Raw genomic sequence first — 113290 nt, forward strand, 5'->3', positions numbered from 1 at the left:
AGTGTTGCGCATCTAATTGACCAATGCACAGCTTTTAAAACGGATGATTTTCCAGAGCCATTTCCGCCCACCATCAATGTGACAGGGCCAAGTGGAATGGTGAGCGGGCTATCAATCCGCATAAAGTTTTCAATTGTTATAGCGTTGATCATCTCGTTCCTTAAGGTTAGGTAGCATCAATTCAATTTTTTCGCTAAGTCTTCGGCGCGTGGGTGGTAGTAGCGCATGAGCATCCGAGTAGCTTGGTGGCCGGTGATTTTGGTCAGCTCATGCAGTGGGAAAATCTCGGCCAGGCGTGATGTGGCCTCATGGCGTAGGTCGTGGAACCTCAGGTCGACTAGGAAGGGATCCTTGGCAATCTGCTCCGCGGCCTTTTCTGGCTCGAATCCTTCGTATTCTAGGTGCAGCTCAAGCCCTGCCGCATAAGCTTTGCGAGCATCACTCATGGCGTCCAGAAAAGCCTTTGTGATGGTGTCAGGCTGGCTCCTGAAAACCCGACCATCATCTAGCTTTGGCTGGCTCTCAACGATGCCGGCGGCCCGGGTGGAAAGGGGGACGCCACGTGATGATCCATTCTTCGTCATCGGGAGGAGGGCGGTCCGCTTTGTCAAATCGACATTGGCGCGAAGCAGGCCAGAGATCTCGCTGCGGCGCATGCCTGTCTCAACGGCGAATCGAACGATCTGAGGAAGCTCTGCCGAGCGTGAGTGCCGGCAGATCATTTCCAGCTCGTCTAGGTGCTCGCAAAACAGTTCATCGTTCTGAAGTGTCCATACATCTGCGCTCAGGATTCGCCTGTCTCGGGCGTCATCAACGCTTGGTTGACGGATCAGTTCGACGGGGTTGCTCAGCGACTCCATGCGCCACTCTTTTCGGGCGATAGTGAAGACGTGGGAGATAAGTGCTAGCTCACGGCGAACCGTAGCTGGAGCGAGACCTTCGGCTAGCCGTTCATCGCGGTACTTAGCCAAATCGGCACCACGAATGCTTGCGAGCGATCGAAGCGCGAGAGGGTGGCGCTGCATGGCTTGGATGCGCGATAGCTCGGAAGCACTGCTTCGTTTTTTGCTAGTCACCTCTCTGGCATATGTTTCTAAGGCCTTTGAGAATGACGTGGACTCAGCCTCATTTCGGCTGACGAAGACGCCTGCATCCATCTCGCGCTCGATCATCGTTGCCCAGGTCTTGGCTTCTGCCTGGGTGTTGAATGTCCGTGCCTGAGGAGGCCATCCTTTGCGTCGAACCTGGACCTGCCACTGTGATGGGCCGCGCTTCCGAATCGTCGCCATTTGAATTCTCAGTGTGACAAAATTGTGCCAAATATCATAAAGGAATACCTATGGAAGCCGCAAAGAACGCGATAATACGCGAAACATTCCCTGTTGGGCCTTTGCAGTGCAACTGCACCATCATCGGCGACCCGATCACCAAGAAAGCCATAGTCGTAGACCCGGGCGGCAACCCCGACCTGATCATGCAGAAGCTTGATGCCCATGGCTTGAAGGTGGTCAGCATCATCCATACCCATGCCCACCTCGATCATTTCCTGGCCTCCGGCCAGTTGAAGGAAAAGACCGGCGCCACCCTGCACCTGCATAAGGACGACCAGTTCCTCTGGGACAACCTGGAAATGCAGTGCCGCATGTTCGGCGTGCCATACGTGCCGGTGCCGTCGCCGGACCGCTGGCTGGAGGATGACGAGGAGCTGGCCTGTGGTTGCGGCGTGGCCTTGCATACGCCAGGTCACACCCCGGGTTCGATGAGCTTCTGGTTCGCCGACGCCAAGCTGCTGATCGCCGGCGATACCCTGTTCCGCCGTGGTGTGGGCCGCACCGATTTGTGGGGTGGCGATCAGGCAACTATCGTTCGTTCTATCAAACAGCGGCTGTATCGTCTCGACGAAGAGGCGACGGTGGTGGCCGGGCATGGTCCCGACACCCGTCTGGGTGAGGAAATGCGTGAAAATCCGTTTGTTCGGGCATGAGCGCAGGGAATTTTTCTTCGCCGCCGCACTCCAAGGCTGGTGGCGAACTCACGTCAGTTGGCCATCTATACGAATTGTTCGCAGGAGCTTGTCCATGTTCACCATGCGCCGTTTGATTATCGTCGCTACCGCCGCTGCCCTGATGACTGGCTGTGCCAGCCAGAACCCCTATGACAACCAGGGTGGCCAGGCGCAGGGCTCCTCAGGGATGAGCAAGACTGCCAAGTATGGCGGCCTGGGTGCGCTGGCCGGTGCCATCGCCGGTGCCGCCATCGATCACAACAACCGTGGCAAGGGCGCGCTGATCGGCGCGGCGGCAGTGGGTGCCGCAGCTGCGGGCTACGGCTACTACGCCGACAAGCAGGAAGCCGAGCTGCGCGCGAGCATGGCCAACACCGGTGTGGAAGTGCAGCGTGAAGGCGACCAGATCAAACTGATCATGCCGGGCAACATCACCTTCGCCACCGACTCGGCGAACATCGCGCCAAGCTTCTATTCGCCGCTGAACAACCTGGCGAACTCGTTCAAGCAGTTCAACCAGAACACCATCGAGGTGGTGGGCTTCACCGACAGCACCGGTAGCCGCCAGCACAACATGGACCTGTCGCAGCGTCGTGCGCAGGCCGTCAGTACCTACCTGACTTCCCAGGGCGTCGATCCGTCGCGGGTGAGCGTGCGTGGCATGGGCCCCGACCAGCCGATCGCGAGCAATGCCGATGCCAACGGTCGGGCGCAGAACCGCCGGGTAGAGGTGAACCTGAAGCCGATTCCAGGGCAGAACTATCAGCAGTAATCTTTGACGTTCCCATCGCTGGCAAGCCAGCTCCCACAGGGTCTGAGGTGATCAGCAAATCCTTGGCTGGCTCTGACTCCCACAGGGTTACCGGTGCACGCGGTCCTGTGGGAGCTGGCTTGCCAGCGATGGTGCCTTCAAGATCTCAACGATTCATCTGCTCCAACCGCTGATCTTTCTTCTCCCACAACCGGTTTATCCACTGCTGAAACGCCGCCCGGTAGTCCTCGTCCTGGTCATAGCTCTTGCCAAGAAACTCCCCTGGAATCGCCAGTTCCTCGAACTGCACGACGATCCGCCGCACCCGTCCGCACAGCAAGTCCCAGAAGCCAGGCGCGCCGTCGGGGTAGTGGATGGTGACATCGATGATCGACTCCAACTGCTCGCCCATCGCATCCAGCACGAAGGCAATGCCTCCGGCCTTGGGCTTGAGTAGATGGCGGAAGGGTGAATGCTGCTGGTCATGCTTGGCCTGGGTGAAGCGCGTACCCTCGGCGAAGTTGAAGATCGCAGTCGGCTTGCCGCAGAATCTGGCGCAGGTCTTGCGCGTGGTTTCCAGGTCCTTGCCGCGCTTTTCCGGATGCTTGTCCAGGTACGCCTTGCTGTAGCGCTTCATGAACGGGAAGCCCAGTGCCCACCAGGCCAGGCCGATCACCGGCACCCAGATCAATGCCTGCTTGAGGAAGAACTTCAGCGGGCGAATGCGCCGGTTCAGCACGTATTGCAGCACCAGGATATCGACCCAGCTCTGGTGGTTGCTGGTCACCAGGTAGCTGTGCTGGTAGTCGAGCCCGTCCAGCCCTTGCACCTGCCAGCGGGTGCGCCCGAGCAGCTTCATCCAGCCCTTGTTGTTGCTGATCCAGGCTTCGTGGATATGCCGCATCAGCTCGTCCGTAACCCGCTGCGCCGCCGCGAACGGCAGGCACAGCTTGACCAGGCTGACGATGAACAGCGGTGTGCAGCAGGCCAGGGTGTTGAGCCCCAGCAGCAAGGCGGCCAGCGTGCCGCGCAGGATGTCGGGCATGATCAGAATTCCGCCGCGCGGCTGGCCTGGATCGCGGTCAGGGCGATGGTGTAGACGATGTCGTCCACCTGGGCCCCGCGCGGCAGGTCGTTCACCGGTTTGCGCAAGCCTTGCAGCATCGGCCCGAGGCTGACGCAATCGGCGCTGCGCTGTACCGCCTTGTGCGTGGTGTTGCCGGTGTTCAGGTCAGGGAACACGAACACCGTGGCGCGCCCGGCTACCGGGCTGTTGGGGGCCAGTTGCCGGGCGATTTCCAGGTTGGCGGCGGTGTCGTACTGCAGCGGGCCGTCGATCTGCAGGGCGCGCTGGGTTTCCTGGGCGAGCAGGGTGGCTTCGCGGACCTTCTCCACTTCTTCGCCGCTGGCAGACTCGCCGCTGGAGTAGCTGATCATCGCGACCCGTGGGTTGATCCCGAAGGCTTGCGCGGAGTCGGCGCTTTGCAGGGCGATTTCCGCCAGCTCGGCGGCACTCGGGTGCGGGTTCATCACGCAGTCGCCGTATACCAGCACCTGCTCGGGAAAGAGCATGAAGAACACCGAGGACACCAGGCTGCAACCCGGTGCGGTCTTGATCAATTGCAGGGCCGGGCGGATGGTGTTGGCGGTGGAGTGCACCAGGCCGGATACCAGGCCATCGACCTCGTCCAGGGCCAGCATCATGGTGCCGATCACCACCGGGTCTTCCAGTTGCTGCTCGGCCATCGGGGCGTTCAGGCTCTTGCTCTTGCGCAGGCTGACCATGGGTTCGACATAGCGCTCGCGGATCAGGTCCGGGTCGATGATCTCCAGGCCTTCCGGCAGGCTGATGCCCTGGGCCCGGGCGACGGCCTGGACGTCGTCCGGCCTGGCCAGCAGCACGCAGCGGGCGATGCCCCTGGCCTGGCAGATGGCGGCGGCCTGCACGGTCATGGGTTCGGCGCCCTCGGGCAGGACGATGCGCTTGTTCGCCGCCTGGGCCTGCTGGATCAGGCGATAGCGGAACACCGCCGGCGACAGGCGCATTTCCCGCGGGGTGCCGCAGCGCTGGTTGAGCCAGTCGGCATCGAGGTGGCTGGCGACGAAGTCGGTGATGATCTCCGCGCGCTCGCGGTCATCCACCGGGATTTCCTTGTTCAGCTGGTTGAGCTGGTTGGCGGTGTCGTAGGACCCGGTGCTCACCGAGAGGATCGGCAGGCCGGCGAGCAGGGCGCCCTGGCACAGTTCGAGGATACGTGGATCGGGCTTGCTGTCGCTGGTCAGCAGCAGGCCGGCCAGGGGCACGCCGTTGATCGCGGCGAGGCTGACGGCAAGGATGATGTCGTCGCGATCGCCCGGGGTCACCACCAGCGTGCCCGGCTTGAGCAGCGGCACGGTGTTGGCCACGGTGCGGGCGCACAGGATGATCTTGTTCATGCGCCGGGTTTCGTAATCACCGGCATTGAGCACCTGGGCACCGAGCAGGTCGGCGACATCCCGCGTGCGCGGGTCGTTGAGCCCGGCCTGGAACGGGATGCAGCCGAGCAGGCGGAATTCGCCGCTGCGCAGCAAGGGCGAATGTTCGCGCAGGCGGCTGGCGAACCCGACCATGTCCTCGTCGCTGCGCACCTTGTTAAGAATCACCCCGAGCACTTTCGGGTCGCGCGGGCCGCCGAACAGCTGGGCCTGCAATTCGACGCGACCGGAGAGTTCGGCAAGCACGTCGTTTTCCGGCGCGGAAACCAGGATCACCTCGGCATCGAGGCTCTTGGCCAGGTGCTGGTTGACCCGCGCGGCATAGCTGGCGTGACGGGTCGGGACCATGCCCTCGACCACCAGCACGTCCTTGTCGACGCAGGCCTGCTGGTACAGGGTGATGATTTCTTCCAGCAGTTCATCCAGCAGGCCTTCGCCGAGCATGCGCTCGACATGGGCCAGGCTCAGGGGCTTGGGCGGTTTCAGGCCGTGGGTCCGCGAAACCAGTTCGGTGGAGCGTTCCGGCCCGGTGTCGCCCGGGTGCGGCTGGGCGATCGGCTTGAAGAAGCCGACCTTCAGGCCGGCCCGCTCCAGGGTGCGGACCAGGCCCAGGCTGATGGAGGTCAGGCCAACGCCGAAGTCGGTCGGCGCGATGAAAAAGGTTTGCATGCGAACTTCTCGAATGAGCCAGTGCAAAAAACGTCAATTGCCAAGGGTATCGCTAACCCGCCCTGCCGTGCATCCGCCAGTGGCAAAAGCCCCGGGATGGCGGTCCCGTCTGTCCGGGTTGCGTTCGCTTTCGGACGATGCGTTGGTTACACTTGCTCGCTCACACTTCTTATGCAAAAGGTCTCGCCCCATGCTGATCGCCGCCAACAAGGCTGTCTCCATCGACTATACCCTGACCAACGACGCCGGTGAGGTCATCGACAGCTCCGCTGGCGGCGCGCCGCTGGTATACCTGCACGGCGCCGCCAATATTATCCCGGGCCTGGAAAAGGCCCTGGAAGGCAAGGGCGCCGGCGAAGAGCTGAACGTCACCATCGAGCCGGAAGACGCCTACGGCGAATACCTGGCCGAGCTGGTCAGCACCCTGAACCGCAGCATGTTCGAAGGCGTCGACCAACTGGAAGTCGGCATGCAGTTCCACGCCTCGGCGCCGGACGGCCAGATGCAGATCGTCACCATCCGCGACCTGGACGGCGACGACGTCACCGTCGACGGCAACCACCCGCTGGCCGGCCAGCGCCTGAACTTCAAGGTCAAGGTGGTCAACGTGCGTGACGCCAGCGAAGAAGAAATCGCCCATGGCCACGTCCATGGCGAAGGTGGCCATCACCACTGATTTTCTGCGCTAAGCTCAGAGAGTCGCGAAGGCGCCTTGTCCTTCCGTCGTGCAGTCCGCAAGGGCGCATGCGGCAGGCCAGGCGCCTTTTTAGTGGCCCGCGATCGTGGCCGACCGCCGGGATGACCGGGATCCGTCGTAGAAGGGGAGTACGTCATGAGTGCATTTCACGACCTGAAACTGCAAGCGCTGAACGGCCAGGACCTGTCGCTGGCACCGTTCAAGGGCCAGGTAGTGCTGGTGGTCAATGTCGCCTCCAAATGTGGCCTGACGCCGCAGTATGCGGCGCTGGAAAATCTCTATCAGCAGTACAAGGGCAAGGGCTTCAGCGTACTGGGCCTGCCGTGCAACCAGTTCGCCGGCCAGGAACCGGGCAGCGAGGAAGAGATCGCCAGCTTCTGCAGCCTCAACTATGGGGTGACTTTCCCGCTCGGGGGCAAGCTTGAGGTCAACGGGGCGCACCGGCATCCGCTGTATCGCCTGCTGGCGGGCGAGGGCGCGGAGTTTCCGGGCGACATCACCTGGAATTTCGAGAAATTCCTGGTAGGCAAGGACGGGCGGGTGCTGGCCCGGTTTTCGCCGCGGACCGCGCCGGATGATCCGGCAGTGGTGCAGGCGATCGAGAAGGCGTTGGCGTAATTTCTCTGGTGTTCTCAAGGGCCTTATCGCTGGCAAGCCAGCTCCCACAGGTGCGGTGCATGCAGTCCCTGTGGGAGCTGGCTTGCCAGCGATGAGGAAACCACAAAATCTTTGCTCTCAAATCACCCAGATCAATAGTACTCGTTCCCCCATCCTGCCCATCCTATGCTCAGGCGCCTTTCATCCCGAGGAGCGCCACATGTCCGCCAATGCACTGTTCACGCCTTTCCAACTGGGCGCCCTGGAGCTGCCGACCCGTGTAGTCATGGCGCCGATGACCCGCACCTTCTGCCCCGGCGGCGTGCCCCACGCCAAGGTGGTCGACTACTACCGCCGTCGTGCTGCCGCCGGTGTCGGCCTGATCATCACCGAGGGCACCACCGTAGGCCACAAGGCCGCCAACGGTTACCCGAACGTACCGCGCTTCTACGGTGAGGATGCCCTGGCCGGCTGGAAGAAGGTGGTCGAGGCCGTCCATGCCGAGGGTGGCCGCATCGTGCCGCAACTGTGGCATGTGGGCATGGTCCGCCGCCTCGGTACCGAGCCGGACGCCAGCGTGCCGGGCTACGGCCCGAGCGAGAAGCTCAAGGATGGACAGGAGGTTGTCCACGGCATGACCCGCGAGGATATCCGGGGGGTTATCGCCGCCTTCGCCCAGGCCGCCAGGGATGCTCGATCCATCGGCATGGACGGCGTGGAGATCCATGGTGCCCACGGTTATCTGATCGACCAGTTCTTCTGGGACGCCAGCAACCGTCGCGACGATGAGTACGGCGGCGATCTCGCGGGGCGTTCGCGGTTCGCCATCGAATTGATCCAGGCGGTGCGTGCTGCGGTAGGTCCGGATTTCCCGATCATCTTCCGCTTCTCCCAATGGAAGCAGCAGGACTACAACGCACGCCTGGTTACCACGCCCGAAGCCCTGGGCGAATTCCTCAAGCCTTTGTCCGAGGCCGGCGTGGATATCTTCCACTGCTCTACCCGTCGCTTCTGGGAGCCGGAGTTCGAAGGTTCGCCGCTCAACCTGGCGGGCTGGACGCGCCAGCTCACCGGCAAGCCGACCATCACCGTCGGTAGCGTAGGCCTGGATGGCGAGTTCCTGCAGTTCATGGTCGATACCGACAAGGTGGCGCAACCGGCCAGCCTGGAAAACCTGTTGCAACGGCTCGACGCCGAAGAGTTCGACCTGGTCGCGGTGGGGCGCGCGCTGCTGGTCGATCCGCAATGGGCGGCCAAGGTGCGGGACGGCCGCGAAGGCGAGATCCTGCCGTTCAGCCGCGAGGCGCTGACGAGCCTGGTTTGACCAGCAGGTCGGGCCCGTTCATTGCGACGGGCCTGCCTCGTACCGGCTCGCAGGCATTGCGCAGGAGTGCCTCGAACTGCTCGACAATCGCCGGCCAGCCTTGGCGGCTGGCGTGCTGGCGGGCATTCAGGCGAACCCGGCGCAGGGTCTCGTCATCTTCCAGAAGCCAGCAGGCGGCATCGATAAAGGCGGCGGCATTGCCTGGCATCGCCAGTGCGCCATTGTGCCCGTGGCGGATATGCTGGGCTGCTGCGGCTTCATCATAGGCAACCACGCCCAGCCCCGAGGCGAGGGCTTCCAGTACCACATTGCCGAAGGTCTCGGTCAGGCTCGGGAACAGGAAGATATCGCCGCAGGCATAGTGTTCGGCCAAGGGTTCGCCGCGCTGCGGGCCGCAGAAAATGGCGTCGGGCAGTAGTGCCTGCAGGGCGGCCCGTTGCGGGCCGTCGCCGACGATCACCAGGCGGATGCGGCGTTTCGGGTACCTGCGTTGCAACTCCTGAAGGGTACGCCCCAGCATCCCCAGGTTCTTTTCCGCCGCCAGCCTGCCGACATGCAGCAGGGCGATATCGTCGTGGCCCAGCCCCCATCGCTCACGTAGCGCCGCATTGCGTCGCGACGGGTTGAACAGGCAACTGTCGACTCCGCGGGACAACAGGGCCAGGCGCTCGAAGCCACGTCTTTCCAGGGCCAGGCGCTGGCTCGGGCTGGGCACCAGGGTGCTGTGGGTGCGCTGATGAAACCAGCGCAGGTAGTGGGTCAGCATCCGTGCCAGCAGGCCCAGGCCGTACTGGCTGGAATACTGCTGGAAGTTCGTATGGAAGCCACTGACCACGGTTATCCCCAGGCGCCGCGCGGCGCGCAGCGCACTCAGGCCCAGCGGGCCTTCGGTGGCGATGTAGAGCACGTCGGGGCGGTCCCTGCGCCAGCGCCGCAGTAGCTTGTGCATCGACACCTGGCCCCACTGCAATCCCGGGTACCCCGGCAGCGGCCAGCCGCGGCAAAGCAGTTGGTCGGCGTTGGCCTGCCCGGGCGGGTCGTCGCTTTGCCGCGGCCGCACCAGTTCCACCCGGTGGCCGCGCTGGCGCAGGCCTTCGCTAAGGCGGCCGAGGGTGTTGGCCACGCCGTTTATTTCCGGCGGGAAGGTTTCGCTGATAAGGGTGATGTGCAGCGCGAGCGTCGTCATGCTGTCCAGTCTCCAGCGCTGAAATGGCTTGCGGGTGACGTTCGCATGACAACTTCATGACGCCCGATCCTTGGCGCTCCGGGCAAAGAAATATTCCCGTTTTGTTGCTCAAGAATGACGTCCCGCCAGCCGATGCAGTACGCATTCCCCCGATGACGATAGCGCTCCAGGAGAGCGGTGATGTTCAACAGCAAACTGAAGAAAGAAAACCAGGAACTGCGCGAAAGACTGCTGAGCCTGGAGCAGGTCAAGGACAGTCTGGACAGCGAAATGCTGGTGCTGCAGCTGGACCCGAGCGGGCGCATCGAGTCGGTGAACATCAACTTCGAAAAGGAAATGGGCTGGAGCAGTTCGCAACTGGTCGGCCGGCCTATCGAGGATATCGTTCCGGCGCACGTCAAGCCGCTGGATTTCTACCAGCGCATGAAGCAGGCCATCACCCGCGGCGAGCATCTCAACGGTGCATTTCGCCTGCTTCGTGGCAACGGCGAGGAGGCCTGGCTGCGCTCGATCCTGCAACCGGTGAAGGACGGCAGCGGCCGTATCCAGTACTTCACCATGCACTCCAGCGACCTGACCCGGACCATCGAGACCTCGCGAGAGCACGAAAGCCTGATCAAGGCGCTGATGCGTTCCACCGCGGTGATCGAGTTCAACCTCGACGGTGAAGTGCTGACGGCCAACGACCGCTTCCTGCGCACCATGGGCTACAGCCTGGAGCAGGTGCGCGGCAAGCATCACCGGATGTTCTGCGAGCCGGAGGAGTACAACTCCGCCGAGTACCAGGCGTTCTGGGGCAAGCTGCGCCGTGGCGAATTCGTCGCCGAGCGCTTCAAGCGCATCGACGCCCACGGCCGGATCGTGTGGCTGGAAGCCTCGTACAACCCGATCATCGATGCCCATGACGTGCTGTACAAAATCGTCAAGTTCGCCACCGTGATCACCGACCAGGTGAATCAGGAAAACGCCGTCGCCCAGGCGGCCGATATCGCCTACACCAATTCCCTGGCCACTGACACCAGTGCGCGCCGGGCCACCGAGGTGGTGACCCAGACGGTGGATGTCATGCGTGGCCTGGAAACCTGCATGCAGGATGCCGCCAACGGCATCCAGGCACTGGACAAGCAGTCCCAGGTGATCGGCTCGATCATCAAGACCATCAGCGACATCGCCGGGCAGACCAACCTGCTGGCGCTCAACGCTGCCATCGAAGCGGCCCGTGCCGGCGAACAGGGCCGGGGCTTCGCCGTGGTCGCCGACGAAGTCCGCCAACTGGCCTCGCGCACCAGCACCGCCACCGAGGAAATCGCTCGCGTGGTGCAGCAGAACGAGGAACTGGCCAAGGCCGCGGTGGACATCATCGACAGCAGCAAACGCCAGGCCGAGCAAGGCCTTGAACTGGCGGGGCAGACGGGGGCGGTGATCACCGAGATCCAGGACGGTGCGCGGAAGGTGGTGAACGCGGTGGGGCAGTTCTCCAATCAGCTGAAGTAACCGCCTAAAGAGAAAGGCCGGCGCGTGATGCGCCGGCTTTGTTCGGTTCAACTTCACAATAAGATTTTGCGCGAGTTGCATGCGATGGTATTGACCAGAACGAGTCAGCCTTCGTTGAAACACATTAAAATTCGTTGTGCTCGTTCCGGACCTGATGGATAGAAAGGAGGCATTGGCGGGTTGTTCTGAAAGAACGAAGCGACCAGTTGAGTGGTATTCGCGTCCAGTAGCCCTTGGCTTTTCAGTAATTGCACCGCTGTACAATCTGCATCGACTTCCATGCTCAGGTTTATATTACCCAAGGTGTGACCCAATCGGTGGTGCATGCATTCGTGGCCATAAATGAACAATTGAACAGGTGGCGGTAACAGCGGCATCGCTTGAGGGTTCAAATAAATCATGGGGATGAATCCTGGTGGCATCGGATACGGCTGGGTTCCTGCTCTTGCCACATCATTCATAACGGCTAGATCCGTATAGACGGTCATGCCATTTGGAAGTTGGCAGTAAACGTTGATTCCGCCGATCATGGGACTTGCTTGTGGTACTGCGATGGCTGTGGATGTAGTGATGGTCGTTACCAAGGCAAGTATCGCGAGCTTGATCATCGTACTGTTCTCTAGGGAGCACACATTAAAGGGGGGCAGGGAACTATGTTGTGATAGAGAACTTTCCATTGATCATGCTCTGCCGTTGTGGTTACGAACTCTAAAAAATCAAGGTTATTCTCGAACCTTGTTTTGTAGGTGACAGTCGTGAAGGCGCCTTTTAAGTTGTTTGGCAATTGGCGTGTTGGCGCAACGGCCGATGGTCGCCTCGTGAGTACCTGGCCTAACGGTCTCCTTTCTGCCTCATAAGTGCTCTCAAACATGGGAAACCGGAGTTGTTTTTTGGCCTCTTCCGAAAGACTGTCCCAAGCTGCCTGGTATCGACCGCTGTCTATAAATCCAAGGTAGCTGCTTATGGCTACTTGCGGGTTTTCGGTTGGAAATGGAACGAGAGGGTCATCCGTGGGGGATTTGGTATATACCCAGGCACCGATTCCCGAAACTGATGTCAAGAATGTTAGGCAAATAATCAAACGAATGATTTTGTAAGCCTGAACTCTGTTGAGCCCTGGAAAAATCTTCTTTCTGATCACTTCTCGAAAAATTATTACGAGCGCGCCAATGGCCAGGCCGGCAACCCCTGCAATTCCGCCCGCCACGGATAATATGGATGAGTCCATTCCAGCCTCCACGCATCCTGTCAAAGAATTGCGAGCTTCGAAGATTTCATCCGTGACCGGCCGGATTCGCCGACGGATATCTGAAGATTAGCGTTAATTTTTCAGGTGGCTAGCATTTGGCCAGCTTTGTTTGCTGGCTTGCCAGCGGGCGCGAGCCAGTTCACTAAAGGGGGGGAAATGGGATAGGTGCTTCGGCTGCTGAAGGAGGTGGCAGACAAAGCACCTGAGTGTGGTTAGCTGTGGATTGATGTACCTCGGTCGCTGGCAGCATTCTGGTCGCGCTCGCGTACCCAGAACAGCGTCGCACCGGCCACCGCCGCCGGCATCATCAGGATATTCACGAACGGCACCAGCAGCGCCAGGTAGGTGATCCCGCCAAAGCTCAGGCTTTGCCAGCGCTTGACGCGCAACCAGGCGAGCATGTCCTGCCAGCTCATCTTGTTGTTGTCCGCCGGGTAGTCGATGTATTGGATCGCCATCATCCAGATGCCGAACAGCAGCCACAGCGGCGCGGCGATGATGTTCACCACCGGGATGAACGACAGGATGAACAGGCCCAGGGCCCGCGGCACGAAGTAGCCGAGCTTGCGCATCTCGCGGCCGAAGGTGCGTGGCACCATGGCCACCAGCTCGCCCCAGCTGAAGGGCGGGAAGTCATCCTTGCCGCGTACCACTACCTCGACCTTTTCCGCGAGGAAGCCGTTGAACGGTGCGGCGATGATGTTCGCCAGCAGGGTGAAGGTGAAGAACACCATCAGCACCACCAGTATCACGAACAGTGGCCAGAGGATGTAGGTGAGGAAACCCAGCCAGTCGGGCAGGGTAGGCATCAGCGCATCGACCCATAGGGCGAACTGATGCCCGGCCAGGTAGACAAGGCCAGTGAAGAGCAGCAGGTTGATTGCCAGCGGCAGCAGCACGAACAGACGCAGGCCGGGACTCAGGACCAGTTTCAGGCCCTCGCGCAGGTATTGCGGGCCGGACAGAACGGGGGCTTGCATAAAGGGCTCCGGGGAAGGAAAACGCGCCGACCTTACCGAGTTTGGCCACCTGACGAAAGCTGACCGATGGCCAGGAAACCGGGTGTAACAATTCCTCGGAAGGATAGGTCATAGCTAAAGAGACACACTCCGAGGGCCTGTATAGAGCAAGTCTATAAGGTGGATTGTTTAAGGATATTTCCTTAATCTCTGGGCCCTCGCTACAGTGCGCACATTCTTTTTCAACGCCTTCGAATCCACGGTTCTCAAGGAGTTCCCATGAGCATTCTGGTCAACAAGCAAGCCCCTGATTTCGACGCCGCAGCGGTGCTGGGCGACGGTTCTATCGTCGATAGCTTCAAGCTCTCGTCCCTGCGCGGCAAATACGTCGTGCTGTTCTTCTGGCCGCTGGACTTCACCTTCGTCTGCCCTTCGGAAATCATCGCCCACAACAACCGCATGGCGCGTTTCCGCGAGCTGGGCGTTGAAGTGGTCGGCGTGTCCATCGACTCGCAGTTCACCCACCATGCCTGGCGCAGCACGCCGGTAGAGAAGGGTGGCATCGGTGCGGTCGAGTTCACCATGGTCGCCGACGTCAAGCACGAGATCACCCGCGCCTACGGCGTCGAGCACGATGATGGCGTGGCCCTGCGTGCATCGTTCCTGATCGACCAGCAAGGCGTGGTGCAGCACCAGGTGGTGAACAACCTGCCACTGGGTCGCGAAGTGGACGAAATGATCCGTCTGGTCGAAGCCTTGCAATTTACCGAGCAACATGGCGAAGTCTGCCCCGCCGGCTGGCGTCCTGGCCAGAAAGGCATGAAGGCTGACGCCCAGGGTGTCGCCGATTACCTGGCGGAAAACGCCAAGAGCCTGTAAGGCCTTCGCCGCAACGGTTTTCAGAACCTGTCGCGATAGGTCTTCAAGGCTCGGCAGGTTCTTTTTTATTCTTCGGGGTTGGCAGTCATTCAGCGCCGGCCCGACAGGAGCGTGTCATGTCCGAAGTACGTCATTCCCGCGTCATCATCCTGGGCTCCGGCCCTGCCGGCTACAGTGCTGCGGTCTACGCGGCGCGGGCCAACCTCAAGCCGCTGCTGATCACCGGCATGCAGGCTGGCGGCCAGCTGACCACCACCACCGAGGTCGACAACTGGCCGGGCGACCCCCACGGCCTGACCGGCCCGGCCCTGATGCAGCGCATGCAGGAACACGCCGAGCGGTTCGAGACCGAAATCGTCTTCGACCACATCAACGAAGTAGCCCTGCAGCAAAAACCGTTCACCCTCAAGGGCGACAGCGGTACCTACACCTGTGACGCGCTGATCATCGCCACCGGCGCCAGCGCCCGCTACCTGGGCCTGCCATCGGAAGAGGCGTTCATGGGCAAGGGCGTTTCCGCCTGCGCAACCTGCGACGGTTTCTTCTATCGCAACAAGCCGGTAGCCGTGGTCGGTGGCGGCAACACTGCCGTGGAAGAAGCGCTGTACCTGGCCAACATCGCCAGCAAGGTGACCCTGATCCACCGTCGCGAAACCTTCCGCGCCGAGAAGATCCTGATCGACAAGCTGCATGCCCGGGTTGCCGAAGGCAAGATCGAACTCAAGCTCAATGCCACCCTGGACGAAGTCCTGGGCGACAACATGGGCGTCACCGGTGCGCGCCTGAAGAATAACGACGGCAGCTTCGACGAGATCAAGGTGGACGGTGTGTTCATCGCCATCGGCCATACCCCGAACACCTCGCTGTTCGAAGGCCAGCTCGAACTGAAGGACGGCTACATGGTGGTTGCCGGCGGCCGTGAAGGCAACGCCACCGCGACCAACATCGAAGGCGTGTTCGCAGCAGGCGACGTGGCCGACCACGTGTACCGCCAGGCGATCACCTCGGCCGGTGCCGGTTGCATGGCCGCGCTGGATGTCGAGCGCTACCTGGACGGTCTGCAGAACGCTTCGTTCTGATCGACGCAAAAAAGCCGCGAAGGGCCTGAGGGTCCTTCGCGGCTTTTTCATGTCCGGGTGCCGTCAATACACCCGCTCCAGTCCCGCCTCCGTTTCCTTGCCACGCTTGCGGCAGACGATGATCCCCACCAGCGACACACCCATCGCCAGCATCAGGGTACTGGTCGCTTCGGCACGATGTTCAGGCGTCACCACCAGTACGGCCAGCGCTGCCGAAATGAACAGGATCACGCCGTAGGTCAGCCAGGGGAACAGCCACATCTTCAGGACCAGCGCATCGCCGTGCAGGCGGCGCATGCGCAACTGTGAAATGGCGATTGCCAGGTACACCAGCAGGGCGATCGCCCCCGAACTGGAGAGCAGGAAGTCGAACAGGCTGGCCGGGGCGAAGTGGTTGAGGGCGGCAATGAAGGCACCCACCGCCGCGGTCACCAGTACCGCCGTGCGTGGCACGCCATTGCGCGAGGTGCGCGCCGCCGCAGCCGGCGCGTCCTTGCGGCGGGCCAGGGAGTAGAGCATGCGCGAGGCGATGTAGATCGACGAGTTCATGCAGCTGGTCACCGCCACCAGCACTACCAGGTCGACGATCAGCTTGGCATAGGGCACGTCCAGCAGTTCCAGGGCGCGCTGGTACGAGCCGACTGTCGCCAGTTGCGGATCGCTCCACGGCACCACGGAAATCACCACCATGATCGACAGCAGGTAGAACACGCCGATGCGCCAGATCACCGAGCGCGTGGCCTTGGCGATGTTGCGCGACGGTTCGCCGGATTCGGCGGCTGCGATGGTCACCGACTCGGTGCCGATGAAGCTGAACATGATGGTAATGAAGGCGCCGACCACGGCGGTCATGCCGTTGGGGGCGAAACCGCCGTGCTCCTTCATCACGTTGAACAGCCCGGCGCCTTCATGGTTGGGCACCCAGCCGGTCAGCGCGGCAGCACCGAAGCCGATGAACAGGATGATCGCGGTGACCTTGAGCAGGGCGAACCAGAACTCGAACTCGCCGTACTTGGCCACGCCGAACAGGTTGGTGATGCTCAACAGCAGCACCGAGGCCAGGGCGTAGATCCAGCTATCGATACCGGGAAACCACTGGTTGAGGATGTAACCGGCGGCAAGCGCCTCGATGGGCACCACCAGCACCCAGAACCACCAGTACAGCCAGCCGATGGTGAAACCGGCCCAGCCACCGATGGCCTTCTCGGCATAGGTGGAAAACGAGCCGGTGTCCGGGTTGGCCACGGCCATTTCGCCGAGCATGCGCATGACCAGCACCACCAGGGTGCCGGCGGCCAGGTAAGCGAGGATGACTGCAGGTCCGGCTGCGGCGATGGCATGGCCGGAGCCGACGAACAATCCGGCGCCGATGATCCCGGCGATGGACAGCATGGTGACGTGGCGGGGCTTGAAGCCGGCGGACAGTTGTCCACCGTGGGAGTCGTTCGGGCTCGACATACTCTGCTCTTGTTGGATGAGGATTATCGGGGCAGAGACAAGGCAGCGACGCTCAAGGGCGTGCCTCTACGCGTATTGTTATGAGCCGGTAGCGGTCCGGCGCAGCTACCTTACCGCGAGGCAAGGCGGGCAAATTGACCCGGTTGCGGCTTGGGGCTTTCCGATTGCGACATGGAACGGACGTACGGAAAACCCTGTGGGAGCTGGCTTGCCAGCGATTAGGGCCCGACCTGACAACACCATTTCCCGGGCCGGCCTCATCGCTGGCAAGCCAGCTCCCACAGGGATCGCGCCCGCCGCTGAAGCTGTGGGAGGACCGGCGCCTGGTGTACCAGGGCGGGGTTCGAGGCGTTGAGTCGTTGATCCAAAGAACACCGCAGCTCCCACAGGGGGTGCGTGGCGGTCTGGAGTGTGTCAGAGGCTCAGGCGCATCGACAGGTCCACCGCCTTTACATCCTTGGTCATCGCGCCGATCGAGATGTAGTCCACCCCGGTCTCGGCAATCACCCGCAGGGTGCTGTCGTTGATCCCGCCGCTGGCCTCCAGCCTCGCGCGACCGGCGGTGATGCGTACCGCTTCGCGCATTTCATCCAGGCTCAGTTCGTCGAGCATGATGATGTCGGCGCCGCCGTTCAGGGCCTGTTGCAGCTCGTCCAGGCTTTCCACCTCGACTTCCACTGGCTTGCCCGGGGCGATGCGCCGCGCGGCACCGATGGCTTCGGCGATGCCGCCACAGGCGGCGATGTGGTTTTCCTTGATCAGGAAGGCATCGAACAGGCCGATGCGGTGGTTATGGCAACCACCGCAGGTGACCGCGTACTTCTGCGCCAGGCGCAGGCCGGGGAGGGTCTTGCGTGTATCGAGCAGTTGTACCCGGGTATCGGCGACCTTGTCGGCCAGGGCCCGGGCATGGGTGGCCACACCCGACAGCATCTGCAGGAAATTCAGCGCGCTGCGTTCGCCGGTCAGCAGCGAGCGGGCCGGACCTTCCAGGTGGAACAGCGCCTGGTTGGCCACCGCGCGCTGACCGTCCTGCACCTGCCAATGCACTGCCACCCGCGGATCGAGCTGGCGGAACACCGCATCGACCCAGGCCGTACCGGCGATCACGCAGTCCTCGCGGGTAATGATGGTGGCCTTGGCCAGGCGTTCGGCAGGGATCAGTTGCGCGGTGATATCGCCGCTGCCGACATCTTCGAGCAACGCACGGCGCACGTTGGCTTCGATTTCGGCGGTCAGATCGGCGAGGCGTAGGTTCGGCATGACGAGCTCCACAAGCAAAGTGGCCGGAATTATAGGGCAGGCCGGGGCGTGCGCGCAGCAGCCGGTGGGCATTGCGTCCGGCAGTTGCCTTTGGTCGGGAAAGTTGAGCGTTTTTCCTGCCACGACGGTCTACCCGGGGCTGGAGTTCCGCGCGTTGTCCCTCTGGCAAACGGAAATTAATTTCAAGATAATGCGCGACCTATATTTGACGTCATGCTTTTGACGATCGCGAAACAGCCCCCAACAAGGAGACCGGGATGCACAAAGACGGGAAGGTTGTGCCCTTTCGCAGCCTCGCCAGCCAGGCAGTGCCCGCGCCTGTCGCCCGTCTGCCGGTCGCCCTGCTGCATGTTCGCGACCGGGCGGCATTGCAGTTGCGCCAGTCCCTTCAAGTGCTGTTCGACAATGCCGACGACACGCTCTTCGAAATGGCCGACAAGGCCACCGCAAGCAAGGAGCGCAACCTGCTGTTCGAGGCCATGCGCGACCTGCGGCACAAGCGCAAGAGCATCGAGCGCGGTTTTCTCGACAGCTTCTATGCCGCGTTCATGGAAGCCGGCCATGGTGACCCGTTGGCCGCCCTGTCGGCGCGAGCGGCGCTGCCTGGTACGCTCGGCCTGATTGTCGGCGATGAACTGGAACGCGCCGTGGCGGTGGATGGCATGGTCGCACGGGTGATGAATCGCGATGGTCTTGCCCTCGGGCAACTGACCCGACGTCTCAACAGCCTGCTGCAGCAACCCCTCGACGATCGCAGTAATCCGTTGGGCCCGACCCTGCTCTGCGAGTATTTCCTGCATGCCGGGCGCAGCCTTGGCGTGGGCATCAAGGTCAAGCTGGTCCTGCTCAAGCTGTTCGAGCGCTATGTGCTGCGCGAAGCCGACCAGCTCTATGACGAGGCCAACCAGTCGCTGGCCGACAGCGGCGTTCTCCCCGAGCTGCAGGCGCCGCCACGCCGCCGCGCCCAGGACCGTACCCGTGTGGAAACCCTGGCGCCGGCCAATGAAGTGGCGGACAGCCCGGACGCTGAGCAAACCGATGCCGCGACCCAGGCGCTGTTCTCCTCGCTGCAGCCACTGTTGCGTCCGGTGCGCGGACGTCTGGCCCCGCGCCTGGGAGGCGGTCCGGTGCGCCCGATCAGCAGCCGCGACCTGCTGCGGCTGCTGACCCACCTGCAACGCTACGTGCCGGCGGAACTGGAGCATGAGGACTTCGACCTGCGCCATCACCTGGAGCAACTCTTGACCCGGCTCAGCGTGCAGAGCGGCCAAGGGCGCCGTCTCGACGCCGGCGACGAGGACGTGATCAACCTGATCGCCATGCTCTTCGACTTCATTCTTCGCGACCGCAACCTGCCGCACTCCTTGCGGATCCTGATCGGCCGCCTGCAGATCCCCATGCTCAAGGCGGCCTTGCTCGACAAGCGCCTGTTCAGCCGCGCCACCCACCCGGCGCGGCGCTTGCTCAATGAAGTGGCCGCCGCCGCCATGGGTTGGGACAAGCGTGGCGACCCTCAGCGCGACAGTCTTTACCAGCACGTGGAGCGGATGGTGCAGCGGCTGCTCGACGACTTCGATGACGACCCGGCGATTTTCGCCGAGCTCCTCGAGGATTTCCTCGCCTTCATCAACGACGAGCGGCGCCGTACCGAACTGCTGGAGCAACGTACCCGCGATGCCGAAGAGGGGCGCGCCCGCACCGAGCAAGGTCGAGGGCGGGTCCAGCACGAGCTCAACCGGCGGCTGCAGGGCAGGAACCTGCCGCGCATCGTGATAAGGATGCTGGAGGAAGCCTGGAGCCAGGTGTTGCTGCTGGCCTGGCTCAAGCATGGCGAAGACTCGTCGCCATGGCGCGAGGCGCTGCAGACCATGGACGAGTTGCTATGGAGCGTCGGGCCGCTGGAACTGCCGGAAGATCGCCAACAGTTGCTGGTGCGTGTACCAGGCCTGCTCAAGGCGCTGCGCGATGGCCTGGGCGGTGTGGTGTTCGATCCGTTTGCCACCAGCGAATTCTTCGCTGCCCTGGAGTTGCTGCATATCGGCGCGTTCGATCCCTCGGGCCGCCAGGGCGAGGCGCAGGCGGGAACCGAGCGGGTACTGGTGCGCGACGAAATCATCCTCCAGGACCAGGAACATGTGGCGCCTTGCGATAGCCAGGCGCTGCTGGCTGCGGACGATCCGCAGCTGTTGCGGGTTCGTGCCTTGCAACCCGGAGCCTGGATCGAGCTGCAGGAGGATGGGCAAACCCTGCGCTGCAAGTTGATCGGCCTGTTCGATGACAGCGACCGCTATGTGTTCGTCAATCGCAGCGGCATGAAGGTTCGCGAATGGACCGGGATGGGCCTGGCGGCGGCGTTGCAGCGAGGTGATGCAAGGCTGCTCGACGCCAGCCTGCTGTTCGACCGTGCCCTGGAGTCGGTGGTCGGCCAACTGCGGCGCGAGCGCCAGTGAAGCCTCACACTTTTTAACGATACAGGGCGGCTCGGCTCGGGGCATACTGCGCGGGTGCCCTCGTGTTTACGGACTTTCTATGCAGCTGGATCGCACTACAGGCTGGTTCGCTGGCGTTACCCATTGCCCTTCCCCCAACTTCAATGCCCGCCCCGATGGCGAGGCCATCGCCCTGCTGGTGATCCACAACATCAGCCTGCCACCCGGGCAATTCTCTACCGGCAAGGTCCAGGCCTTCTTCCAGAACCGCCTCGACCCCGCCGAACATCCCTTTTTCGAGACCATCAAGGACCTGCGCGTGTCGGCTCACTTCCTGATCGAGCGCGACGGCGGGGTCACCCAGTTCGTTTCCTGTCTCGACCGTGCCTGGCATGCCGGGGTCTCGCGCTTTGGCGAACGTGAGGGTTGCAACGATTTTTCCATCGGCATCGAGCTGGAGGGCACCGACGATCTGCCCTACAGCGATGCCCAATATGTGGCGCTGGAGTGCCTGGCCCGGCAACTGCGCGCGGCCTGGCCGGCGCTCGATGGCGAACGGATCTGCGGCCATAGCGATATCGCCCCGGGGCGCAAGACCGACCCGGGCCCGGCCTTCGACTGGGAGCGCTTGCGTGCCAGCCTGCGAGCCCCGCTATATGGCAAGGAGAACTGATCGATGACGTTCCTGGTTTTGCTGCTGATGCTGTGGGTCGAGAAATTCTCGGGCCTGCGCGCCCGCCTGCAGCGTGACGGTTTCTTCCTGGCCGAACTGGCGCGCCTGGAGCGTACCGGCAAGGTCCGGCCCTGGTGGGTACTGGCGCTCCTGGTGCTGTGCCCGGTGCTGCTGGTGGCCTTGCTCCTGCATGTGCTGGACCCGGTAGCCTATGGCTTGCTGGCCTTGCCGGTGCATCTGTTGGTGCTTGTCTACAGCCTGGGACGCGGCGATGTGAAAGCGGCGCTCGGGCCGTTCCGCGATGCCTGGCGGCGCGGCGACGAGCAGGCGGCGGTGCATGTGGCCGAACGCGACCTGAAGGTGATTGCCGATGACGAGCAGAGCTTGTTGCACAAGGTCCAGGGCCACTTGCTATGGGACGCCTGCCAGAGCTTCTTCGTGGTGATCTTCTGGTATGTCCTGCTGGGCCCGGCGGCGGCCCTGGCCTATCGCCTGCTGGCGCTGGCTGCCGAGCATGCCGCCAGCCCGGCGGTGCAGGAGCGCGCCCGGCAACTGCGTCATGCCTTCGACTGGGCGCCGGTACGGGTACTGGCGGCGAGCTTCGCCCTGGTCGGCAACTTCGTTGCGGTGAGCCGGGTGATGCTGCATGAGCTGCTCAACTGGCATGTCGCGGCGCCGCGGTTGATCAGCATCGCCGGGCATGCGGCGGCAGAATTGCCGGCCACGGCGCCTGCGGGCGAGGCAGGGCTGGCGGGGCTGGACAAGATCTGGGAGCTGCTGCTGAGGTCGGCGGTGCTTTGGTATGCGTTCTTTGCCCTATGGACGGTGTTGGGGTGAGAGTGTCGGGACCGCGAAGCGGTCCCCAAAACTGACTACCTGGTCATTTACCTTAAGTTACAAAGCCTTTCTTCGATATGCGCTATACAGGATGCAGGAATGCCGTCGCTGGCTAACTGCCATCGCGCCAAGAACAATAAGAAATCGAAGGAGACGACCAGTGAAGAGCCTGTTGCGTCCGGCCATTGCACTGATGAACCGCCTGAGCTTCGGCATGAAGTTCAGCCTGATCAGCGTGCTGTTCTTCCTGCCCATGCTGGTGACCAACTTCTATCTGGTCCGCGATTCCTACGCCAAATTCAATGCCACCCGCGACGAATTGCAGAGCCTCGACCTGCTGCGTGGCACCCTGGGTGTGCGCGGTGACCTGGAGACGCTTGGCAATCTGGTGCAGATCAATGCCGTGGTCGGCCAGTCGGGCAAGGCCGAGGATATCGAGGCGCGGATCGCCAGCCTCGGCCAGCAGGTGCAGGCCAGGCTTACTGCCCTGCAACCGGTGCACAGCGACGAAGCGCTGGTCAAGGCCTTCGCCGACAAGCGTAATGAACTGCTCGACGCCCTGCGTACCGCCCTGAACGAGTCCTCGCTGCCGGCCCAGGTCGCGCTGTTCGACAAGTTGCAGACCCCGGCACAAAACCTGCCTCGCCTGGTCGCCAGCCAGTCCGGGCTTGGCCAGGACATCGATGGTGCGGTGCGCCAGTTGACCGGATTGTTGATCACGGTAACGCCGCAGGTGACCCGCACCCTCGGCGAAGGCCGCGCCATGGGCTCCTATTCCCTGGCCCAGGGCTTTATCAACTCCACCGCCAGCACCCGCTTCGAAGACCTGCTGCTGCAACTGGAAAAACTCTCCGCCGACTACGCCATGAAAGTCGGCGAGGCGCTCGCCGCAGACCGCCAGGCCGAAGCCCGTCTTGGCGCCCAGGCTGCTGCCAGCCAGGCGTCGCTGAAACAGGCCTCGGAGTTGTTCGAAAGCCAGGTGGTGGTGGCGGAAACCCTGGATGCGCCCTGGACTGACTTCTACCAGCGCACCACCGACCTGATGGCCCGTACCTACGAGCTGAACGAGGCCACGGTCGGCTTCCTCGACCAGCAGTTGCAAAGCCGCCTGGGCGACTATCGCAGCCATATGATCCTGCTGGTGGTGGCGCTGGCCACGGTGTTCCTGCTGGTGGTCTATCTCTACAGCGGCTTCTACGCCTCCACCCGCAACACCCTCGACAGCCTCGGCGCGGTGATGGACAAGGTGGCGGCAGGGGACATGACCGTCAGCTACGCCGTGCAGAGCCGTGATGAGCTGGGCGAACTGGGGCAGATGTTCAACGGCACGGTCAAGCGCATCCACGACCTGATCGAAAAGGTCGGCCACACCGTTGGCGAAGTCGAGCGCCAGGCCGAGCAGGTCCATGAGGTGTCGTCACGCAGCAACCAGGCGGTCAGCGGCCAGCGCGGGCAGATCGAACAGGTCGCGACCGCCATGAACCAGATGTCGGCGACCGCCCAGGAAGTGGCGCGCAGCGCGGCGGCGGCGGTGAGCAGCGCCCATAGCGTCAACCAGGAAACCGTGACCGGTCGCAGCCTGGTGGAATCGCAGCAGGGCAGCATTGCCGGGCTGGCCCGGGAGATCGACCAGTCGGTAGCGGTGATCAACCAATTGGTCAGTGACAGCCAGGCCATCAGCCGGGTGCTGGAGGTGATCAAGAGCATTGCCGAGCAGACCAACCTGCTGGCCCTCAACGCCGCCATCGAAGCGGCGCGGGCGGGCGAGCAGGGGCGTGGCTTCGCCGTGGTGGCGGATGAAGTGCGGACCCTGGCCAAGCGCACCCAGCAATCCACCGGCGAGATCGACGAAATGATCTCGCGCCTGCAGAACGGTGTCGGAGCGGCGGTGCGGGCGATGGACAGCAGTCACCAGATGGCTTCGGGTACGGTGAGCCAGTCGCAGCAGGTGCAGCAGGCGCTGGAGAATATCCTTGGCGCGATTGGCAGCATCGTCGACCAGAACCAGCAGATCGCCGCAGCGGTGGAGCAGCAGACGGCGGTGGCCCATGACATCGACCAGAACATCGTGCAGATCAACCGTGCCGCCGAGCACACCACCCAGGGCGCCCACCAGACCGAGGATGCCAGCCGCCAGTTGAGCAGCCAGGTGATGGAGTTGAAGCAGTTGATCGGGGCGTTCAGGGTCTAAACCGTGAGGACCTCATCGCTGGCAAGCCAGCTCCCACAGGGACCGCGTGCACCGCAATACCTGTGGGAGCTGGCTTGCCAGCGATGAGGCCATCAATGCCAACCAAAGATCCCGCAGGCATTGCGGCTACTGGCCTGCGCCAACACCCCAACCTCGACCCCCATGATCCCGGCCAGCGCCCCGGCAATCTCCGGCAGATGCAGCGGGCTGTTCCTCACACCCGGATACATCGCCGGCGCCATGTCCGGGGCATCGGTCTCCAGTACCACCGCGTCCAGCGGCAAGCGCGGTAGCACCTTGTGCAGCCGCAGCGCCTGGGGCCAGGTCGCGGCGCCGCCCAGGCCAAGACAGAAGCCCAGCTTGATGTACTCCCGCGCTTCTTCATAGCTCCCGGCAAAGGCATGGATGATTCCGCCGCGCTTGAGCTTGAAGCGCTTGAGCGTGGCAATCACCGCCGCATGGCTGCGCCGTACATGCAGCAGCGCCGGTAGATCGAAATCCACCGCCAGTTGCAATTGCGCCTCGAACAGCGCCTGCTGCCGCTCACGGTCCAGTTCCTCAAGGTAATAATCCAGGCCGAACTCACCCACGGCGCATAGCTGCGGATCACCGCGTAACCGGGTAAGCCAGTCACCCAGCGCGAGCAGATGCTCCGGCCGATGATCGTCGAGATACACCGGATGCAAGCCGAACGCTGCATACAGCGAGGGCTCGGCCTTGACCAGGTCCCACAGCCGTTGCCAGTTGCCCTCGTACACCCCCAGCACCACCATCTTCTCGACCCCGCTAGCCCGCGCCGCCGCCAGCAGTTCGCGGCGGTCGGCGTCGAAGTCGGGGAAGTCGAGGTGGGTGTGGGTGTCGATCAGGCGCATGTCAGCCCTTGAAGATCCGCTGCTTGAAAGTTCGCGCCACGGCGTGGATACCGGGCTGGTAGTGCTTTTGTTCCACGGCGGCGAGGGCAAGTTCCAATGCGGTCTGGGCGATCAGGCCGTGCTGCTGCGCCATGGCGTTGACCGGCAAGGGCAGGAAATCGAGCAACTGGGTGTCGCCGAACGTGCCCAGGTGCAGGGCGCGGGAATCCGCCGGGCGGGTCGAGAGCACGTCGAACACGCCTTGCAGCAGCACATAGGAGGTGGTCACCAGGGCATCCGGCAAGCGGCCCTGCTCGGCCAGCAACTGGCTCATCAACTGGCGGCCGCATTCGCGGCTAAAGGCATCGCCCTGGTACTGGCTGACCTTGCCGTCGAACGCATGCAGCGCCTGGTCGAAACCGCTGGCGCGGGCCTGGCTCACGCTCAGTTCGGCACGGGCGCCGATCAGGGCGATATTGGCCGGCTGCAGGTCCAGCAGGCTGCGGGTCAACTCCAGGCTGGCCGGCTGGTCGTCGCTGACCACCGAGCAGAACACCCGCGGATCCATGCTACGGTCCAGAGCGATGATCGGCAGGCCCTTGGCTTGCAGTTCGCGATAGCTGTCATCGCTCGGCGGCAGGCAACTGGCAACGAACAGCGCATCGCAGCGGCGGGCGCGGAACAGTTGCTGCAACTGGCGCTCGCTGTCCGGCTGGTCATCGCTGCTGGCGATCAGCAACTGGTAGCCGCGCGCCCGTGCGCCCTGCTCGAGACGCTTGGCGATGCAGGCGTAGCTGGGGTTTTCCAGGTCGGGAAGAATGAAACCGAGGGTTTTCGTGTGCCGGCTGCGCAGGCCGGCAGCCTGCGGATTGGGGGTAAAGCCGTGGGCTTCGACTACCGCGCGGACACGCTCGACGGTCGCATTGCTGATGCGTTGCTGCTCGGCCTTGCCGTTGATGACGTAGCTGGCGGTGGTCACGGAGACACCGGCCAGACGGGCTATATCGCTGAGTTTCACCAGATTTTCCTTGTTATATGCCGGGGCGGGCTGCGAAGCCTGACCGGTCATTGTCGCCGATCCTGTGCTGCCGGCGCAGACGACCATTGTCGCAATTGTCGGACAGCAAGGGGCTTCTTTGTTCGCAGGTTATCGAGTAACGTGCTCGTCATTTCAAGATTAATCGTTTCAGCAAGCGATTTCGCTGCCGCACCTGACGCTTGCCGATGGGTCTGAACAGTACTGGCCCTATGATTGTGTACCCACAACAATACCTCGGCGCCGCCCCGGCGTTGCAAAAGGAGAGGACGATGCTGCAATTCACCACGGCGCAGATTGCCATGGGTCAAGAGGCGGTGGACAAGTCCGCCGCGCTGGACCTGCTGGCCGCCCGGCTGGTTGAGGACGGCCTGGTGGCCGAAGGCTACTTGGCGGGCTTGCAGGCCCGCGAGCAGCAGGGCTCGACCTATCTCGGCCAAGGTATCGCCATCCCCCACGGCACGCCCCAGACCCGCGACCAGGTGTTCGCCACCGGCGTATGCCTGATGCAGTTTCCCGCCGGGGTCGATTGGGGCGACGGACAGATCGTCCACCTGGCGATCGCCATCGCCGCCCGCTCCGACGAGCACCTGCGCCTGCTCCAGCAACTGACCCGCGCGCTCGGCGAAGGCGATCTGTCCATCGCCCTGAGCCAGGCCGACAGTGCCGAGGCCGTGCTGCAACTGCTGCAAGGCGCCCCGCGCGAGCTATTGCTGGACGAGCGCAGCATTGGCCTGGGTGTGGCCGCCGACGACTTCGATGACCTGCTCTGGCAGGGCGCGCGCCTGCTGCGCCGGGCCGATTGCGTGGAGAGCGGTTTCGTTACCCATCTGCATCGGGCCGAGCCGCTGCCGCTGGGCCATGGCCTGTGGCTGGTCGCCAGTGACCAGGCGGTGCGCCAGCCCGCCCTGGCGTTCGTTACGCCACAGCAACCGCTGCGCCACCTCGATCGACCGCTCGCCGGCCTGTTCTGCCTCGCCGCGCATGGCGAGGCGCAGGCGCCCCTGCTGGATCGCCTGTGCTCGCTGTTGATCGAAGGTCGCGCCCAGGACCTGCTGCGCGCCAGCGATGTTCGCGCGGTGCTGGCTCTGCTTGGCGGGGAAGTTCCGGGCGACTGGCCCAGTGCGCGGATCACCCTGGCCAACCCCCATGGCCTGCATGCACGCCCGGCGAAAGTGCTGGCGCAACTGGCGAAGGAATTTCCCGGCGAAGTGCGGGTGTGCCTGGTCGACGGCGTCGGTTCGCCGGTTTCCGCCAAGAGTCTGAGCAAACTGCTGGGCCTCGGCGCCCGGCGCGGGCAAGTGCTGGAGTTCAGTGTCGAGCCGGCCATTGCCGATGCCTTGCCGGCGCTGCTGGCGGCGGTGGAGGGCGGGCTGGGCGAGGAGGTCGAGCCGCTGGCAGCACTGGCGCCCTTGCCATCGGAGCCGGTGGCAACGACCCTGGCCGCGCCCGCTGCCGGATCGACCATACAGGGCGTCGCTGCTGCTCCCGGTATCGCCGCCGGGCCCGCCCATGTGCAATTGCAGCAGCACTTCGACTATCCCTTGCGCGGCGAATCGCCAGGCCACGAACTGCAGCGCCTGGAAGCCGCGCTGCTGCAGGTGCGCAACGATATCGAAGCGCTGATCCGGCGCAGCGAGGTCAGCGCTATCCGCGAGATCTTCGTCACCCACCAGGAAATGCTTGCCGACCCCGGCCTGGCCGAGGAGGTCGGGTTGCGCCTGCGCCAGGGTGAAAGCGCGCCGGCGGCGTGGCTGGCGGTGATCGATACGGCGGCGCGCCAGCAGGAGTCGCTGCAGGACGCCTTGCTCGCCGAGCGCGCGGCAGACCTGCGCGATGTCGGGCGGCGGGTGCTGATGCAACTGTGTGGCATCAGCGAAACCCCTGAACCGAAACAGCCTTACGTGCTGGTGATGGCCGAGGTCGGGCCGTCGGATGTGGCCCGTCTCGATCCGTCGCGGGTCGCCGGGATCCTCACTGCCCGTGGTGGCGCCACCGCCCATAGCGCGATCGTTGCCCGGGCCTTGGGCATCCCGGCGGTGGTTGGCGCTGGCGACGCGGTGTTGCTGATCGCGCCCGGTACCGCTTTGTTGCTCGACGGCCAGCGCGGTCGTGCCACCGTCGATCCGGCCACCGAACAACTGGAAAAGGCCCTGGCCGAACGCGACCGGCGCGAAAAGGCCCTGCGTGCGGCTCATGCGCGCCGCTTCGAGCCGGCAGTCACCCAGGATGGCCATGCCGTCGAGGTCTTCGCCAACATCGGTGAAAGCGCCGGTATCGACGCGGTGGTCGAGCAGGGCGCCGAGGGCGTCGGCCTGCTGCGTACCGAACTGATCTTCATGGCCCATCCGCAACTGCCCGACGAGGCCGCCCAGGAGGCCGAGTACCGCCGCGTCCTCGATGGCCTGGCCGGGCGCCCGCTGGTGGTCCGCACCCTCGATGTCGGCGGTGACAAACCCTTGCCTTATTGGCCGATCGCCAAGGAAGAAAACCCGTTCCTCGGCGTGCGCGGCATCCGTCTTACCCTGCAGCGCCCGCAGGTCATGGAAAGCCAGTTGCGGGCCTTGCTTCGTGCTGCCGGTGATCGCCCGTTGCGGATCATGTTCCCGATGGTCGGCCAGCTGGAGGAATGGCGTGAGGCCCGGCGTATGGTCGATCGGCTGCTGGCGCAGATTCCGGTCAGCGATCTGCAGGTCGGCATCATGATCGAGGTGCCCTCGGCGGCCCTGCTGGCCCCGGTGCTGGCGGCAGAAGTGGATTTCTTCAGCATCGGCACCAACGACCTGACCCAATACACCCTGGCGATCGACCGCGGGCACCCGAGCCTCTCGGCCCAGGCCGACGGCCTGCACCCGGCGGTGCTGAACCTGATCGACATGACGGTGCGCGCCGCCCATGCCCATGGCAAGTGGGTCGGCGTTTGTGGCGAGCTGGCGGCCGACCCCCAGGCGGTGCCGCTGTTGCTGGGGCTGGACGTGGACGAATTGAGCGTGGCGGCGCGCAGCATTGCCGAAGTCAAGGCGCAGGTGCGTGCGCTGGGTATTGAACAGGCCCGCGGGCTGGCGCGACAGGCGCTGGCCCTGGGCAGTGCCGCCGACGTGCGGGCACTGGTGGAGAAGTAACGATGGCCAGGATTCTCGCTTTGACCCTTAATCCGGCGCTGGACGTGACCGTCAGCCTGGATGCCCTGCGTACCGGCGCGGTCAACCGCGCATCGACGCAGCACAGCCATGCCGCCGGCAAGGGCCTGAACGTGGCCCAGGTCCTCGCCGATCTGGGCCATCAGTTGAGCGTCAGCGGTTTTCTCGGGAGGGATAACCTCGGCCCGTTCGAGGCGCTGATACGCCAGCGCGGCTTCGTCGATGGCTTCATCCGTGTGCCCGGCGAGACCCGCAGCAATATCAAGCTGGTCGAGGCGGGCGGGCAGGTCACCGATATCAACGGCCCGGGTCCCGAGGTGGACGAGGCGGCGCAACAGGCGCTGTTGCAGCGTCTCGACCAGTTGGCCCCCGGACATGACGCGGTGGTGGTGGCCGGCAGCTTGCCGCGGGGCATCAGCCCCGAATGGCTGGAGCAGCTGTTGCTGCGCCTCAAGGGCATGGGCCTGAGGGTCGCCTTCGACAGCAGCGGCGCCGCCCTCGACGCCGGATTGCGCGCCACGCCCTGGTTGATCAAGCCGAACACCGAGGAGCTGGGCGAGGCGGTCGGCCAGGCGTTGGTGGATTTCCCCCGCCAGCGTGATGCCGCCCAACGCCTGCTCGATCAGGGTATCGAGCATGTGGTGGTGTCGCAGGGCGAGCAGGGGGTCAACTGGTTCAGTGCTGGCGGCGTACTGCAAGGCGTGCCACCGGAAGTGGTGGTCGCCAGTACCGTCGGTGCCGGTGATTCGCTGCTGGCCGGCATGCTTCACGGCCTGTTGGCCAGCGAAGCGCCGCAGCAGACCCTGCGTCGCGCCACCGCCATCGCCGCCCAGGCGGTCAGCCAGATCGGTTTCGGCATCAACGATCGTGCGCAACTGGCGCGTTTCGAAGCGCAGGTTCGCATCCAGACCCCCGGCACAGAACAAGAGGGTGACCAATGAAACTCGCGATCATCACCGCCTGCCCCAATGGCCAGGTGTCCAGCGTGGTCAGCGCCCGCTTGCTGGACGCCGCCGCCCAACGCCTGGGCTGGAGCACCTGCGTGGAAATCCACGACCCGGCCCGCCCGGAGCGACAGCTGTCGCCGGCGGCCATCGCCGATGCCGACTGGGTGCTGGTGGTTTCCAGTGCCGCGCTGGACTTGCAGCGCTTCGCCGGCAAGCGCCTGTTCCAGAGCACTCCGGCCCAGGCGCTGGAGGATGTGGATAACTTTCTGAGGGCGGCGGCGTCGCAGGCGATCGTTCATCAGCCAGGTGAAAGCGGCGCGGCGCCTTCGGCAAGCCGTATCGTTGCCGTGACCGCCTGCCCGACCGGCGTCGCCCACACCTTCATGGCCGCCGAAGCGCTGCAACAGGCGGCGCAGCAGATGGGCCTGCAACTGAGCGTGGAAACCCAGGGCTCGGTGGGCGCGCGCAACCCCTTGAGCGCGGCGGCCATCGCCGAAGCCGATGTGGTGCTGCTGGCGGCGGATATCGAGGTACCGACCGAGCGTTTCGCCGGCAAGCGCATCTACCGCTGCGGTACCGGCGTGGCGCTGAAGCAGGCGAAAGCGACCCTGACCAGGGCGCTGGCCGAAGCCCGCGAAGAAAGCCCGGGCGCGGCGCAGAAAACCGAGGCGCGCAGCGAGAAGGCAGGCGTCTACAAACACCTGCTGACCGGTGTGTCCTTCATGCTGCCGATGGTGGTGGCGGGCGGCCTGCTGATCGCCCTGTCGTTCGTTTTCGGCATCGAGGCCTTCAAGGAGCCGGGCACCTTGCCCGCGGCGCTGATGCAGATCGGCGGCGAGGCGGCATTCAAGCTGATGGTGCCGTTGCTGGCGGGCTATATCGCCTGGTCCATCGCCGACCGTCCGGGGCTGGCCCCGGGCATGATCGGCGGATTGCTCGCCAGCTCCCTGGGCGCAGGGTTCATCGGTGGCATCATCGCCGGCTTCCTGGCCGGCTACAGCGCCCGAGCCATCAGCCGCTGGCTTAGGCTGCCGAGCAGTCTGGAAGCCTTGAAGCCGATCCTGCTGATCCCGTTGTTCGCCAGCCTGTTCACCGGGCTGGTGATGATCTACGTGGTGGGCAAGCCGGTGGCCGGGCTGCTGGCCGGGCTGACCGGATTCCTCGACAGCATGGGTACCACCAATGCCATTCTGCTGGGCATCGTCCTTGGCGCGATGATGTGCGTCGACCTCGGCGGGCCGGTGAACAAGGCGGCCTACGCCTTCTCGGTAGGGCTGCTGGCTTCACAGAGCTATGCGCCGATGGCGGCGACCATGGCGGCGGGCATGGTGCCGCCGATCGGCCTGGGGATCGCCAGCCTCCTGGCCCGGCGCAAGTTCGCCCAGAGCGAACGGGAGGCCGGCAAGGCGGCGCTGGTGCTGGGGATGTGCTTTATCTCCGAAGGCGCGATTCCCTTTGCCGCCAAGGACCCGCTGCGGGTGATTCCCGCCAGCATTGCCGGCGGCGCGCTGACCGGGGCGCTGTCGATGTACTTCGGCTGCAAGCTGATGGCGCCGCATGGCGGGCTGTTCGTCATGCTGATTCCCAACGCGATCAACCACGCCGTGCTGTATCTGCTGGCGATCCTGGCGGGCAGCCTGGTGACCGGCGTGGTGTATGCGCTGATCAAGAAGAACGAGGTGGTGGAGCTGGCGGTGCAGCCGGTGAAGGGGTAACGCTTGCGGGCCTCATCGCCGGCAACGCCGGCTCCCACAGGGTACTGAGCCAGTCACAAAATCTGTGTCCAACGCGAACCCTGTGGGAGCTGGCTTGCCAGCGATGGGGCCGGCACTGACGAAGAGGTTGCCCGGCCTGACGCCATCGCCGGCAAGACCGGCTCCCACAGGTCCTGAATCAGTCACAAAATCTGTGTCCGACGCGAACGCTTTGGGAGCTGGCTTGCCAGCGATGGGGTCGGCGCAGGCGAAGAGGTTGCCCGGCCTGACGCCATCGCCGGCAAGACCGGCTCCCACAGGTCCTGAATCAGTCACAAAATCTGTGTCCGACGCGAACCCTGTGGGAGCTGGCTTGCCAGCGATGGGGCCGGCATTGACGAAGAGGTTGCCGGCCTGACGCCATCGCCGGCAAGACCGCTCCCACAGGGTACTGAGCCAGTCACAAAATCTGTGTCCGACGCGAACCTGTGGGAGCCGGCGTTGCCGGCGATGAGGCCCTGCAAGGCCATACAATCAGGCCAGTTTCTCCAAAGCCCTCACCAACGACCCAACCTCTTCCGGTGTCGTCACGAACCCCGGTGTAATCCGGATGCAGGGCCCGCACGCCGAGCCCTCCCGCGCCACGGTGAACAGGTTGAACTCCCGCAGCAGCCGCTGCGCCATTGCTACCTGGTCGTGATGCCGGGTAAAGCGCAACGAGGTGATCCCGCAATACAACCGCGGATCATCCGGCGTCAGCACCTCGATCCCGTCGATCTCCCGCGCCGGCTTCACCCAGAGGTCGCGCAGGTAGTTCAGCCGGGCGCCCTTCACCAGCGACCCGCCCATGGCCTCGTGCTCGGCGATCACCGTCGGCAAGGTCAGCCAGGCCGGTACGTTCGGCGTGCCGTAGGGCACCCGGGAACGGATGTCGTCCTGTGGATAACGCAGCTCGCCCATGTCCGCATCCACTGCGTCGATCCGGTCCGGGGCGATATAGAGCACGCCCAGGCTCAGCGGTGCGCCGATCCATTTCTGCAGGTTGAATCCGGCCAGGCCGATGCCCAGTCGTTCCAGGTCGAATTCCATCTGGCCGAGGGCGTGGGCGCCGTCGAGGATGATCTCCACGTCATGTTCGCGCGCCAGCCGGGCGATGGCTTCGAGCGGCATCACCAGCCCGGTGCGGTGGCTGACGTGGGTCAGGGCCATCAGGCGAATGCGCGGGTTGCGCACGAAGGCGTCGCGGTAGCTTTCAAGGATGTTGTCGAAGGTGGCCGGATGCGGCAGTGCCAGGGTGATCAGCTTCAATCCGCGCTGGCGGGCCAGCCAGCCCATGGCGTTTTGCACGCTGTCGTAATCCAGGTCGGTGACCAGCAGTTCATCACCCGGCTGCAGGCGGTTGTAGTTGCGAATGATCGCCTGCACCGAAGCCGACGCGCTCGGGGTGATGGCAACGCTGCGCGGCGCAACCCCAAGCAGCCCTGCCACCGCATCGCGGCTATGCAGGCTGCCGATCTGCTCGAAATGCTGGCGCACCGGCACCGAGTTGCAGCGGTTGATGGTTTCGATATGGCCCTGGTACGCCTGGCTGACGGTGCGGGTCATGCGCCCGAAATAGCCGTATTCCAGGTTGATCGGGCCGGGTTCGACGTCGTACCTGGCGGCGATATCGCGCCAGTAGCCCTCATCGCGGGCCAGCAGGGAGGACTCGGATGACGGCAGTTCTGACATGGATGTTCTCGCTTGATCAGGGACGTGGGTATTGCTTGCGCAGGGGTTCGAGCAGGTCGGACAGGCCGTTATGGTCAACCTCGTGCATCAGCGCCAGCAGGCTGCCCAGCTCGCCCTTGGGAAAGCCCTGGCGAGCGAACCAGTTGAGGTAATGGCCGGGCAGGTCGGCGATCAATCGGCCCTGGTATTTGCCGTAGGGCATTTCACGGGTGACCAGCAGGACGAGGGCTTCGGGATTCATAGGAAAGACATGCAGGAAAGGCTGACGACTGGCGGGACGATACAGGCAATCTGCACGAAGGCCAAAGGACAGTTCATGCAGAAAGCGAGCATACAGATTTGGGCTGTTTTTCTAACTGATTGAAATTATTGGGTTTTATGAAATAGGCGAAGCTGGCACGAAGCCTGCGATATCCCTTGCATCTTTCCTCATGCAAAAGGAGCTGTGTCATGACCGATACCAACAAAGAAGTCATTTCTGTCCTGAACGACCTGATCGAATTCAGCAAGGACGGCGAGAAGGGCTTCGCCACCTGCGCCGAGGACATCAAGCGCGCTGACCTGAAAGGTTACTTCCAGCAGCGTTCACGCGACTGCGCAACTGCGGCCAGCGAGCTGCAGCAAGAGGTGCGTAGCCTGGGGGGGGACCCGGAAACTTCCACCAGCCTGACCGGTGACCTGCACCGTCGCTGGGTCGACCTGAAGGCCATGGTGACTGGCAAGGACGACGAAGCGGTACTGAACGAGGCCGAGCGCGGTGAAGACCACGCGCTGAAGGCTTACAAGGAAGCGTTGGAAAAGTTGAGCAGGATCGCCCCGCAATCGAACGCCTACAGTCTTGTAGAGCGTCAGTACCACGGTGTGCAGCGCAACCACGACCAGGTCAAGGTGCTGCGCAACAGCGCTCGCGCCCAGTCCTGATCCTGGTCTTTAAAAAAGCCCCGCTTCGGCGGGGCTTTTTTCTGCATGAAGCTGGCCTATGCGCAGGCCACCTTCATGCGGGGGCTTCCACACGGTCGCGGCCATTGCTCTTGGCCCGGTACAGCGCCTCGTCCGCCTTGGCCATCAGTTCCGCCAGGCCCATCGCACATCCCGGCTCGTATACCCCGATTCCGATACTCACGGTTACCGAACGTTCATCCGCGCCGTAGGGCGGCAGTGCCCGCACGTTCAGGCGGATCCGTTCGGCCAGGATCAGTGCGCCTACCAGAACGGTGTCCGGCAGCACGGCCACGAATTCCTCGCCGCCATAGCGCGCCGCCAGATCGGTCGGGCGCAGCAGGCTGGCAGCGATGGCCCCGGCTACCCGCCGCAACGCCTCGTCGCCCCCGTGATGTCCATGCCGTTGGTTGAAGCCGCGGAAGTGATCCACATCGATCATCAGCACCGCGACAGGGCGCTGGGTCCGCTGTGCCCTGGCCCATTCCCGGCGCAGTGTCTGGTCCAGCTGGCGGCGGTTGGCCAGGCCGGTGAGGCTGTCGGTGGCCGCCAGTTCCTCCAGGCTGCGCTCGGCGCTGCGGCGGCGTTTCAGCTCGCGACCGAGCATCTGGCTCAGCCACAGGATGCCGATGCACAACACCGCCGTCGCTGTACTGACCAGGATCGCGGTGCGTTTCCACGCGCCATAGACCTCGCTTACCGACTGGGTCACCACCAGCACCAGCGGCAGCCCCTGGACGCGGGCGAAGGTATACAGGCGCAACTGGCCGTCATCTGCCGAGGACGCGGTGAAACTGCCGTTGCCCTCGGCCAGCAGGCGGCGGAAATTGGGCCGGCTGGCGAAGCTGTCACCGATCTGCTCGTTGCGCTGCACGCTTGGCTCCGTGGCGTTACGAGCCAGCAACCGGCCCTCGACGTTCATCAGGTTGATGGAGCTGTCGTGACCGACATCGAGCCGCTTGAACATGTCATTGAAGTGCGAGAGCCGCATCGCACCGATGGCCACGCCGGCAAATTTGCCATCGGCGCCGTCGATGCGCCGGCTGAAGCTGACGAGCCAGTGCGGATCGCCGTATCGCGCCTTGAAGGGCGGGCTGATGACCAGGCCAGTATCGGGATTGCGCCGGTGTTCCTGGAAGATCGGGTTTTCGGCGAAGCTGGCGGTGCGCGGGGTGGTGCTGGCCGAATCGGCGACCACCTTGCCGTCCTGGTCCAGCCAGAGGATATCGCCGCGTACCGTGCTGCCGAAGGCCTGGTTGAACAGCACCTGCTGGCGCATGGGCGCCGGGATGCCCAGCAGCTCTGGATGCTGCACTGCCCAGATCAGGCTTTGCAGCGACAGGTCGTACAGCTCGACATTGCGGACGATGTCGGTCTCGATCAGCTTGACGATATTGCCGGCCGAGCGGATGGCGCCCTGTTCCACGCTGGCCCGCTCGCGCATCAACAGGAAGGTGACGATGGCAATGATCGCTCCCACGGCAAGGCAACTGCCCAGGTTCAGGAGCAGCTCCGGGTGCTTCCGGTACAGGCCGGAGCGCGGGGGCGGGATGTGCGCGTTCATGGTCGCGAGGTTGCCTGGGCGTCGATGGCGCCGGAAACGGATAACGCCGTGCGCCGGCGACAGGCTGGACTGTTCCGGGGGACGGTTCGGGTAAAGGAATTCCATGGTTTACCGCACGAAGGGCCTGTGCGGCGGCGGGTATTCTAGGTGGGGCGGGGATTGTAGGACAAGAATTTAGTGGTGGGGGCTGATGTATGGCTGTTGGTCATGTGTCGGGGCTGATGGCCTCATCGCTGCGGTTCGGCGGTCCGACAAGCCAGCTCCCACACGGACCCTGTGGGAGCTGGCTTGCCAGCGATGAGGCCATGAATCAGAAGATGTTCACCGGATACTCGACGATCACCCGGTATTCATCGACATCGTTATCCACTGCCGAATACCCCTGGCTGCCCCGGTGCGCGGCCCAGCGCAGGCGCAGGGTCAGGTCCTTGAGCGTGCTTTCCTGGACGGTGTAGGCCAGGTCCAGGTCGCGTTCCCAATGCCGGGCATTCTTGCCGTCTTCACTGTACCAATGGCCATACCCGGTACCCGCCGGGTCGACCTTGGTCAGGTCCAGCTCACCCTTCGAATACGAGACCGATGTGGTCAGCCCCGGCACGCCCACCCCGGCGAAGTCGTAGTCGTACTTCAATTTCCAGGAGCGCTCGTTGGGCCCGTTGAAGTCCGAGTAGATCTGCGAGTTGTCGAGGAACACGCTGTCGCCCTGGTTGATGTAGTCGAACGGCGTGTTGCCATTGACCCGCTGGTACACCGCAGTGATCGCGTGGTAGCCGACAGTCACCGTGAAGTGCAGGCTGTAGGTGTTGTTGTCGATATGGCCGAGCAGGGCGTCGCCGGTGTCCTGGGTGTGGTAGTAGTGCAGGCCCGGGTTGAGGCTGACCAGGTCGTCGAGCTGCCAGGTGTAGTCGAGGTCGAAGTAGTACTGGTTCCAGATGTCCTTCAGCTCGGAGGCGTACAGGTTGCTGCTCAAGCCTTCGAGCGGCGTCCAGGCGGCGCCGGCCCAGTTCAGGTGACGGCTGTCGCGGTCGTCGGCGAGGCTGCCGTAGAAGGTATCGATGCGGCGGTGGCCACTCTGGTTGTACGGCTTGGTGAAGCTGGCCTGGCCGGCTTCGAGCATCAGGTTATCGATGCTGTTGTTGGTCAGGCTGAATCCGCGGAAAGTCTGCGGCAGCATGCGGCTTTCGCCGCCGGCGATCACCGGGTTGCTCAGGAACAGGTCACCGGCGCGCAGCACGGTGTCGAAGGCGCGCACCTTGATCGAGGCGCCGGCGCTGGAGAAGTCGTCCGGGGCCTTGCCGTAGTCATACCCTTCCTTGCCCGGGCTGTTGATCGGCAGGATGCTGGAGCCGGCGGTGCCGCCACCGCCATCCAGTTTCAGGCCGAGCATGGCATAGGCGTCGAGGCCGAAGCCGACACTGCCCTGGGTGAAGCCGGATTCGAACCTGCCGATGAAGCCCTGGCCCCATTCACGGTTATCGCGCACGCCGGGCAGCAACTGGTTGCGGTTTACATAGAAGTTGCGTGCCAGCACATCGAGGCTGGCGCCTTCGACGAAGCCTTCGGGCTTTTCTTCCTCGGCCTGGGCCTGCAGCGGCATAGTTGCAGCCAGTGCAAGAAAAAATGGGGTCAAACCTGGGGTCTTGATCACCTTGATGAACTCCTTGAGGTGGTTTTGCGGCAGTTTTTATTCTGGAGAGGGTGTTGTTCTTGTGCGGGGGCGTGCTGTGTTCCGGTACTTTTCACCAGGCAAAAAAAAGCCGCTGACGGGCAGCGGCTTTCAAAGACAGACGCAGCAGGACAAAAGTCACCCGCGCGAACGTCGAGGGAAAAACGAGAGGGCGTTGCTGGCGATCAGCTGTCGCTGGCGTCATTCAGGCTGGCCTTGGAAACGGTCTGTTCCGAATCTTTCGGAGCGTCCTGGCGTTGCTTGGCGAAGGCCTCGCGAGACTGCTCCATGGCCGCTTGATGGCGCGCAGTCTGGGCCGCGAACGCCTGGGATTCTTCAGCCATCGCCAGCGGCGAAAGCAGGACCGAGGACAGGACAAAAACGCTGGCAATACCCATGCTGTTGGACATTTGAACAACCTTCTTGCAGAGCAAGTATCTGTTTGGTGTGCTCAAAATAATCGTTAGCAAACGAACGAAAAAGACGGGTTTTGGAGATGGACTGTTGCTGTTTAAGTAATAGTCAGTCGAGAGGGGCGGATTAGAGGGCTTTGGTGTCAGTGAGGGCCTCATCGCTGGCAAGCCAGCTCCCACAGGTCCAGCGGTGCACACGATACCTGTGGGAGCTGGCTTGCCAGCGATAGGGCCCTCAAGCGGGCAGGAGAATGCCGAAGGTGTTGGCGCCATCCTGGCTGCGCACGAACACGCTGCCGCCATGCATCACCGCGATCGCCTTGACGATCGCCAGCCCCAGCCCGTGGTTGCCGCCGCCGATGTTGCTGCGCGCCGCATCCACCCGGTAGAAGCGCTCGAACAGGCGCGCCAGGTGCTCGTCGCCGATCGCCGGCCCCGGATTGCTCACGGCAATGCACACCTGCCCCTCGCTGCTGTCGATGCTCACGTGGATCACCTGCTGCGCCCCGGTGTGCTGCACCGCGTTGTTGATCAGGTTGATCAGCGCCCGGCGCAGATGGGCCTTTTCGATCCGCACCTGGGCGTCCCCGGTCACTTCGACGCGCACCTGGGCGTCTTCGAGGATGAAGTCCAGGTAGTCGAGGGTGGTCGCCACTTCCTCGGCCAGCGAGGTGCTGATCAGCGCCGTGGCCTTGCTGCCCTGGTCGGCGCTGGCGAGGAAGAGCATGTCGTTGATGATGCTGCGTAGCCGCTCCAGCTCCTCGAGGTTCGATTGCAGCACTTCGAAGTAATGTTCGGCGCTGCGCCCGCGGGTGAGGGCGACCTGGGTCTGGCCGATCAGGTTGGTCAGCGGTGAACGCAGTTCATGGGCGACATCGGCGTTGAAGGCCTCCAGCCGCGAGTAGGCCTGGTCGACCCGCTCCAGCGCGGCGTTGAAGGCCTGGGCGAATTGCTCCAGCTCAGGCGGCAGCGCCGAGACCCGCAACCTCCCGCTAAGCCGCGGCGGTGCCAGTTGCTGGGCTTCGTCGGAAAGCTGGCGCAGTGGCCGCAAGCCTATTCGCGCTACCCAGTAGCCCAGCGCCGAGGCCAGCAGCACACCGACCACGGCCAGGCTGACCAGGGCGATCAGCAGGGTGCGCTGGGTATTCCAGAAGGTGTCGGTGTCGATACCGATGAGGAAGCGCAGCGGCGGGCGCTGCTCCAGTGCCGGCAGTTCGCTGAGCATGATCTTGAACGGGTACGGACTGTCGGCCAGGTAGACGTCGCGCATCCCCGGTCGGCCCTCGGCGATATGCCGGATCACCGCGTCCGGCTGGCCATATTCGTAGCGGCTGTCGCTGCTCACCACCCAGAAGCGGATGCGCCGGTCTTCCTCGCTTAGCAGGTCGAGCTTGCGGGTGACCTTGCCCCAGTGTTCCTGGTTGCCGAAGCGCATCAGCGAGGATTCCAGCACGCTGTAGCGCGCCTCCAGCTCGGCCGAGGGCAGCAGGTCGAGGCTGCGGTCCACCTGCTTGTACAACGCCCAGCCGATCAGCACGAACACCAGCGCCGCAACCCCGGTGAACAGGGCGCTGAGGCGCAGCGCCAGGGAGTTAGCCCGCACGGTTTTCCAGGACATAGCCCATTCCCCGGATGGTGTGCAGCAATTTGCTTTCGAAGGGCCCGTCGAGCTTGGCCCGCAGGCGCTTGATCGCCACTTCGACGACATTGGCGTCGCTGTCGAAATTGATGTCCCAGACCAGCTCGGCGATCGCCGTTTTCGACAGGATCTCGCCTTGGCGCCGGGCCAGGACACTGAGCAGGGAGAATTCCTTGGCGGTCAGGTCCAGGCGTTGCCCGGCGCGGCTGGCCTTGCGGCTGATCAGGTCGACCCAGAGGTCGGCGACCTGGATCTGCACCGGTTCATGGCCGCCACTGCGTCGGGTCAGGGCCTGCAGGCGGGCGACCAGTTCGAGGAAGGAAAACGGCTTGCCCAGGTAATCATCGGCGCCTTCGCGCAGACCATGGATACGGTCTTCGACCCGCTCGCGGGCGGTGAGCATGATCACCGGGGTCTGCTTGCGCGCGCGCAGGGCACGGAGCACGCCGTAGCCGTCCAGGCCCGGGAGCATCACGTCGAGGACGATCACCGAGTAATCGCCCTCCAGCGCCAGGTGCAGGCCCTCGATGCCGTCCCGCGCCAGGTCCACGGTAAAGCCCTGCTCGGTGAGACCGCGGTGCAGGTAGTCGGCGGTTTTTTCTTCGTCTTCGATAATCAGCACGCGCATGGTCGGCTCTCAATGGGCAATCGGCCGGGGCGCCGGTGCAGGGCGCTGGCGGCGGTGGAACAGGCGCTCGAGGGCCAAGTATATGACCGGCGTGGTGAACAGCGTCAGGGCCTGGCTGACCAGCAGCCCGCCGACCACGGCGATCCCCAGCGGCTGGCGCAGTTCGGCGCCGGCCCCGGCACCGAGCATCAGCGGCACGGCACCGAGCAGGGCGGCGAGGGTGGTCATGATGATCGGCCGGAAGCGCGTCAGGCAGGCCTTGTGAATGGCTTCCTCGGCGCTCATGCCCTGGTTGCGCTGGGCGTCCAGGGCGAAGTCGATCAGCAGGATGCCGTTCTTCTTGACGATGCCGATCAACAGCACCACGCCGATCAGGCCCATGATGGTGAAGTCCTGCCCCCACAGCCAGAGCAGGGCCAGGGCGCCGAGGCCGGCCGGGGGCAGGGTGGAGATGATGGTCAGCGGGTGGACGAAGCTCTCGTAGAGCACGCCGAGGATGATGTACACCGCCACCAGCGCGGCGAGGATCAGCCATGGCTGGCTCGACAGCGAACTCTGGAAGGCCTGGGCCGCGCCCTGGAAGGTGCCGCTGATCGAGGCCGGCATGCCCAGTTCGCGCTGGGTCCGTTCGAGGATGCTCACGGCATCGCCAAGCGCGACGCCGGGCGCCAGGTTAAACGACAGGTTGGCCGCCGGGAACAGGCCGTCGTGGGCGATCGATAGCGGGCCGGTGCTCGGCGCCTGGACGTTCGCCAGCGCCGCCAGCGGGACCATTTCACCGCTCAGCGGCGATCGCAGGTAGAAGTAATTCAGGCTTTCCGCGCGGCCGCGCTGGCGGGCATCCAGTTCGAGGATGACCTTGTACTGGTTGGTCTCGGTCTGGAATTCGCTGATCTGCCGCTGGCCGAAGGCGTCGTAGAGGGCCTGGTCGACATCCGCGGTGGTCAGGCCGAAGCGCGCGGCGGCCTTGCGGTCGATCTCGATGCGGGTGACGCTGGCGCCCAGTTGCAGGTCGTTGGACAGGTCGCGGAACGCCGGGTTGGCCTTCAGCCGTTCGGTCAGGCGTTCGGTCCACAGGTTAAGGGCCGGGCCGTCGTTGCTCTTGAGCACGTACTGGTACTGGCTGCGGCTGGGGCCGGAACTCAGGTTGATGTCCTGGCCGGCGCGCAGGTAGAGGACCACGCCGGGGACCTTCGCCAGCTTCGGCCGCAGGCGGTCGATGAACTCGCTGGCGGACACGTCGCGCTCGCCGCGGTCCTTGAGGGAAATCCAGAAACGTCCGTTGGCGATGGTCTGGTTGCTGCCGGTGACGCCCACCGAGTGGGAGAAGGCGCGTACCGCCGGGTCGGCGCCAATGATCTCGGCCAGGGCCTGGTGCTTGGCGATCATGTCCGGGTAGGAAACGTCCGCTGCCGCCTCGCTGGTGCCGAGCACGAAACCGGTGTCCTGCACCGGGAAGAAACCCTTGGGAATCAGCACATAGCCCACCACCGCCAGCGCGGTGCTGAGGAAGAACACACCGAGCATCAGGCGTTGATGGGCCAGGGCCTTGTCCAGCAGGCGTTCATAGGCGGCGACCAGACGCTCGCCGAAGCCTGGCTTCTTCTCCTTGTCGTGGCCCGGGGCATTCATGAACAGGGCACACAGGGTCGGCGCCAGGGTCAGGGACACCAGCACCGAGATCAGGATGGTCGAGGTGGCGGTCAGGGCGAATTCCTTGAACAGCCGGCCGACCACCCCGCCCATGAACAGCAGGGGAATGAAGGCCGCCACCAGGGAAAAACTGATCGACACCACGGTGAAACCGATCTCCCGCGCGCCCTTCATCGCCGCCTCGCGACGGCTGTCACCCGCTTCCAGATGGCGGTGGATGTTCTCCACCACGACGATCGCGTCGTCCACCACGAAGCCCACGGCGATGACGATCGCCACCAGGGTCAGGTTGTTCAGGCTGAAGCCCATCACGTACATGAAGGCAAAGCTGGCGACCAGCGAGACCCCGAGCACCGCCGAGACGATCAGGGTCGCCGACCACTGCCGCAGGAACAGCGCCATCACCGCGATCACCAGCAGCACGGCGATGGCCAGGGTCAGTTCCACCTCGTGCAGCGAGGCGCGGATGGTCTGGGTGCGGTCCTGCAGCACCGAGACGTTGACCGTGGCCGGGAGCATCTCTTCCAGGCGCGGCAGCGCGTCGTTGACCCGGTCCACGGTATCGACAATGTTCGCCCCGGGCTGGCGGAAGATCACCAGGTTCAGGCCCTGCTGAGCGCCGGACCAGGCCTTGACGTAGGCGTTCTCCGCACCGCTGATGACCTTGGCCACATCCTTGAGCTGGACCGGCGCGCCGTTGCGGTAGGAGACGATCAGTTGCGCGTATTGCTCGGGGTGGAACAGCTGGTCGTTGGTCGCCAGGGTGGACACGCTGCTTTCGCCATAGAGTGCGCCCTTGGCCAGGTTGAGGCTGGTCTGCTGGATGGCCAGGCGCAGGTCGGCCAGGGTCAGGCCGAGGGCGGCGAGCCTGTCCGGCTGGGCCTGGACGCGGATCGCCGGGCGTTGCTGGCCGGTGATGTTGACCAGGCCGACCCCGTCGATCTGGCTCAATTGCCGGGCCAGGAGGGTTTCGGCGTAATCGCTGAGTTCGTTGGCCGGCATGTGCTCGGAACTGACCGTGAGGATCAGCACCGGGCTGTCGGCCGGGTTGACCTTGCGCCACGTCGGCGGGCTCGGCATGTCCTGGGGCAGGCGCGCGGTGGCGGTGTTGATCGCCGCCTGGACTTCCTGGGCGGCGGTGTCGATGTTCTTGTCGAGGGTGAATTGCAGGATCAGGCTGGTGGAGCCCAGGGCGCTGCTGGAGGTCATCTGGGTCATGCCGGGGATGGCGCTGAACTGCACCTCCAGCGGCGTGGCGACCGACGAGGCCATGGTTTCCGGGCTGGCCCCGGGCAGGTTGGCGGTGACCTGGATGGTCGGAAAGTCGGCCTCCGGCAGTGGCGCCACCGGCAGGCGCGGAAAGGCGATGGCCCCGAGCAGGACCAGGGCGAAGGTCAGCAGCAGGGTGGCGACCGGACGCTCGATGCACCAGGCGAAGATACCGCCGCGACCGCCGGGCAGGGCCGCGTTCATGGTTGTACGCTCGCTTCGCTACGGGCGACATCCTCGCTGGCCGGCCTGGCCTCGAGGATTTCCACGGTGGCGCCGGGCTTGAGCCGCGACTGGCCGTCGGCGACCAGGCGGTCGTTGGCCTCGACGCCGGTGATGACGCTGAGCTTGCTGTCCTGGTAGGTCACCTTGACCGGTACCGCCTCGGCCTTGTCCCCGGCGATGCGGTAGACGAAATGCTTGTCCACGCCCTGGCGCACCACACCCGGCGGGACCACCAGGGCATCGCGCTCGATGCCGGTCTGCACCCGCAGGGTCACCAGTTGGCCGGGCCACAGGCGTGCATCGGGGTTAGCGAAGGTGGCCTTGGCGCGCAAGGTGCCGGTGCCGGCGGCGATCTGGTTGTCGATCAGGCTCAGGCGGCCTTCGCCGAGCAGTTGCCCGCCGGTGTCGCCGTCGCCTTCCAGATAGGCCTTGATCGGTGCGGCCTCGCGGCTGGCGGTGAGCTGTTGCAGGGTCGGCAGCCAGCTCTGCGGGACGGAGAACTCCACGTTGATCGGGTCGAGGCGGGTCACGCTGAACAGGCCCTGGGTGTCGGTGCTGCGCACCAGGTTGCCTTCATCGACGTTGCGGATGCCGACCCGGCCGCTGACCGGCGACAGGATCCGGGTATAGGACAGTTGTACCTCGGCCGCGGCGATATTCGCCTGGTTGCCGAGCAGCGTGGCCTGGAGCTGGTTGACCAGCGCTTGCTGCTGGTCGAGGGTCTGGCGCGAGATACCGTTGTCTTCGCTGAGCAGGCGATAACGCTTCAGGTCGGTCTGCGCCACCTGCAACTGGGCCTGGCTCTGGCCAAGCTGGGCGCGGGCCTGGTCGAGGCTGGCGCGGATGGCGCGGTCATCGAGGGTCGCCAGCAGGTCGCCCTTGTGTACCTCCTGGCCTTCCTGCACCGCGATCCGCGTCAGCACGCCCTCCACCTGGGGGCGGATCACCACGCTGTGCAGCGACTGCACGGTGCCGATGGCGCTGAGCAAATGCGGGACATCCTCGCGCTGCACGGCGATCACGCTGACCGGGATGGCGCTGGAGGCCGTGGGGCGTGCGGCCTGCGGGCGCTTGTTGACGAACCATGCGGCGCCGGCCAGAAGGACGATGGCCAGGAGGACAAGCAGCGTTCGAGGGCTGGAGATTCGCATGCGTCAAAGGCGCCGACAGGAGTGAAGAGTAAGGGCTGCATACCCTTATATAGGACAGAACGGGTCGCCACCGTGACGGCTGGCTGTCACGAATGTCAGCTACGGATCGTTACGGATGGACGGTGATGGCGATAGGCCTTAATGCTGCTCTGGGTCAAGTTTCCGTCAAGGGGCCAAACGTAGTATCTGCGCCCTGCTTTCATACCCCCATCCGAACGACGAGCGCCTCTCGATGAAGAGCAATCTGCCTGTGACCGGTCGAAATGTGGATTACCCCGTGGATGCGAACATCCTGTCCACCACGGATCTGACGAGTGCTATCACCTACGCCAATGACGAGTTCATCCGCATCAGCGGGTTTTCCCGCGAGGAGCTGATCGGCAGCGCGCACCATATCGTGCGCCATCCGGACATGCCACCGGCGGCCTTCGAACATATGTGGCAGACCCTGAAGAAGGGACGCTCGTGGATGGGGTTGGTCAAGAACCGCTGCAAGAACGGCGATCACTATTGGGTCAGCGCCTTCGTTTCGCCGATCACCAGCCATGGCCAGACCGTCGAGTACCAGTCGGTGCGGACCAAGCCGAGCGCGGCGCAGATCGACGCGGCCGAGCGGTATTACGCGCGCTTGCGCAGTGGCCAGCGCAGCCTGGCGGAGCGCCTGCCGGCATTGGGCATGGGCACGCGCCTGTCCCTGGGCCTGGGCGCATTGCTGGCCGTGGTGATGGGCGGCAGCGAGCTTCTGCTGCCGGAGTTTCCCGGGCGGGCCGTAGCGCAGTGGGGAGTGTTCGCCGGACTTGCCGCGCTGATGATCAAACGGACCCTGAGCCCGCTGGAGCGCCTTGGCGCACGCGCCCGTGACATCGCCGACAACCCGCTGAGCCAGCGCCTGTACACCGGCCGTCGCGATACCGTGGGGCAGGTCGAGTTCGCCCTGCAGATGCTCGAAGCGCAGATAGGCGCGGTGGTCGGGCGCATCGGCGACACCTCCAGGCGCCTGGCCGGGCATACCGCCGAGCTGGCCAGCCATCTGCAACACAGCCATACCACCACCCTCGGCCAGCAGGGCGATGCCGACCAGGTCGCCGAAGCGATCAACCGCATGGCGGCGCGGGTCGCCGAGGTCGCCAACAGTGCGCAACAGGCTTCGAAGGCGGCGGACCAGGCCGAAGGCGAGACCCAGGTCGGGCATCAACTGGTAGACCAGAGCCGTAGCACCATCCTGCAACTGGCGGGTGTCCTGGCCGAGGCGACCGACGTTGTCCACACCCTGGAAAACCACAGCGAAGAGATTTCCGGCGTGCTGGAGGTTATCCACAGCATTGCCGAGCAAACCAACCTGCTGGCCCTGAACGCAGCGATAGAGGCGGCGCGGGCCGGGGATCACGGGCGTGGCTTCGCAGTGGTGGCCGATGAGGTCCGCGGCCTGGCCCAGCGCACCGCGCAATCGACCGGTGAGATCCAGCGCATGATCACCATGCTGCAGAACGGCGCCCGGGATGCAGTGCAGGCGATGCAGCAGAGCAGCGACCATGCCGGCCAGAGCGTCGAGCAGGCCCAGCACGCCACCCAGGCGCTGCACGGCATCAGCCAGCGGGTCAACCAGATCAGCGAGATGAGCCTGCAGATCGCCTCGGCGGTGGAGCAGCAGAGCCTGGTCAGCGAAGACATCAACCGCAACATCATCAGCATTCGCCAGGCCAGCGAGCAAAGCGTCACGGCGGGCCAGCGCGGTCATTCCACGGCCAGCGACGTGGCCGGGCTCGCCGAAGACCTGCGGCGCCTGGCCGAAGAGTTCTGGTGCCGGCGCCAGTAATGCCGAATCAGAACCCGATGAAGCTGTAGTGCCCGGCGCTGGTGCCGGTGACCCTGGCCCCTGCCGAGCCGAGTTTTCCGGCAAGCTCGCCATCTTCCACGTGCAGGATCCACTCGGCGAGAGCCGCCTGGGTGTCGGCGGCGGTATCGCCCATGGCCTGGTGCAGTGCGCTGGTGTCCGGCAGGTAGGCGGTAAAACCGTTGCCTTTCAGCGCGCTGGTGTCGATGCCCAGGCGCTGGCAGATCAAGGTCTTGTTGCGAATATCGTCGCGGTCGGCCTGGCGCGAGCGTTCGATCAGTTCCATCAGCGTCGGATCCAGCACGCGCTCGCGGTGAATCAGCACCTCGCCGTCTTCCCAGGCTTCCGGCGGGCAGTCCTTGGCCTGCGGGCGCAGCGGAATATGCGGATTGATTTCCATCGGGTAGATGCGGCAGACCAGCGGGCGCCGCTCGTAGATCATGCAGCGCAGCTCGGCGTCGAGGTTGCGGCACGGGCCCGGATTGAAGGCAGCGAAGGTGATGGCGACATACGCCTCGGTGTCGCCGCAGGGCACGGCGCAGGAGCGACGGCGGGCGTGGTCCTGTTGTTCGGCGGGCAGCCCGATGCCGTTGGCGAGGAAGGCCTCGACCAGCACGATGACCTGGCCGCCGTCATCGACCCACTGTTGCGCTTCGCCCAGGGTCAGGGGGACATGGTGGCCTGTGCAGCAACGGCCGCAGCCGGTGCAGTGGAAGCGGGTGGTATCGGAGGCGCTGTTCACGGTTTCCCTGGGGTCCATTCGGTGACGTAGGCGCTCTTCTGGCGCCGGTCGTAGAGGCACAGTTCGGTGCCCTTGCGGTTGTTCATGTGCTTTTGCGGGTAGCGGCCCTGCAGAAGCAGCGCAGAATAGCCGCTGCGGTCATCGAATTCGGCGCTCTTGCCCAGGGCGCGGACGTCCTTGAGCTGGCTGGCCGCGGTGCAGGCGCGCAGCAGTTGCTTGTCGTGCTCGGCCCAGGCCTGGTCGCTGGAAGCGTGGGCGAGAGGGGCAAGCAGAAGCAGGCTGAGGATGGCGGCTTTCATGAGGGAACTGGCTCCTCTGGGGGCTAAGTGCCGGAGTATGCCTGATCTTTATGGTGTTCTTGCGGGCCTCATCGCTGGCAAGCCAGCTCCCACAGGTTCGGCGGTGCACACGGCCCCTGTGGGAGCTGGCTTGCCAGCGATGAGGCCCTCGGCAGCAACCAATATCTTTCGGTAAAGGCCACCGTCCGCGCCGCGACGATCAGGCAGTCGGTCAGCTCCCACAGGTTGCGGTGCACACGGACCCTGTGGGAGCTGGCTTGCCAGCGATGAGGCCCGCGGCAGCAACCATTATCTTTCGGTAAAGGCCACGGTCCGCGCCGCAACGATCAGGCAGTCGGTCAGCTCCGGCGAAGAGAATTTGGTCAACACCGCATTAGCCCCGGCTGCCTTGGCTTTTTCACTGTTCATCGCACTGTCCAGCGAGGTGTGCAGCAGCACATAGAGATGCTGGAAATCCGGTGTTTCACGCAAGGTGCGGGTGAACGAGTAGCCATCCATTTCCGACATCTCGATATCCGAGACCACCACGTCGATTTCCTGCTCGGTGCCCTGCAGGTCCAGCAACACCGCAATGGCGTCCTTGGCACTGCGCGCCGTGTGGCACTCCAGCCCGAGCCCACGAAGGGTGTAGACCGACTGCTGCAGCGCCACCTGGCTGTCATCCACCACCAGGATGTTGGTGGCCTTGAGGATGGCGGCGTCCTCTTCGTTGATCTGCGAAGGCGCTTCCTGGTGATGGGCCGGGGTAATGGTGTGGATGACTTTCTCGATATCCAGCACCTGTACCAGGGTGTCGTCGATCCGGGTCACGCCGGTAATGAACGACTTCTCCCCCGAGCCATAGGGCGGCGGGCGGATGTCGGTGCTCTTGCAGTGGACGATGCGCGCCACCGCCTGTACATGCAGGCCCTGCTTGGAGCGGCTGATATCGGTGACGATCAGGCAGCCACCGTCGGGATCGGCCAGTGGCCGCTCACCGATGGCGCGGGACAGGTCGATCACCGGCAGCGAGTTGCCGCGCAGGGTCGCCACGCCCTTGACGTGGGGATGGGCCTCGGGCAGGCGGGTCAAGGGCGGGCAGGGAATGATCTCGCTGACCTTGAGCAGGTTGATCGCCATCAGCTTGCCGCTGCGCAAGGTGAAGAGCAGCAGCGACAGCGAGTCCGCGCGGGTTTTTTGCGAGAACATAGAAACCTTCGTGCGTAGAGGATGGATTCGGGGGCTTGTGCCGGGTTATCGACCCGAGCGCGCAGCCCTTTAGCATATTCGTAAATCAGCGCAGGCCAAGCCGGCGCGCCAGGCGCGCGAGGTTGGCCCGGTCCAGGCCCAGTTCACGTGCCGCGCTGGCCCAGTTGTGCTGGTGGCGCTCCAGGCATTGGCCGATCAACTGGCGCTGGTAGTTGTCCAGGGCCTGGCGCAGGTCGCCGCCGCGTTCCCCGTCGCTGCTGACCGGCGGCGGTGTCGCGGATGGCGTGGTGACGCCAGGCAGGTCCAGGTCGGCGGCGTCGAGGGTCAGGATGCGTGGCCGGTCCCGATGCTGCCCCAGCGCCTTGAGCGCCGAGCGCCCGATCAGGTGTTCCAGTTCGCGCACATTGCCCGGCCAGTCGTAGGCCAGCAACGCGGCCTGGGCCTCTGCGCTCAGGCGCAGGCTGTTGAGGCCCATGCGCGAACGGTTCTGTTCGAGGAAGTAGCCGGCCAGCAGCAGCACATCGCGACCGCGCTCGCGCAGGGCTGGCACCGGCAAGGGATAGACGCTCAGGCGATGATAGAAATCAGCGCGATAACGACCGGCACGGACTTCCTCGGCCAGGTCGCGGTTGGTGGCGGCGATCAGGCGGACATCGACGCGGTGCTCCTGGTCCGAGCCGAGGCGCTGCAACTGGCCGCTCTGCAAGACCCGCAGCAGTTTCGCCTGGACCATCAAGGACAGTTCGCCCACTTCATCGAGGAACAGCGTGCCGCCATTGGCCAGCTCGAACTTGCCGCGCCGTTCGCCCACGGCACCGGTAAAGGCGCCGCGCACATGACCGAACAATTCGCTTTCCACCAGGGTGTCGGGCAATGCCGCGCAGTTGAGGCTGATCAGCGGCTTGTCGGCACGCGACGAGGCCTGGTGGATGGCCTGGGCCACCAGTTCCTTGCCGACCCCGGTCTCGCCGGTGACCAGCACGGTCAGGTCGCTGCCGCCGACCAGGCGGATCTCTTCCAGCAGGCGCTTATGCGCCTTGCTCTGGCCGATCAGTTCCTTGGCCTGCTGGTCGCTGGCCTGGCGATAGACCTCGGCGCGCAGGGCCAGACCTTCGATACGCTGGGCCACGTTGACCGTGGCCGCCGCCAGGCTGGCGAAGGCTTGCAGGGAGTCCAGCTCGGCTTGCCGAAAGCTGTCCGGCTGTAGCGCATCCAGGGTCAGCAAGCCCCAGGGCCGTTCGTCGACGAACAACGGGCAACCCATGCAATCGTGGACCTCCAGTTGCTGGTGCAGGCCCTCGACCAGGCCGTCGTAGGGATCGGGCAGTTCGCTGTCGCTGGCAAAGCGGGTCGGCCCGTTGCGGCTGAGCAAGGCGGCGAAGCGCGGATGCTCGCTGACCCGGAAGCGCCGACCCAGGGTGTCGGCGCTGAGACCGTCCACGGCCAGGGGCACCAGCCACTCGCCGTCCAGGCGCAGCAGCGCGGCGGCATCGCAGGGCAGCAAGGCACGCATGGCCTCCAGCAGGCGGCGGTAGCGCTCGCGTTCGGGCAGATCGCGGGACAGATCGCTGACCAGGGGGAGGAGGGCGGTAAGCAGAGGGGTTGAGGTCATAATGACTCCATGTAGTCGTAATGACTCTAGCAGACTTGGGTCATTTTGACCTTATTGGGGCGCAGATGCCCGATTTCATTGGGCTTTGTCGTTGGCATGGATTCTGAAACGCACTTACCAGTATCTACACAGAAGCCCATCAGGCTCAGGAGTCGTTTCATGCTGACCGCCGAAGACCGTGCAATCATCAAGGCCACCGTTCCGCTGCTGGAAAGCGGTGGGGAAGCCCTGACCACCCATTTCTACAAGATGATGCTCAGCGAGTACCCCGAGGTACGCCCGCTGTTCAACCAGGCCCACCAGGCCAGCGGCGACCAGCCCCGGGCGCTGGCCAACGGCGTGCTGATGTACGCCCGGCACATCGACCAGCTGGAGCAACTGGGCGGGCTGGTCGGGCAGATCGTCAACAAGCATGTGGCCTTGCAAATCCTTCCGGAGCATTACCCGATCGTCGGGGCCTGCCTGCTGCGCGCCATCGAGGAAGTGCTTGGCCGCGAGATCGCCACGCCGCAGGTGCTGAAGGCCTGGGGCGCGGCTTATCAGCAACTGGCGGATATCCTGATCGGTGCCGAAGAGGGCCTGTACCAACAGAAGGAGCAGGCCAAGGGTGGCTGGCGCGGGGCGCGGGCTTTCACGCTGGTCGAGCGCGTCGAGGAGAGCGCCGAAATCGTTTCCTTCTACTTCGCTCCGGTCGATGGCCTGCCGGTGCTGGTGGCCGAGCCGGGCCAGTACATCGGCCTGCAACTGCTGATCGATGGCGTCGAGCAGCGCCGCAACTATTCGCTGTCGAGCCTGGGCGACGGTCGCCTGTACCGCATCAGCGTCAAGCGCGAGGCGGACGGCAAGGTGTCCAATTACCTGCATGACCAATTCAAGGTCGGCGACCGGATCAACCTGTTCCCGCCGGCGGGGGACTTCACCCTGGCCGCCAGTGACAAGCCGCTGGTGCTGATCAGCGGCGGCGTGGGTATTACCCCGACCCTGGCCATGCTCGACAAGGCGCTGGAAAGCGGACGGCAGATCCATTTCATCCATTGCGCGCGCAACGGCGGGGTGCATGCGTTCCGTGAGCATGTCGATGCCCTGGCGGCACGTTATCCGCAGCTCAAGCGCTTCTATTGCTATGACGTGGATGATGGCGTGAGTTTGCCGGGGGATGCGCTGGGGCCGTTGAGCCAGGACCAGCTGGATCGGTGGCTGCCGGCCGAGCGTGACCTGGATGCCTACTTCCTCGGGCCCAAGGGCTTCATGGCCGCGGTCAAGCGCCACCTTAAAGCGCTGCGGGTGCCGGAAGGGCAGAGCCGCTATGAGTTCTTCGGGCCGGCTGCTGCTCTGGAGTGATCTCAGGGGCCTCATCGCTGGCAAGCCAGCTCCCACAGGTGCAGTCCCTGTGGGAGCTGGCTTGCCAGCGATAAGGCCCTCAGCGGCAACACATTAATTCCCCGTTAATCCCCTTCCTCTTCACTGCCACCCTGCGCCTGCGTTTTTCACGCCGACTTCACCTTCGATCTGCCGTCTGCCTGTAGACTTTCCGCCGGCGCACCGTCATCTTGTGCGCCCCGCGGCTTTCGCGTGGCCGCGAGTCGATCCATTTAAACGTGAAGGGAATGGCAATGAACGAGCAAACGCAGCGCCTGAATCGGGAACGGCGCTTCCTGGTCCTGCTGGGCGTGATCTGTCTGGCATTGATCGGCGGCGCACTCTATATGCAGATCGTCCTGGGCGAGGCGCCGTGCCCGTTGTGCATCCTGCAGCGCTATGCATTGCTGCTGATCGCCCTGTTCGCCTTCATCGGCGCCGCCATGCCCGGCCGGCGCAGCCTGACGATCTTCGAGGGCCTGGTGGTGCTCAGCGCCCTGGGCGGAGTCGCTGCTGCCGGCAACCATGTCTATATCCTCGCCAATCCGTCCGTCAGTTGCGGCATCGATACCCTGCAACCGATCGTCGACGGCCTGCCCCTGGCCTCGGTGCTGCCGCTGGTGTTCCAGGTCGACGGCTTCTGCACCACACCATACCCGCCTGTATTGGGACTTTCCCTTGCACAATGGGCACTTGTAGCATTCGTCCTGACCGCCGTCCTGGTGCCGCTGGGCATCTGGCGCAACCGTCGCCAGGGTTAGACAAAAGTCATGTTTTGACGCAAGTCCCTTGTGCCATGAAATTTCCCACAGTGCGCACAGGGCGATTGACTTGCGTCAACCCGAAACCCTTGTAGGACGGGCGTTCCAGCGCTAATGGAACGGGTGCGACAAACTGTCGCGAAACTGATTTTTCGGGCTGGATTATTACACTTCCTGTAAAAGACTGTTGCTCAATAAGTCATAGTCAAGGGGGGGCGACCTATCTACAATCGCCCCCAATTTCCGTTCGGCACTGCTTGCAAGTCGCAGTTTCAAAGGCTCCGCAGCCTTTCTTGCTGACTTCGACGAGCATCGCCTGCGGCGATGCCGGGCTGACTCCCCTCCGTGATTTTCCGCACCAAATGGACTTGGTCTGAAATACAGGCCTGTTGCCTACGAAGTCAGAACAATAACCACGCACTACCCAAGGTTTATGCCGAGCAGCGACGCTCCTCAAGGTATGACCTTATTCGCCCGTAAATGCTGACACCAGGCAGGAAGAAGTGTTGGCGACCAAAACACAAATTGCATTGAAGCAAGCTGATCTAGAGGTCGTGAGATGAGTAAAAAGCGTTACCCCAGACTGTTTGGCATTCTGCCCTTTTTAGGCATGCTTTTACTCAGTGGGTGCAACTGGACCCTGCTCGACCCGAAAGGTCAGGTCGGCATTGAGCAAAAGAACCTGATCCTGATCGCCTTCGGCCTGATGCTGCTGGTGGTCGTCCCGGTCATCTGCATGACCCTGGCGTTCGCCTGGAAGTACCGCGCTTCCAACAAGGCTGCCAAGTACACCCCGGACTGGTCGCACTCGACCAAGATCGAAGTGGCGGTCTGGACCATCCCGGTCCTGATCATCATCGCCCTGGGTATCGTCACCTACAAAACCACCCATGAGCTGGACCCGTATCGTCCGCTGGTTTCCGACGTGAAGCCGGTGCAGATCGACGTGGTCGCCCTGGACTGGAAGTGGCTGTTCATCTACCCGGAACAAGGCATCGCCACCGTCAACAAGATCGTCTTCCCGGCCAATACCCCGGTCAACTTCCGCGTGACCTCCGACGCCGTGATGAACTCGTTCTTCATCCCTGCGCTGGGCGGCCAGATCTACGCGATGGCCGGCATGACCACCAAGCTGCACCTGATCGCCAACGAGAACGGCGAGTTCGACGGTATCTCGGCGAACTACAGCGGTGCAGGCTTCACCGGCATGAAATTCAAGGCAGTCGCCACCTCCCAGGCCGATTTCGAGGCGTGGGTGAACGAAGTCAAGCAGTCGCCTAAGCAGCTGGACAAAGCTGAGTACGAGGCCTTGGCCAAACCGAGCGAAAACAATCCAGTCGCGCTGTACAGCGTGGCGCCGGCCGACCAGTTCCAGACCATCGTCGACAAGTACGAAGGCATGAACCGCGGCAAGCCGGTGGTACACGAGAAGGCCGAGCACAAAGAAGCAGCGGCCACTACCGGTACCGAAGGGATGGACGTGAGTATGCATTCAGCTGCCGGGGCAGAGGAGTAAGAGATGTTCGGTAAATTAAGTCTGGACGCGATCCCGTATCACGAGCCGATCGTCATGGTGACCCTCGCCATGATCGCGCTCGGCGGTATCGCGTTGTTCGCGGCAATCACCTATTTCAAGAAGTGGACCTACCTCTGGTCCGAGTGGCTGACCTCGGTCGACCACAAGAAGATCGGCGTGATGTACATCATCGTCGCCATGCTGATGCTGATCCGCGGCTTCGCCGACGCGATCATGATGCGTACCCAGCTCGCGGCCGCCACCGGTGGCGCCGAGGGCTACCTGCCGCCTGAACACTATGACCAGATCTTCACCGCCCACGGTGTGATCATGATCATCTTCATGGCGATGCCATTCTTCACCGGCCTGATGAACCTGGCGCTGCCGCTGCAGATTGGCGCCCGCGACGTGGCCTTCCCGTTCCTCAACTCCCTGAGCTTCTGGCTGCTGGTGTCCGGCGTTGCGCTGGTCAACATCTCCCTGGGCGTGGGCGAGTTCGCCAAGACCGGCTGGGTGGCCTATCCGCCGCTGTCGGGTATCCAGTACAGCCCGGGTGTCGGGGTTGACTACTACATCTGGGCACTCCAGTTGTCGGGTCTGGGTACGACGCTGACCGGCGTGAACTTCCTGGTGACCGTGCTGAAAATGCGCGCCCCTGGCATGAAACTGATGGACATGCCGATCTTCACCTGGACCTGCACCTGGGCCAACGTCCTGATCGTGGCTTCGTTCCCGATCCTGACCGCTGCCCTGGCCCTGCTGACCGTTGACCGTTATCTGGACTTCCACATCTTCACCAACGAGCTTGGTGGAAACCCGATGATGTACGTCAACCTGTTCTGGGCGTGGGGTCACCCTGAGGTGTACATCCTGATCCTGCCGGCCTTCGGCGTGTTCTCGGAAGTGACCTCGACCTTCACCGGCAAGCGCCTGTTCGGTCACCACTCGATGATCTACGCATCGGGCGCGATCGCGGTACTGGGCTTTGCGGTCTGGCTGCACCACTTCTTCACCATGGGTTCGGGCGCCAGCGTCAACACCTTCTTCGGTCTGGCGACGATGCTGATCTCGATCCCGACCGGCGTGAAACTGTTCAACTGGCTGTTCACCATCTACCAGGGCCGCCTGCGCTTCACCGCGCCAGTACTCTGGACCCTGGGCTTCATGGTCACCTTCTCCATCGGTGGCATGACCGGCGTTCTGCTGGCCGTTCCAGGTGCTGACTTCGTGCTGCACAACAGCCTGTTCGTGATCGCCCACTTCCACAACGTGATCATCGGCGGTGCGGTCTTCGGCTACGTGGCGGGCTTCGCCTTCTGGTTCCCGAAAGCCTTCGGTTTCACCCTGAACGAGAAGTGGGGCAAGGCTGCCTTCTGGTTCTGGATCTCCGGCTTCTACGTGGCCTTCATGCCGCTGTACGCCCTGGGCTTCATGGGTATGACCCGTCGTCTGAACCACTCGGACAACCCTGCCTGGGAACCGTACCTGTACGTTGCCGTGGTCGGCGCCGTGCTGATCCTGTTCGGTATCGCTTGCCAGCTGATCCAGCTGTACGTGTCGATCCGCGATCGCAAGGACAACCTGGACGTCACCGGCGACCCATGGGGCGGCCGTACCCTGGAATGGTCGACTTCGTCGCCACCAGCGTTCTACAACTTCGCCACCATGCCTGAGAAAGTCGGCCTGGATGCCTGGCACGAAGCCAAGGAAGCCGGCGTTGCGTACAAGGTTCCGGCCAAGTACGAAGCGATCCACATGCCGAACAACACCTCCACCGGTGTGTTCATGGGCCTGTTCCTGACCATCTTCGGCTTTGCCTTCATCTGGCACATCTGGTGGCTGGTCGGCGTCAGCCTGTTCGCCACCGTCGCGGTCTTCGTTCGCCACGCTGCGCGTGACGACCAGGGCTACATGGTTCCGGCCGAGGAAGTGGCGCGCATCGAAGGTGAGCGCATGAAAGCCCTGGGTCTGGCCACTGGTGCGCCTGCCGGTGCACGTGTCGAATCGTTTGAGCGGGTTTAATCAATGTCCAGTCATGTAATCAACGCAGATGCTCATGGTCACGACCATGGGCATGACGATCACCACCACGACTCGAGCCAGATGACCGTATTCGGTTTCTGGCTGTACCTGATGACCGACTGCATCCTGTTTGCGTCGATCTTCGCCACCTACGCGGTGCTGTCCGGCAACTTCGCCGGCGGCCCGTCGGGTCATGACATTTTCGAACTGAACTACGTACTGGTCGAAACCGCGCTGCTGCTGTTCTCCAGTATCACCTTCGGTTTCGCCATGCTGCAGATGTACAAGGGCAACAAGGGTGGCGTGCTGGCCTGGCTGGCAATCACCTGGCTGCTGGGTGCAGGCTTCATCGGCATGGAAGTCAACGAGTTCCACCTGCTGATCAGCGAAGGCTTCGGCCCTAGCCGCAGCGGCTTCCTGTCTGGCTTCTTCGCCCTGGTCGGCACCCACGGTCTGCACGTGACCGCGGGCCTGATCTGGATGGCGATCATGATGTACCAGATCAACAAGGACGGTATCACCAACACCCACAAGACCCGCATGAGCTGCCTGAGCCTGTTCTGGCACTTCCTGGACGTGGTCTGGATCTGCGTGTTCACCGTCGTGTACCTGATGGGGGTTCTGTAAATGGCTAACGCACACAACAGCCACGGCCACGACGAAGCCAACCACGGCAGCGTCAAGTCGTACGCCATCGGCTTCATCCTGTCGGTGATCCTCACCGTCATTCCGTTCGGCCTGGTGATGTACCCGACCCTGCCGAAGGACATGACCCTGCTGATCATCGTTGCCTTCGCAGTGATCCAGATCGTGGTGCACCTGTACTACTTCCTGCACCTGGACAGCTCGAAGGCAGCACGTTCCAACGTAACGTCGTTCCTGTTCACCGGCCTGGTCATCGCCCTGCTGGTCGGCCTGTCGCTGTGGATCATGTTCAGCATCCACACCAGCATGATGGCGAAGTGAGGTAATCCGGCATGTCCCTGAAACACTTTATCCAGATCACCAAACCGGGAATCATCTTCGGTAACGTGTTGTCCGTGGCGGGCGGTTTCTTCCTCGCTGCGGCAGGGCATGTCGATTTCATGCTGTTCCTCGCCACGGTGATTGGTACCTCGCTGGTCGTAGCGTCCGGTTGCGTCTTCAACAACTGGATCGACCGCGACATCGACATCAAGATGGAGCGCACCAAGAACCGCGCAATGGTGCAAGGTGCGATCTCGTCGCCGGTAGCCCTGGCCTACGGCACCCTGCTCGGGGTTGCCGGCCTGGGCCTGCTGTTGTTCAAGGCCAACGCCCTGGCGGCCTTGTTCGGCCTGATCGGCTTCATCATCTACGTCGGTTTCTACAGCCTGTACCTCAAGCGCAAGTCGGTGCACGGCACCCTGGTTGGCAGCCTGTCCGGTGCCATGCCTCCGGTGATCGGCTACTGCGCCGTGAGCGGCACCTTCGACCTGGCTGCACTGACCCTGCTGGTGATGTTCAGCCTGTGGCAGATGCCGCACTCGTACGCGATCGCGATCTTCCGCTTCAACGACTACCGCGCCGCGTCGATTCCGGTCCTGCCGGTCGCCCGTGGCGTGGCGGCGGCGAAGAAGCAGATCATCTGGTACATCGTGGCCTTCCTGGTTGCCACCCTGATGCTCACCGCTGGCGGCTACGCCGGCCTGAGCTACCTGGCCGTCGCGGCGGCCATGGGCCTGTACTGGTTGTACATGGCCTGGGGCGGCAACAAGGTGGCCGATGACCGCCTGTGGGCGCGCAAGGTATTCGCCTTCTCCATCTTCACCATCACTGCCCTGAGCGTGATGATGTCGGTGGATACCCGCACCCCGGCGGAAGTGCTGATGACCTACGTGCAGTAAGCACCGACGGTTGACGGAAACGCCCCGGCGCCGAGAGGTTCCGGGGCGTTTTTGTTTGTCTTGAGGGCCTCATCGCTGGCAAGCCAGCTCCCACAGGGATCGCATGCGCCGCTGATACTGTGGGAGCTGGCTTGCCAGCGATAGGGCCCGTGAGAGCGGCACAAGGCTCATGAAATAACGCTTTACAAGCATCCACCCCCGGCCCTATCTTTCAGCCTCGGCCACAGGAGTGGCCAACGTCGCTCGGACGGTTCCGGGCGCTTACGTCTTCGAGGAAATCATGGCCGAACAAGGTTCGCCGCGCCGTTTTGCGCGCATCGATCGTCTTCCCCCCTACGTCTTCAACATCACCGCCGAACTCAAGATGGCCGCGCGCCGTCGTGGCGAGGACATCATCGACCTGAGCATGGGCAACCCCGACGGGGCCACGCCGCCGCATATCGTCGAGAAGCTGGTGCAGGTCGCCCAGCGTGAAGACACCCACGGCTATTCCACTTCCCGAGGCATCCCCCGTCTGCGCCGCGCGATTTCGCGCTGGTACGAGGACCGCTACAAGGTCGAGATCGACCCCGAGAGCGAAGCCATCGTTACCATCGGCTCCAAGGAAGGCCTGGCACACCTGATGCTGGCTACCCTGGACCACGGCGACACGGTGCTGGTGCCCAACCCCAGCTACCCGATCCACATCTACGGCGCGGTAATCGCCGGCGCCCAGGTGCGTTCGGTGCCGCTGGTCCCGGGCGTGGACTTCTTCGCCGAGCTGGAGCGGGCCATCCGCGAGTCCATTCCGAAGCCGAAGATGATGATCCTCGGCTTCCCCTCGAACCCTACGTCGCAGTGCGTGGAGCTGGACTTCTTCGAGCGGGTGGTTGAACTGGCCAAGCAGTATGGCGTACTGGTGATCCACGACCTGGCCTATGCCGACATCGTCTACGACGGCTGGAAAGCCCCGTCGATCATGCAGGTGCCGGGAGCCAAGGATATCGCGGTGGAGTTCTTCACCCTGTCCAAGAGCTACAACATGGCTGGCTGGCGGATCGGCTTCATGGTCGGCAATCCGGAGCTGGTCAGCGCCCTGGCGCGGATCAAGAGCTACCACGACTACGGCACCTTCACTCCGCTGCAGGTCGCGGCCATCGCAGCCCTCGAAGGCGACCAGCAGTGCGTGCGCGACATCGCCGAGCAGTACCGCCAGCGCCGCAACGTGCTGGTCAAGGGCCTGCACGAAATTGGCTGGATGGTCGAGAACCCCAAGGCGTCGATGTACGTCTGGGCCAAGATTCCCGAGCAATACAAGCATCTCGGTTCCCTGGAGTTTTCCAAGAAGCTGCTGGCCGAAGCCAAGGTCTGCGTGTCGCCGGGCATCGGTTTCGGTGACTACGGCGACGATCATGTGCGCTTCGCCCTGATCGAGAACCAGGACCGGATCCGCCAGGCTGTGCGCGGCATCCGCCAGATGTTCCGGGCCGACGGCATCGAGGCGCCGAAAGCCGCCAAACCGGCCAAGGTCTGAGGCACGCCTGAAAGGCCCGAAGCCCCCGTGATACGGGCGCTTCGGGCCTTTTTCGTTCCGCCGGTCGGGCGCCCGGATTTCTTTTCGTCACCCCCTTCTCAACGGCGTGGCATCGCATAGAATTGGCGACGGGATTCTCCCCATAACAATTCTTACTCCCCCCTCCCGACATCATGTCCGATACTCATCCTTGCTTGAGCTGTGGCGCCTGCTGCGCGCATTTCCGTGTGTCCTTTTTCTGGGGCGAATGCACCTCGGCCGGCGGTTGCGTGCCGGATGAGCTGGTGGTGCAGATCACCCCGAGCCGGGTCGCAATGATCGGCACCGATGCCAAGCCGACGCGTTGCATTTCCCTGTCGGGCGAGGTGGGCAAGGCGGTCGCCTGCACCATGTACGAACAGCGTTCCAGCCCATGCCGGGAATTCGAGGCGTCCTGGGAAAACGGCGAACACAATCCGCGTTGTGACGATGCCCGTGCCGCCCATGGCCTGCCGCCGTTGCAACCATTCGATTTCGACATGGGCTCGACCGCGGCCTGACCCGCTATTGGCTGGAGCGGGTGCCCCACTGCACCACCAGCATGCCCACCACGATCAGCCCGACCCCCAGCAGCCGAGCCAGGTTGACCGGGCGCTCGGGCAGGCCCATCAGGCCCCACTGGTCGATGGCAAGCGATGACAGCACCTGGCCGGCAATCACGCAGACGATGAAACCCGCTGCGCCGAGCTTGGGCGTCAGGATCAGCGCGGCAGTGATATAGACCACGCCCGCCACCCCACCGAACCATGCCCACCAAGGGGCCTGGCCCAGTGCTGCCACTTGCGGCATCGGTGCGCGCATCAGCCAGAGCGCGGGCAATACCATCAGCACACTGATTGCGAGCGACACCAGCGTGGCCCATAGCGGATGACCGAGCAGGCGACCTAGCGCAGCGTTGCTCCCGGCCTGGAACGGTACGGCAGCTCCCGCGAGCAAGGCGATCAGCGGTAGCGCTACGACAGCGGGAGCGAGGTTGAGATTCATGGCGGACTCCTTGATACGCACGATGGGCATAAGGCAGTCTTGGTTATCCACAGGCTGGATGGAAATTCGAATTTCGCACGGGGAGTATTCGTCATATGGATGATCTGCGCCGTATCGACCTGAATTTGTTGCTGACCCTGCATGCCCTTCTAGCCGAGCAGCATGTTTCCCGTGCCGCCTTGCGCCTGCATCGCAGCCAGCCGGCGGTGAGCCATGCGCTGGCGCAGTTGCGCGATATCTTTGCCGATCCGTTGCTGGTACGCCGGGGAGGGCGCTTGCAGCCCACGGCCCGTGCCCTGGAGCTGGCCCAGCCGCTCAGGGAGGCATTGCAGCAACTCGATGCCTTGCTCAGCAGCCCCGGCTTCGATCCGCTGCGGGCGCGGCGCAGTTTTCGCCTGGCGATGTCGGACTATGGCGCGAGGGTTGTCCTGCCCCGTCTGGTTCGTGCGTTGCGCGTCGAGGCGCCGGAGGTGGATCTGGTGGTGACCCAGGGCAGTCGCGAAGCGATGCTCAGCCAGTTGTTCGATGGCGAAATCGATCTGGCGCTTGGGGTCTTTCCGACCCTGACCGCGCCGTTGCGTGCGCAGACCCTGTTCGAGGAAAGCTTCGCCTGCCTGGCCGACCGCGACACCCTGCCGGCCCGTGGCGGGCTTACCTTGACGCAATGGCTGGCCCGTCCTCATGTGCTGGTGGCGATGCGACCCGGTACCGACAACGAAATCGACCTTGCCCTGGCTGCCTTGGGGGAGCAACGGCGCGTCGCGCTGGCGATGCCGCACTGGATCGCTGCCACTGAAGTGCTGGCCGGGACCGATCTGATTCTCACCGTCGCCCGCCGCAACCTGTTGCGCCCACCCCGTGGGCTACGCTGTTTCGCACCACCCCTGCCGATCCGGGCCTTTGGCTTCCAGCAGGCCTGGCACGAGCGCCGTGAGGGTGATGCGGCCCATCGCTGGCTGCGGGGTCAAGTGACCCGCGCCTGCCTGCTGGAACCTGTTGAATCCTCAATGACCTGACACGGAGTGTGCCGATGAACCTTGGAATCCTCGCCCTGGCCCTGCTCGCGGCCAGCCCGCTGGCCCAGGCCGACAGTTACAGCCAGTGCATGAAGGGCGCCAGCACCACGGCGGTCATGAGCGAATGCTCCGGCGCCGAGCTGAAGCGCCAGGATGATCGTCTGAACCAGAACTACAAGGCAGCCATGGGCAGCCTCGGGGAAGAACAGAAGGGCAAGCTCAGGGATGCCCAGCGCAAATGGGTGGCGTACCGGGATGCCAATTGCGGGATGTACTACAGCATGACCGGTGGCACCATCGATCGGCTCAACGGGATTGGCTGCGAGGTGGACATGACCAAACAGCGGGCCGGGGAGCTGGAGAATCTACCGAAGTATTGAGGGTGTTTTTCGGGCCCTATCGCTGGCAAGCCAGCTCCCACAGGTTTAGCGGCGCCGGGGACACTGTGGGAGCTGGCTTGCCAGCGATAGGGCCCGGAAGAACAAAGAAAAAGCCCCTGACCACGAGGCCAGGGGCTTCTTCATTCACCGTCTCGCGTTGCTGTTCTTACGTTCAGCCCAGCCGTTCGAGGAATTCCTCTTGCAGCAGCGCGTCATTGGCGCTGATCTCTTGCTGGGTGACGGCGCGTTTGCTGCGCAGCTTGCCGTAGAAATGCTCCAGGGCGTTGTTCAATTTCGACGCTGCACCCTCGATGGCCTGCTCCAGTGTGGCGGCCTTGTGGGTTACGGAAATCGGGTGATGGCCTTTTGGGCGTGCCTCCATCTGGCAACGTTTGTCGTGGGGACCGGGCTTGTCGCCGTTCTCGTCCCTCAGGTGGACCTCAACCCGGGTGACCCCGTCGTCAAAGCGTTCGAGCGTACTTTCAACCGTGCTGCGTACCCACTGTTCCAGCCGGATGTTGCCTTGAATATGGTTGTCGCTGTTGACCTGGATTTGCATGATTCCAATCCTTATTCAGCTAGCTCGCAAGAGACACCGGAGGCTGGGTTGCCTTGGAATTCGTTGCCTCTTGCTTACAACTTCGGGCAGATCGAAGCGGATTTCAACCCCCTAAAAAATAAAAATATTTTGTTTCAATCGCATTGGAAAACAGGGGTAGGATCAAGGAGATAAGTGCGTAGCGCGTTTCTCTCGTTGAAAAGGAAACCTGTGCTCCGGCAGTCGGACGGTGAGTGGCGACCTGTCAGATAGCTTTGATTCTGAGAATCCTTATCATTTATATTAGGCGTCTTTCCGTCCCGGACGCCCCGTCATGAAGAGCACAGCCGCCGGCCTGCCCCTGAGTTATCGCCTCGCCGTGGCCTCGCGTTGCCTCGCCGCGCTGTTCGGCGGCTATGCGCTGGCGGCAATGGCCGGTGTGTTGCTCAGCCAATGGCTGCCGCTGCCCAGGGCCGATGCCGTGCAGGTGGGCATGATGTGCTCGTTCCTGTTCTACCTCGCTGCGTTCATCTGGGCGTTCGCCAGCCACAGCGCCTGGCGGGCCTGGCTGGGCATCCTGTTGCCGAGCCTGGTGCTGGGCACGATCAATGGCTTGACGTATTGGGTGGCCCGGCCATGAAAGAGGGCTTCCGCCAGGCGATGGCCTGGCTGCACACCTGGGCCGGGCTGATTTTCGGCTGGCTGCTGTTCGCCATCTTCCTCACCGGGACCATGTCCTACTTCAAGCCCGAGATCACCCGCTGGAGCCAGCCGGAGGTGCCGGTGCGGGCCCTGGATATCCCGCTGGCGCTGGGCAAGGCCCAGGATTACCTGCAACGCAACGCCGGCGACGCCCCGAACTGGTTCATCCAGCTACCGGACGAGCGCACCCCGGGCATCACCGTCGGCTGGCGCGGCGGCGATGGCCAGCGCGGCTTCACCCGCAAGACCCTGGACGCCGCCACCGGGGCGGAAGTGCCGACCCGCGAAACCCGCGGTGGCGATTTCTTCTACCGTTTCCACTTCCAGCTGGAAATGCCTTATCCGTGGGGCCGCTGGTTGGCGACCTTCGCTGCGCTGATGATGCTGGTCGGGCTGGTCACCGGGATCATCACCCACAAGAAGATCTTCAAGGAGTTCTTCACCTTCCGTCCCGGCAAGGGCCAGCGCTCGTGGCTCGACGGGCATAACGCGATCGGCGTGCTGGTGTTGCCGTTCCACCTGATGATCAGCTACAGCAGCCTGGTGATCTTCATGTACATGGTCATGCCGGCGCCGATCCTTGCCGGTTATGACAACCAGGACAGCTATTTCAACGAGGTCTTCGGCGGCCGCGACCTGGTTGCAGCCTCCGGCGAGAAGGCGCCCTTGCAGGCGCTGCCGCAGCTTTACGCGCGGCTGCTGGCGCAGGCCCCGGAAGCGAAGATCAGCTGGCTCGAAATCCAGCGCCCCGGCGACCGCAATGCCCAAGTGCTGTTCATCCCCGATGGCCGCGAGCGGGTATCGGTGCAGCGCGGTGCCGGCTGGCGTTTCAACGGTGCCGACGGCAGCCTGGCCTGGAGTGCCCGTCCCGAGAGCGTCGCCGGGATCGTCAGCGGCGGCTTCTATGGCCTGCACATGGCCTCTTTCGCCGGCCCGCTGCTGCGCTGGCTGTATTTCTTCTTCGGCCTGGCCGGCACGGCGGTGATCGGCACCGGGCTGGTGATGTGGCTTGGCAAGCGCCAGCTCAAGCACGCCAGGAGCGGCACCCAGCCGTTCGAATTGCGCCTGGTGGAAGTGCTGAACATTGCCAGCATGAGCGGGCTCATCCTCGCCGTGGCCGGATTCTTCTGGGCCAACCGCCTGTTGCCGGTCGGCCTGGAAGGGCGGGCTCAGTGGGAAGTGAACCTGTTCTTCGGCGTCTGGCTCGCAAGCCTGCTGCATGCGCTGCTGCGTCCGGGGCGCCGCGCCTGGGGCGAGCAACTGGCGCTGGCGGCGCTGGCCTGGACAGCCTTGCCGCTGCTCAACGGGCTGACCACCGGCCAGGGCCTGAACCATTCGATTCCGGGTGGCGACTGGGCGATGGCCGGTTTCGACCTCACCGTGTTCGGCTGTGGCCTGCTCTTCGCCTGGACCGCCGCGAAAATGCTGCGCGAACCGCTACCGACGGCCAGGCGCACGTCGAAAGCGGCCCGGACGCCGCACCTCGAAGCGGAGACGAACTGATGCTGACGATCGTGCTGTTTGCCTTCGCCGGCTGCGCGGCGTTGTGCCTGGCCATGGACAAGCACTTCAGCGAACTGCTCGGGCGCAAACCCCGCCCCGGGCAAACCCTCGTCTTGCGCCTGGCCGGCTGGCTGCTTCTGGCCCTGGCCCTCGCCGCGGCAGTCAGGCACGGCGGCTGGGCGATCGGCCTGGCCGAACTGTTCGGCCTGCTGATGGCCAGCCTGTGCCTGTGGGTTTTCGCCTTGCCCTACCGGCCACGCTGGCTGCTCGGGTTGGCAGCGCTGAGCCTGGTGCTGGCGCCGTTTTCTGCGCTCGGATTGATCTGACGCCATGGCCGAACCTCTCGATGACGCCCTGGCCCGGGCCCGTTTCCTCCAGGTATTCCTGGCCCAGCGCGGGCGCATGGAAAATCTGGTAAGGCGGCGGGTGGGTTGCCGTGCGACTGCGGCAGACCTGGTGCAGGAGCTGTTCCTGCGCTTCTGGCGGCGCCCGCAGATCGGGATCGATGCCCTGGAAAGCTACCTGATGCGTTGTGCCGGCAATATCGCCATCGACCATCTGCGCAGCGAGGGCGCCCGCGAGCGAGTCAACGAAAGCCTCCCCGAGCCCCTTGAACTGCCGCAGGAAAGCCAGCCCGAGGCGGCATTCGAGGCCAGCAGCGATCTGCGCCGGATCGAGGCGGCCCTGCGCGAGCTGCCCGAGCGCACCCGGCAGATCTTTCTGCTCAATCGCATTCACGGGCGCACCTATGGCGAGATCGCCAAGGTCATGGCGCTTTCCCAAAGCGCGGTGGAAAAACACATGATGCGCGCCCTCGAAGCCTGCAAGGCGAGCATCGCCAACGAGCCCGTGCCGGTACGCAGGGCGCGCAAGCTCGGCGGTCTTGCAGCTGCGGCTTTCCTGCTGCTGATGCTCGGCACCGGTGCCGGCTGGCATCCGGCGGACTGGTTGCGCGACCTTGGCGCGGACTATGTGGCGCCGGTCGGGCAGATACGCGAAGTGACCCTGGCCGACAACTCGCACCTGGTGCTGGACGCCGATACCGCCATCCGCGTCGATTTCAGCCACGGCCAGCGTCGTATCGAGGTGCAGCGTGGCGCTGTGTTCTTCCATGTCAGCCACACGGGCCAGCCCTTTGTCGTCGAGACCGAAGGCGGCCGCACCGAGGTGCTGGGCACGCAGTTCGAGGTCCGCCAGCAGGCGGGTGGGGCGCAGGTCACGGTGCTGTCCGGGCGGGTCGGGGTCACTGCCGGCGCAGGGCAGGCGCAGCAAGTGCTCACGGCCAACCAGCAGGTCGAATACCACGATGGTCAGGCCGGCCGGGTGCACGGCGTCGATAGCCAGAACAGCCTGGCCTGGCGCCAGGGCTGGCTGAACTACTACGAGGTTCCGCTGAGCCAGGTGGTGGATGATCTGGCTCGCTATTATCCCGGCCGCATCATTCTGCTCGACCGCCAGCTCGGCGCGCGCAAGGTCAGCGGCAGCTTCCCCGGCAACGACCCGCTGGCAGCCCTCGATGCCCTCGGCGCGGTGACCGGGTTCCAGCGCCACACGCTGTTCGGCCGGGTCACCTTGCTGCGTTGAAAATTATTTTGAAAAACATGTGAGGTATTTCGCGACGACATCCGTGTAGTGAATGGAAGTGCGATTTATTCGCATACAAGACTGTTCTCTCACAGGTTCATCGGCATGCAGGCAAGGTCGGCGGTTTACAGCGTTTCATTGGGTTTGGCGGGGCTGATGGTGCTGCCGGCATATGCGGCGGAGCAGGTCGAGCAGGTGTATCAGTTCGATGTGCCGGGCAAGCCGCTGCCCCAGGCCCTGGCCGATTTCAGTCGTATCACCGGGCTCAGCGTGGTCTACACCGTCGATCTCTCCAGCCTGCAGGCGCCGGCGCTGAACGGCCGGCTGGGTGCCGAAGCGGCGTTGCTGCGGCTGTTGCAGGGTTCCGGCTTCGGCTACCGCCGGGTCAATGCCCGCACCCTGACCCTGGAACCCTTGCCGCAGGACGGCACCCTCAACCTGCAGGCCACCAGCATCGTGTCCCAGGCTGATGGCATCGGCAGCTATGCCCAGCCGGAAACCACCTCGATCATGCGTGGTTCGGCGTCGAGCATGGAGATTCCGCAGGCCATCAACGTGGTGCCGGAACAGGTGCTCAAGGACCAGACCCCGCGCAACCTCGACGATGCCCTGTACAACGTCAGCGGCATCACCCAGGGCAACAACTTCGGCGGCACCTCCGACACCGTGATGAAGCGCGGCTTCGGCGACAACCGCGACGGTTCGATCATGCGCGACGGCATGCCCATCGTGCAGGGCCGCAGCCTCAACGCCACCACCGAGCGCGTCGAAGTGCTCAAGGGCCCGGCCTCGCTGCTGTACGGCATCCAGGATCCGGGCGGGGTGATCAACGTGGTCAGCAAGCGCCCGCAATTGCAGAGCTACAACGCCCTCAACCTGCGCGGCTCGACCTACGGCGAAGGCAAGAACGGCAGCGGCGGCGGCCTCGACAGCACTGGCGCCCTGGGCGACAGCGGCCTGGCCTATCGCCTGGTGCTGGACCATGAGGACGAGGACTACTGGCGCAACTACGGCGTGCACCGCGAATCGCTGGTGGCCCCGTCGCTGGCCTGGTACGGCGAAAACACCCAGGTGCAGTTGGCCTATGAGCACCGTGAGTTCCTCTACCCGTTCGACCGCGGCACCGCCATCGACCCGAACACCAATCGTCCGTTGAACATTCCCGCCGAGCGCCGCCTCGACGAACCGTTCAACGACATGGAGGGGCGCTCGGACCTGTATCGCCTGGAAGTCGATCACCAGTTTTCCGATGACTGGAAGGCTCACTTCGGCTACAGCTTCAACCGCGAGACCTATGACGCCAGCCAGGTGCGGGTGACCGGGGTGAATGCCGCCCGCGGCACCCTGACCCGCAGCATCGACGGCACCCGTGGTGCGTTGAGCAGCGACCGTTTCGCCACCCTGAGCTTCGACGGCAAGGTGCAGGTCGCCGGATTGCAGAACGACCTGCTGTTCGGCATCGACAGCGAGTACCGCAAGATCTATCGCTCCGACCTGATCCGCCAGGCCAGCCGCAGTACCTTCAGCTACATCAACCCGGTGTATGGCCGCGAAGTCGAGGGCACCACGGTACGCGCCAGCGACAGCGCGCAGACCGACAAGCTGCGCAACGACGCACTGTTCTTCCAGGACTCGCTGCACCTCGACGAGCACTGGATCCTGGTGGCCGGCGCACGCTGGCAGACCTACGACCAGTACGCCGGGCGCGGGCGGCCGTTCAAGGCCAACACCGACAACAAGGACCAGGCCTGGGTGCCGCATGCCGGGGTGGTCTACAAGGTCGACGACACGCTGTCGCTGTACGGCAGCTACAGCGAGTCGTTCAAGCCCAACTCCAGCATCGCTCCGCTGACCGGCGGCCTGGTGCTGGACTCGGCGATCGCGCCGGAAGAGGGCAAGGCCTGGGAGATCGGTGCCAAGCTGGATCTGCCGGACTCGCTTAGTGCCACGGTCGCGCTGTTCGACATCACCAAGCGCAACGTGCTGGTGTCCAACTTCGATACCAGCACTGGCGATACGGTCTACAGCGCGGCGGGCGAGGTGCGATCCCGTGGTCTGGAAGTGGACGTCAGCGGCCAGTTGAGCGAACGCTGGAGCCTGATCGGCAGCTACGCCTTCACCGACGCGGAAGTGACCAAGGACCCGGACTACAAGGGCAATCGCCTGCAGAACGTGGCCAGGCACAGTGGGTCGCTTTCGGCGGTGTATGACTTCGGCAGCGTGCTGGGCGGCGATCGCCTGCGCATGGGCGCCGGGGCGCGTTATGTAGGCGAGCGGGCAGGTAACCCGGTCAATGACTTCGATCTGCCGTCGTACACCGTGGCGGATGCCTTTGCCAGCTACGAAACGAAGCTCGACGAGCACAAGGTGCGTTTCCAGTTGAACGTGAAGAACCTGTTCGACAAGACCTACTACACCTCGGCGGTGAACCGCTACTTCGTGGCGATCGGGGATTCGCGGCAGGTCAGCCTTTCGAGCACGCTGGAGTTCTGATTCTTGCAGTGACCTTCAGGGCCTCATCGCTGGCAAGCCAGCTCCCACAGGTACTGCACATGACTCAAGATATGCAGTGACCCTGTGGGAGCTGGCTTGCCAGCGATGAGGCCCTCAAAACCAAAGAAAAGTCATCGGCCGAGCGCCATCCGATAAGCCCCCGGCGTCGCCCCCACCGCCTGGCGGAACCGGTTGCTGAAATGACTGGCGCTGGCAAACCCGCAGCGCAATGCCACCTCGCCCAGCGGCAGGTCCCCTGCGGCCAGCAGCTCGCGGGCCTTGGCCAGCCTTCGCGCCAGCAGGTACTGGTGCGGCGGCAGCCCGAAGCTCTCGCGGAACATCCGCGCAAAGTGGTACTCCGACAGGTTGCACAACGCCGCCAGTTCGCCGAGCCCGATCGATTCGTCGAGATGCCCTTCGATGTAGTCCGCCAGTTGCCGACGCTGATGCGGCGCCAGGCCGCCCTTCAAGCGCAACCCATCACGCAACCCGACCTGGCTGAGCAGCGCATGGCTGAGGATTTCGTGTGCCAGGCTGCTGGTCAGCAAACGCTCCCCCGGCTCTTCCCAGTTCATCGCGATCAACTGTCGAAAGCGCCGGGCCTGCTGCGCATCCTCGATGAAATCCGCTTCGCGCAATTGCAGTTCCCGTGGGTCACGGTCGAGCAGGGTGACGCAACCCAGGGCGAACTGTTCCTCGCTGATATACAGGTGGGCGAGGCGAATGCTGCCGTTGACGATCCAGTTCGACACGCAGCCCGCCGGCATCACGCACAACTTGTCGGGCGCGCCCTTGCGGTCCGGCTGGCCACGGCGGAAGGTGCCGGTGCCGTCGGCGATGTAGCACGACAGGGTGTGATGGCTGGGCGCCTCGTAGTCCCGCGCGTCATGCCGGTTGCTCCACAACGCCGCGGCCATGCCCTCGCCCAGCAGCGCGCTGGTTTCCAGGCGGGCATGGGGCGAAGCATTCATCGACTTGAATACCTGCAATTGGTCGAGCGCGGTCATGGTGGCTACCTCCGCGGTCATCCTACGCCGTAGGCATTGGTCTGACAGCCGGTTAGCCGATAAAAGCGCAAGTTTATGCAAGCGGAATATGCCGGGCAGGGCTGAGACTGAAGGCCATCGTAGGAGCCTTCGCCATGAACCTGTCGCTGTATCTGCTCACCGTCCTGATCTGGGGCACCACCTGGATCGCCTTGAAACTGCAACTCGGGGTGGTCGCCATCCCGGTGTCCATCGTCTATCGCTTCGCCCTGGCGGCGCTGGTGCTGTTCGCGTTCCTGCTGCTGAGCCGCAAGCTGCAACCGATGAACCGGCGTGGGCACCTGGTCTGCGTCGCCCAGGGCCTGTGCCTGTTCTGCCTAAACTTCATGTGTTTCCTTACCGCCAGCCAGTGGGTGACCACCGGGTTGATCGCCGTGGTGTTTTCCACGGCGACCCTGTGGAACGCGCTGAATGCCCGGGTGTTCTTCGGGCAGAAAATTGCGCCCAATGTGTTGATTGGCGGGGCGCTGGGGCTGGCCGGGTTGGGCTTGCTGTTCTGGCCGGAACTGGCCGGGCAGGGCGCCAGCCATGAAACCGTGATGGGGCTGGGCCTGGGGCTGCTGGGGACCTTGTGCTTCTCGGCCGGCAACATGTTGTCCAGCGTGCAGCAGAAGGCCGGCCTGCGGCCGATGACCACCAATGCCTGGGGCATGTTGTATGGCGCCAGCATGCTCGGGTTGTATTGCCTGGTCAGCGGCGTGCCGTTCGGCATGGACTGGAGCGGGCAGTACGTGGGGTCGCTGCTGTACCTGGCAGTGCCGGGGTCGGTGATCGCCTTTACCGCCTACCTGACGCTGGTGGGCCGGATGGGGCCGGAGAGGGCGGCCTATTGCACCGTGCTGTTTCCGTTGGTGGCGCTGAACGTGTCAGCGGTGATGGAAGGGTACCAGTGGACGGCGCCGGCCCTGGTCGGGCTGGTGCTGGTGATGGTGGGTAACGTGCTGGTGTTCAGGAAGCCGAAGCCGAAGGCTGCGGTGGGCGGGGCGGTATTGAGGTAGGCAGGTCTGGCCTCATCGCTGGCAAGCCAGCTCCCACACGGACCTTGTGGGAGCTGGCTTGCCAGCGATGAGGCCCTGAAGGATTACTTCCAGACCTGCGGATTCACCAGGTCCCGAGGCCGCTCGCCCAGCAGGGCGGCCCGCAGGTTATCGATGGCCCGGTTGGCCATGGCTTCGCGGGTTTCGGCCGTAGCGGAGCCCACATGGGGCAAGGTCACCGCATTGCTCAGCGAGAACAACGGCGATTCGCTCAGCGGCTCCTTCTCGTACACATCCAGCCCCGCACCGCGAATGGTGCCGTTTTGCAGCGCTTCCACCAGCGCCGCTTCGTCCACCACCGGCCCGCGGGAAATATTGATCAGGAAGGCACTGCGCTTCATCCGCTGCAGTTGCTCGGCGCCGATCAGGTGCTTGGTACTGGCGCTGAGCGGCACCACCAGGCAAACGAAGTCCGCTTCGGCCAGCAACTGCTCAAGGCTGACGAAGCGCGCCCCCAGTTCCTGCTCCAGCTCCGGCTTGCGGCTGTTGCCGCTGTACAGGATCGGCATGTTGAAACCGAAGCGCCCGCGCCGCGCCACCGCCGCACCGATATTGCCGAGGCCGACGATACCCAGGGTCTTGCCATGTACATCGGCACCGAAATGCGACGGCGCCACCGTGGCCTTCCAGTTGCCGGCCTTGGTCCAGGCATCCAGTTCGGCGACGCGCCGGGCGCTGCTCATGATCAGGCTGAAACCCAGGTCCGCGGTGCTTTCGGTGAGGACGTCCGGGGTGTTGGTGAGGGCGATGCCGCGTTCGGTCAGGTAGGCCACGTCATAGTTGTCGTAGCCCACCGAGACGCTGGACACCACTTCCAGCTTCAACGCGCCATCGAGCTGCGCCGCGCCCAGCTTGCGACCGGCACCGATCAGGCCGTGGGCCTCGGGCAGGGCTTCGTCGAACTGGGCGGCGATGTCGCCGTTCTTCGGGTTGGGCACGATGACATTGAAGTCTTGCGCCAGGCGTTCGGCCATGGGCGGGGTGATGCGGCTGAAGGCCAGTACCGTCTTTTTCATCGGGGAAATCTCTGCTGGCGGGGAGGAATGGGTAGCAACCTATCATTCCCCGCCGCCGCTGTGCAGCAAGATTTCAGTTGGCCACGCGCAGCTCGTGGGTCTTCAGGTCGGCTTCGTGGGCCGCAAGGATCTCCGGCAGCGAGTTGCGCAGGTATTCGACCCAGGTCTTGATCTTGGCGTCGAGGTACTGCCGCGACGGGTAGATCGCGTAGAGGTTCAGCTCCTGCAGGCGATACTCGGGCATCACGCGTACCAGGGTGCCGTCGCGCAGGCCCTCGATGGCCGAGTAGATCGGCAGCACGCCGACCCCCATGCCGCTGCGGATCGCCGCCTTCATCGCGTCGGCGGAGTTCACCTGGAACGGCGCCTGGGTGATGTTGACCACCTCCTGGCCTTCCGGGCCGTCGAACAGCCATTTCTCCAGCGGGATCACCGGGCTGACCATGCGCAGGCAGGAATGCTTGAGCAGGTCCGATGGTTTCTGCGCCACGCCATGCTCGGCCACGTATTCCGGCGAGGCGCAGACGATGCTGTAGGTGATGCCCAGGCGCTGCGAGACGAAACCCGAGTCCGGCAGTTCGCTGGCGAGGACGATGGACACGTCGTAGCCCTCGTCCAGCAGGTCCGGCACGCGGTTGGCCATGGTCAGGTCGAAGGTCACGTCCGGGTGGGTCTGGCGATAACGGGCGATGGCGTCGATGACGAAGTGCTGGCCGACGCCGGTCATCGAGTGCACCTTCAGTTGCCCGGCGGGGCGAGCGTGGGCGTCGCTGGCCTCGGCCTCGGCTTCCTCGACGTAGGTGAGGATCTGCTCGCAGCGCATCAGGTAGCGCTTGCCGGCTTCGGTCAGCGCGATGCGCCGGGTGGTGCGGTTGAGCAGGCGGGTTTGCAGGTGTGCTTCAAGATTGGAAACCGCCCGCGAGACGTTCGCGGTGGTTGTATCCAGCTGCACGGCGGCGGCGGTGAAGCTGCCAACCTGGGCGACGCAGCTGAAAGCACGCATGTTTTGCAGGGTGTCCATGGGGCGCTCTCAAGGAAGACGACAGAATTGTGACATGAAGTAACTTGGCTGGTCTTCAGACTAAAGCCGGATTATCGCCGAATCGGTAATAAAGATTCACAGGAATGCGCGCTTATCGCCGCCACGGCCGCCTCATAGAATTGCCCGCTCTTGGCTTCATCCACCTACGTCGGGAATTTGCAGCAGTGCCGCGTCGCATCATCAGAGCGCTGAATGCGCTCAGTGTCTGTGCCTTTTGCTTCACCTTGAGCGGCTGTATCGGAACCTGGGGCATTGCCCCGCAAAGCAAGACGCTGCAAGCCAATACCCTGACGACCGACGCGGCGATCGCCGAAGCCGCCCGTGATGCGCACTGGCCCGAGCAGCAGTGGTGGCGGGCCTATGGCGATCCGCAGCTGGACCACTGGATGGCGCTGGCCCTGGCCGGCAGCCCGACCCTGGCCATGGCGGCGGCGCGGGTGCGCGAGGCCCGGGCGATGGCCGGGGTGGTCGAATCGGCGGAGAAGCTCCAGGTCAATGGTGACGCCACCCTCAAACGCCACAACTGGCCGGAAGACCAGTTCTATGGCCCGGGTGCGCTGTCTGGCGCCAACACCTGGGACAACAACGCCGCCCTGGGCTTTCGTTACGCCCTCGACCTCTGGGGACGCGAAGAAAACGCCAGCGAACAGGCCGTGGACCTGGCCCATATGAGCGCAGCCCAGGCCCGCCAGGCCCAGCTCGAACTGCAGAACAACCTGGTGCGCGTGTATATCCAGTTGTCGCTGCACTTCGCCCAGCGTGATGTGGTCAAGGCCGAGCTGGCCCAGCAGGAGCAGATCCTCGCCCTGGCCGAACGGCGCCTGGCCGGCGGCATCGGCACCCATTTCGAAGTCAGCCAGGCGCAGACCCCGCTGCCGGAGACCCATCGCCAGCTCGACGCCCTCAACGAAGAAATCGCCCTGGCCCGCAACCAGTTGGCGGCGCTCGCCGGCAAGGGGCCGGGAGAGGGCGCGCAGATCCGGCGTCCGCGGCTGGCCCTGGGGGCGCCCTTGAAGCTGCCGTCGGCACTCCCGGCGGATCTGGTCGGCCAGCGTCCGGACGTGGTCGCCAGTCGCTGGCAGGTCGCGGCGCAGGCGCGGGGCATCGATGTCGCCCACGCCGGTTTCTTCCCCAACGTCGACCTGGTCGGTGGCCTCGGTTTCATAGCCACCGGCGGTGGCCCGCTGGAATTCCTTACCGGGCGCAAATTCAACTACAACGTTGGCCCGGCCATCAGCCTGCCGATCTTCGATGGCGGTCGCCTGCGTTCGCAGCTGGGCGTTGCTGCGGCCGGCTACGACATCGCCGTGGCGCGCTACAACCAGACCGTGGTCGAGGCGCTCAAGGGCATCTCCGACCAGTTGATCCGCCGGGAGTCGATGAACGAGCAGGCGCACTTCGCCGCCGAGTCCGTCGCTTCGGCACGCAAGACCTATGACATCGCCATGATCGCCTTCCAGCGCGGCCTTACCGATTACCTCAACGTGCTCAACGCCCAGACCCTGTTGTTCAAGCAGCAGATGATCGAGCAGCAGGTCCAGGCCGCGCGCCTGAGCGCCCATGCCGGGCTGGTCACGGCGCTGGGTGGTGGCCTGGGCGCCGGTGCCGATGTGCCCGACGCCGGGCGCGAGGCCGCACCGCCCACCCCGAAAACCCTGGCGATCCTCGACCAACCCGGCCACCACCAATGAACGCACTGGCCTTGCCGCTGCGCTGGCTCGCTTCCCTGGAGTGGCGCCGCGGCTTCCTTGAGTGGGCGCGCACCGACGGGGTGACCTGGGTCTATATCTTCAAGGTCCTCACCGCCGCCTTCGTCACCCTGTGGCTGGCCATGCGCCTGGAACTGCCGCAACCGCGCACGGCGATGATCACGGTGTTCATCGTCATGCAGCCGCAAAGCGGACATGTGTTCGCCAAAAGCTTCTACCGGGTGCTCGGCACCCTGGCGGGCTCGGCGATGATGGTGGCGCTGATCGCCATTTTTCCGCAGAACACCGAGCTGTTCCTGCCCAGCCTGGCGCTGTGGGTCGGCCTGTGTTCAGCCGGTGCGATGCGCTATCGCACCTTCCGCGCCTATGGTTTCGTGCTGGCCGGCTATACGGCGGCGATGATCGGCCTGCCGGTGCTCGATCAGCCGCAGGAGGCCTTCATGGCCGCGGTATGGCGGGTGCTGGAGATCGGCCTGGGGATCTTCGTCTCGACCCTGGTCAGCGCCGCGATCCTTCCGCAGTCGGCCAGTGCGGCGATGCGCAACGCCCTGTACCAGCGCTTTGGCGTGTTCGCCGGGGTAGTGGTGGAAGGGCTGCGTGGCGACAGCCAGCGCGACCGCCTGGAAAGCAGCAACGTACGCTTTATCGCCGAGGCCGTGGGGCTGGAGAGCCTGCGCAGCGTCACCACCTTCGAAGACCCGCACATGCGTCGGCGCAGCGGCCGGCTGATGCGCATGAACAGCGAGTTCATGGCCATCACCACGCGCTACAACGCCCTGCATCAGTTGCTCGAGCGCCTGCGTTCGCGCGGGCCGTTGCAGATCGTCAGCGCCATCGAGCCGGGCCTCCGGACCCTGGCCGAACTGCTCGACCCTTATGTCGGACGGGCCCTGGTCGATGCCGACGCCCTGCGCCTGACCCTGGAACTGGCCGCCTACAAGGAAGGCTTGCCGGCACAGGTCCGTGCCCTGCGTTCGGCCTACGAGGACACCGCGCCGAGCGAATCCGACCTGCTGGATTTCCACACCGCCTACGAACTGCTCTACCGCTTCGTCGACGACATGCACAACTACGCCGAGACCCACGCCTCCCTCGCCGCGCACAACCACGAGCGCGAGCAGTGGGACGAACCCTATGTGGCGCAGACCAGTTGGGTGGTGTCGGCCGCAGCCGGCGTGCGGGCGGCGGCGGTGCTGCTGTTGCTCGGCAGCTACTGGCTGCTCAGCGACTGGCCCAGCGGCGGCATGATGACCTTGATCGCCACGGTCACCGTGGGCCTGTCGGCGGCCTCGCCCAACCCCAAGCGCATGTCGTTCCAGATGGCCTGCGGCACGCTGTTCGGCGCCTTCGTCGGTTTCTTCGAGACCTTCTTCGTGTTCCCCTGGATCGACGGCTTCCCCCTGCTGTGCCTGGTGCTGGCGCCGGTATTCGTGCTCGGCGCCTTCCTCGCCTCGCGCCCGGCGTATGCCGGCTATGGCCTGGGCCTGCTGGTGTTCTTCGCCATCGGTTCGGTGCCGAACAACCTGACCGTCTATAACCCTTACACCTACATCAACGACTACATCGGCATGGTCATCGGCATGCTGGTGTGTGCTGCCGCCGGTGCGATCATCCTGCCGCCGAACAGCCGCTGGCTGTGGAGCCGGCTGGAGCAGGACCTGCGCGAGCAGGTGCTGTTCGCCATCAGCGGGCGCCTGCGCGGGCTGGGTTCGGGCTTCGAAAGCCGCACCCGCGACCTGCTGCACCAGGCCTACGGCCTGGCGGTCGGCCAGCCGTTGGTGCAAAGCCGCCTGCTGCGCTGGATGTTCGTGGTGCTGGAAGTCGGCCACGCGATCATCGAGTTGCGCAAGGAGCAGGCGATTCTCCCGGTGCACCCGTCCTATGCCGAATCCCAGCCGTGGCGCCAGGCCATCCGGGTCATGGGCCGGGCCCTGGCGCGGCTGTTCCTGCAGCCGTCGGCGAGCAACCACGAGCGCGCCCTGGTGGCGGTGGAACATGCGATCAGCCGCGTACAGGCCACCGACGAGCCCTTCGCCCGCCACTTCGACACCTCGGCCCTGCGCCGGGTGCAAAGCTACCTGCACTTCATCCGTACTTCCCTGCTCGACCCTCGATCGCCGCTGGCCGAACTCGGCCCGCTGCAAGGACCGCCGCATGCTTCGTGAAATCGCCTTCCATGGCCTGTACATGCCCACCGTGACCCTGATGTTCCTGTTCGCTGCGGGCCTGGCCTGGGGGCTGGACCGCTTTATCGCCAGCGTCGATGGCTACCGTTTTTTCTGGCATCCGGCCTTGTTGCGCCTGTGCCTGTTCCTTTGCCTGTTCGGCGCAATGGCGCTGACCGTCTACCGTTGAGAGCCCGTCGATGAAGAAGTTTTTCAGCCTGATCGCCACCTTGCTCGTGCTGGCCGCCGCCGTGGCGATCGGCCGGCAGCTGTGGATCAACTACATGACCACGCCCTGGACCCGCGACGGCCGGGTACGCGCCGACATCATCAACGTTGCCGCCGACGTGCCGGGGTATGTGGTGGACGTGCCGGTCAAGGACAACCAGCTGGTGAAGAAGGGCGACGTGCTGATGCGCATCGACCCCGAGCACTACGAGGTGGCGGTGCGCCAGGCCGAAGCGCTGGTGGCCTCGCGCAAGGCCACCTGGGAAATGCGCAAGGTCAACGCCAGCCGCCGGGCGGACATGGACAACCTGGTGATCTCGAAAGAGAACCGCGACGACGCCAGCAATATCGCCAACTCGGCGCTGGCCGATTACCAGCAGGCGCAAGCACAGCTGGCCGCCGCGCAACTGGACCTGAAGCGCACCACCATTCTCGCCACGGTGGATGGTTACGTGACCAACCTCAACGTCCACCGTGGCGACTACGCGCGTACCGGCGAGGCGAAGATGGCCGTCGTGGACAAGGACTCGTTCTGGGTCTACGGCTTCTTCGAAGAAACCAAGCTGCCTCATGTGCGGGTGGGTGATAACGCCGAATTGCAAATGATGAGCGGCGAAGTGCTGCAGGGCCATGTGGAGAGCATTTCACGCGGCATCTACGACCGCGACAACCCCGAAAGTCGCGAGCTGATCGCCGACGTGAACCCGACCTTCAACTGGGTCCGGCTGGCGCAGCGCGTGCCGGTGCGGATTCATATCGATGAAGTGCCGGAAGGCTTCCTGCTGGCGGCGGGGACGACCTGCACGGTGATCGTGCGGCCTGAGAAGTGATCTGACAGACGCTACAAAACCCTGTGGGAGCTGGCTTGCCAGCGATTTGGCCATCAGCAGCACTGATGTTGTCCAGCCAGGCCTCATCGCTGGCAAGCCAGCTCCCACAGGTTCAGCGGTGTTTTTGGAGCTGGTGTTACTGCCCGACCGCCACAGCCTCCACCTCGACCAGCATTCCCTCCAGCGCCAACCTCGGCACCGGAATCAAGGTACAGGCCGGTTTCATCCTCTCCTCCCACACCTCATCCGTCACCTGCACCCAATCCCGCAGCCGCTCTGCCGAATGATCGACGATCAACAACGTCAACTTGAACACATCCCCAATCCCGGCACCCCGCGCCGCCAGGGCCGTGCGTACGTTCGCCAGGGCCTGCCGCGCCTGTTCGGCGAACACCGGCGACAGGGCGCCGCTCAGGTCCTCGCCACCTTGCCCGGCGAGAAACAGCAAGCGCGTCCCGGCCTTGACCTCGGCGATATGGGAATAGGCATTGGCGCTGGGGTCGTAGAGGCCTTCGGGGTTGAACAGCTGGAAAGGGGCGGTCATGGCGAAACTCCACAGGAGGAAAGAGCGGAGGAGTTTCAGACCTCTAGTTAGGTTGAGGTCAAGCAGGAAAATCCAGAGAACGCCGCGGCCCCTGTGGGAGCGGGTTTACCCGCGATTGCGGTAGTGAAGTCACTACCGCAATCGCGGGTAAACCCGCTCCCACAATATCCGCGTCGTTCTTCCGATCGATGTTGCCAGCCCATCGCCACATGACAATCCCGTCATGGATTCTCCCTGCCACTTCCCCTAATCTGACGCCCACCCCTCATACCCGGCACCGGCTGCACATGATCCTCCACCTCGCCATCTTCCTCTGCACCCTGGTCGCCATGGAGGGTGTCGGTTTTCTTGCGCACAAGTACGTGATGCACGGGCCCGGCTGGTTCCTGCATCGCTCGCACCATGAGCCGCACCTGGGTGTGGTCGAGACCAACGACGTCTACCTGCTGGTCCTCGCCCTGGTAGCGATTACCCTGATCGTGCTGGGCAACGCCGGGCATGACCCGTTGCAATGGATCGGTGCGGGCGTGGCGGCGTTCGGGATCATCTATGTGCTGGTCCACGACGGCATAGTCCACCGCCACTGGCCTGTGCGCCCGAAGCCGCGCCATCCCTATCTGCGCCGCCTGTACCAGGCACACCTGATGCACCATGCGGTAAAGGGGCGGCGCAACAGCGTGTCGTTCGGCTTCCTGTATGCGCCGCCGGTGCGGGTGATCAAGCGGCAGTTGCGGGAGATGCGAGAGTCAGAAGCGCGGGTCGAGGATCGCCGGCAGGGTGATTTCCTTGACGAAGCTCGCGGCTGACAGGCTCAGGGCCATCCGTACCACCTGCACCACGTCATGCAGCGGGATCAACTCGCCTTCGCCGCGCCGCTCGGCCTGCTCGCGGGGCGTGGCCAATGGGTCCTCGGTATTCAGGTAGCCCAGGCTCAGGCAGGTCACGCCCAGGCGCTGCTCGCGGCAGCCCTCGCGAAGGGCCTCGGCCATGCCGCGCAGGGCGAACTTGCTGGCGCCGAAGGTCACTTCCGGTCGCCCGCTCCGTGGCAGGCCCGAGGTGGAGCCGGTGAGGATGATGCGCGGGCGCTCGCTGCGCAGCAGGATCGGCAACAAGCGCTTGATCAGCAGGATCGGCGCGGTGATGTTGCAATCGACGATAGCCTGCAACTGATCGTCGCGGTCGCTCAGGAAGCTGTAATGATCATCGAAGGCGGCGTCTTCCCAGATGCCGAGGTTGTAGACCAGGGTGTCGAGACCGGTTTCCGCACTGTACCCGGCCAGCAGATCGGCAGCCTTGAGGGGATGACCGAGATCGGCCTGGAGCCATTGCAGACTCACACCAGGCAACGGTTTCACATCGCGGGGGCAGGTGCGGGAAACGCCGACCAGCGTGTCGCCGTTGTTGCCCAGTCCTTCCATCAGGGCTCTGCCAAGGCCTTTGCTGGCCCCGATAACCATGGTTTTCATTGCTATCACTCCTTGTGTTTGGCGCCAGGCATGCAAGCAGACGGGAAGGGTGATAGCAAAGAGCTTGATGTTTCAGGATGTGAATGCTGGCGGCCATAAAGAAAAAGAGAGCAAGTTTATTGCTCTCTTTTCAGGTGGGGAAGTTTGCTTGTAAGTTATCGGCTAAGTATCAGGATGCGCGGAAGCTATTAGCGCGGCTCGATCTTGAACGTCACCGAAGCATTGTCCCCGTCACCGCCGCTGTAGGAAACCTTGGCATTCACACTGTCGGTCGTGATGTCATATTCATTGGAGCCGGCGTAGGGGTCGTCCCAATGAACGTTGACGTAGCAGATCTGGTCGGCGGCAGCGTCGTAGAAGGCATAGGTACAGGAGCCTTCGGTGCCCGTGGCAAAGCCCTCGGACTCGGTTTTCCAGTGGCCCTTGCCGGGAGTGCCCGAGTCTGCCTGGACGATCTTCTGCGGCGGATATATGTCCCAGATTCCGTGATCGAGTTTCAAGGAGTCCTGTTTCAGGCTCAGGCTGTAGTTGAGGTAGTTTTCAAAATAAACATCAACGCTTCGTGCGGCCATGGGTATAAGTCCTTTTATCGATGCTGAGAAACGCCGGTTGGCGTTGTCAATTTGTGGACTTTGGCAATGTACTGTCAACTGATACAAGTGCGCGTGCAAAGCAAATAAGTCCGTTCCGGCAAAGATGTAGCTGCCCGCGTGAAAGTCAAACTACGGTTTTATAAGCAATAACCGGCTCACGGCCATGCAGCACTGTCGGCACCCGACCCGATCAATTGCCTCACGCTCAATGCATTCCCTAACGCTGCACCTGCCGCCGTATTGTCGAAGATGCACCAGGTCTCGCACCCGTTTCTCTCGCATTCCTTCAAACGCCCAGCCAAATCCCGCAACCACTCCTGCGGATACTCGCTGAAGTAGATCCGGGGTGAGCCATGCAACCGCCAATAGGCCAGCCCTGGACATCCCTTGGGCGCCTCATCGACGCCGAACCGTGGCGGATCCGCCGCGACCTGCGCCACGCGCAAGTCCTTCAACAGCCCGTCCGCTGCCAGCCAGCTCGCATGCCGCGGCTCCACCGCCAGGCCGCCGTCGTATTGACTGCGCAGCGCCAAGAAAAACCGCTCGACCACCTGTGCCTCGAACACCAGCGACGGCGGCAGTTGCACCAGCAACACACCCAGGCGCTCGCCCAGTTCCTTGCACTGCGCCAGAAAGCCGTCCAGTTCCCCGGCGCAATCCACCAGGCGGCGCTCATGGGTAATCGTCCGCGGCACCTTCACCGCAAAGCGAAAGCCAGCCGGCACCGACTCGGCCCAGCGCGCATAGGTCGCTGGCCGGTGTGGACGGTAGAACGAACTGTTGATCTCCACTGCATTCAGCACATTGGCATAACGCTGCAAATGGCTTCCGGGCCCGGGAAAGGCCTCGGCGTAATCGCGGGACAGGCTCCAGCCGGCGCAGCCAAGGTGGATCATGGGGTGGGGCTCGTTTTTGGGGGCTTGGTTTATGGAGTGGTGGTGGGTGGGGTGGGTTTCATTGGCTTGAGAGAAAGGGTGCGGGAGGGAGGAGCGGTGCTGCGGGGCAAGCCCGCAGCGGTGAATCACTGTACCGGAACGCTGGCCCCTGACTTGGCCCTTGCGACCGTCAGCAGGGTTCTGCCGATCTTGATATTGAGAATCGCACCAGTGAGCCTGGTCTGGTTCATGGGCAATGCCTGTTTGGGTAATTCGTTGAGCGAGGAGATCGCGCTCTGGAGGTGCTTTTCAGCCTTGTAGATGGCTTCTGCGGGCGACATGCCTGCGCGGATGCAGAGGACGGGTGGTGGATCGGGTACGAGTTTTTTCATGGAGTGATACCTACGTGATTAACGGTATCGCCCCGCCTCGCTGCTAAACGAATGGAGGCGACTGTGCGTGGGTTAGCAGACCGGACACGTAGGAACCCGGCGCACCCTAGGGTGCCCGCACGCACAGCCACCATAATCGGTTGCTATGGATTCAAACGTGGTTCGGACTGCTAATCCGGTCGTTCGTACTGCAACGACCGGGAAAGCGTAGGCACCGTTTCCATATGACGCAACCGCTGGGTGGGGGCGGGGAGTATGCTTGGGAAATTGCCTACAAGAAAGTCGGAAATCGGGGTGTTTTCGTTGCTGTATGCGACACCTGTTACTTCCCTCTTGAGCCGGTAGTATTTCCTGGTGCCGCGAGCGAGCGTGTGCTGGAAGAGCTGCGCTGCACGCTTATCGAGGAAACCATGAATCGCGATCAAGACCTCAAGCAGATATGGCAGAACGCATCGCCTTGAGTCATGAACTTGGGGAGGGCGCTTGTCTGAATTGCTCAAGCTTAAACCGAATACTCTGGTGCCACACCCTGCTGGCGGGTTCAGTTTCGGTACGATACCCGAGATGCCAAAGTTCGGTCTGCCTGGGGGCGAAGTTTATCTTCGTGTAGGAGCTCACCACCGAGTCAATAGCGGGTTCGGAGTGATTCATGTGTGGGAGGCGCACCAGGCTGATTTACTTAGACATGGTTGCATCAGCATTGATGGCGTCGCTGACCACATCGCCAAAATGATTGTGCCCGGGGCGCAGATCTATTGTGAGTTCAAGGAACAGCGAGGTGGCAACCGCATCGCAGTGCTTAGGACATCCACTGGCTGCCTGATTCTTGAGCCGCGCCACGAGCGGGTGTCAGGTTTTGGCTACTACGTCGTTACCTGGTATCCACAGCGACGAGCACATGGCACGCTGGTAGGACAAATTCCTCGATCACGGAGAACCGAGGAGGGGGCCAGCAGACTTTGAGCGAGCTGAAAAATAAAAAGGCGCCACATGGGCGCCTTTCAAATTTTTGAGGAGTAGTCGCAGCGATCCTTTAGCTCCCGGCCTCACGACCTTGGGTTCAGAATCCGACGGACAATGCCCGTCGTCACTACCTTCAGAGAAACCAGCTTTCTCTGCTGCCAAAAATGCGGGGGGGATTTGCTGGTACCCAGTCCCGACGTATGCGCAGTTGCAGTCCTCAAGCGCAAGGATATACAAGGTGACACCCGTGTCAATCATATTGGATGAATGGGCCAGGGGGCGGGAAGCCATAAGTCTATGTGGGGATTCCGAGGCGTTCGCGGGCAATCTCGTTCCCACAGGGATACGCAGTATCTGCACCACCATCAAACCCCACCCACAAAAAAACCGACCTAAAAAGGTCGGTTTTTTCTGGATCTTGGCCCCGAGGGAGACTCGAACTCCCACTCCTTTCGAAAACGGATTTTGAATCCGCCGCGTCTACCGGTTTCCCATCGGGACACCTGAAAAATGGCTTCAGAACCAAGGCACCGTAGCCGTCCCACTCAGCCCGTATCCGCTAAACGTTCCTTGGTGAGGCTCCTCAAGCAATGGTCCCAGCCGAACAAACAACCTGAACACTTGCCCCCCGCCATTGCTGCGCAGCGTGGCGAACGGTAGATCGCACCGTTTCCCGGCATTGTCTGGAATGCGTTCGCGCGCTTCTTCCTCGCTTATGCCATGCCTTTTGATCAGCCTCCGCCGCGCCCGCTCCGGACTGCTGTCCACCTGCACGCGGCTGATGGTCCGGTGTTTCACACCTTCAGGCACGATCAGCGTCTCGCTGACATCCACGTGGTCCCGCATGCCAAGCAGCCAATCGAGCGACGACAATCGGGACAACGCTTGGTCATTGCCGTGCAGCCGTAGGTGCTCACCAAGATTACGTGCGTTCTGGCTTAACCCTGGGAAGCTGATTCCTATGTCGTTGCGCCGCAGGTCATGCAGCGCGCGATGCAGCTTGGTCAGCAAGGCATTCATCAGCAGCGTCTGGGGAAACTCCGGATCTGGCCGTAGTTTCAGATCGATGTAACGGTCCATGCTCAACCCGCCTCGCCGAATACACCGCCGCGGATCAGGGTGGCGATAACGAAATGCTGCTGGTCGAGTGCGGGCACCTTGTCTTTCAGCACCCAGCCGTCGAGCAGGGTATAGAAGTCGTCCTTGGTGGTGCGCGGCTGGCGGTAGGCCTTGCCTTGCGTAGTGACTGAGCCATAGGGCTCGACCGCGATCGGTCCGTTGATCTCAGCTTCCTGATACCAGGTGTCGATGCTGCGGATGGCATTGCCGAGTTTCTGCGAGTGGATACCGGCGATGCCGTTGACATGGTAGAGAGTCTTGCTCTTGTCGCCACGGCCACGGTCGAGGATAAGCTCCTGGGACGGGAACACTTCCTGGCCCGCGCCCAGGCGAACATAGGCGGTGACACGCAGCAGCACATGCTGCTCTCCCACCAGGCCGTTGGCGATCAGTTGGCCGAGCTCTTCCAGGGCGGTGCTCTGCTGGCCGTGGCTGTCGAAGTTGCGCAGGGACAGGGCGAAGGCATCGAAGGTCCAGCTTTTTGCCGCCTCGCCGTCGATCAGGTGGTCAACCTGAACCTCGACCTGTTCGGCGCCGATACGGTTACGCCAGAGGAAGCGACCGTTCGCCAGATTGTAGGCATAGCGGCGGGCCAGTTCGTTGAAGCCATTGTGCTCGACATACCCTTTGACCGTTGCCAGCAGCTTGCGCCGATACTCGGCATCGTTGCACGCCGAGGGCTGGCCAGTGCCGTCCAGCACCCGGAGGGTGAAGCTGACACGCAAGGTGTCGGCGTCATGGGGCAGGGTGGCGACATCAACGGTCTGCAGGTTGGGGTTTTCGATCTGGGCGTCCAGTTTCGCCGGGTCCAGTTCCTTGGTTTTCAGGCGATTGGAGATGGTGCCGCGCACGGATTTCGTATTGACGGCAACCGCACTCCAATTGCTGCGCGACCGCCAGTCACCGGCATGGAACAGCGCATCCGAAGGATCGAGCTTGCGCTCGAAGGCGAGGACGGAAGCGGTTTTCAGGTTGTCATTACTCATATGCAAATCCCTTGTATGAAGTGGCTGGCGGTTCAATCGAAGTCGTATTCGGTTTCGGCCTGGTAGTGATTGCGGCAGCGATACAGGCCTTGCTCTTTATGGCTGTCGGCGTACCACAGCAATTGCTCAACCGAGTGCAGTCGATGCGGGCTGAGCCATTGACCGATGCTGAAGAGGCTTTCTACCAGGCGGAACGGTGTGCTCTGGTCGCGGGCACTGGATACCGAACCGGGCGCATGCAATTCGCTCAAGCCGCCATATCCGACAGGAATAGGTACGATCCAGCCGAGGTTTTGACGGTCGTTGAGCCAGCGCGGCTCTTTACCTGACTTGTCTTCCGGGTCTGGTTTCGGTGCCCGCCAGTTGATTCGCGAGAGCGAGAGCCAGGCGTCCAGCGGTGAGGCTTGTGGATCATTGACGAGCAACTCGGCATGCCGTCGTTCCAGCAAGTCGTGGCGTTCAACCTGCACGAAGCCGGGGAGCAGCCGCCACATGGCGGACCTGAACAGACTCTGCCTGTCCTCCGGGTTGCCTGTCAGGGCAAGCAGGCTGGCCCTGTGCTTTTTGCCGGACGCTTGAGCTGGAATGATGCTGCCTCCGGCGATCCGCATCTGTGACAGCAGCTCGGTGATGCTCTGAACCAGTTGGTTCTTATCGCCGCTTTCCGGGGCTGGGCCCTGTACGGCGAAGACCAGGCTGAGTTCAAGGTGAATGCGGCCTTCCTCGACGATGGCGGCAGGCTTGCCGTCCTTGTCGTTAGGGTTGCGGGTCAGGCGGAAGTCATTCACGTAGCCCGAGTCGGTGACCAGTTCCTGGTGATCGTGGGCAACCACGGCGATGGCATTGAATTGAAGGTCGATATCAGCCGCGCGCGCCTTGCGCTCTAGGGCCCACATCAAACCGATAAAGGCTGTCATGGAAGGGAAGCCGTGGGTCAGCGGGCTGGAAATCGCATTGGCATTCTGCACGTGTAGGTGCGGCACGATCAGCAGGTGGTCGAAACCAGGCAATTCATTCATCGGACGCCTCCAGGTGGTGGGCGAGCGGTATCACATAGGCCGCGATCTTTCGCGTCCATTGGGCGTGTTCGACGCTGCTGACCGGCAGTCCGGCCTTCTTTAGGATGTCGTTGAGCCAGATGCCGAAGCGCTTGGCGATATCGCCCGGCCAGGTTTGCTGGCCGAAGGCGGTAATGAAGTTCTGGTCCGCCTCTTCATGCCCTTCACGGGGAGATAACGAGGCTCGTTCGGGGTCGAGCCAGAGCTGTTCGCTGAGGGGAAGATTGCAGGTGGCTTCGGTTGTCCAGCCGGCCGGGTACTGGTTTTGGATACCTTGTCCGAATGCAGCCAGCGAGCGTCCAAGGGCCTGTTCGATGCGCTCACGCTGCTGGCGTGTTTCGAAACTCTGTTCCGGATCGTCTTCCAGCAATTTGCACAATGCTGTGACCTGCCGGTTTACGCCGTCGAACTGGCGGAAGTTGTCGAACACCGAATCAATTGAAAGCAGCGGATTCCGTGAACCACGGCCCCATGAAGGCGGAAGCGACGCCAGCAGGTAGTTCACACCACCGCGATCACTGTTGAGCTGGCTGATGTTCTGCGGCTTGGTGCCACCGAGTTTGCGCGTGATCAAATTGCGGTAGTCGTGGTAAGGATCGGGATGCGGCACTTTGTTCCGCCATGCCTGACGGGCTTCCTTGTTACGCTCGCCGTAGCGGACCTCCGTAATGTCCAGATGAACCGCGTGCACAAGGCTGCTCGGGAACAGTGGCTGGAGGAGATGAAAGCCAGCGTCATCCGCCGGATCGTTGGTTACGCTCCAGTACACCTGCTTGGCCATTTCGTGGGAGCTGATTGCATCGGTCGGGCGGATCAGGCCTTTGAACGCGGCAGCCCATTCATTGGCGATTTCCGTGTCGTCATGCAGCGCGGCGAGCAGGTCGGCATCGTTATCCTGGAACCAGTCCAGCAAGCGCCTGCCTTCGACTTCGACCTTGAGGAACTTGTAGACATCCAGCGCTGCGGCATTACCGACGATATCGGTGGCCATGTCCTGGCCCAGCATATGGCTGCCGACCTCCTTGTGCCGGGCCAGCGAGGACGGATCGACATACAGGCTGGTCCCGCGGGCGTCGGGGTGGGTGGCTTTGAGCACATGCGTCACTGCCTGGATCTGCGCGACCCTGCGTGCGGCATCGGCAAGCCAGGTGCCGTAGTCGTATTTGGCGGCAACGGAAGTATCGTTGCCAGGCTCTGCACCCTTGAGCTTGGCTTCCTTTCTTTCCGTGATGAAGCGGGCGATGGTGGTGCGGAAAATTCTCGCACGCGATGTGGTTTCGGATCCTTCTTTCATTCACTCAGTCCATTCAAGTAGCCGGGCAAGTTATCTCACCAACGTGCTGGCGGTGAGTCCTTTTACTCATGAATCATTTCCTTTCTTTGCCATTCCTAATACCGGGTGATACCGCCACCCAAACCTGCTCGCATACACCTTCACCGAGGTAAACCGCTCGGCACAGACCTCCAGCGGCATCTCCAGCTCTTCTGCCAGCTCCCTCAGCAACGCCATTACATCGTGTTGCCCCCAGATCGCGATGCCGGGCCCCATGCTTCCTTCCAGATCAACCCACTCAAGCAGTTCCGCACATTCCAGATAAACCCTGGACTGGCTGTACCGGTTCGCTTCGTGGATACGGTGGAACAGCAACCGCTCGCCATCCTCATCTGGCAGCAACAGCAATTCCTCTTCGGGAATGCTGTTGTCCCGGAACGGCTGTTGCTGGGGCAGAGCCCAGGTCAATGCGGCCTGTGGAAACTGCCAGGCACAGGCCGCATCAAGGTCGAGGTTTTCGCCTGCATTGCGTCGAGCGTATTGCGGCGTGGCACTGCGTTCCTTGGGCAGCATCAACTCAGCCAGCCGCGCGTGCTCCAGATCCACCAGGCTTGTTTGCGGATCGAGTGTCGCGCGCTCCTGAATCCGCGGGCGGGCACTGATGGCGGCGATATCTTCCGGCTTCAACAATTTGCTGAGCCTGTGGCTCTTCAGCCTGAAACGATGGCTTGGGGGTACGTTTTCCTGTTCGAACCCGGGCCTGATGAAAGCCGGATCTTGCCTCCGACGGGGCTCCAGCCTGTTCTCGAAATGCCGCAGGTTGGTATCCAGAATCAGCAGGTTGGCCTGATTGCAGGGCTGGTTGCGGTGACGTTGCACCCGCCCGGCAATCTGGATCAGCGAGCGCATCGACGAGGGTTCGACGATCGCCCAGTCGTAATCGTGGTCGCGCCCGACTTCGGTCACCGGCGAGCCGAGTACGACGAACAGATGCTCCTGCTCGGGGTACCGACGCAGGGCGTCGCGGATGTCGGTGTGATCGAACACCGCGTCGCTGTCCCGACGATCGAGCGTGCGGTCCAGTTGCGCTTCGATGGCCGAGCGCAGCAGCAGCGGAAAACGCGAGTGGTAGACGCACAGGTGGATGCGTTGGCCGTCTATTGCACCTAGTCGAAACAGCGCCAGCGCGACATCGAATAATGGCTCGATATTGGCCATGCGTATCAGCCCGAAGCTGACGCGCTTGCCTGTATGCCTACAAATGCTGGCGTGTCGCTCGTGAGCCATCTGCATGGTTTCACGAATCCGCTCGGCGAATTCGCGTCTGAGCTGATCCCTGCCGTGGCTCTGGAGCGTCAACGATACGAGTTCACCGCGCCGGCTCGGTGTGACCTTGGCCAGTTCGTTGATCCGCTTGCTCACGAACAGCGAATGTTGCTCGTTGAAAGCGCCGGCATTTTCGCAAGTGGCTTGATGTGTACCGAATTCATCCACCCAGAGGCAGGGGGTGGCCGCAGGTTTATCTGGAGCGCCGCGGTTACGCCGGTACTGTTCCCGGCCCGCCCGGTAGGCCTGGAACATCCCGTCCAGCAAGGCAGGCGGCAGGGTTGCCGACGATAGCAGAACCCGCGTGCCCAGCAGGCCGGCCCAGTACACCAGGCGGGTCACCGCAGGCAGATCCGCCAGGTCAAAATCGTCCAGCTCGTCCAGCACCAGGTCGCTGCTCATCAGGCGCAGCATCGGCGCGATCTGGCGGCCGGCTCGTTGTGCTTCGGTGGCGGGCATCAGGTGGTCGATGGTGCATACCAGCATCGGAGCACTCAGTAGCGAGCGAATGTTCTGGTCGGCCATGGCCTTGCCGAGCAGGCCGTGCTGGCTGGTATTGCCCTCGTACAGGACGTGACTGTCTTCCTCGATCAGCGCCTGGGTGGATTCCGAACCGCTGGCTTCGGCGCGAGACTGGTGAAATTCGAAAAGAACGCGACTCGCCGATCCGCCGACGTGCATTGCCAGTTCATCTTCGCTCAGATGCAAGTCGCGGCGGTAGCTGTCACCGTTCTGCCGGGTCAGGGTGCGCAGGCCGAGGGCAAAGGAGCAGCGCAGGCCCAGCTCCGGATCGGCCAAGGCGTTCATGATGCGTGCGTTGGCGAGGGTCTTGCCGCAGCCGGTGGAGGCCATGTTGACGATGAAGGCACCGTGGTTGCTGGCTTGGGCGCGCAGGCTGGTAGCGGCGTCGGCCGCCTTGTCCTGCCAGCGGAAACGCTCGCTGCCGCTACGTTTGCGCAGGCCGCGATGGCGGAGCAAGCGTGGAAGATGACGCTCGAACCCTGGCAGGCCATGCACAACGCTGCCACTCATTTTCGCCACGCCCAGCAGGTGCTCATCCAGCGTCTGCTTGAGTATCCCGTTGCGGTCGGTGTTGGCGAAGACCTGATAGTCCTGGTCACCCGTTATCCGACGCTCGTCATCCGGTTCGAGGCTGGAATAATGATGATCCGCCAGCATCAGGCTTAGGCGGGCCAGATGCATGACGTAAGGATTCGACAGCCAATCGCCTTTGCCAGGTTTGTTGTGCAGCGCCAACAGGCGCTGCGCGAGTTTGGCGGCCTGGGTGCGCCATTTGGGCAAAACGACCGGCAACCGCTGCTCGAACTGCCAGTACGGTTCTATATCCGTCTCGGGCGCGTTGTTCCCCAGTTCGTTCCATTCATGGGTAATCCCGTCGAGTAAGTTGTGCAGACTCTGCGGGTTAAAGGTTTTAGAGCGGGCGCCGAAGCGTGGCTTTCCATCGTGCTGGTGGCTGTCGTCCACTGGCAGTGTAGGCAGTCGGTGATGGCTGACTACCAACCAGGCGATGGCTGCGGCGATTGGTGGCAGCCGGCGGAAGGGCGGTGTTGTCCCTGTATCCAGCCCATCGCGTTTGAAGCGACCCGGTTCCAGCCATTGCTTGTCATATTGTGAGTCAACGGCGGCGAGGCGCTGCAGCCAACCTGCGTCGTCGTCTTCGCCGACGAAGGCCAGGAACAGGCGCAACGACACCCATTCATGCCGATAGAGATTGCGCGTAACCGAGTGTTGACGAAGGCGCGCCTGGAAAGCCCTGCTGGCCTTGCCCAAGTCGTGCAGCAGCGCGGCCATCTGCGCGAGCAGGCGGATGTCCTCCGCTGTATGCCAGTCGTTCTCGTCATTTTTGCGCAGCACATCACGGCGGGTCGTATTGGTCGGCACCGCTCCTTGTTCATTGAAGCGACTGGCATCACCGACGATCCACAGCAATTCGCTGTGATCCAGGCCGCGTATCCAGTGGCAGGCGACAGCGGTATTGCGGCGTGCCGTTTTCTTCAGCAGGCGCCGCAGGGTATCCAGACCGGCCTGGGTGATCGGTGTTTGCCAGGTGCGCTCGCCGCGGCGTTCGGCGAATTGATCAAGGATGCGTCGGGTTTCTACCAGGGCACGTTTGTCGCACTGGCAGATCAGCAGGATATTCACGCGACGGGCGTCCCTAGTTGCTCGGCAATCTCCTTGAGGCTGTCGATCATGAAATCCAGGGCTTCGCTGCGTGTCAGGTTTTCGATGCAGGCTTGGCGAAAAGCTTGTTCGTCGTCTCCGTTCATGGCCGAGATGAAGGCCTGGGGCAGGATCAAACCGTCCTTCACCAAATCGGCGACATCGAACACCAGCCCGCCTCGCCGCGTCTTGCCATGCAGCACTGCCAGACCGTGGGGCAATCCCAGCACCCAGGTGGCACTGGCGGCCAGGCCATAGGCGAGATAGTTGCCGTGGTCGAGAAAGCGGTTGGCAGGATCACCGCCACTGCCGCGCTTGGCTCTGGAGAAGTCACCGTAGCCGGTTGCGTTGGCGGCCAGCTTGAACAAGCGCTTGGTCAGGCGAGCCTCTTCGGTCAGCACATGATCGTGGTTGGGCGCTTGATCCAGGTAGTCCAGGGACTGGGCTAAAGCCTGTTCTAGAACGGAGAGGTCGATCTGCAAACCTGCTTTTGCGAAGACGGGTTGCCGCCACTGTCTGGCGATGAACTCCAGGCGTTTGCGTTGAATGAACCTGGCTGCCTCGAGGCGTTTACCCTCGTCGAACCAGAAGGACACCCAGCGCTGCAGATACTCGGTGGGCCGGTATTCGCTTTGCGGTGAGAACCAGGCCACTTCCATATCCATCTCGTTGGCGCTGAACAACGGTGTTCCGCCACCTCCACAGAAACCAACCATCACCCCGGCCCTCGCCAGTTCACGCATCGCGGTCTGGGTAACGGACGTGCCTGTGCCGAGCAGGATGGTGGTTGTATTGGCGATCGGGATATTCCAGTACAGCGACTGTTTCCCCGCGTCGGTGACGTACTCGACACGCCCGCCATTCACCAGTACCCGGCAATGTTGCAGGTAATAAAGGTTGGCACGCTTCGAGTGAAGGATGGTCTTGAGGTCGGATGAATGAATGCCGTCCATGGAAAACCGGGTACCTCGGCGGTTCGTTGGCAAGAGCGCAGTTATAGCCGAGTTGATGGCAATGTGCCGGTGATTTTGTTACCCGATGTTGGAAGAGGAGTGGGTGCGGCTTTGGGGGGCAGCGCGATCCCGTTGACGTTGCCATCACGTGCCCGGGCGTTGGCATCGAGGCAGGGGGTTGGCAGTGGGTGGATGCTAAGGACTTCCTGTTGGCTTGAACCCTTTTTTCAACAGGCAGCATGGGGGCTTTATAAATCAATGGGTTAGGAGGTGCTGGAAAAATAGGGTTTAGAGAGGGGAAGGTCGGGTTTTGCTTTTTGATTCAATATGTTGGTAGGGTTTTGGTGTAGTTCACTGCCGTATAGGCAGCTCAGAAAAGCTGGTAACGGGCAGCGCCGGCAGCGGCCGAGTTCACTGCCGTATAGGCAGCTCAGAAATACCAGGGCCATCGCTTAGGCTTCCTTCGCAGAGTTCACTGCCGTATAGGCAGCTCAGAAACCCAGCAATCGAAGGCAAAAGGCCCCCGTGCTCGTTCACTGCCGTATAGGCAGCTCAGAAATGTGAAGGCCAGTGTAATCCGTTCAAGTTCGGGTTCACTGCCGTATAGGCAGCTCAGAAATCTGCAACTGAGAAAGCGGAAGCTAAAGCCGCGTTCACTGCCGTATAGGCAGCTCAGAAAAGATCGACCACGCACCTGTATTCGCGCGGCGCGTTCACTGCCGTATAGGCAGCTCAGAAAACCACCGACATGACCTGCAGTTCGGTGTACGAGTTCACTGCCGTATAGGCAGCTCAGAAAAGCGACACCGAGCGCTTCAAGAACGGCCTTGACGTTCACTGCCGTATAGGCAGCTCAGAAAGGTCGGCGTTCCAAGAAAAGTGATGGTCATGAGTTCACTGCCGTATAGGCAGCTCAGAAAGACCACTGCAGCAAGGCGAACGACATCACCAGGTTCACTGCCGTATAGGCAGCTCAGAAAACCAACGCGGTGCTCTTCCATCTTGAGCGTGAGGTTCACTGCTGTATAGGCAGCTCAGAAAATCGTGGAAGTGCGGCGTTGCAATGATTGCTGGTTCACTGCCGTATAGGCAGCTCAGAAAAACAACATGCGCCAGTTGGCCCTATTCAGCTGGTTCACTGCCGTATAGGCAGCTCAGAAAATGATTATCCTCGGTGGTGGCTGCATTGGTGTGTTCACTGCCGTATAGGCAGCTCAGAAATAGCGATCCGTCAGACCCACGGGAAAGCGGCAGTTCACTGCCGTATAGGCAGCTCAGAAATCTCCGAGCTACTGCAGCTGGACGTCGCCAGCGTTCACTGCCGTATAGGCAGCTCAGAAACTACGGAGATAGCGCCAATGGATACTTCTGGTGGTTCACTGCCGTATAGGCAGCTCAGAAAGAAGTCCGCCCACAGCGCCTCGCGGGCTCCGCGTTCACTGCCGTATAGGCAGCTCAGAAAAGCAAGGAAAAGGCATCGCGGCACCGCGCTGGGTTCACTGCCGTATAGGCAGCTCAGAAAAGGTCGTCCAGGGTGAGCTGATCGAGGGTCATGTTCACTGTCGTACAGGCAGCTCAGAAAACGTGAAGAGCCGTCGGCCAATCAAGAAACCTCTGCTTATTTTGTCTAAGCGGCCGACTTTAGCTACTCTTGGAAAAGACATGATTAAGCGGCCATAAATGACTGCTTAAACTGATTAAACGGTCTAAAAAGGGCTGCTTATGAATGACTATTTCCCCGTGGATTGCGACGCTACCCTCCAGCGGATAGGGCTTTTGGCCAAAGCCGCGCGACTGGAGCAGGGCATTCGTCAGTTGGATGTGGTCAGCCGCCTGGGCGTGCCGGAAAAAGTGGTTCGCCGCATCGAGCGCGGCGATCCGTCGGTAAGCGTCCGGTCATTGATGCTCGTGCTATGGAACCTGGGATTGATGGAGCGCGTGTTCCGTTCGCTCGAAGAGAGTCAGCTTTCTTTCTCGGAGCTCAAGCAAGACACCAGCGGCCGCCGCGTCCGGCATCGCCGTTCGAAGGCGGAGGATTTCTGATGCCAAGCGCCTACATCTACATGGAGCACCCCCAGACCGCCGAGGTGCTGACGCTGGGCAAGTTGACGCTGCAGCCCAATCGGCCTGGTGAGTTCGTTTATTCTCCCGCCGCACTCGAATCCAGGGTATGGGTGCCAGACCCGATCCGATATCCATTGTCCGACCGAGTCTTCACTATCAACACGAACCAGGGCGTTCCGGGTTTTATCGATGACGCCATGCCGGACGGCTGGGGCGAGCGGCTCCTGCAGCGAATGCAGCGCGATCCGGTCAGTCGGTTCGATCTGCTGATTGGTTCTCCCAACAATGACCGTGTGGGCAATCTCATGACCGGTCGGGACAGGGTGCCCCCGCCAGGTGTAGGGCAGAAGCCGCTACCGCGTCTGGATGGCCTGGATAAATTCATCGACATCTGCGAAGTGGTCTACGACAACGATGTCAGCGAGGCCGACGCGAAGGCCCTAGGCATGAGGGACCAACGTTCCTCGGTTGGTGGGGCACGGCCTAAACGGACCTTTGCGGGTGATCGCAAATTGATCCTAGCCAAGCCCCATGATCGTTATGACCAATACGAGCTAGCGCCTGTAGAACATGCCTGCATGACGTTTGCCGCACGGAAAGGCATGCGTGTCGCCAACACATCTCTCTATCAGGACCGAAAGGGAGCAACGCTTCTCGTAGAGCGTTTCGATCGACGCTACACGGGTGGTGTGTTTCGCAGGGTTCCTTTGCTAAGTGCATTGACACTGCTGGACACGGAGTGGGCCGTCGCGGACCTCAACGCGCGATCCTACGCGCGTTTCGCCGATGAAATGCACCGACGTGGCGTGCCGGACGAGGACCGACGCGAGCTCTACCGGCGCATGGCCTACAACGCCTTGGTCGGGAATGCGGATGACCATCCCCGCAACCACGCCATCATCTTTGTGGATGGGGTGTGGCGGTTGTCTCCTATGTACGACGTGCTTCCCATCCTGGACGAGGGGCGGGCCAGGTATATGTCCATGTCGGTAGGCGTCGAGGGGGCGAATGTCTCTCGGGCCAACCTGTTGAGTCAGCATCGACATTTTTCTCTGGAAGGGGATGAAGCGGAGGAGATGCTCGAGGAGGTAGCTGGCTGGGCTGAGGAACTCAGGGATTACTACGGTAATTTCCTCAAGGGGCAGACGCTGGAACTGGCGCGAGAAGCTACCAGTGCTGCGGGTTTATTAGCCTGAACGAGCGGGGTGGCGGTGCTTTTCTGGTGGTGTTTGGCCGAGCGAAAACCTTGCATGGGCCGCTGACCCTTTTTTTGTGGGCTATTTTGCTGCTTTGTAAATCAAGGGGTTACGAGGCAGGCTGGAAAGAGGGTTAATGTGAAGGAAAAGAGGGTTTTGCCTTTGGCGTCAGTATGTTGGTAGGGTTTGGGGCTAGTTCACTGCCGTATAGGCAGCTCAGAAACGGTCGCCGGGAAGGTCAGGCCAGGTACGCCAAGTTCACTGCCGTATAGGCAGCTCAGAAAATCTGACCAGGAGCGCGAACGCGGCGGCATATGTTCACTGCCGTATAGGCAGCTCAGAAAAACTCGCCGCAGGAGCGGCAGCAGCCCGAACAGGTTCACTGCCGTATAGGCAGCTCAGAAACAACCGACACGCCGTCGGGGTTCTGCTTGGGCGTTCACTGCCGTATAGGCAGCTCAGAAAAGATGGTGCGGCAACTCTTTCAAAGCTCAAGTGTTCACTGCCGTATAGGCAGCTCAGAAAAATACGCAGTTTGATGAACGCAATTTTTTCTTCGTTCACTGCCGTATAGGCAGCTCAGAAATGGTCGAGATCGGGACGAAGGTCATCGATTTTTGTTCACTGCCGTATAGGCAGCTCAGAAATGCTGGTTGTCGAGGCTGTACTCGACGTTCACGTTCACTGCCGTATAGGCAGCTCAGAAAAACGGTTGCGCAACGAAGCCAGCAAGCTCGCTGTTCACTGCCGTATAGGCAGCTCAGAAATTGCCGCGTTTGCCGAGCACGCGAAGGTGCTTGTTCACTGCCGTATAGGCAGCTCAGAAACCTGGAGCCGAACGCGCAGCCCTTTTACTTCAGTTCACTGCCGTATAGGCAGCTCAGAAAAGCGCCGCGATGATCAGTTGAGCGTGACCCGAGGTTCACTGCCGTATAGGCAGCTCAGAAATGGAGCTGGACGCCAAAAGAGAAGCGGGACACGTTCACTGCCGTATAGGCAGCTCAGAAAGCGTTGTCGAGCCGCCGCCAGGCTTGAAGTTCGTTCACTGCCGTATAGGCAGCTCAGAAACAATCTTCATCGCGGTCATTCGGCGTGTGGCAGTTCACTGCCGTATAGGCAGCTCAGAAATGGGTCATGCCGTTGCTACCGCCAGTGTCCAGGTTCACTGCCGTATAGGCAGCTCAGAAACATGGCAACCGGGACGATGTCCTGGCTTGCAAGTTCACTGCCGTATAGGCAGCTCAGTATAGGCAGCTCAGAAAAAGATCAAGGCCAAGTCCGCCCGCCTGCGCGAGTTCACTGCCGTATAGGCAGCTCAGAAAATGGTGCTGGACAGCGTACCGATCACGGCCATGTTCACTGCCGTATAGGTAGCTCAGAAATCGGCCAGCTGGACTCGACGCATGATGGCTGCGTTCACTGCCGTAGGCAGCTAAACCCCCACCAGACCGCACCCCCAAATCCCACCCACAAAAAAACCGACCTAAAAAGGTCGGTTTTTCCTGGATTTTGGTGCCCCGAGGGAGACTCGAACTCCCACTCCTTTCGAAAACGGATTTTGAATCCGCCGCGTCTACCAATTCCGCCATCAGGGCATGTGGCGGCGGAGTATAAAGAGCCACCTACCGTTGGTCAATCAGCTTTCATGGTCAATTTTTCCGCTTTCGGCTAAACTTCCCGGCCCTGTCGAACCCGTACCCCCATTGCCCATGCGCGTCGCCGATTTTTCTTTCGAACTGCCCGATTCCCTGATCGCCCGCCATCCACTCGCCGAGCGGCGCGCCAGTCGCCTGCTGGTGCTCGATGGGCCGAGCGGGGCGCTGGCGCATCGGCAGTTCGCCGATCTGCTGGAATACCTGCGCCCGGGCGACCTGATGGTGTTCAACAACACCCGGGTGATTCCGGCCCGTCTGTTCGGCCAGAAGGCGTCCGGCGGCAAGCTGGAGATCCTGGTGGAGCGGGTGCTGGACAGCCATCGCGTGCTGGCCCATGTGCGCTCGAGCAAGGCGCCGAAGCCGGGTTCGCAGATCCTCGTGGAGGGCGGTGGCGAGGCCGAGATGGTGGCGCGCCACGATACGCTGTTCGAGCTGCGCTTTACCGAAGAGGTGCTGCCGCTGCTGGACCGCGTCGGCCATATGCCGCTGCCTCCTTATATAGACCGCCCCGACGAGGGCGCCGACCGCGAGCGCTACCAGACCGTGTACGCCGAGCGCGCCGGTGCGGTGGCCGCGCCTACCGCCGGGCTGCATTTCGACGAGGAACTGCTGGCGAAGATCGCCGAGAAGGGCGTCGAGACCGCCTTCGTGACCCTGCATGTCGGCGCCGGTACTTTCCAGCCGGTGCGGGTGGAACGCATCGAAGACCACCACATGCATAAAGAGTGGCTCGAAGTAAGCCATGATGTGGTGGATGCCGTGGCCGCCTGCCGTGCGCGCGGTGGCCGGGTGGTGGCGGTGGGTACCACCAGCGTGCGCTCGCTGGAGAGCGCGGCGCGCGATGGTGTGCTCAAGCCGTTCAGCGGCGATACCGATATCTTCATTTTCCCGGGCCGTCCGTTCCATGTGGTCGATGCCCTGGTCACCAACTTCCATTTGCCCGAGTCCACGCTGCTGATGCTGGTTTCGGCCTTCGCCGGTTACCCGGAAACCATGGCCGCCTACGCCGCGGCGGTGAGCAACGAGTACCGCTTCTTCAGTTACGGTGATGCCATGTTCATCACCCGCAATCCGGCGCCGCGCGGCCCCGAGGATCAAGCATGAGTCGCACCTGTCGTATGTCCTTCGAGTTGCTGGCCACCGACGGCAAGGCCCGTCGCGGCCGCCTGACCTTCCCCCGTGGCACCGTGGAAACCCCGGCGTTCATGCCGGTGGGCACCTATGGCACGGTCAAGGGCATGCTGCCTCGGGACATCGAGGCCATCGGCGCCGAGATCATCCTCGGCAACACCTTCCACCTGTGGCTGCGCCCGGGCACCGAGGTGATCAAGGCCCACGGCGACCTGCACGATTTCATGCAGTGGAAAGGCCCGATCCTTACCGACTCCGGCGGTTTCCAGGTGTTCAGCCTGGGGGCGATGCGCAAGATCAAGGAAGAGGGCGTGACCTTCGCCTCCCCGGTGGACGGCTCGAAAGTGTTCATGGGCCCTGAAGAATCGATGCAGGTCCAGCGCGACCTGGGCTCGGACATCGTGATGATCTTCGACGAGTGCACGCCGTACCCGGCCGACGAAGACGTGGCGCGCATCTCCATGGAGCTGTCGCTGCGCTGGGCCCAGCGCTCGAAGAACGCCCACGGCGACAGCACGGCGGCGCTGTTCGGCATCGTCCAGGGCGGCATGCACCAGGACCTGCGCATGCGCTCCCTGGAAGGCCTGGACAAGATCGGCTTCGATGGCCTGGCCATCGGCGGCCTGTCGGTGGGCGAGCCGAAGCACGAGATGATCAAGGTGCTCGACTACCTGCCGGGGCAGATGCCCGCTGACAAACCTCGTTACCTTATGGGGGTTGGCAAGCCGGAGGATCTTGTTGAGGGTGTGCGCCGCGGCGTTGACATGTTCGACTGCGTGATGCCTACCCGCAATGCGCGGAACGGCCATCTGTTCATCGATACCGGCGTGCTGAAAATCCGCAACGCGTTCCATCGTCATGATGATTCGCCACTGGATCCGACCTGCGACTGCTACACCTGCCAGAACTTCTCCCGCGCCTATCTGCATCACCTGGATAAATGCGGCGAAATGCTCGGCGCCATGTTGAATACAATCCACAACTTGCGTCATTACCAGCGCCTGATGGCTGGTTTGCGCGAGGCAATTCAACAAGGTACATTGGCCGCCTTTGTCGACGCCTTTTATGCCAAACGCGGACTCCCCGTGCCGCCTTTGGATTGATGTTTTGCCATCCTGACAAACATAACTTTTGCAACTGGAGTGCCAAATGAGCTTTCTGATTCCTGCCGCTTACGCGGACGCCGCTGCCCCAGCCGCTGCTGCCGGCCCGGCCGGTACCGGCTTCGAGTGGATCTTCCTGGTCGGTTTCCTGGTCATCTTCTACCTGATGATCTGGCGCCCACAGGCCAAACGTGCCAAAGAGCAGAAGAACCTGCTGAGCAACCTGCAAAAGGGCGACGAAGTGGTCACCAACGGCGGCATCGCCGGCAAGATCGTCAAGGTCAGCGATGACTTCGTGGTACTCGAAGTGTCCGACTCGGTCGAACTGAAGTTCCAGAAGGGCGCCATCGCGGCCACCCTGCCGAAAGGTACGCTGAAAGCGATCTGATTAGTTTTTATCCAATCGACGGGGCGCGCAAGGCGCCCCGCGTCTTGAACGGGCGGCGTGATGCTGAACAAAACTCCTCTATGGAAATACGCACTGATCCTGGCGGTACTGGCGATCGGTTTTATTTATTCCGCTCCCAACCTTTACCCTGACGATCCGGCTGTGCAGGTCAGCGGCGCCAGCACTGCGCTGCAGGTCAGCCAGGCCGACCTGGACCGCGCCAGCAAGGCGCTGGGCGATGCCGGTATCGCGGTGAAGGCCGCTACTCTGGGCGAGAACGGCAAGGGTGCGTTGCTGCGCCTGGTCAAGCAGGAAGACCAGCTTCCGGCCAAGGACGTGGTGCGCAAGGCACTGGGCGATGATTACGTGGTGGCGCTGAACCTGGCCCCGACCACGCCACAATGGCTGCGCAGCATCGGCGCTCACCCGATGAAACTCGGTCTCGACCTGTCCGGTGGTGTGCACTTCCTGCTCGAAGTGGACATGGACAAGGCCATGGCCGCGCGCCTGAAAGTCTACGAAGGCGAGGTCAAGAGCCTCCTGCGCAAAGAGAAGGTCCGCTACCGCAGCCTGCCGCAGCAGGATGGTGGCATCCAGCTGGGCTTCTCCGACGATGCGACCCGCGAACAGGCCCGCAGCCTGATCCGCAAGAATTTCAACGATTTCGACCTGACCACCACCGAGCGTAACGACCTCTCGGTACTGCGTCTGGCGATCTCGCCGGCGAAGATCACGGAAATCCGTGAATACGCGATCAAGCAGAACCTGACCACGGTACGTAACCGCGTCAACGAGCTGGGCGTCGCCGAGCCGCTGGTTCAGCGCCAGGGTGCCAACCGCATCGTGGTCGAGCTGCCGGGCGTTCAGGACACCGCCGAAGCCAAGCGTATCCTCGGCAAGACCGCCAACCTTGAGTTCCGCCTGGGCGCAGGCCCTGATGCGACCAAGGCGACTACCGAGGTCTTCGAGTTCCGTGAAGGCGGGCGTTCCGCGCCGGTCGAGCGTGGCTTGATCATCACCGGTGACCAGGTTACCGATGCCCAGGCCAGCTACGACGAGCACGGCCGTCCGCAGGTGAATATCCGTCTCGACGGCCATGGTGGCGAACTGATGAGCCGCGCGACCCGCAGCAACGTCGGGCGCAGCATGGCGGTGATCTTCATCGAGCAGCGTCCGGTCACCCGCTACGAGAAGCAGGTGGTCGACGGCGTCGAGAAGGACGTGGCGGTGCAGACCTTCCAGGAAGACAAGAAGATCATCAGCCTGGCGACCATCCAGTCGCCGCTGGGCAGCCAGTTCCGCATCACCGGCCTGAACGGCCAGGGCGAATCGTCCGAGCTGGCCCTGCTGCTGCGTGCCGGTGGCCTGGCCGCGCCGATGTACTTCGCTGAAGAGCGCACCATCGGCCCGAGCCTGGGTGCCGACAACATCACCAAGGGTATCGATGCGTCGCTGTGGGGCATGCTGTTCGTCTCGCTGTTCATCATGGCCATCTACCGCTTCTTCGGCCTGATCGCCACCGTCGCCCTGGCGGGCAACATGGTCCTGCTGCTGGCGCTGATGTCGCTGCTCGGCGCGACCCTGACCCTGCCTGGTATCGCCGGTATCGTGCTGACCATGGGTATGGCGGTCGACGCCAACGTGCTGATCTTCTCGCGTATCCGCGAGGAGCTGGCCAATGGCATGTCGGCGCAGCGCGCCATCCACGAAGGTTTCGACCGTGCCTACACGGCGATTCTCGACGCCAACCTGACCACCCTGCTGGTCGGCGGCATCCTCTTCGCCATGGGCACCGGCCCGGTCAAGGGCTTCGCGGTCACCATGTCGCTGGGTATCTTCACCTCCATGTTCACTGCCATTCTGGTTACCCGTGCGATCGTCAACGGGATCTATGGCGGCCGCGACATCAAGAAGCTGTGGGTTTAAGGGGCTGCCATGCTACGTACGATCAACTTCATGGGCGTGCGCAATATTGCGTTCGCCGTCACCATGCTCCTCACGGTGGTGGCACTGTTCAGCTGGTTCCACAAGGGCCTGAACTTCGGCCTGGACTTCACCGGGGGTACGCTCATCGAGCTGACCTACGAGCGTCCGGCCGACCTGGGCAAGGTCCGCGAGGAACTGGTCAACTCCGGTTTCCACGAGGCCGTGGTGCAGAGCTTCGGTGCAACCACCGACCTGCTGGTGCGCATGCCTGGCGATGATCCTCAGCTGGGCAACAAGGTTGCCGACGCGCTGAAGAAAATCGGCGGCGACAACCCGGCCACGGTCAAGCGCGTCGAGTTCGTCGGCCCGCAGGTGGGTGAGGAACTGCGCGACCAGGGCGGCCTGGGCATGCTCATGGCGCTGGGCGGCATCCTGATCTACCTGGCCTTCCGCTTTCAGTGGAAGTTCGCCGTGGGCGCCATCCTCTCGCTGGTCCACGACGTCGTGGTCACCATGGGTATCCTGTCGTTCTTCCAGATCACCTTCGACCTGACGGTACTGGCGGCGGTGCTGGCGATCATCGGTTACTCGCTCAACGACACCATCGTCGTGTTCGACCGGGTCCGCGAAAACTTCCGCGTGCTGCGCAAGGCGACGCTGATCGAGAACATCAACATCTCGACCACCCAGACCCTGCTGCGTACCGTGGCGACTTCGGTCTCCACCCTGCTGGCCATCGCCGCCCTGCTGATCTTCGGCGGCGACAACCTGTGGGGCTTCTCGGTGGCGCTGCTGGTGGGTGTCCTGGCGGGTACCTACTCGTCGATCTACATCGCCAACGTGGTGCTGATCTGGCTGAACCTGACCACTGAAGACCTGATTCCTCCGGCCAAGACCGAGGTTGTGGACGACCGTCCATAAGGCAGCTTCCGGCGCCGTTGGCGCAACAGAAGGGCGCGAGTGTTGAACTCGCGCCTTTTTTTTTGCTCCAAGGCTGGGAGAAGCGCGGATTGATACCCGCGGGTAAATCAGGAGGTTCACGTGAACAAGTCGATGCTGGTGGGTGCGGTACTGGGTGCTGTCGGTGTGACTGCCGGAGGTGCTGTCGCGACCTACAGCCTGGTCAATAACGGACCGGAATACGCCCAGGTAACGGGCGTGCAACCGGTCAAGACGACCGTCAAGACGCCACGGGAAGTCTGCAAGGACGTCACGGTCACCCGGCAGCGGCCGGTGCAGGATCAGCACCAGATCGCCGGTACCGTGGTCGGTGCGCTTGCCGGTGGCCTGCTCGGCAACCAGATCGGCGGCGGCACCGGCAAGAAGATCGCCACCGTGGCCGGTGCGGTCGGCGGCGGCTATGCCGGTAACAAGGTGCAGGAGCACATGCAGAACAGCGACACCTACACCACCACCCAGACCCGCTGCAATACCGTCAATGACGTGAGCGAGAAGGTGGTCGGGTATGACGTGAAGTACACCATCGGCGACAAGGTCGGCCAGGTGCGGATGGACCGCGATCCAGGCTCGCAGATCCCGCTGGACAAGCAGGGTAACCTGGTGCTGGGTCAGGCCCAGCCTGCTCAGTAACTTGATCCAAGGGCCTACATCTAACCTGTGGGAGCTGGCTTGCCAGCGATAGCTATAGTGAATTCACTGCTGCAATCGCTGGCAAGCCAGCTCCCACAGGGATCGTGGCGGTCCGAAGTCCGAGCACAAAAAAGCACCTTGGAAGGTGCTTTTTTCATTTTCAGGTGCGACTCAGCGCTTCCGCTGGACAAGCAGGGTAATCTGATCCAAGAGCCGACATCTAACCTGTGGGAGCTGGCTTGCCAGCGATAGCTGTAGTGAATTCACCGCTGCAATCGCTGGCAAGCCAGCTCCCACAGGGATCGCGGCGGTCCGAAGTCCGGGCACAAAAAAGCATCTCGAAAGGTGCTTTTTTCATTTTCAGGCGAGACTCAGCGCTCCCGCTGGACAAGCTGGGTAACCTGATCCAAGGGTCTACATCTAACCTGTGGGAGCTGGCTTGCCAGCGATAGCTGTAGTGAATTCACCACTGCAATCGCTGGCAAGCCAGCTCCCACAGGGATCGCGGCGGTCCGAAGTCCGGGCACAAAAAAGCACCTCGAAAGGTGCTTTTTCATTTTCGGGTGCGACTCAGCGTTCCCGCTGGACAAGCAGGGTAACCTGATCCAAGGGTCTACATCTAACCTGTGGGAGCTGGCTTGCCAGCGATAGCTATAGTGAATTCACTACAGCTATCGCTGGCAAGCCAGCTCCCACAGGGATCGCGGCGGTCCCGAAGTCCGGGCATAAAAAAAGCACCTCGAAAGGTGCTTTTTTCATTTCCGGGCGAAACTCAGCGCTTGACCGAAGGCGGCAGGTGCGGCTGGATCGCCGTCAGCACAGCCTTGAAGCACTTGATGTTGCCGGCAACCACATGGCCTTTCTCGAGGAAGTCATGACCACCGGTGAAGTCGCTGACCAGGCCGCCCGCTTCCTGGATGAGCAGGGCGCCGGCAGCCATGTCCCACTCGGACAGGCCCGATTCCCAGAAGGCATCGAAACGACCGGCAGCCACGTAGGCCAGGTCCAGGCTGGCGGCGCCGGCGCGGCGGATGCCGGCGGTCTGGCCGACCAGGGCGCGGAACATGCCCAGGTAGTTGTCCAGGTATTCCATCTGGTTGTCGCGGAACGGGAAGCCTGTGCCCAGCAGGGCGCCTTCGAGGCTGGTACGCGAGCTGACGCGCAGGCGACGACCATTGAGCTGGGCGCCACGGCCACGGCTGGCGGTGAATTCTTCCTGGCGTACCGGGTCGAGAACCACGGCGTGCTCCAGGCGGCCGCGGTATTTGCAGGCGATGCTCACCGCGAAGTGCGGAACGCCACGCAGGAAGTTGGTGGTGCCGTCCAGCGGATCGATGATCCACAGGTAGTCTTCGCCTTCGCCGCTGCCGGCATGCAGACCGGTCTCTTCGCCCTGGATGGCGTGGTTCGGATACGCCTTGCGCAGCGCATCGATGATGACCTTCTCGGCGGCGCGGTCGACTTCGGACACGTAGTCCTTGGCGTCCTTTTCATCAACCTTGATGGTATCCAGGCGTTCGATTGAGCGGAAAATCAGTTCGCTGGCGCTGCGGGCGGCGCGCAGCGCGATATTCAGCATGGGCTGCATGGACGTTTCACCTGAGTTTTAAAGAAATGAAAGCCGCACAGTCTATCAGAAAACTTACGGCACTGTGGGGCAACATTTGCTTACGTAGCGTTACGCCGGTCGCTTCTGTAAGATTTGCTCCCCCCTGATTTCATGTCTGTGAGCGCCTGACGTGCTGCAAAATATTCGTGTCGTTCTGGTCTGTACCAGTCATCCCGGGAATATCGGCGGGGCTGCGCGTGCCATGAAGAACATGGGACTGTCGCGCCTCGTGCTGGTGAATCCGGCGGATTTCCCTTCTCCCGAGGCCAGCGCCCGGGCCTCCGGCGCCGATGATGTGCTGGCGTCCGCGCAGGTCGTCGCGTCCCTGGAAGAGGCCCTGGTCGGCTGCACCCTGGTGGTCGGCACCAGCGCCCGCAGTCGCAGCCTGCCCTGGCCGATGCTCGATCCCCGTGAATGCGGCAGTGAGTCCGTCGCCCGCGCCGCGCAGGGCGAGGAGGTGGCGCTGGTCTTCGGTCGTGAACACGCCGGCCTGACCAACGAAGAGCTGCAGCGATGTCACTACCACGTGCATATCCCCTCCAACCCGGACTTCAGCTCGCTGAACCTGGCGGCGGCGGTGCAGGTGCTGAGCTACGAGGTTCGTACTGCCTGGCTGGCCCGCGAGCCGCAGGCGGTGAAAACGGACAAGGACGAAGTGGTCGAGGAACTGGCCACCATGGACGAGATGGAGCGGTTCTACGGACACCTGGAAAGCACCCTGGTGCAGATCGGGTTCCTCGATCCGGCCAAGCCCAAGCACCTGATGCCGCGTCTGCGTCGCCTGTTCGGGCGCAGTGCGGTGAATCGTTCGGAAATGAGTATTTTGCGCGGCATCCTCACCGAAACCCAGAAAGCGGCCCGGGGCGATGCGCATAAGCGGAAGGATCAGTAAATGTTCGAGCGTCTGCGTGAAGATATCCAAAGCGTTTTCCACCGTGACCCGGCGGCACGCAATGCCTTTGAGGTGCTGACCTGCTATCCGGGCATGCACGCGATCTGGCTGCACCGCGCGGCGCATTGCCTGTGGAAAAAGGACTGGAAATGGCTGGCCCGCCTGGTGTCCAACTTCGGGCGCTGGCTGACCGGCATCGAGATTCACCCGGGGGCCAAGGTCGGCCGGCGGTTCTTCATCGACCACGGCATGGGCATCGTCATCGGCGAAACCGCCGAGATCGGCGACGACGTCACCCTCTACCAGGGCGTGACCCTGGGTGGCACCAGCTGGAACAAGGGCAAGCGCCACCCGACCCTGGAAGATGGCGTGGTGGTCGGCGCCGGGGCCAAGGTGCTCGGGCCGTTTACCGTCGGGGCCGGGGCCAAGATCGGCTCCAACGCGGTGGTGACCAAGGCGGTGCCGGCTGGCGCCACGGCGGTGGGTATCCCCGGGCGGATCATCGTCAAGACCGATGGCGAGCAGGAGGCCCGGCGCAAGGCCATCGCCGAGAAGATCGGTTTCGATGCCTACGGCGTCAGCGAGGACATGCCCGACCCGGTGGCCCGCGCCATCGGTCAGTTGCTCGATCATCTGCAGGCGGTGGATGGACGCCTGGAGGACATGTGCGGCGCCCTGACCAGGCTCGGTAGCGACTATCGCGCCACGGAGCTGCCGGCCCTGCACGAAGAAGACTTCGCTTGCGTCAAGGGCGAGCTGCGCAGCGACGCGCCCGCGCATTGACGGCCCGCCGGGCAAATCGGGGCGTGTGATCGCGCCCCGACTTTGCTATGATCTGCGCCGCCGTTCAGGCGCAATCCCGACTAAAGCACTAGGTCTTATAGTTGACTTAAATGCTCGGGAATCGCATACTCGCACACATCCCGTAACCCCCGTGGTATCAAATAGCCATGCGACTGACTACTAAAGGCCGATACGCCGTGACTGCCATGCTCGACCTGGCACTGCACGCGCAAAATGGGCCGGTCTCCCTGGCCGACATCTCCGAGCGCCAAGGCATTTCCCTTTCCTATCTGGAGCAGCTGTTCGCCAAGCTGCGCCGCAGCAACCTGGTTTCCAGCGTGCGCGGCCCGGGTGGCGGCTACCAGCTCTCGCGGGTGATGGAAAGCATCCAGGTGGCCCAGGTGATCGATGCGGTCAACGAATCGGTCGATGCCACCCGTTGCCAGGGGCTCGGCGATTGCCATGCCGGTGACACCTGCCTGACCCACCATCTGTGGTGTGATCTCAGTGCCCGGATCCATGAATTCCTCAGCGGAATCAGCCTGGCCGACCTCGTGACCCGCCGTGAAGTCCAGGAAGTCGCCCTGCGTCAGGACCAGCGCCGCGTCGCTGGCCGCGCCCCACTGGACAAGATTGAAACGTCCGCCGTCGATTGACCGTGTCGAACGAGCGACGTGCCTGCCTGATAGGAGATATTCAATGAAGTTGCCGATCTACCTCGATTATTCCGCGACCACTCCGGTCGACCCACGCGTCGCCCAGAAGATGAGCGAATGCCTGTTGGTCGACGGGAACTTCGGTAACCCGGCCTCGCGCTCCCACGTCTTCGGCTGGAAGGCTGAAGAAGCGGTCGAGAACGCGCGCCGCCAGGTGGCCGACCTGGTCAACGCCGATCCACGCGAAATCGTCTGGACCAGCGGTGCCACCGAATCCGACAACCTGGCGCTGAAGGGCGTTGCGCACTTCTACGGCTCCAAGGGCAAGCACATCATCACCTCCAAGATCGAGCACAAGGCGGTCCTGGACAGCACTCGCCAGCTCGAGCGCGAAGGCTTCGAAGTCACCTACCTGGAACCGGGCGAAGACGGCCTGATCACTCCGGCGCTGGTCGAAGCCGCGCTGCGTGAAGACACCATCCTGGTTTCGGTCATGCACGTGAACAACGAGATCGGCACCATCAACGACATCGCGGCCATCGGCGAGCTGACCCGCTCCCGCGGCGTGCTGTTCCATGTCGATGCGGCCCAGTCCACCGGCAAGGTCGAGATCGACCTGCAGAAGCTGAAAGTCGACCTGATGTCGTTCTCCGCCCACAAGACCTACGGCCCCAAAGGCATCGGCGCGCTGTACGTCAGCCGCAAGCCTCGCGTACGCCTGGAAGCGGCGATGCACGGCGGCGGTCACGAGCGCGGCATGCGCTCCGGCACCCTGGCTACCCACCAGATCGTCGGCATGGGCGAAGCCTTCGCGGTGGCGAAGGAACTGATGGCCAGCGAGAACGTGCGCATCAAGGCCCTGAGCGATCGCTTCTTCAAGCAGGTACAAGGCCTGGAAGAGCTGTACGTCAACGGCAGCCTGACTTCGCGTATCCCGCACAACCTGAACCTGAGCTTCAACTATGTCGAAGGCGAGTCGCTGATCATGGCGCTCAAGGACCTGGCCGTGTCGTCCGGTTCCGCCTGTACTTCGGCATCCCTCGAGCCGTCCTACGTCCTGCGCGCCCTGGGCCGCAACGACGAGCTGGCGCACAGCTCGATCCGTTTCACCTTCGGCCGCTTCACCACCGAAGAAGAAATCGACTACGCCGCGCAGAAAGTCTGCGAGGCCGTTACCAAGCTGCGCGAATTGTCGCCGCTGTGGGACATGTACAAAGACGGCGTCGACATCTCCAAGATCGAGTGGGCTGCGCACTAAGTAGTCGCCAGCAAGAGCGGCTCCCTGATGAGGAAGGAATTGCACCATGGCATACAGTGAAAAGGTCATCGACCACTACGAAAACCCGCGTAACGTCGGCAAGATGAACGCCGAGGATCCGGATGTCGGCACCGGCATGGTCGGCGCTCCGGCGTGCGGCGACGTGATGCGCCTGCAGATCAAGGTCAACGAGCAGGGCGTCATCGAAGACGCCAAGTTCAAGACCTACGGCTGCGGTTCGGCCATCGCTTCCAGCTCCCTCGCCACCGAGTGGATGAAGGGCAAGACCCTGGACGAAGCCGAAACCATCAAGAACACCCAGCTGGCCGAAGAACTGGCCCTGCCGCCGGTGAAGATCCACTGCTCGGTACTCGCCGAGGACGCCATCAAGGCGGCCGTTCGCGATTACAAGCAGAAGAAAGGTTTGATCTAACCCGCCTGTTGCAGGTCAAGGAGTCCCGATGGCTATCAGCATGACAGAAGCCGCCGCCAACCATGTGCGGCGCTCCCTCGAAGGACGCGGCAAAGGTGACGGCATTCGCCTGGGCGTCCGTACTACCGGCTGCTCCGGTCTGGCCTACGTGCTGGAATTCGTCGACGAGCCGAATGCCGAAGACCAGGTCTTCGAAAGCCACGGCATGAAGGTCATCATCGACCCGAAAAGCCTGGTCTACCTCGACGGCACCGAGCTGGACTTCGTCAAGGAAGGGTTGAACGAAGGCTTCAAGTTCAACAACCCCAACGTGCGCGGTGAGTGTGGCTGCGGCGAAAGCTTCAACGTTTGAGGCTGCGCGTGGGTACTCCTTGTCATTTCGCCCTGTTTGACCTGCAACCGGACTTCCGTCTGGACCTGGACCAGCTGGCCACTCGCTACCGCGAGCTGGCCCGCGCGGTGCATCCGGACCGCTTCGCCGACGCCAGCGAGCGCGAACAGCGCCTGGCGCTGGAGCGTTCCGCCGGCCTCAACGAGGCCTACCAGACCCTCAAGAGCGCGCCCCGTCGGGCGCGTTACCTGTTGGCGATCAGCGGTCACGAAGTGCCGCAGGAAGTCACGGTCCACGATCCCGAGTTTCTCTTCCAGCAGATGCAATGGCGCGAAGAGCTCGAGGATCTCCAGGACAGTGCCGACCTCGACGGTGTCGCCGCCTTCAAGCGTCGCCTGAAGGTCGCCCAGGAAGCCCTCAACGAGGAGTTCGCCGCGTGCTGGAACGATGCCGCGCAGCGTGACCAGGCCGAGCGCCTGATGCGCCGCATGCAGTTCCTCGACAAGCTCGCCTATGAAGTGCGCCAGCTGGAAGAGCGCCTCGACGATTAACCCGGTGTCGCCGCTGGCGGCACCTTTGGTATTCAGATAAGCATGGCCCTACTGCAGATCGCCGAACCCGGTCAGAGCCCTCAACCCCACCAGCGTCGCCTGGCCGTGGGTATCGACCTTGGCACCACCAACTCGCTGGTCGCTGCCCTGCGCAGTGGTCTTTCCGCTCCGTTGCCCGATGCCGAAGGCCGGGTGATCCTGCCGTCCGCGGTGCGCTACCACGCCGATCACATCGATGTCGGCCACAGCGCCCGCGATGCGGCGTCGGCCGATCCGCTGAACACCATCCTTTCGGTCAAGCGCCTGATGGGGCGTGGCCTGGCGGACGTCAAGCAACTGGGCGAGCAACTGCCGTACCGCTTCGTTGGCGGCGAGTCGCACATGCCGTTCATCGAGACTGTCCAGGGGCCGAAGAGCCCGGTGGAAGTCTCGGCCGACATCCTCAAGGTACTGCGCCAGCGTGCCGAAGCGACCCTCGGCGGCGAGTTGGTCGGTGCAGTGATCACCGTGCCGGCCTATTTCGACGACGCCCAGCGCCAAGCCACCAAGGACGCCGCGCGCCTGGCCGGGTTGAACGTGCTGCGCCTGCTCAACGAGCCCACCGCTGCGGCCGTGGCCTATGGCCTGGACCAGAACGCCGAAGGCGTGGTGGCCATCTACGACCTGGGCGGCGGCACCTTCGATATTTCCATCCTGCGCCTGACTGGCGGGGTCTTCGAAGTGCTGGCCACCGGTGGCGATACTGCTCTGGGCGGCGATGACTTCGACTACGCCATCGCCACCTGGATCATGGAATCCGCTGGCCTGTCCTCCGATCTCGACCCGAGCGCCCAGCGCCGCCTCCTGGAGACCGCCTGCGCGGCCAAGGAAGCGCTGACCGACGCCGAAGCCGTCACCGTCAGCTACGGCGACTGGCAGGCCGAGCTGACCCGCGCCGCCTTCGATGCGCTGATCGAGCCGATGATCGCCCGCAGCCTCAAGGCCTGCCGCCGCGCGGTGCGCGACAGCGGTGTCGAGCTGGAAGAGGTCAGTGCCGTGGTCATGGTCGGTGGTTCGACCCGTGTCCCGCGCGTGCGCAGCGCCGTTGGCGAGCTGTTCGGCCGCCAGCCGCTGACCGATATCGACCCGGACCAGGTGGTTGCCATCGGCGCCGCGATCCAGGCCGACACCCTGGCCGGCAACCAGCGTGATGGCGGCGAACTGCTGTTGCTGGACGTGATTCCGCTGTCGCTGGGGCTGGAGACCATGGGCGGGCTGATGGAGAAGGTGATTCCGCGCAACACCACCATCCCGGTTGCCCGTGCCCAGGAGTTCACCACCTACAAGGACGGCCAGTCGGCAATGATGATCCACGTGCTCCAGGGTGAGCGCGAGCTGATCAGCGACTGCCGTTCCCTGGCGCGCTTCGAATTGCGCGGCATCCCGGCCATGGTCGCCGGCGCGGCGAAGATCCGCGTGACCTTCCAGGTCGATGCCGATGGCCTGCTCAGCGTTTCGGCGCGGGAGCTGGGTTCGGGCGTGGAATCGAGCATCCAGGTCAAGCCGTCGTACGGCCTGACCGATGGCGAGATCGCCCGCATGCTCAAGGACTCTTTCGAGCACGCCGGCAACGACAAGGCCGCACGGCAGTTGCGCGAGCACCAGGTGGATGCCGAACGCCTGCTCGAAGCGGTGCAGGGCGCCCTCGACGCCGACGGCGAGCGCCTGCTGGACGCCGAAGAGCGCGCTGCGATCGAACAACAGATGCAAGACTTGCGTGATTTGATGAACGGCACCGATGGCGCGGCCATCGAGCAGCAGACCAAGCGTCTGTCGCAGGTGACCGATGCCTTTGCCGCCCGGCGTCTTGATTCGACGGTCAAAGCCGCACTGGCCGGGCGCAACCTGAATGAGATCGAGGATAACTGATGCCGCAGGTTACATTTCTGCCCCACGAGAAGTTCTGCCCGGATGGCCTGACCGTCGAGGCGGCGCCGGGGACGTCCATTCTCGAACTGGCCCATGACCATCACATCGAGATCGAAAGCGCCTGCGGCGGCGTGTGCGCCTGCACCACCTGCCACTGCATCGTGCGCAAGGGCTTCGACTCGGTCGAGGAAGCCGACGAGCTGGAAGAAGACATGCTGGACAAGGCCTGGGGCCTGGAAGCGCAGTCGCGCCTGGCCTGCCAGGTCAAGGTCGGTGACCAGGACCTGACCATCGAGATTCCCAAGTATTCGCTCAACCACGCCGCCGAAGCGCCGCATTGATCCTGGAGCCCGACATGAGCCTGAAATGGATTGATGTACTTGAAATCGCCATCCAGCTTGCCGAAAGCAAGCCGGAAGTCGATCCTCGTTACGTGAATTTCGTCGATCTGCACCGCTGGGTGCTGGCATTGCCAGACTTCAACGACGATCCGGCACGCGGTGGCGAGAAGGTCCTGGAAGCCATCCAGGCCGCCTGGATCGAAGAAGCCGACTGAGCGCACTCGGCAGGTTAGGCAATCCCCCTGAACCCGCGTATAATTCGCGGGTTTAATTTTTCGCATCACTTACTGTTTCTGGAGTTACACCATGGCTGTTCAACGTACTTTCTCGATCATCAAGCCTGACGCCGTTGCCAAGAACGTGATCGGCAAGATCACCACCCGCTTCGAAGACGCCGGCCTGAAAATCGTCGCCTCGAAAATCAAGCAACTGTCCAAGGCCGAGGCCGAAGGCTTCTACGCCGAGCACAAGGAGCGCGGTTTCTTCGGTGACCTGGTTGCCTTCATGACTTCCGGTCCGGTCGTTGTCCAGGTTCTGGAAGGCGAGAACGCCATCGCTCGCAACCGTGAGCTGATGGGCGCTACCAACCCTAAAGAAGCTGCTCCAGGCACCATCCGCGCCGACTTCGCCGAGTCCATCGACGCCAACGCCGTCCACGGTTCGGACTCCGAAGCCGCTGCCGCTCGCGAAATCGCCTACTTCTTCGCAGCTACCGAGGTAACCACTCGCTAAGCCAAGGCTTTCGGGTGAGGGTGAATCCATGACGACATCTACTGGCAAGACTAACCTGTTGGGGCTGACCCAGCCGGAAATGGAAAAGTTCTTCGACTCGATAGGGGAGAAGCGCTTCCGTGCCGGTCAGGTAATGAAGTGGATTCACCACTTTGGCGTCGATGATTTCGACGCCATGACCAACGTCGGCAAGGCGTTGCGCGAAAAGCTCAAGAACTGCGCCGAGATCCGCGGGCCCGAAGTGGTCAGCGAGGACATCTCCGCGGACGGTACCCGCAAATGGGTCGTGCGCGTGGCCTCCGGCAGTTGCGTCGAAACCGTCTACATCCCCCAGGGCAAGCGCGGTACGTTGTGCGTATCGTCCCAGGCCGGTTGCGCCCTGGACTGCAGTTTCTGCTCCACCGGCAAGCAAGGATTCAACAGCAACCTCACCGCCGCCGAAGTCATCGGCCAGGTGTGGATTGCCAACAAGTCGTTCGGCTCCGTACCGGCCACCATCGACCGCGCCATCACCAACGTGGTGATGATGGGCATGGGCGAGCCGCTGCTGAACTTCGACAACGTGGTCGCCGCCATGCACCTGATGATGGACGACCTCGGCTATGGCATCTCCAAGCGCCGGGTGACCCTGTCCACCTCCGGCGTGGTGCCGATGATCGATGAGCTGGCCAAGCACATCGACGTCTCCCTGGCCCTCTCGCTGCACGCGCCGAACGACGCGCTGCGCAACGAACTGGTGCCGATCAACAAGAAGTACCCGCTCAAGGTCGTCCTCGACTCCTGCATGCGCTACATGTCGGAACTCGGCGAGAAGCGCGTGCTGACCATCGAGTACACCCTGCTCAAGGACGTCAACGACCAGCTCGAACATGCGAAGGAAATGGCCGAACTGTTGAAGGACGTTCCGTGCAAGATCAACCTGATCCCGTTCAACCCGTTCCCGCATTCCGGTTACGAGCGGCCGAGCAACAATGCGATCCGCCGTTTCCAGGACTACATGCACAACGCCGGCTACAACGTGACCGTGCGCACCACCCGCGGCGAGGACATCGACGCCGCGTGCGGTCAGCTGGTCGGCCAGGTAATGGACCGTACCCGTCGCAGTGAGCGCTACATCGCCGTGCGGCAACTGAACGCCGACGCCGATTCCAGCGGCGTGGCGGGCAACTGAGACGAGGGCGGCCATGACCCTGCGCGCCGCGCTGCCGCTTGTTCTGCTGACGACGCTGC

General features: G+C 63.0%; 102 protein-coding genes, 2 tRNA genes, 1 pseudogene and 2 CRISPR repeat arrays (1 of these 107 cut by a window edge). Of the genes and pseudogenes, 61 read left to right on the plus strand and 44 right to left on the minus strand.

Annotation, left to right across the window (positions count from 1 at the left end):
• Nucleotides 1-176: 176 nt before the first annotated feature.
• A complete protein-coding gene (locus tag N7650_RS03475; protein ID WP_279897132.1) occupies nucleotides 177-1172 on the minus strand; it encodes a site-specific integrase in 996 nt (331 codons plus the stop codon).
• Between the two features lie 167 nt (nucleotides 1173-1339).
• Between N7650_RS03475 and N7650_RS03480 the strand changes: the two genes are divergently transcribed.
• Both N7650_RS03480 and N7650_RS03485 read left to right on the plus strand, forming a co-directional pair.
• Entirely contained in the window at nucleotides 1340-1984 is a 645-nt protein-coding gene (locus tag N7650_RS03480; protein ID WP_279897133.1) for an MBL fold metallo-hydrolase, read from the plus strand.
• 94 nt (nucleotides 1985-2078) lie between these two features.
• The gene (locus N7650_RS03485) at nucleotides 2079-2777 is read left to right on the plus strand and encodes an OmpA family protein (protein ID WP_009405833.1); all 699 of its coding nucleotides are present in this window, start codon (nucleotides 2079-2081) and stop codon (nucleotides 2775-2777) included.
• 145 nt (nucleotides 2778-2922) lie between these two features.
• Here the strand turns inward: N7650_RS03485 and N7650_RS03490 are convergent, their stop codons facing one another.
• The 3 genes and pseudogenes from N7650_RS03490 to N7650_RS03500 form a co-directional block, all read right to left on the minus strand.
• The gene (locus tag N7650_RS03490) at nucleotides 2923-3801 is read right to left on the minus strand and encodes an acyltransferase (RefSeq protein WP_279897134.1); all 879 of its coding nucleotides are present in this window, start codon (nucleotides 3799-3801) and stop codon (nucleotides 2923-2925) included.
• Nucleotides 3802-3803: 2 nt separating this feature from the next.
• Nucleotides 3804-5900: a phosphate acetyltransferase gene (gene pta, locus N7650_RS03495; RefSeq protein ID WP_009405829.1), complete on the minus strand. Its 2097-nt coding sequence runs from the start codon at nucleotides 5898-5900 to the stop codon at nucleotides 3804-3806.
• Nucleotides 5901-6002: 102 nt separating this feature from the next.
• A pseudogene (locus N7650_RS03500) lies at nucleotides 6003-6122 on the minus strand (DUF3565 domain-containing protein); the annotation flags it as partial.
• Here N7650_RS03500 and N7650_RS03505 point away from each other — a divergent pair.
• The 3 genes from N7650_RS03505 (at nucleotide 6091) to N7650_RS03515 (ending at nucleotide 8518) form a co-directional block, all read left to right on the plus strand.
• Nucleotides 6091-6576 carry a peptidylprolyl isomerase gene (locus tag N7650_RS03505; protein WP_009405827.1) on the plus strand — a complete coding sequence of 162 codons (486 nt, stop codon included), beginning with the start codon at nucleotides 6091-6093 and terminating at the stop codon, nucleotides 6574-6576. The pseudogene N7650_RS03500 and the gene N7650_RS03505 sit on opposite strands and share 32 nt — an antisense overlap.
• 156 nt (nucleotides 6577-6732) lie before the next feature.
• Nucleotides 6733-7215 carry a glutathione peroxidase gene (locus N7650_RS03510; protein WP_009405825.1) on the plus strand — a complete coding sequence of 161 codons (483 nt, stop codon included), beginning with the start codon at nucleotides 6733-6735 and terminating at the stop codon, nucleotides 7213-7215.
• Between the two features lie 199 nt (nucleotides 7216-7414).
• On the plus strand, nucleotides 7415-8518 hold the full coding sequence (locus tag N7650_RS03515; RefSeq protein ID WP_279897135.1) for an NADH:flavin oxidoreductase: 1104 nt from the start codon (nucleotides 7415-7417) through the stop codon (nucleotides 8516-8518).
• Here the strand turns inward: N7650_RS03515 and N7650_RS03520 are convergent.
• A complete protein-coding gene (locus N7650_RS03520; protein WP_279897136.1) occupies nucleotides 8487-9704 on the minus strand; it encodes a glycosyltransferase family 1 protein in 1218 nt (405 codons plus the stop codon). The two genes, N7650_RS03515 and N7650_RS03520, sit on opposite strands and share 32 nt — an antisense overlap.
• A 180-nt stretch (nucleotides 9705-9884) precedes the next feature.
• Between N7650_RS03520 and N7650_RS03525 the strand changes: the two genes are divergently transcribed.
• On the plus strand, nucleotides 9885-11198 hold the full coding sequence (locus N7650_RS03525) for a PAS domain-containing methyl-accepting chemotaxis protein (protein WP_279897137.1): 1314 nt from the start codon (nucleotides 9885-9887) through the stop codon (nucleotides 11196-11198).
• Nucleotides 11199-11302: 104 nt separating this feature from the next.
• Here the strand turns inward: N7650_RS03525 and N7650_RS03530 are convergent, their stop codons facing one another.
• From N7650_RS03530 to cysZ, 3 genes are all read right to left on the minus strand, one after another.
• Nucleotides 11303-11806: a hypothetical protein gene (locus N7650_RS03530; protein ID WP_158487741.1), complete on the minus strand. Its 504-nt coding sequence runs from the start codon at nucleotides 11804-11806 to the stop codon at nucleotides 11303-11305.
• A gap of 11 nt (nucleotides 11807-11817) precedes the next feature.
• Nucleotides 11818-12426: a DUF4019 domain-containing protein gene (locus N7650_RS03535; protein ID WP_279897138.1), complete on the minus strand. Its 609-nt coding sequence runs from the start codon at nucleotides 12424-12426 to the stop codon at nucleotides 11818-11820.
• A 233-nt stretch (nucleotides 12427-12659) separates the two neighbouring features.
• On the minus strand, nucleotides 12660-13427 hold the full coding sequence (gene cysZ / locus N7650_RS03540; protein WP_279897139.1) for a sulfate transporter CysZ: 768 nt from the start codon (nucleotides 13425-13427) through the stop codon (nucleotides 12660-12662).
• Between the two features lie 258 nt (nucleotides 13428-13685).
• On the opposite strand from cysZ, the gene N7650_RS03545 reads away from it, so the two are divergent.
• Both N7650_RS03545 and trxB read left to right on the plus strand, forming a co-directional pair.
• Nucleotides 13686-14285: a peroxiredoxin gene (locus N7650_RS03545; RefSeq protein WP_009405814.1), complete on the plus strand. Its 600-nt coding sequence runs from the start codon at nucleotides 13686-13688 to the stop codon at nucleotides 14283-14285.
• A gap of 116 nt (nucleotides 14286-14401) precedes the next feature.
• The gene (trxB, locus tag N7650_RS03550) at nucleotides 14402-15364 is read left to right on the plus strand and encodes a thioredoxin-disulfide reductase (protein WP_009405812.1); all 963 of its coding nucleotides are present in this window, start codon (nucleotides 14402-14404) and stop codon (nucleotides 15362-15364) included.
• Between the two features lie 63 nt (nucleotides 15365-15427).
• Here trxB and N7650_RS03555 read toward each other — a convergent pair whose 3' ends face one another.
• Both N7650_RS03555 and nadC read right to left on the minus strand, forming a co-directional pair.
• Entirely contained in the window at nucleotides 15428-16822 is a 1395-nt protein-coding gene (locus N7650_RS03555) for an amino acid permease (protein ID WP_009405810.1), read from the minus strand.
• A 414-nt stretch (nucleotides 16823-17236) separates the two neighbouring features.
• Nucleotides 17237-18085, minus strand: coding sequence for a carboxylating nicotinate-nucleotide diphosphorylase (gene nadC, locus N7650_RS03560; RefSeq protein ID WP_009404447.1), 849 nt, complete (start codon nucleotides 18083-18085; stop codon nucleotides 17237-17239).
• A 257-nt stretch (nucleotides 18086-18342) separates the two neighbouring features.
• Between nadC and N7650_RS03565 the strand changes: the two genes are divergently transcribed.
• The 4 genes from N7650_RS03565 to N7650_RS03580 all read left to right on the plus strand — a co-directional run bounded on the left by N7650_RS03565 (nucleotide 18343) and on the right by N7650_RS03580 (nucleotide 24215).
• Nucleotides 18343-20535 (plus strand): DUF1631 domain-containing protein, encoded by a 2193-nt coding sequence (locus tag N7650_RS03565; protein ID WP_279897140.1) that lies wholly within the window; start codon nucleotides 18343-18345, stop codon nucleotides 20533-20535.
• Nucleotides 20536-20614: 79 nt separating this feature from the next.
• Nucleotides 20615-21187 (plus strand): 1,6-anhydro-N-acetylmuramyl-L-alanine amidase AmpD, encoded by a 573-nt coding sequence (gene ampD, locus N7650_RS03570; protein ID WP_279897141.1) that lies wholly within the window; start codon nucleotides 20615-20617, stop codon nucleotides 21185-21187.
• Between the two features lie 3 nt (nucleotides 21188-21190).
• Nucleotides 21191-22024 (plus strand): regulatory signaling modulator protein AmpE, encoded by an 834-nt coding sequence (ampE, locus tag N7650_RS03575; protein WP_279897142.1) that lies wholly within the window; start codon nucleotides 21191-21193, stop codon nucleotides 22022-22024.
• A gap of 160 nt (nucleotides 22025-22184) precedes the next feature.
• On the plus strand, nucleotides 22185-24215 hold the full coding sequence (locus N7650_RS03580) for a methyl-accepting chemotaxis protein (protein ID WP_279897143.1): 2031 nt from the start codon (nucleotides 22185-22187) through the stop codon (nucleotides 24213-24215).
• Between the two features lie 92 nt (nucleotides 24216-24307).
• Here the strand turns inward: N7650_RS03580 and N7650_RS03585 are convergent, their stop codons facing one another.
• Nucleotides 24308-25087 (minus strand): TatD family hydrolase, encoded by a 780-nt coding sequence (locus N7650_RS03585; protein ID WP_009404431.1) that lies wholly within the window; start codon nucleotides 25085-25087, stop codon nucleotides 24308-24310.
• Between the two features lies 1 nt (nucleotide 25088).
• The gene (cra, locus tag N7650_RS03590) at nucleotides 25089-26084 is read right to left on the minus strand and encodes a catabolite repressor/activator (protein ID WP_009404429.1); all 996 of its coding nucleotides are present in this window, start codon (nucleotides 26082-26084) and stop codon (nucleotides 25089-25091) included.
• Between the two features lie 290 nt (nucleotides 26085-26374).
• On the opposite strand from cra, the gene ptsP reads away from it, so the two are divergent.
• Genes ptsP through N7650_RS03605 form a run of 3 tightly spaced genes read left to right on the plus strand, consistent with a single transcriptional unit; the run spans nucleotide 26375 to nucleotide 31904 of the window.
• Nucleotides 26375-29224, plus strand: a complete 2850-nt coding sequence (ptsP, locus tag N7650_RS03595; RefSeq protein ID WP_279897144.1) for a phosphoenolpyruvate--protein phosphotransferase — start codon at nucleotides 26375-26377, stop codon at nucleotides 29222-29224.
• 2 nt (nucleotides 29225-29226) lie between these two features.
• Nucleotides 29227-30183, plus strand: a complete 957-nt coding sequence (gene pfkB / locus N7650_RS03600) for a 1-phosphofructokinase (RefSeq protein ID WP_009404425.1) — start codon at nucleotides 29227-29229, stop codon at nucleotides 30181-30183.
• Nucleotides 30180-31904 carry a PTS fructose-like transporter subunit IIB gene (locus N7650_RS03605; protein WP_064302714.1) on the plus strand — a complete coding sequence of 575 codons (1725 nt, stop codon included), beginning with the start codon at nucleotides 30180-30182 and terminating at the stop codon, nucleotides 31902-31904. Before pfkB ends, N7650_RS03605 begins: the two co-directional genes overlap by 4 nt.
• Before the next feature lie 513 nt (nucleotides 31905-32417).
• Here N7650_RS03605 and N7650_RS03610 read toward each other — a convergent pair.
• Together N7650_RS03610 and N7650_RS03615 are read right to left on the minus strand one after the other, a co-directional pair.
• Nucleotides 32418-33614: an aminotransferase class V-fold PLP-dependent enzyme gene (locus N7650_RS03610; RefSeq protein ID WP_279897145.1), complete on the minus strand. Its 1197-nt coding sequence runs from the start codon at nucleotides 33612-33614 to the stop codon at nucleotides 32418-32420.
• A 16-nt stretch (nucleotides 33615-33630) separates the two neighbouring features.
• Nucleotides 33631-33855 (minus strand): DUF3820 family protein, encoded by a 225-nt coding sequence (locus tag N7650_RS03615; protein ID WP_064302780.1) that lies wholly within the window; start codon nucleotides 33853-33855, stop codon nucleotides 33631-33633.
• 209 nt (nucleotides 33856-34064) lie between these two features.
• Between N7650_RS03615 and N7650_RS03620 the strand changes: the two genes are divergently transcribed.
• The gene (locus N7650_RS03620) at nucleotides 34065-34535 is read left to right on the plus strand and encodes a PA2169 family four-helix-bundle protein (protein ID WP_009404417.1); all 471 of its coding nucleotides are present in this window, start codon (nucleotides 34065-34067) and stop codon (nucleotides 34533-34535) included.
• Between the two features lie 73 nt (nucleotides 34536-34608).
• Here the strand turns inward: N7650_RS03620 and N7650_RS03625 are convergent, their stop codons facing one another.
• From N7650_RS03625 to N7650_RS03655, 7 genes are all read right to left on the minus strand, one after another.
• Nucleotides 34609-36117, minus strand: coding sequence for a diguanylate cyclase (locus N7650_RS03625; protein WP_100228142.1), 1509 nt, complete (start codon nucleotides 36115-36117; stop codon nucleotides 34609-34611).
• A 310-nt stretch (nucleotides 36118-36427) separates the two neighbouring features.
• A complete protein-coding gene (locus N7650_RS03630) occupies nucleotides 36428-37714 on the minus strand; it encodes an OprD family porin (RefSeq protein ID WP_051032727.1) in 1287 nt (428 codons plus the stop codon).
• 254 nt (nucleotides 37715-37968) lie between these two features.
• A complete protein-coding gene (locus tag N7650_RS03635) occupies nucleotides 37969-38193 on the minus strand; it encodes a hypothetical protein (protein ID WP_279897146.1) in 225 nt (74 codons plus the stop codon).
• Between the two features lie 238 nt (nucleotides 38194-38431).
• Nucleotides 38432-39814: a heavy metal sensor histidine kinase gene (locus tag N7650_RS03640; protein ID WP_009404409.1), complete on the minus strand. Its 1383-nt coding sequence runs from the start codon at nucleotides 39812-39814 to the stop codon at nucleotides 38432-38434.
• On the minus strand, nucleotides 39789-40463 hold the full coding sequence (locus N7650_RS03645) for a heavy metal response regulator transcription factor (RefSeq protein WP_009404408.1): 675 nt from the start codon (nucleotides 40461-40463) through the stop codon (nucleotides 39789-39791). Before N7650_RS03645 ends, N7650_RS03640 begins: the two co-directional genes overlap by 26 nt.
• 9 nt (nucleotides 40464-40472) lie before the next feature.
• Complete coding sequence (locus tag N7650_RS03650; RefSeq protein WP_279897147.1) at nucleotides 40473-43589, minus strand: multidrug efflux RND transporter permease subunit; 3117 nt, start codon at nucleotides 43587-43589, stop codon at nucleotides 40473-40475.
• Nucleotides 43586-44761, minus strand: a complete 1176-nt coding sequence (locus tag N7650_RS03655) for an efflux RND transporter periplasmic adaptor subunit (RefSeq protein ID WP_279897148.1) — start codon at nucleotides 44759-44761, stop codon at nucleotides 43586-43588. Before N7650_RS03655 ends, N7650_RS03650 begins: the two co-directional genes overlap by 4 nt.
• A 232-nt stretch (nucleotides 44762-44993) precedes the next feature.
• On the opposite strand from N7650_RS03655, the gene N7650_RS03660 reads away from it, so the two are divergent.
• Nucleotides 44994-46577, plus strand: a complete 1584-nt coding sequence (locus N7650_RS03660) for a PAS domain-containing methyl-accepting chemotaxis protein (RefSeq protein ID WP_064302722.1) — start codon at nucleotides 44994-44996, stop codon at nucleotides 46575-46577.
• A gap of 7 nt (nucleotides 46578-46584) precedes the next feature.
• Here the strand turns inward: N7650_RS03660 and N7650_RS03665 are convergent, their stop codons facing one another.
• From N7650_RS03665 to norR, 4 genes are all read right to left on the minus strand, one after another.
• Nucleotides 46585-47355: a YkgJ family cysteine cluster protein gene (locus N7650_RS03665; RefSeq protein ID WP_051032726.1), complete on the minus strand. Its 771-nt coding sequence runs from the start codon at nucleotides 47353-47355 to the stop codon at nucleotides 46585-46587.
• Nucleotides 47334-47636: a hypothetical protein gene (locus N7650_RS03670; protein WP_009404403.1), complete on the minus strand. Its 303-nt coding sequence runs from the start codon at nucleotides 47634-47636 to the stop codon at nucleotides 47334-47336. Before N7650_RS03670 ends, N7650_RS03665 begins: the two co-directional genes overlap by 22 nt.
• Before the next feature lie 288 nt (nucleotides 47637-47924).
• Nucleotides 47925-48824, minus strand: a complete 900-nt coding sequence (locus N7650_RS03675; RefSeq protein ID WP_279897149.1) for a chemotaxis protein — start codon at nucleotides 48822-48824, stop codon at nucleotides 47925-47927.
• 85 nt (nucleotides 48825-48909) lie between these two features.
• Entirely contained in the window at nucleotides 48910-50436 is a 1527-nt protein-coding gene (gene norR, locus N7650_RS03680; RefSeq protein WP_279897150.1) for a nitric oxide reductase transcriptional regulator NorR, read from the minus strand.
• A 159-nt stretch (nucleotides 50437-50595) separates the two neighbouring features.
• Here norR and hmpA point away from each other — a divergent pair, with 159 nt between their 5' ends.
• The 9 genes from hmpA (at nucleotide 50596) to N7650_RS03725 (ending at nucleotide 60011) form a co-directional block, all read left to right on the plus strand.
• Entirely contained in the window at nucleotides 50596-51777 is a 1182-nt protein-coding gene (gene hmpA / locus N7650_RS03685) for an NO-inducible flavohemoprotein (RefSeq protein WP_279897151.1), read from the plus strand.
• Between the two features lie 272 nt (nucleotides 51778-52049).
• Nucleotides 52050-52556, plus strand: a complete 507-nt coding sequence (locus N7650_RS03690) for a disulfide bond formation protein B (protein WP_009404399.1) — start codon at nucleotides 52050-52052, stop codon at nucleotides 52554-52556.
• Between the two features lie 559 nt (nucleotides 52557-53115).
• Nucleotides 53116-54072: a ubiquinol oxidase subunit II gene (cyoA, locus tag N7650_RS03695; RefSeq protein ID WP_009404398.1), complete on the plus strand. Its 957-nt coding sequence runs from the start codon at nucleotides 53116-53118 to the stop codon at nucleotides 54070-54072.
• Nucleotides 54073-54075: 3 nt separating this feature from the next.
• Nucleotides 54076-56094: a cytochrome o ubiquinol oxidase subunit I gene (gene cyoB, locus N7650_RS03700; RefSeq protein WP_009404397.1), complete on the plus strand. Its 2019-nt coding sequence runs from the start codon at nucleotides 54076-54078 to the stop codon at nucleotides 56092-56094.
• Nucleotides 56095-56097: 3 nt separating this feature from the next.
• Nucleotides 56098-56721 (plus strand): cytochrome o ubiquinol oxidase subunit III, encoded by a 624-nt coding sequence (gene cyoC / locus N7650_RS03705; RefSeq protein ID WP_037061693.1) that lies wholly within the window; start codon nucleotides 56098-56100, stop codon nucleotides 56719-56721.
• Complete coding sequence (cyoD, locus tag N7650_RS03710; protein WP_009404395.1) at nucleotides 56722-57060, plus strand: cytochrome o ubiquinol oxidase subunit IV; 339 nt, start codon at nucleotides 56722-56724, stop codon at nucleotides 57058-57060. It begins immediately after the preceding gene.
• An 11-nt stretch (nucleotides 57061-57071) separates the two neighbouring features.
• Nucleotides 57072-57959 (plus strand): heme o synthase, encoded by an 888-nt coding sequence (gene cyoE / locus N7650_RS03715; RefSeq protein ID WP_279897152.1) that lies wholly within the window; start codon nucleotides 57072-57074, stop codon nucleotides 57957-57959.
• Nucleotides 57960-58239: 280 nt separating this feature from the next.
• The gene (alaC, locus tag N7650_RS03720) at nucleotides 58240-59472 is read left to right on the plus strand and encodes an alanine transaminase (protein ID WP_009404393.1); all 1233 of its coding nucleotides are present in this window, start codon (nucleotides 58240-58242) and stop codon (nucleotides 59470-59472) included.
• Between the two features lie 173 nt (nucleotides 59473-59645).
• Nucleotides 59646-60011 (plus strand): YkgJ family cysteine cluster protein, encoded by a 366-nt coding sequence (locus N7650_RS03725; RefSeq protein ID WP_037061691.1) that lies wholly within the window; start codon nucleotides 59646-59648, stop codon nucleotides 60009-60011.
• 4 nt (nucleotides 60012-60015) lie between these two features.
• Here the strand turns inward: N7650_RS03725 and N7650_RS03730 are convergent, their stop codons facing one another.
• Nucleotides 60016-60495, minus strand: a complete 480-nt coding sequence (locus N7650_RS03730) for a DMT family transporter (protein ID WP_279897153.1) — start codon at nucleotides 60493-60495, stop codon at nucleotides 60016-60018.
• A gap of 95 nt (nucleotides 60496-60590) precedes the next feature.
• Between N7650_RS03730 and N7650_RS03735 the strand changes: the two genes are divergently transcribed.
• Together N7650_RS03735 and N7650_RS03740 are read left to right on the plus strand one after the other, a co-directional pair.
• Complete coding sequence (locus N7650_RS03735) at nucleotides 60591-61511, plus strand: LysR family transcriptional regulator (RefSeq protein WP_279897154.1); 921 nt, start codon at nucleotides 60591-60593, stop codon at nucleotides 61509-61511.
• A 14-nt stretch (nucleotides 61512-61525) separates the two neighbouring features.
• Nucleotides 61526-61891, plus strand: coding sequence for a lysozyme inhibitor LprI family protein (locus tag N7650_RS03740; RefSeq protein WP_009404388.1), 366 nt, complete (start codon nucleotides 61526-61528; stop codon nucleotides 61889-61891).
• Nucleotides 61892-62063: 172 nt separating this feature from the next.
• Here N7650_RS03740 and N7650_RS03745 read toward each other — a convergent pair whose 3' ends face one another.
• Nucleotides 62064-62450, minus strand: a complete 387-nt coding sequence (locus N7650_RS03745) for an HPF/RaiA family ribosome-associated protein (RefSeq protein WP_009404383.1) — start codon at nucleotides 62448-62450, stop codon at nucleotides 62064-62066.
• Between the two features lie 313 nt (nucleotides 62451-62763).
• Here N7650_RS03745 and N7650_RS03750 point away from each other — a divergent pair, with 313 nt between their 5' ends.
• The 5 genes from N7650_RS03750 (at nucleotide 62764) to N7650_RS03770 (ending at nucleotide 68711) form a co-directional block, all read left to right on the plus strand.
• A complete protein-coding gene (locus N7650_RS03750) occupies nucleotides 62764-63069 on the plus strand; it encodes a DUF3649 domain-containing protein (protein ID WP_279897155.1) in 306 nt (101 codons plus the stop codon).
• On the plus strand, nucleotides 63066-64634 hold the full coding sequence (locus tag N7650_RS03755; RefSeq protein ID WP_279897156.1) for a PepSY-associated TM helix domain-containing protein: 1569 nt from the start codon (nucleotides 63066-63068) through the stop codon (nucleotides 64632-64634). Before N7650_RS03750 ends, N7650_RS03755 begins: the two co-directional genes overlap by 4 nt.
• Nucleotides 64634-64960, plus strand: coding sequence for a DUF3325 domain-containing protein (locus N7650_RS03760; protein ID WP_279897157.1), 327 nt, complete (start codon nucleotides 64634-64636; stop codon nucleotides 64958-64960). Before N7650_RS03755 ends, N7650_RS03760 begins: the two co-directional genes overlap by 1 nt.
• Before the next feature lie 4 nt (nucleotides 64961-64964).
• Nucleotides 64965-66218, plus strand: a complete 1254-nt coding sequence (locus N7650_RS03765; RefSeq protein WP_279897158.1) for a sigma-70 family RNA polymerase sigma factor — start codon at nucleotides 64965-64967, stop codon at nucleotides 66216-66218.
• A 156-nt stretch (nucleotides 66219-66374) separates the two neighbouring features.
• Complete coding sequence (locus N7650_RS03770; protein ID WP_279897159.1) at nucleotides 66375-68711, plus strand: TonB-dependent receptor; 2337 nt, start codon at nucleotides 66375-66377, stop codon at nucleotides 68709-68711.
• Nucleotides 68712-68842: 131 nt separating this feature from the next.
• On the opposite strand, the gene N7650_RS03775 is transcribed toward N7650_RS03770, so the two are convergent.
• On the minus strand, nucleotides 68843-69718 hold the full coding sequence (locus tag N7650_RS03775; RefSeq protein ID WP_279897160.1) for an AraC family transcriptional regulator: 876 nt from the start codon (nucleotides 69716-69718) through the stop codon (nucleotides 68843-68845).
• A gap of 134 nt (nucleotides 69719-69852) precedes the next feature.
• Here N7650_RS03775 and N7650_RS03780 point away from each other — a divergent pair, with 134 nt between their 5' ends.
• On the plus strand, nucleotides 69853-70755 hold the full coding sequence (locus N7650_RS03780) for a DMT family transporter (protein WP_279897161.1): 903 nt from the start codon (nucleotides 69853-69855) through the stop codon (nucleotides 70753-70755).
• Between the two features lie 83 nt (nucleotides 70756-70838).
• Here N7650_RS03780 and N7650_RS03785 read toward each other — a convergent pair whose 3' ends face one another.
• Both N7650_RS03785 and N7650_RS03790 read right to left on the minus strand, forming a co-directional pair.
• Nucleotides 70839-71810 (minus strand): D-glycerate dehydrogenase, encoded by a 972-nt coding sequence (locus N7650_RS03785; protein ID WP_009404368.1) that lies wholly within the window; start codon nucleotides 71808-71810, stop codon nucleotides 70839-70841.
• Between the two features lie 73 nt (nucleotides 71811-71883).
• Nucleotides 71884-72831 (minus strand): LysR family transcriptional regulator, encoded by a 948-nt coding sequence (locus N7650_RS03790; protein WP_009404366.1) that lies wholly within the window; start codon nucleotides 72829-72831, stop codon nucleotides 71884-71886.
• A 185-nt stretch (nucleotides 72832-73016) separates the two neighbouring features.
• Here N7650_RS03790 and N7650_RS03795 point away from each other — a divergent pair, with 185 nt between their 5' ends.
• From N7650_RS03795 to N7650_RS03810, 4 genes are read left to right on the plus strand one after another with little or no spacing between them, the layout of a single operon-like run.
• The gene (locus tag N7650_RS03795; RefSeq protein WP_279897162.1) at nucleotides 73017-74543 is read left to right on the plus strand and encodes an efflux transporter outer membrane subunit; all 1527 of its coding nucleotides are present in this window, start codon (nucleotides 73017-73019) and stop codon (nucleotides 74541-74543) included.
• On the plus strand, nucleotides 74540-76726 hold the full coding sequence (locus N7650_RS03800) for an FUSC family protein (protein ID WP_279897163.1): 2187 nt from the start codon (nucleotides 74540-74542) through the stop codon (nucleotides 76724-76726). The genes N7650_RS03795 and N7650_RS03800 overlap by 4 nt, the downstream gene beginning before the upstream one ends.
• Entirely contained in the window at nucleotides 76716-76916 is a 201-nt protein-coding gene (locus N7650_RS03805; protein WP_064302741.1) for a DUF1656 domain-containing protein, read from the plus strand. The genes N7650_RS03800 and N7650_RS03805 overlap by 11 nt, the downstream gene beginning before the upstream one ends.
• Nucleotides 76917-76926: 10 nt before the next feature.
• Nucleotides 76927-77784 carry an HlyD family secretion protein gene (locus N7650_RS03810; RefSeq protein ID WP_009404358.1) on the plus strand — a complete coding sequence of 286 codons (858 nt, stop codon included), beginning with the start codon at nucleotides 76927-76929 and terminating at the stop codon, nucleotides 77782-77784.
• A 136-nt stretch (nucleotides 77785-77920) separates the two neighbouring features.
• Here N7650_RS03810 and N7650_RS03815 read toward each other — a convergent pair whose 3' ends face one another.
• Nucleotides 77921-78328: a RidA family protein gene (locus N7650_RS03815; RefSeq protein WP_009404356.1), complete on the minus strand. Its 408-nt coding sequence runs from the start codon at nucleotides 78326-78328 to the stop codon at nucleotides 77921-77923.
• Between the two features lie 287 nt (nucleotides 78329-78615).
• Here N7650_RS03815 and N7650_RS03820 point away from each other — a divergent pair, with 287 nt between their 5' ends.
• Nucleotides 78616-79134, plus strand: a complete 519-nt coding sequence (locus tag N7650_RS03820) for a sterol desaturase family protein (protein ID WP_009403052.1) — start codon at nucleotides 78616-78618, stop codon at nucleotides 79132-79134.
• Here N7650_RS03820 and N7650_RS03825 read toward each other — a convergent pair.
• The 4 genes from N7650_RS03825 to N7650_RS03840 form a co-directional block, all read right to left on the minus strand.
• A complete protein-coding gene (locus N7650_RS03825) occupies nucleotides 79075-79794 on the minus strand; it encodes an SDR family oxidoreductase (protein ID WP_009403053.1) in 720 nt (239 codons plus the stop codon). The two genes, N7650_RS03820 and N7650_RS03825, sit on opposite strands and share 60 nt — an antisense overlap.
• A gap of 188 nt (nucleotides 79795-79982) precedes the next feature.
• The gene (locus N7650_RS03830; RefSeq protein WP_009403054.1) at nucleotides 79983-80366 is read right to left on the minus strand and encodes an aegerolysin family protein; all 384 of its coding nucleotides are present in this window, start codon (nucleotides 80364-80366) and stop codon (nucleotides 79983-79985) included.
• 176 nt (nucleotides 80367-80542) lie between these two features.
• A complete protein-coding gene (locus N7650_RS03835; protein WP_279897164.1) occupies nucleotides 80543-81283 on the minus strand; it encodes a DUF72 domain-containing protein in 741 nt (246 codons plus the stop codon).
• A 125-nt stretch (nucleotides 81284-81408) separates the two neighbouring features.
• The gene (locus N7650_RS03840; protein ID WP_279897165.1) at nucleotides 81409-81654 is read right to left on the minus strand and encodes a hypothetical protein; all 246 of its coding nucleotides are present in this window, start codon (nucleotides 81652-81654) and stop codon (nucleotides 81409-81411) included.
• Nucleotides 81655-81878: 224 nt separating this feature from the next.
• Between N7650_RS03840 and N7650_RS03845 the strand changes: the two genes are divergently transcribed.
• Nucleotides 81879-82115 carry a hypothetical protein gene (locus N7650_RS03845; protein WP_279897166.1) on the plus strand — a complete coding sequence of 79 codons (237 nt, stop codon included), beginning with the start codon at nucleotides 81879-81881 and terminating at the stop codon, nucleotides 82113-82115.
• A gap of 921 nt (nucleotides 82116-83036) precedes the next feature.
• Here N7650_RS03845 and N7650_RS03850 read toward each other — a convergent pair.
• From N7650_RS03850 to cas1f, 7 genes are all read right to left on the minus strand, one after another.
• Nucleotides 83037-83116 (minus strand) — tRNA-Leu (locus tag N7650_RS03850).
• Nucleotides 83117-83133: 17 nt separating this feature from the next.
• Entirely contained in the window at nucleotides 83134-83697 is a 564-nt protein-coding gene (gene cas6f, locus N7650_RS03855) for a type I-F CRISPR-associated endoribonuclease Cas6/Csy4 (RefSeq protein ID WP_279897167.1), read from the minus strand.
• A gap of 2 nt (nucleotides 83698-83699) precedes the next feature.
• Nucleotides 83700-84722, minus strand: a complete 1023-nt coding sequence (gene csy3 / locus N7650_RS03860) for a type I-F CRISPR-associated protein Csy3 (protein ID WP_279897168.1) — start codon at nucleotides 84720-84722, stop codon at nucleotides 83700-83702.
• Between the two features lie 32 nt (nucleotides 84723-84754).
• Nucleotides 84755-85741 carry a type I-F CRISPR-associated protein Csy2 gene (gene csy2, locus N7650_RS03865; RefSeq protein WP_279897169.1) on the minus strand — a complete coding sequence of 329 codons (987 nt, stop codon included), beginning with the start codon at nucleotides 85739-85741 and terminating at the stop codon, nucleotides 84755-84757.
• Entirely contained in the window at nucleotides 85734-87074 is a 1341-nt protein-coding gene (gene csy1, locus N7650_RS03870; protein ID WP_279897170.1) for a type I-F CRISPR-associated protein Csy1, read from the minus strand. Before csy1 ends, csy2 begins: the two co-directional genes overlap by 8 nt.
• A 66-nt stretch (nucleotides 87075-87140) precedes the next feature.
• Nucleotides 87141-90542, minus strand: a complete 3402-nt coding sequence (cas3f, locus tag N7650_RS03875; protein WP_279897171.1) for a type I-F CRISPR-associated helicase Cas3f — start codon at nucleotides 90540-90542, stop codon at nucleotides 87141-87143.
• The gene (gene cas1f / locus N7650_RS03880; protein WP_279897172.1) at nucleotides 90539-91513 is read right to left on the minus strand and encodes a type I-F CRISPR-associated endonuclease Cas1f; all 975 of its coding nucleotides are present in this window, start codon (nucleotides 91511-91513) and stop codon (nucleotides 90539-90541) included. The genes cas3f and cas1f overlap by 4 nt, the downstream gene beginning before the upstream one ends.
• A gap of 349 nt (nucleotides 91514-91862) precedes the next feature.
• Nucleotides 91863-93095: direct repeats of the CRISPR family, unit length 28 nt; unit sequence GTTCACTGCCGTATAGGCAGCTCAGAAA.
• 140 nt (nucleotides 93096-93235) lie between these two features.
• Here cas1f and N7650_RS03885 point away from each other — a divergent pair.
• Together N7650_RS03885 and N7650_RS03890 are read left to right on the plus strand one after the other, a co-directional pair.
• On the plus strand, nucleotides 93236-93556 hold the full coding sequence (locus tag N7650_RS03885; RefSeq protein WP_279897173.1) for a transcriptional regulator: 321 nt from the start codon (nucleotides 93236-93238) through the stop codon (nucleotides 93554-93556).
• Nucleotides 93556-94773 (plus strand): type II toxin-antitoxin system HipA family toxin, encoded by a 1218-nt coding sequence (locus tag N7650_RS03890; RefSeq protein ID WP_279897174.1) that lies wholly within the window; start codon nucleotides 93556-93558, stop codon nucleotides 94771-94773. The genes N7650_RS03885 and N7650_RS03890 overlap by 1 nt, the downstream gene beginning before the upstream one ends.
• 195 nt (nucleotides 94774-94968) lie before the next feature.
• Nucleotides 94969-95238: a CRISPR direct-repeat array (repeat unit 28 nt; unit sequence GTTCACTGCCGTATAGGCAGCTCAGAAA).
• A gap of 1045 nt (nucleotides 95239-96283) precedes the next feature.
• Here N7650_RS03890 and N7650_RS03895 read toward each other — a convergent pair.
• Nucleotides 96284-96368, minus strand: a tRNA-Leu gene (locus N7650_RS03895).
• A gap of 114 nt (nucleotides 96369-96482) precedes the next feature.
• Here N7650_RS03895 and queA point away from each other — a divergent pair.
• The 6 genes from queA to N7650_RS03925 all read left to right on the plus strand — a co-directional run bounded on the left by queA (nucleotide 96483) and on the right by N7650_RS03925 (nucleotide 102566).
• Nucleotides 96483-97532: a tRNA preQ1(34) S-adenosylmethionine ribosyltransferase-isomerase QueA gene (queA, locus tag N7650_RS03900; protein ID WP_279897175.1), complete on the plus strand. Its 1050-nt coding sequence runs from the start codon at nucleotides 96483-96485 to the stop codon at nucleotides 97530-97532.
• Nucleotides 97533-97546: 14 nt separating this feature from the next.
• Nucleotides 97547-98662 (plus strand): tRNA guanosine(34) transglycosylase Tgt, encoded by a 1116-nt coding sequence (gene tgt / locus N7650_RS03905; RefSeq protein ID WP_009399721.1) that lies wholly within the window; start codon nucleotides 97547-97549, stop codon nucleotides 98660-98662.
• A 46-nt stretch (nucleotides 98663-98708) separates the two neighbouring features.
• Nucleotides 98709-99050: a preprotein translocase subunit YajC gene (gene yajC / locus N7650_RS03910; RefSeq protein ID WP_009399719.1), complete on the plus strand. Its 342-nt coding sequence runs from the start codon at nucleotides 98709-98711 to the stop codon at nucleotides 99048-99050.
• Between the two features lie 60 nt (nucleotides 99051-99110).
• A complete protein-coding gene (secD, locus tag N7650_RS03915) occupies nucleotides 99111-100976 on the plus strand; it encodes a protein translocase subunit SecD (RefSeq protein WP_009399717.1) in 1866 nt (621 codons plus the stop codon).
• Between the two features lie 9 nt (nucleotides 100977-100985).
• Nucleotides 100986-101897, plus strand: coding sequence for a protein translocase subunit SecF (secF, locus tag N7650_RS03920; protein WP_279897176.1), 912 nt, complete (start codon nucleotides 100986-100988; stop codon nucleotides 101895-101897).
• A gap of 120 nt (nucleotides 101898-102017) precedes the next feature.
• Nucleotides 102018-102566: a glycine zipper 2TM domain-containing protein gene (locus N7650_RS03925; protein WP_009399713.1), complete on the plus strand. Its 549-nt coding sequence runs from the start codon at nucleotides 102018-102020 to the stop codon at nucleotides 102564-102566.
• 772 nt (nucleotides 102567-103338) lie between these two features.
• Here the strand turns inward: N7650_RS03925 and suhB are convergent.
• Nucleotides 103339-104154 (minus strand): inositol-phosphate phosphatase, encoded by an 816-nt coding sequence (suhB, locus tag N7650_RS03930; protein ID WP_009398498.1) that lies wholly within the window; start codon nucleotides 104152-104154, stop codon nucleotides 103339-103341.
• Between the two features lie 151 nt (nucleotides 104155-104305).
• Between suhB and trmJ the strand changes: the two genes are divergently transcribed.
• The 13 genes from trmJ to pilW form a co-directional block, all read left to right on the plus strand.
• Entirely contained in the window at nucleotides 104306-105067 is a 762-nt protein-coding gene (gene trmJ, locus N7650_RS03935) for a tRNA (cytosine(32)/uridine(32)-2'-O)-methyltransferase TrmJ (RefSeq protein ID WP_009398500.1), read from the plus strand.
• Complete coding sequence (gene cysE / locus N7650_RS03940) at nucleotides 105068-105850, plus strand: serine O-acetyltransferase (protein ID WP_009398501.1); 783 nt, start codon at nucleotides 105068-105070, stop codon at nucleotides 105848-105850.
• 167 nt (nucleotides 105851-106017) lie between these two features.
• Nucleotides 106018-106506 (plus strand): Fe-S cluster assembly transcriptional regulator IscR, encoded by a 489-nt coding sequence (gene iscR, locus N7650_RS03945; protein ID WP_009398503.1) that lies wholly within the window; start codon nucleotides 106018-106020, stop codon nucleotides 106504-106506.
• A gap of 43 nt (nucleotides 106507-106549) precedes the next feature.
• Nucleotides 106550-107764, plus strand: coding sequence for an IscS subfamily cysteine desulfurase (locus tag N7650_RS03950; protein WP_009398505.1), 1215 nt, complete (start codon nucleotides 106550-106552; stop codon nucleotides 107762-107764).
• A gap of 46 nt (nucleotides 107765-107810) precedes the next feature.
• Nucleotides 107811-108197, plus strand: a complete 387-nt coding sequence (gene iscU / locus N7650_RS03955) for a Fe-S cluster assembly scaffold IscU (protein ID WP_003248539.1) — start codon at nucleotides 107811-107813, stop codon at nucleotides 108195-108197.
• A 28-nt stretch (nucleotides 108198-108225) separates the two neighbouring features.
• Complete coding sequence (iscA, locus tag N7650_RS03960; protein ID WP_009398508.1) at nucleotides 108226-108549, plus strand: iron-sulfur cluster assembly protein IscA; 324 nt, start codon at nucleotides 108226-108228, stop codon at nucleotides 108547-108549.
• A gap of 8 nt (nucleotides 108550-108557) precedes the next feature.
• Nucleotides 108558-109079 (plus strand): co-chaperone HscB, encoded by a 522-nt coding sequence (gene hscB / locus N7650_RS03965; protein ID WP_009398509.1) that lies wholly within the window; start codon nucleotides 108558-108560, stop codon nucleotides 109077-109079.
• Nucleotides 109080-109121: 42 nt separating this feature from the next.
• Nucleotides 109122-110987, plus strand: coding sequence for a Fe-S protein assembly chaperone HscA (gene hscA / locus N7650_RS03970; protein ID WP_279897177.1), 1866 nt, complete (start codon nucleotides 109122-109124; stop codon nucleotides 110985-110987).
• Nucleotides 110987-111328 (plus strand): ISC system 2Fe-2S type ferredoxin, encoded by a 342-nt coding sequence (gene fdx / locus N7650_RS03975; protein ID WP_009398512.1) that lies wholly within the window; start codon nucleotides 110987-110989, stop codon nucleotides 111326-111328. Before hscA ends, fdx begins: the two co-directional genes overlap by 1 nt.
• Before the next feature lie 14 nt (nucleotides 111329-111342).
• Complete coding sequence (gene iscX, locus N7650_RS03980) at nucleotides 111343-111543, plus strand: Fe-S cluster assembly protein IscX (RefSeq protein ID WP_009398514.1); 201 nt, start codon at nucleotides 111343-111345, stop codon at nucleotides 111541-111543.
• A 91-nt stretch (nucleotides 111544-111634) separates the two neighbouring features.
• Nucleotides 111635-112060 carry a nucleoside-diphosphate kinase gene (gene ndk, locus N7650_RS03985; protein ID WP_009398515.1) on the plus strand — a complete coding sequence of 142 codons (426 nt, stop codon included), beginning with the start codon at nucleotides 111635-111637 and terminating at the stop codon, nucleotides 112058-112060.
• A gap of 28 nt (nucleotides 112061-112088) precedes the next feature.
• Nucleotides 112089-113231, plus strand: a complete 1143-nt coding sequence (gene rlmN, locus N7650_RS03990) for a 23S rRNA (adenine(2503)-C(2))-methyltransferase RlmN (RefSeq protein WP_009398518.1) — start codon at nucleotides 112089-112091, stop codon at nucleotides 113229-113231.
• A gap of 13 nt (nucleotides 113232-113244) precedes the next feature.
• Nucleotides 113245-113290, plus strand: partial view of a type IV pilus biogenesis/stability protein PilW gene (pilW, locus tag N7650_RS03995; RefSeq protein ID WP_009398521.1) — the start only. It continues 707 nt past the right edge of the window; only the first 46 of its 753 coding nucleotides appear in the window; it begins with the start codon at nucleotides 113245-113247; the stop codon falls past the right edge of the window.

It is taken from the genome of Pseudomonas sp. GD04058, from assembly GCF_029836855.1.
Lineage (GTDB): Bacteria > Pseudomonadota > Gammaproteobacteria > Pseudomonadales > Pseudomonadaceae > Aquipseudomonas > Aquipseudomonas bharatica.

Coding starts and splice junctions, on each gene's coding strand:
- N7650_RS03475 (WP_279897132.1), bottom strand. CDS start 1,172: ATGATCGAGCGCGAGATGGATGCAGGCGTCTTCGTCAGCCGAAATGAG.
- N7650_RS03480 (WP_279897133.1), top strand. CDS start 1,340: ATGGAAGCCGCAAAGAACGCGATAATACGCGAAACATTCCCTGTTGGG.
- N7650_RS03485 (WP_009405833.1), top strand. CDS start 2,079: ATGTTCACCATGCGCCGTTTGATTATCGTCGCTACCGCCGCTGCCCTG.
- N7650_RS03490 (WP_279897134.1), bottom strand. CDS start 3,801: ATGCCCGACATCCTGCGCGGCACGCTGGCCGCCTTGCTGCTGGGGCTC.
- pta (WP_009405829.1), bottom strand. CDS start 5,900: ATGCAAACCTTTTTCATCGCGCCGACCGACTTCGGCGTTGGCCTGACC.
- N7650_RS03505 (WP_009405827.1), top strand. CDS start 6,091: ATGCTGATCGCCGCCAACAAGGCTGTCTCCATCGACTATACCCTGACC.
- N7650_RS03510 (WP_009405825.1), top strand. CDS start 6,733: ATGAGTGCATTTCACGACCTGAAACTGCAAGCGCTGAACGGCCAGGAC.
- N7650_RS03515 (WP_279897135.1), top strand. CDS start 7,415: ATGTCCGCCAATGCACTGTTCACGCCTTTCCAACTGGGCGCCCTGGAG.
- N7650_RS03520 (WP_279897136.1), bottom strand. CDS start 9,704: ATGACGACGCTCGCGCTGCACATCACCCTTATCAGCGAAACCTTCCCG.
- N7650_RS03525 (WP_279897137.1), top strand. CDS start 9,885: ATGTTCAACAGCAAACTGAAGAAAGAAAACCAGGAACTGCGCGAAAGA.
- N7650_RS03530 (WP_158487741.1), bottom strand. CDS start 11,806: ATGATCAAGCTCGCGATACTTGCCTTGGTAACGACCATCACTACATCC.
- N7650_RS03535 (WP_279897138.1), bottom strand. CDS start 12,426: ATGGACTCATCCATATTATCCGTGGCGGGCGGAATTGCAGGGGTTGCC.
- cysZ (WP_279897139.1), bottom strand. CDS start 13,427: ATGCAAGCCCCCGTTCTGTCCGGCCCGCAATACCTGCGCGAGGGCCTG.
- N7650_RS03545 (WP_009405814.1), top strand. CDS start 13,686: ATGAGCATTCTGGTCAACAAGCAAGCCCCTGATTTCGACGCCGCAGCG.
- trxB (WP_009405812.1), top strand. CDS start 14,402: ATGTCCGAAGTACGTCATTCCCGCGTCATCATCCTGGGCTCCGGCCCT.
- N7650_RS03555 (WP_009405810.1), bottom strand. CDS start 16,822: ATGTCGAGCCCGAACGACTCCCACGGTGGACAACTGTCCGCCGGCTTC.
- nadC (WP_009404447.1), bottom strand. CDS start 18,085: ATGCCGAACCTACGCCTCGCCGATCTGACCGCCGAAATCGAAGCCAAC.
- N7650_RS03565 (WP_279897140.1), top strand. CDS start 18,343: ATGCACAAAGACGGGAAGGTTGTGCCCTTTCGCAGCCTCGCCAGCCAG.
- ampD (WP_279897141.1), top strand. CDS start 20,615: ATGCAGCTGGATCGCACTACAGGCTGGTTCGCTGGCGTTACCCATTGC.
- ampE (WP_279897142.1), top strand. CDS start 21,191: ATGACGTTCCTGGTTTTGCTGCTGATGCTGTGGGTCGAGAAATTCTCG.
- N7650_RS03585 (WP_009404431.1), bottom strand. CDS start 25,087: ATGCGCCTGATCGACACCCACACCCACCTCGACTTCCCCGACTTCGAC.
- ptsP (WP_279897144.1), top strand. CDS start 26,375: ATGCTGCAATTCACCACGGCGCAGATTGCCATGGGTCAAGAGGCGGTG.
- pfkB (WP_009404425.1), top strand. CDS start 29,227: ATGGCCAGGATTCTCGCTTTGACCCTTAATCCGGCGCTGGACGTGACC.
- N7650_RS03605 (WP_064302714.1), top strand. CDS start 30,180: ATGAAACTCGCGATCATCACCGCCTGCCCCAATGGCCAGGTGTCCAGC.
- N7650_RS03610 (WP_279897145.1), bottom strand. CDS start 33,614: ATGTCAGAACTGCCGTCATCCGAGTCCTCCCTGCTGGCCCGCGATGAG.
- N7650_RS03615 (WP_064302780.1), bottom strand. CDS start 33,855: ATGAATCCCGAAGCCCTCGTCCTGCTGGTCACCCGTGAAATGCCCTAC.
- N7650_RS03620 (WP_009404417.1), top strand. CDS start 34,065: ATGACCGATACCAACAAAGAAGTCATTTCTGTCCTGAACGACCTGATC.
- N7650_RS03625 (WP_100228142.1), bottom strand. CDS start 36,117: ATGAACGCGCACATCCCGCCCCCGCGCTCCGGCCTGTACCGGAAGCAC.
- N7650_RS03630 (WP_051032727.1), bottom strand. CDS start 37,714: ATGCCGCTGCAGGCCCAGGCCGAGGAAGAAAAGCCCGAAGGCTTCGTC.
- N7650_RS03635 (WP_279897146.1), bottom strand. CDS start 38,193: ATGTCCAACAGCATGGGTATTGCCAGCGTTTTTGTCCTGTCCTCGGTC.
- N7650_RS03640 (WP_009404409.1), bottom strand. CDS start 39,814: ATGTCCTGGAAAACCGTGCGGGCTAACTCCCTGGCGCTGCGCCTCAGC.
- N7650_RS03645 (WP_009404408.1), bottom strand. CDS start 40,463: ATGCGCGTGCTGATTATCGAAGACGAAGAAAAAACCGCCGACTACCTG.
- N7650_RS03650 (WP_279897147.1), bottom strand. CDS start 43,589: ATGAACGCGGCCCTGCCCGGCGGTCGCGGCGGTATCTTCGCCTGGTGC.
- N7650_RS03655 (WP_279897148.1), bottom strand. CDS start 44,761: ATGCGAATCTCCAGCCCTCGAACGCTGCTTGTCCTCCTGGCCATCGTC.
- N7650_RS03660 (WP_064302722.1), top strand. CDS start 44,994: ATGAAGAGCAATCTGCCTGTGACCGGTCGAAATGTGGATTACCCCGTG.
- N7650_RS03665 (WP_051032726.1), bottom strand. CDS start 47,355: ATGGACCCCAGGGAAACCGTGAACAGCGCCTCCGATACCACCCGCTTC.
- N7650_RS03670 (WP_009404403.1), bottom strand. CDS start 47,636: ATGAAAGCCGCCATCCTCAGCCTGCTTCTGCTTGCCCCTCTCGCCCAC.
- N7650_RS03675 (WP_279897149.1), bottom strand. CDS start 48,824: ATGTTCTCGCAAAAAACCCGCGCGGACTCGCTGTCGCTGCTGCTCTTC.
- norR (WP_279897150.1), bottom strand. CDS start 50,436: ATGACCTCAACCCCTCTGCTTACCGCCCTCCTCCCCCTGGTCAGCGAT.
- hmpA (WP_279897151.1), top strand. CDS start 50,596: ATGCTGACCGCCGAAGACCGTGCAATCATCAAGGCCACCGTTCCGCTG.
- N7650_RS03690 (WP_009404399.1), top strand. CDS start 52,050: ATGAACGAGCAAACGCAGCGCCTGAATCGGGAACGGCGCTTCCTGGTC.
- cyoA (WP_009404398.1), top strand. CDS start 53,116: ATGAGTAAAAAGCGTTACCCCAGACTGTTTGGCATTCTGCCCTTTTTA.
- cyoB (WP_009404397.1), top strand. CDS start 54,076: ATGTTCGGTAAATTAAGTCTGGACGCGATCCCGTATCACGAGCCGATC.
- cyoC (WP_037061693.1), top strand. CDS start 56,098: ATGTCCAGTCATGTAATCAACGCAGATGCTCATGGTCACGACCATGGG.
- cyoD (WP_009404395.1), top strand. CDS start 56,722: ATGGCTAACGCACACAACAGCCACGGCCACGACGAAGCCAACCACGGC.
- cyoE (WP_279897152.1), top strand. CDS start 57,072: ATGTCCCTGAAACACTTTATCCAGATCACCAAACCGGGAATCATCTTC.
- alaC (WP_009404393.1), top strand. CDS start 58,240: ATGGCCGAACAAGGTTCGCCGCGCCGTTTTGCGCGCATCGATCGTCTT.
- N7650_RS03725 (WP_037061691.1), top strand. CDS start 59,646: ATGTCCGATACTCATCCTTGCTTGAGCTGTGGCGCCTGCTGCGCGCAT.
- N7650_RS03730 (WP_279897153.1), bottom strand. CDS start 60,495: ATGAATCTCAACCTCGCTCCCGCTGTCGTAGCGCTACCGCTGATCGCC.
- N7650_RS03735 (WP_279897154.1), top strand. CDS start 60,591: ATGGATGATCTGCGCCGTATCGACCTGAATTTGTTGCTGACCCTGCAT.
- N7650_RS03740 (WP_009404388.1), top strand. CDS start 61,526: ATGAACCTTGGAATCCTCGCCCTGGCCCTGCTCGCGGCCAGCCCGCTG.
- N7650_RS03745 (WP_009404383.1), bottom strand. CDS start 62,450: ATGCAAATCCAGGTCAACAGCGACAACCATATTCAAGGCAACATCCGG.
- N7650_RS03750 (WP_279897155.1), top strand. CDS start 62,764: ATGAAGAGCACAGCCGCCGGCCTGCCCCTGAGTTATCGCCTCGCCGTG.
- N7650_RS03755 (WP_279897156.1), top strand. CDS start 63,066: ATGAAAGAGGGCTTCCGCCAGGCGATGGCCTGGCTGCACACCTGGGCC.
- N7650_RS03760 (WP_279897157.1), top strand. CDS start 64,634: ATGCTGACGATCGTGCTGTTTGCCTTCGCCGGCTGCGCGGCGTTGTGC.
- N7650_RS03765 (WP_279897158.1), top strand. CDS start 64,965: ATGGCCGAACCTCTCGATGACGCCCTGGCCCGGGCCCGTTTCCTCCAG.
- N7650_RS03770 (WP_279897159.1), top strand. CDS start 66,375: ATGGTGCTGCCGGCATATGCGGCGGAGCAGGTCGAGCAGGTGTATCAG.
- N7650_RS03775 (WP_279897160.1), bottom strand. CDS start 69,718: ATGACCGCGCTCGACCAATTGCAGGTATTCAAGTCGATGAATGCTTCG.
- N7650_RS03780 (WP_279897161.1), top strand. CDS start 69,853: ATGAACCTGTCGCTGTATCTGCTCACCGTCCTGATCTGGGGCACCACC.
- N7650_RS03785 (WP_009404368.1), bottom strand. CDS start 71,810: ATGAAAAAGACGGTACTGGCCTTCAGCCGCATCACCCCGCCCATGGCC.
- N7650_RS03790 (WP_009404366.1), bottom strand. CDS start 72,831: ATGGACACCCTGCAAAACATGCGTGCTTTCAGCTGCGTCGCCCAGGTT.
- N7650_RS03800 (WP_279897163.1), top strand. CDS start 74,540: ATGAACGCACTGGCCTTGCCGCTGCGCTGGCTCGCTTCCCTGGAGTGG.
- N7650_RS03805 (WP_064302741.1), top strand. CDS start 76,716: ATGCTTCGTGAAATCGCCTTCCATGGCCTGTACATGCCCACCGTGACC.
- N7650_RS03810 (WP_009404358.1), top strand. CDS start 76,927: ATGAAGAAGTTTTTCAGCCTGATCGCCACCTTGCTCGTGCTGGCCGCC.
- N7650_RS03815 (WP_009404356.1), bottom strand. CDS start 78,328: ATGACCGCCCCTTTCCAGCTGTTCAACCCCGAAGGCCTCTACGACCCC.
- N7650_RS03820 (WP_009403052.1), top strand. CDS start 78,616: ATGATCCTCCACCTCGCCATCTTCCTCTGCACCCTGGTCGCCATGGAG.
- N7650_RS03825 (WP_009403053.1), bottom strand. CDS start 79,794: ATGAAAACCATGGTTATCGGGGCCAGCAAAGGCCTTGGCAGAGCCCTG.
- N7650_RS03830 (WP_009403054.1), bottom strand. CDS start 80,366: ATGGCCGCACGAAGCGTTGATGTTTATTTTGAAAACTACCTCAACTAC.
- N7650_RS03835 (WP_279897164.1), bottom strand. CDS start 81,283: ATGATCCACCTTGGCTGCGCCGGCTGGAGCCTGTCCCGCGATTACGCC.
- N7650_RS03840 (WP_279897165.1), bottom strand. CDS start 81,654: ATGAAAAAACTCGTACCCGATCCACCACCCGTCCTCTGCATCCGCGCA.
- N7650_RS03845 (WP_279897166.1), top strand. CDS start 81,879: ATGACGCAACCGCTGGGTGGGGGCGGGGAGTATGCTTGGGAAATTGCC.
- cas6f (WP_279897167.1), bottom strand. CDS start 83,697: ATGGACCGTTACATCGATCTGAAACTACGGCCAGATCCGGAGTTTCCC.
- csy3 (WP_279897168.1), bottom strand. CDS start 84,722: ATGAGTAATGACAACCTGAAAACCGCTTCCGTCCTCGCCTTCGAGCGC.
- csy2 (WP_279897169.1), bottom strand. CDS start 85,741: ATGAATGAATTGCCTGGTTTCGACCACCTGCTGATCGTGCCGCACCTA.
- csy1 (WP_279897170.1), bottom strand. CDS start 87,074: ATGAAAGAAGGATCCGAAACCACATCGCGTGCGAGAATTTTCCGCACC.
- cas1f (WP_279897172.1), bottom strand. CDS start 91,513: ATGGACGGCATTCATTCATCCGACCTCAAGACCATCCTTCACTCGAAG.
- N7650_RS03885 (WP_279897173.1), top strand. CDS start 93,236: ATGAATGACTATTTCCCCGTGGATTGCGACGCTACCCTCCAGCGGATA.
- N7650_RS03890 (WP_279897174.1), top strand. CDS start 93,556: ATGCCAAGCGCCTACATCTACATGGAGCACCCCCAGACCGCCGAGGTG.
- queA (WP_279897175.1), top strand. CDS start 96,483: ATGCGCGTCGCCGATTTTTCTTTCGAACTGCCCGATTCCCTGATCGCC.
- tgt (WP_009399721.1), top strand. CDS start 97,547: ATGTCCTTCGAGTTGCTGGCCACCGACGGCAAGGCCCGTCGCGGCCGC.
- yajC (WP_009399719.1), top strand. CDS start 98,709: ATGAGCTTTCTGATTCCTGCCGCTTACGCGGACGCCGCTGCCCCAGCC.
- secD (WP_009399717.1), top strand. CDS start 99,111: ATGCTGAACAAAACTCCTCTATGGAAATACGCACTGATCCTGGCGGTA.
- secF (WP_279897176.1), top strand. CDS start 100,986: ATGCTACGTACGATCAACTTCATGGGCGTGCGCAATATTGCGTTCGCC.
- suhB (WP_009398498.1), bottom strand. CDS start 104,154: ATGCAGCCCATGCTGAATATCGCGCTGCGCGCCGCCCGCAGCGCCAGC.
- cysE (WP_009398501.1), top strand. CDS start 105,068: ATGTTCGAGCGTCTGCGTGAAGATATCCAAAGCGTTTTCCACCGTGAC.
- iscR (WP_009398503.1), top strand. CDS start 106,018: ATGCGACTGACTACTAAAGGCCGATACGCCGTGACTGCCATGCTCGAC.
- N7650_RS03950 (WP_009398505.1), top strand. CDS start 106,550: ATGAAGTTGCCGATCTACCTCGATTATTCCGCGACCACTCCGGTCGAC.
- iscU (WP_003248539.1), top strand. CDS start 107,811: ATGGCATACAGTGAAAAGGTCATCGACCACTACGAAAACCCGCGTAAC.
- iscA (WP_009398508.1), top strand. CDS start 108,226: ATGGCTATCAGCATGACAGAAGCCGCCGCCAACCATGTGCGGCGCTCC.
- hscA (WP_279897177.1), top strand. CDS start 109,122: ATGGCCCTACTGCAGATCGCCGAACCCGGTCAGAGCCCTCAACCCCAC.
- fdx (WP_009398512.1), top strand. CDS start 110,987: ATGCCGCAGGTTACATTTCTGCCCCACGAGAAGTTCTGCCCGGATGGC.
- iscX (WP_009398514.1), top strand. CDS start 111,343: ATGAGCCTGAAATGGATTGATGTACTTGAAATCGCCATCCAGCTTGCC.
- ndk (WP_009398515.1), top strand. CDS start 111,635: ATGGCTGTTCAACGTACTTTCTCGATCATCAAGCCTGACGCCGTTGCC.
- rlmN (WP_009398518.1), top strand. CDS start 112,089: ATGACGACATCTACTGGCAAGACTAACCTGTTGGGGCTGACCCAGCCG.